This is a genomic window from Streptomyces sp. BK79 (genome assembly GCF_044142145.1).
Classification (GTDB): domain Bacteria; phylum Actinomycetota; class Actinomycetes; order Streptomycetales; family Streptomycetaceae; genus Streptomyces.
The window spans coordinates 114451-226454 of sequence record NZ_JBHVOC010000013.1 but is presented as its reverse complement, the minus strand read 5'-3'; the positions used below and the strand labels follow the sequence as shown (position 1 = coordinate 226454).

The window sequence follows — 112004 nt, the reverse complement described above, 5'->3', positions numbered from 1 at the left end:
CCGGGACGGCACGACGGAGGACGACGTGCCGCTCGCCACGGTCACCGTCACCCGCGAGATGAAGGACATGGCGACCACGCTGACCGCCCGGGCCGCGGAGGTCTTCGGCAGCGCCGGCTACGAAGGCGCGGCGGGCGACCCCCTGACGCTGACGCGGAAGACGCCGACGGAGCCCAGCCCGACCCCCACCACCGGGGCCCCCACCACCCAGCCCTCCCCGACGGCGACGCGGACCCAGACCCAGGAACCGGAGCCGACGGCGACCGGGACGACCTCGTCCGCGCCGGACCCGACGGCGAGCACCAGCGCGTCCGCCACCGCCACCGCCTCCGCCTCCGCCACGGCCCCCGCCACCGACGCGCCCACCCAGGCCCCCGCCAAGGGCGCGATAGCGGACGGCACCCTCGGCTGGGGCGTGAAGGAGTCCTTCCGCGCCTACGTCGTCGGCCCCATCGCCAAGGGGCGGGTCACCGTCTCGGGCGGCGCCGCCCAGGCCGCCGGCAACGGCGCCTTCACCTTCAAGGACGCCACCGGCACCTACGACACGGACGCCGGCAAGCTCACCGCGTCCTTCCGGGGCGCCGTGAACTTCAAGGGCCACGAGACCGACGGCACCTACGGCCTCGACCTGACCCTGAGCAACCTCAAGGCCACCCTCGACGGCGGCACCGGCACGCTCACCGCCGACGTGAACAGCCTCGGCGAGGCGAAGAAGGGCGTGGTCCTGGCCGACCTCAAGGCCAAGTCGGCCGACCTGACCGCCCGCGACGACGTCATCACGGTCGACGACGTCGCCGCCACGCTCACCGGAGCCGGCGCGGAGATCTTCGGCAACTACCCGGCCGGTACGGCCCTGGACGCCGTGGACCTGTCGGTGGCGCTGAGCGACGACGCCCAGCTGCCGGGCGGCGGCACGGGCTCCGCCGGCGGCTCGGGCACGGCGGGCGGCACCGGCGGCACGGGCACGACCGGCGGCACCGGTTCCACGACCGGCGGCACGGGCTCCACCATCGGCGGCACCGGCACCACCACGGGCGGGGTGACCGGTGGCGGCAGCCTCGCCTCCACCGGCACCGACCTCCCCGGCCCGGCCCTGGGCGCGGCGGCCGGCGCGGCGGTGGCGATCGGCGCGGGCGCGGTGTTCGCCGCCCGCAAGCGGCGCACGCAGCGGTAGGCGTTCGAGGGGCAGGAGTACTCCCCTTGTCGCGAGCCGGGGCGGCCCGCCATCGAGCGGCCGCCCCGGCCCACCCGCCCGCGATGCTTGAATGCCCGGGTGACTGACTACGACGTACTGCGCGTCTTCTGCGCGCCGAACGGCGGATACGGCAACGAACTCGGCGTCGTCCGGGACGGCTCCGTGCTGCCGGACCGGGCCGGGCGGCAGGAGCTGGCCGCGAAACTCGGCTTCAGCGAGACCGTGTTCGTCGACGACCCCGAGCGCGGCGTCGTGGACATCTACACGCCGACGCTGCGGCTGCCGTTCGCCGGCCACCCCTGCGTCGGCGCGGCCTGGCTGCTGGACGTGCCCGAACTCGTCACACCGGCCGGCGTGGTGGGCGCCCGGCTGGACGGCGAGTTCAGCTGGATCGAGGCCCGCCCCGAGTGGGCCCCGCCGCGCACCCTGCGCCAGTACGCCACCGTCGCCGAGGTCGACGACCTGCCGGTGCCGCCCAAGGGCGAGTGGGTCTACGCCTGGGCGTGGGAGGACGGGCCGGCGGGGCGGGTGCGGGCCCGCGCCTTTCCCGGCCGCGACGACGGCATCGACGAGGACGAGGCGACGGGGGCGGCGGCGCTGCTGCTCACCGAGCGGCTGGGCCGGGCCCTCAACATCACGCAGGGGGCGGGCTCGCAGATCCTGACGGCCCCGCAGCCCGACGGGTGGGTGGAGATCGGCGGACGGGTGCACCTGGAGCGGTGACGGGCGCCGCCGTACGGGTGGAACCGCGTGTGCCCGCGAGCGCGAGGGGTTACCTCTGGCCTGACCGTTCCCGCACGCGAGAGGAAATCCATGCGCATCCGCTCCGCCCTCGCCACCGTCCTGCTGGCCGCCGCCATGACCGCCGGCGCCGCCGCTACGGCCACCGCCGTCGACGGCCCGCTCCACGGTGACAAGGACGCCACCTGCAGCCCGTACTTCGGCGCCATCACCACGGACAGCACCGGCGACCTGTACTACGGCGGCATCAACTGCCGCAGCGACGACTACGACATCGACAACTGAGCGGGCGGGCCGTCCGCTCCCGGTCCCCCTCGGCCCAGGCGGCCGAGGGGGACCGGTCCGTCCGGGGGGAAGGGGGGTGTACCCCGGTGCTCTCCGGAATGACGGCCCGTCAGGCGGAGAGGGGGAACTCCTCGCCCAGGGCCCGGAAGACCGCCGTGTTCAGGGCGAAGGCCCGCTTGCACTCGGCGACCACCCGCTGCTTGTCCAGGTCGTCCGCGCGGATGCCGTCCAGCAGTTCGCGGTACTCCCGCTTGAACGCGGCCGGGTTGGCGATCTCCTCGAAGACGTAGAACCGGACTCCGTCGCCCTTCTTGGCGAAACCCCACGTCCGCTCGGCCCGGTCGCGGATGATCTGGCCGCCGGACAGGTCGCCGAGGTAGCGGGTGTAGTGGTGGGCGACGTAGCCGCCCGGCCAGGTCTCGGCGCACTCGCGCACCCGGTCCGCGTAGGCCCGGGTGGCCGGCAGGGCGGACAGGGACTCCCGCCAGCCGGCGCCCCGCAGATGCCCCAGGTCCCGCTCCAGCGCGCCCAGCCGGAACAGCTCCGGCCGCACGAACGGCCCGGCCACCGGGTCCGACGCCAGCCGGCCGGCCGCGGTCTCCAGCGCCTCGTACACGAACCACAGCTGCTCGGTGTAGCGCGCGTACGCGTCGACGCCGAGCCGGCCGCCCAGCAGGTCGCTCATGAACGTCGAGGTCTCCGCCTCCATGTGCTGCTCGTGGGAGGCGGTGCGGATCAGCGTCGAGAAGGAGTCCATACGACCGATCTTCTGTGGTTAGGCTTACCTAAGTCAATAGCTTGCCGACGGTCTGTCGGCAAAAGCGTACCCGGACGCGCGACGGCCCGCCCTCCGAGGAGAGCGGGCCGTGCGGGAACGCGATGCGGGGGGAGGGGGCTACGGAAGCGTCAGGATCTCGGCCCCGGTGTCCGTCACCACCAGCGTGTGCTCGAACTGGGCCGTCCGCCTGCGGTCCTTCGTCACGACCGTCCAGCCGTCGTCCCACATGTCGTACTCGTGGGTCCCGAGCGTCAGCATCGGCTCGATCGTGAAGGTCATCCCGGGCTGCATGACGGTCGTGGCGTGCGGGCTGTCGTAGTGCGGGACGATCAGCCCGGAGTGGAACGAGCTGTTGATGCCGTGACCGGTGAAGTCCCGCACCACCCCGTAACCGAACCGCTTGGCGTACGACTCGATGACCCGGCCGATGATGTTGATCTGCCGGCCCGGCCTGACCGCCTTGATCGCGCGGGCCAGGGACTCCCGGGTCCGCTCGACCAGCAGCCGGCTCTCCTCGTCCACGTCGCCGACCAGGTAGGTCGCGTTGTTGTCGCCGTGCACGCCGCCGATGTAGGCGGTGACGTCGAGGTTGACGATGTCGCCGTCGCGCAGCACCGTCGAGTCCGGGATGCCGTGGCAGATGACCTCGTTGACCGAGCTGCACAGGGACTTGGGGAAACCGCGGTAGCCGAGCGTCGAGGGGTAGGCCCCGTGGTCGCACATGTACGCGTGCGCCACCCGGTCCAGCTCGTCCGTCGTCACGCCGGGCGCGATGAGCTTCGCGGCCTCCTCCATGGCCCGCGCCGCGATCCGGCCCGCCACGCGCATCGCCTCGATCGTCTCGGGCGTCTGCACCTCCGGTCCGGTGTACGGCGTCGGCGCGGGCTTGCCGACGTACTCGGGCCGCCGGATGTTTCCGGGCACGGAACGGGTGGGAGACAGCTCCCCAGGTACGAGCAGCGACTGGCCAGAAGACATGACAGCGAGTCTAACCAGCGGGCATACGAGACCATGTCCCTGGCGAAAGGAGCCGGTCATGGCCCTGTTCAAGAAGCGCACGGTCGGAAAACCGGGCGAGTGGTACTACTGCCTGGAGCACCAGAAGGTGGAGGAGGGCCCGGACTGCCCCGGAAAGGACCGCTTCGGACCGTACGCCTCCCGCACGGAGGCCGAGCGCGCGATGCAGACCGCCCGCGAGCGCAACCTCGAGTGGGAGAACGACCCGAAGTGGCACGACGCCTCCTCCCCGGGGCGCGCGGACGACGACTGACCACCCGCTCGCGGCGCCGGCCCGCGGGACCTCACCAGCGCGACGGCGGCGGGGCCGTCAGGTGGTCGGCCAGGCGGGACAGGCGGTCGCGGAAGCGGCGGCGGCCCCGGGGCGGCGGTACCGCGTTCTCCCCGGCCGCCGCGCTGACCAGGTGCTGCACCGTGTCCAGGTCCAGCTCCGCGCCGTCCGGCACGGTCAGCGCCTCGTGCGCCATCGCCGTCAGCTCGCGCTCGCCCGAGCCCAGCGCCAGCACGGTCGCACCGGCCCGGCGGGCGTCGTGCACCCGTTCCAGGAGCGGGGCGCCGGGATCGTCCGGCGTCACCACGAGCAGCGTCTCCCCGCGCCGGGCCGCCGCCAGCCGCCCGAGCCCGACCGCCAGGTGCGCCGGGTCCGACGGGCGCGCGTCGTGCCGGACGAGCGTGGGCGCCAGCTCCGGCGTGCCCGACCAGGCGGCCTCGTCCACCAGGTGCGCCGCCAGGTGCCAGGGCTCGTACGCGGCGGTGCCCACCAGCAGCAGCCCGCCCCCGTGCGGCACCACCGAGCCCCGGAGCGCCCCCGCGAACCTCCGGGTGGCCCCCAGCCACTCGGTCCCGGCGAGCACTTCCCGCAGCAGCGCGACCCGTACGGCGTCCATGCGCCCGCATCCTGCCGCAACCCCGGCGGCCCGGCCCGGCGTTCGGCCCGGATTCGCCCGACCCGGTCACGCCCCAGGGCGGCGCGGCGCCGGGCGGGACCTCGCCCCGCCCGGCGGCCGGGACGGACGTAGGGTCGGCCCATGACCTCTACCGACAGTGCTGCACAGAAGGCCCCCGCCAAGGACCCCTGGGACCTGCCCGACGTCTCCGGGCTGGTCGTCGGCGTACTCGGCGGCACCGGCCCCCAGGGCAAGGGCCTCGCCCACCGCCTCGCCAAGGCCGGCCAGAAGGTGATCGTCGGCTCGCGCGCCGCCGAGCGCGCCCGGGCCGCCGCCGAGGAGATCGGACACGGCGTCGAGGGCGCCGACAACGCCGAGACCGCCCGCCGCAGCGACCTCGTGATCGTCGCCGTGCCCTGGGACGGCCACGGCAAGACCCTCGAATCCCTGCGCGAGGAGCTGGCCGGCAAGCTCGTCGTCGACTGCGTCAACCCGCTCGGCTTCGACAAGAAGGGCGCCTACGCGCTCAAGCCCGAGGAGGGCAGCGCCGCCGAGCAGGCCGCCGCCCTGCTGCCGGACAGCCGGGTCACCGCCGCCTTCCACCACCTCTCCGCGGTCCTCCTCCAGGACCCGGAGATCGAGGAGATCGACACCGACGTCATGGTGCTCGGCGAGGAGCGGGCCGACGTGGAGATCGTGCAGGCCCTCGCCGGCCGCATCCCCGGCATGCGCGGCGTCTTCGCCGGCCGGCTCCGCAACGCCCACCAGGTCGAGTCGCTGGTCGCCAACCTGATCTCCGTCAACCGCCGCTACAAGGCACACGCCGGGCTCCGCGTCACGGACGTATGAGGCGATGGGGGACACTGGTGGGTGTCAGCAGCACCGCACCACGACACCCGCCGTGTCCCCGACAGGAGCCCGCACCATGCCCCGCCTCGCCCTCTACGCCCTGGTCGTCTGCGTCCTCGCCGTGGCCGCCGCCGTCGTCTCCTTCGTGCAGGGCAGCGTGGTGATCGGCGTCGTGTGGGTGCTGCTGTCGGGGCTGTCGTCCAACATGTGCTGGTACTACGTGAAGCGCGGCCGGGATGCCCGCCGCTCCCCGTCCGCCACCGGCTGAGCGGCCTCGTCAGCCGACGGTGCACAGCTCGTCGGTCTGCCAGAAGCGGTACAGCTCGAAGCCGCAGTACGTGTCAATCTCGCCGATCCCCAGGCCGCGCAGCACCGCGTCGACCGCGTCGAAGAACACGCCGTTGACCGCCGGGATCCACAGCAGCGCGAACACGATCAGCAGCCCGAACGGCGCCAGCGGCTCCACCTGCCGCCGCACGTTGTACGACAGCCACGGCTCGATCACCCCGTAGCCGTCCAGACCCGGCACCGGCAGGAAGTTCAGGATCGCGGCCGTCACCTGGAGCAGCGCCAGGAAGGCCAGCGCGATCCGGAAGTCGCGCGGCACGCCGTCCAGCGCGTCCAGCCAGAACGGGGCCGTGCACACCACGGCGAACAGGACGTTCGTCAGCGGGCCCGCCGCCGAGATCAGGCTGTGCCGCCACCGCCCCCGGATCCGCCCGCGCTCGATGAACACCGCGCCGCCCGGCAGACCGATCCCGCCCATGATCACGAAGACCACGGGGAGGACGATGCTGAGGAGGGCGTGCGTGTACTTCAGCGGGTTCAGCGTCAGGTAGCCCTTCGCGCCGACCGAGATGTCGCCGCCGTGCAGCGCGGTGCGCGCGTGCGCGTACTCGTGCAGGCACAGCGACACGACCCACGCGCCCGTCACGAACAGGAACACGGCCAGCCCGGGCTGCTCGGCGAACCCGGTCCAGGTGGCCCAACCCGTGACCGCGGTGACGGCGAGGATCCCGAGGAACACGGGACTGATCCGCCGGTCGCTGGGGCGGGCGGTGGCGGTGGTCATGGAACTCCCTGGACTGTTCGGTGGGGGACGGGACCCGCGAGGAGTGCCCGACGGTACCGGGCGCACCGGGAGAACGTCTCGCGGCCGCCGCGAGGTTCCGGCCGGGGGACGCGTCCGGCACGGCCGGCACGGCGGCTCACCGGCGCGCCGGTAAACCCCGTGCCCGGCTCCGACGGCAGCAGGGACAATGGACCCCGTGCGCTATCGCATCCTCGGCACCACACAGGTACTCCGCCCCGACGGCACGGTCGTCCCGGTCGGCGGGGCGCGGCTGCGTGCGCTGGTGACCGTGCTCGCCCTGAGGCCCGGCCGCACGGTGCCCGCGGGCCTGCTGGTGGAGGAGGTGTGGAGCGGCGATCCGCCCGCCGACGCGCCGGGCGCGCTGCAGGCGCTGGTCGGGCGGCTGCGCCGGGCGATCGGCGCGGACGCGGTCGCCTCGGCCGACGGCGGCTACCGGCTCAGCGCCGCCCCCGACGACATCGACCTGCACCGGTTCGACCGGCTGGCCGGCGAGGGCAGCCGCGCGCTCGCCGACGGCGACCCCGCCAAGGCGGCCGACGTGCTCGACGACGCCCTCACCCTGTGGCGCGACCCCGCCCTCGCCGACCTGCCCGACCGCGGCGCCGAGGCGGCCCGCTGGGAGACCCGGCACCTGGACGCCCTGCGGGCCCGTCACACCGCCGCCCTCGACCTGGGGCAGGCCGAGCGCTCCCTGCCCGAGCTGACCGCGCTGTGCGACGGCCACCCCCTGGACGAGCCCCTCCAGGCCCTGCGGCTGCGCGCCCTGCGCGACACCGGCCGTACGGCCGAGGCGCTGGCCGCCTACGACGCCGTACGCCGACTGCTCGCGGACCGGCTGGGTGCCGACCCGGGGGCGGAACTGCGGGCGCTGCACGAGCAGTTGCTCAACCCTGGGAGCCCCGGGAGCCCCGGGAGCCCCGGGAGCCCTGGGAGCCCCGTAAGCCCGACGTTGCCCGCAGGGCCTACGACGCCCGCACGGCCCGCGACCTCCGCCGACCCGGCCGTCTCCCGCCCCCGGGGCAACCTCCGGGCCAGGCTCACCTCCTTCGTGGGCCGGGACGCCGACCTGGAGGCCGTGCGCGCCGACCTGGAGACCTCGCGTCTGGTCACCCTCCTCGGACCCGGCGGCGCCGGCAAGACCCGGCTGTCCCAGGAGGCCGCCGAGGGCGTCGGGGACACGGCACGGGACGGGGTCTGGCTGGCCGAACTCGCCCCCGTCGACGACCCCGGTGACGTACCGGAGGCCGTACTGACCGCCCTGGGCGCCCGCGAGACCGTGCTGTACGGCGCCGGCGCCGAGGAGATGCGGGCCGTCACCGCCTCCGACCGGCGGGCCACCGCCGTCGAGCGCCTCGTCGAGCACTGCGGCCGGCGCCGCATGCTGATCGTCCTGGACAACTGCGAGCACGTCGTCGAGGCCGCCGCCCGCCTCACCGAGGAACTGCTCGCCCGCTGCCCGGGCCTGACCGTCCTCGCCACCAGCCGCGAACCCCTCGGGGTGCCCGGGGAGTCGCTGCGCCCGGTCGAGCCGCTGCCCGAGCCGGCCGCGCTCAGGCTGCTCGCCGACCGGGGCGCCGCCGCCCGCCCCGGCTTCCGCCCCGACGCCGACGAGGAGACCGCCGCGGCCTGCGCCGAGATCTGCCGCCGCCTCGACGGCCTGCCGCTCGCCATCGAACTCGCGGCGGCCCGGCTGCGGATGCTGACCCCGCGCCAGATCGCCGACCGCCTCGACGACCGCTTCCGCCTGCTCACCTCCGGCAGCCGCACCGTCCTGCCCCGACAGCAGACCCTGCGCGCGGTCGTCGACTGGTCCTGGGACCTGCTCGACGAGGAGGAGCGGGACGTGCTGCGGCGCCTGTCCGTCTTCGCGGGCGGCTGCGACCTCGCCGCCGCCGAGGCCGTGTGCGGCCCCGCCGCCCTGGACGCCCTCGGCTCCCTCGTCGACAAGTCCCTGGTCGTGGCCGCGCCGACCGGGAGCGACGGCATGCGCTACCGGCTCCTGGAGACCGTCGCCGAGTACGCCGCAGAGCGCCTCGACGAGGCCGGCGGCCGGGCCGGCGCCGAACGCGCGCACCTGACGTACTACCGCGAACTCGCCCGGACCACCGACCCGCTGCTGCGCGGCCCGCGGCAGCTGCCCGCCATCGAACGGCTGGAGCGCGAGTACGAGAACCTGCGCACCGCCCTGCGCCACGCCATCGCGGAGCGCGACGAGCAGGAGGCGCTGAGCCTGTCGCTGTCGCTGGTCTGGTACTGGCAGATGCGCGACCTGCGCGTGGAGGCCCGGAACTGGTTCAGCGAGGTCATGGCCCTCGGCCCGGACCCGTTCACCGAGCCGGTCCGGCGCGCCGAGCCGGTGTGGCAGCCGTGCACGGCCACCCCGCCCCCGATGACCGGCGAGGTGCTCGCCGAGGCCCGGCGCGGCGTCCACCTCGCCCACCTCGCCTGCATGGACACCGAGCTGGACGCCTGGCAGACGCCGGACGCCCAGCGGAAACTGCGCGTCATCGCCGCGGCCTACGAACCCGGCATGCCCCAGACCTGCGCCCCGCCGGGCCTGTTCTGGTTCTTCGCCGTGATGCTCTCCGGCGACGTCGACCGGCTGCACGAGATCATGAACGCCGCCGTGCGCACCTGCCGCGAGACCCCTGGATACGAGTGGCAGCTGGCCGGCAGCCTCCAGATGCGCGCCAACCTCCTCGCCAACCGCACCGACTGGGCGGGCGACGCGGCCCGCGACGCCGACGAGGCGCTGGAGATCTACCGCCGCCTCGGCGACGCCTGGGGCACCACCGAGGCCCTGGCCGCCCGCGCCGAGGCCCAGGAACGCAAGGGGGAGTACGGGCCCGCCGCCGCCTCCTACGAGGCCGCCGCCGAACACGCCGAACGGCTCGGCGCGCACGCCCAGGTCGACATCCTCCACGCCCGGCTCGGCAGCGTGCTGCTGGAGTCGGGCGACGCCGAGCGGGGTGAGCCCCTCCTGCGCGCGGTGGTCGCCCGCAACGCGGGTGCGGGACACAACGCCGCGATGCCGGCCGCCCGGCTCTACCTCGCCGGCTGGTTCGGCATGACCGGGCGGACCGCCGAGGGCCGGGAGCAGCTGCGGGCGCTGCGCGAGGAGTTCTCCATCTCCCACTTCGTCGTCTTCGACGCCTTCATCCTCGCCGCCGAGGGGTGGTTCGCCGCGCTGGAGGACCGGCACGAGGACTGCCTGGCCAAGGTCCGCCAGGCGCTGGAGAAGGCCGGCGATCCGCTGTCCGCGGCCATCGCCCCGCACATGCGCTCCTCGTACCTGACCATCGGCGCGATGGCGCTGGCCCGCGTGGACGGCGGGCGGCGGGCCGCGGACGCCGCCCGCTGCCTCGGCGCCGCCGACGCGCTGCTGCCGCCGGGACACGTCTCGATGGGCCTGGAACGCGACGCGCGGGACCGGGCCGCCGAGCGGGTCCGTGAGGCCCTCGCCGGCGAGGAGTACGAGGCCGCGTACGCGGAGGGCGCCGGCCTCACCGTGGAGGAGGCCGTCGCCCTCGTGTGACCCGCCCGCACCCGGTGCGTCAGGTCTTGGTCCGGAACTTGTGGATGGCGACCGGCGCCATCACCGCCGTGATCGCCACCGACCAGCCGAGCGTCACCCACAGGTCGTGCGCGACCGGGCCGCCCACCATCAGTCCGCGCGCCGCGTCGGCGAGCGTGGACAGCGGGTTGTAGTCGGTGAAGGCCTGGAGCCAGCCCGGCATCGACTGGGTCGGCGCGAAGATCGACGAGCCGAACTGGAGCGGGAACAGCACCAGGAAGCCCATCGCCTGCACGGACTGGGCGTTCTTCAGGACCACGCCCAGCGTGATGAACACCCACATGATCGACGAGGCGAACACCGCCGACAGGCCCACGGCCGCGAACAGTCCGGGCCAGCGCTCGATGTCGAAGCCGACCAGGACGGCGACGACCATCAGCACCGTCGTGGCGAACAGCATCCGCAGCATCTCCACCGCGATCTTCGCGAAGAGCACGGAGCCGCGTCCGATGGGCAGCGACCGGAAGCGGTCCATGACACCGGAGTTGAAGTCCTGGCTGAACCCGGTGCCGACGCCCTGGGACAGCGTCATGCTCATCATCGCGATCATGCCCGGGATGACGTACTGCACGTAGCCGTCCTGGCCGCCGCCCAGGGCCTGCCCGATCGAACCGCCGAAGACGTACACGAACAGCAGGGTGAAGACGACCGGCATCAGCAGGGCGTCGAACATCGACTCCGGGTCCTGCCGGATCCACAGCAGGTTGCGGCGGACCAGGGCGCCGGTGTGCCGCACGTGCCCGCGCAGCGAGATCCGGGCGTCGTCGGCGGGCGCGGACGGGGGAGCGGGGGTCATGGTGGCGGCGCTCATACGGCGACCTCCTCGCGGGCGTCGGTGGGCGCGGGGTCCTGCGGGGCACTGGCGCGGTGGCCGGTGAGGGACAGGAAGACCTCGTCCAGGCTGGGCAGTTCGGTGGTGACGGCGGAGAGGGTGACGCCCCGCGCGGTGACCGCGCCGACCACGGCGGTCAGCTGCTCGTCGCTGAGGATCGGCACCAGCACGGCACCGCGCTCGGCGTCCACGGTGGTGCTCGCGAGCCCGGTGAGGCCCAGCTCGTCCAGGTGGGACGCGAGCGGGCGCAGCTGGAGCGGGTCGGCCGGGCGGATCCGCAGGGTGCGCCCGCCGACCTTGGCCTTCAGCTCCTCGATGCCGCCCTTCGCGATGACCTTGCCGCGGTCCACGACGGTCAGCTCCGAGGCGAGCTGCTCGGCCTCCTCCATGTACTGGGTGGTGAGCAGCACGGTGACGCCGTCGCCGACCATGCGCTTGACCTCGTCCCACACCTCGTTGCGGGTGCGCGGGTCCAGGCCGGTGGTGGGCTCGTCCAGGTACAGCACGGCCGGGTGCCCGATCATGGAGGCGGCCAGGTCGAGACGGCGCCGCATGCCGCCCGAGTACGTGCGCGCGGGCCGCTTGGCGGCCTCGGTGAGCGAGAACCGCTCCAGCAGCTCGTCGGCCCGGGCGCGGGCGTCCTTGCGGGACAGGTCGAGCAGTCGGCCGATCATGTAGAGGTTCTCCCAGCCGGGGAGCTTCTCGTCCACGGACGCGTACTGCCCGGTGAGCCCTATCACCCGCCGCAGCTGCCGCGGCTGGCGTACGACGTCGTAGCCGGCGACGTGCGCCCGGCCGGAGTCGGGCGTGATGAGGGTGGACAGGATGCGCACGAGGGTGGTCTTGCCGGCGCCGTTCGGTCCGAGCACACCCATGACGGTGCCCTCGCGCACGTCCAGGTCGACGCCGTCCAGTGCCTTGGTCTCGCCGTAGTGCTTGACCAGCCCCCGTACGGTGACCGCGCTCCCGGCGGCCGTGGGGTTGCTGTCGATTCGCTTCATGCCGACGACGTTGTCAGCCCCCGCCGACAAACCGCCGACATCCCGCCGACAGCCGCCCGGCCCCGCCGACGCCCCGCCGACGCCCCGCCCATGTCCCGCCGACGTTCCGCCGGAAGGACGCCCGGCACGCACCGGGCCGGCCGGGAAACCACCGGCCCCGCCGACGGGGGAAGATCGGCGGGGCCGGTGTCGTACCGCGATGGCTCAGTGGACGGAGTGCTCCTCCTGCGGGAACGTTCCGCCGACGACGTCCTCGGCGAACGCCTTGGCCGCGCCGCCGATGACCTGGCGCAGGTCGGCGTACTGCTTGACGAACTTCGGCACCCGGCCGCCGGTCAGCCCGAGCATGTCGGTCCACACCAGCACCTGGGCGTCCGTGTCCGGACCGGCGCCGATGCCGACGGTCGGGATGTGCAGCGTCCGCGTCACCTCGGCGGCCAGCTCGGCCGGCACCAGCTCCAGGACGACCGCGAAGGCGCCCGCGTCCTGCACCGACTTGGCGTCGCGCAGCAGCTGCTGGGCCGCCTCCTCGCCGCGGCCCTGCACGCGGTAGCCCATGGCGTTGACGGACTGCGGGGTGAGGCCGATGTGCGCCATCACGGGGATGCCGGACTCGACGAGCAGCCGGATCTGCTCGTGCGACCGCTCACCGCCCTCCAGCTTCACGGCCCCCACCCCGGCCTCCTTCACCAGCCGGGTCGCCGAGCGCAGCGCCTGCACCGGGCCCTCCTGGTAGGAGCCGAAGGGGAGGTCGCCCACGATCAGGGCGCGGGAGGTGCCGCGTACGACGGCCGCGGACAGCATGGTCATCTCGTCGAGGGTGACCGGCACGGTGGTGTCGTAGCCGAGGTGGCAGTTGCCCGCGGAGTCGCCGACGAGCATGACCGGGATGCCGGCCTCGTCGAACACGGACGCGGTCATCGCGTCGTACGCGGTCAGCATGGGCCACTTCTCGCCGCGCTCCTTGGCGGCGGCGATGTCCCGGACGGTGATACGACGGTTGATCTTGCCCCCGTACAGCGCCTTGCCCGCGTCTGCGGGGCGGCCCTGAGGCGTCGGGGCAGCCGAAAGCTGCGTCATGGCAACGGCTCCTTCATGTCATCTCGAGGCGCCCTGACGGCGTCCCCGGATCCCTTCCATGGTGGCACCTCGTCCTCGTGCGCGGCTAGGGGGTGTCGTTTCGATCGGGCCGGCTCCGGGCCCCAGGGGTCGAATGTGCCCGTTCTGTCACAGAGCCCCCTCTTGTCGGCGCTGTTCGGAACTCCGGACGCGGCTTCGCTCGTCCTCGTGCCCGTACGGCCGTCGAGGGACGGCGGGATCGGAGCCGATCATCCCCTAGGGTGCTGAGTCACGGGGGGCGACGGTGTGTACGGCAGGGCAGTGAGGCGACGGTATGGCGCAGCAGGCGTACGTGACGGAGACGGACAGCGGCGGCTCGGGGCCCGAGCGTCGGACAGCCCGGCTTCGGCGCCTGTTCGGCCGGGCGACCGCCGGGTGGCGGGGCGACCGGCGGATCTGGCGCCGGGGCCTGGTCACGGCCGCGGTGGCCGTCGTGCTGGCCGTCGTCATGGCGGCCCACTCGCACATCCCCAACGCGATCGGCAACCTCGGCAGCCTCACGGAGACGTTCCTGCCGTGGTTCGGGCTGCTGGTCCCGGTGCTCCTGGTGATCGCGCTCGTCCGCAGGTCGGCGACGGCGCTGATCGCGCTGCTGCTGCCGGTGTCCGTGTGGTTCAACCTCTTCGGCGGCCTGCTCTTCGACAAGACCGGCACCGGCGGTGACCTCACCGTGGCCACGCACAACGTCAACGCCGACAACGCCGACCCGGCCGGCACCGCGCGCGCCGTGGCCGCCGCCGGCGCGGACGTGATGGCCCTGGAGGAGCTGAAGGCGTCGGCGGTACCGACGTATGAGAAGGCGCTGGCCTCGAAGTACCCGCACCACGCGGTCGTCGGCACCGTCGGCCTGTGGAGCAAGTACCCGGTGAGCGAGGTGCGGGCCGTCGACATCCGGCTGGGCTGGAAGCGCGCGATGCGCGCCACCGTCGCCACCCCGTCCGGACCGGTCGCGGTGTACGTCGCCCACCTGCCCTCCGTACGGGTGAAGCTGGAGGCCGGATTCACCGCCCGGCAGCGGGACAAGAGCGCCGAGGCCCTCGGCGAGGCCATCGCCGACGAGAAGCTGCCCCGCAAGATCCTGCTCGGCGACCTCAACGGAACCATGAACGACCGCGCGCTCACCGCGATCACCTCCCAGATGCGCTCCCCGCAGGGCGCGGTGGGCGACGGCTTCGGCTTCAGCTGGCCGGCGTCCTTCCCGATGGCCCGCATCGACCAGATCCTGGTCTCCGGCGTCGAACCGACGACGAGCTGGACCCTCCCGGCGACCGGCAGCGACCACCTCCCGATCGCCGCGCGTGTGAGGGTCGACACAACGGCCTCGTGAAATCCCCTGGTCAGCCCCGTATGGGCGGCTTCCGGCAACCCGCCCGTCACCTGACGGAATACTCGCCCTGAGAGACTTTGTTCCGTACGGGAACATAGCGAACGGTCCCCGTACGCACACCTCCGCTCTCGAAAGGCGAGACCCTTCATGCCCCTGGCCCTGCTCGCCCTTGCCGTGGGCGCCTTCGGCATCGGTACCACCGAGTTCGTGATGATGGGCCTGCTGCCCGACGTCGCGGACGACCTGGACATCTCGATCCCCAGCGCCGGCCACCTGGTCTCGGCCTACGCCCTCGGCGTCGTCGTCGGCGCCCCGCTGCTCGCCGCGGCGACGGCACGGATGTCCCGCCGCACGGTCCTCATCGCCCTGATGGCGCTCTTCGTGGCCGGCAACGCGCTGTCCGCGTTCGCCCCCGGCGAGGTCTCCCTCCTCGCCGCCCGCTTCGTCAGCGGCCTGCCGCACGGCGCCTTCTTCGGCGTCGGCGCGGTGGTCGCCACCGGCATGGTCGCGCCGGAACGCAAGGCCCGCTCCGTCTCCCTGATGTTCCTGGGCCTCACCGTCGCCAACATCGTCGGCGTCCCCGCCGCCACCGCCATGGGCCAGCAGCTCGGCTGGCGGGCGACCTTCCTCGGCGTGAGCGCGATCGGCGTCGCGGCGATAGCGGCGCTGGCCGCGCTGATCCCCCGCGACCACGCCCCCGCCCCCGCCGCCGGCCTGCGCGGCGAACTGGCCGCCCTGCGCTCCGTCCCCGTCTGGCTGGCCCTCGGCACGACCGTCGCGGGCTTCGGCGCGCTCTTCTCCGCGTACAGCTACATCACCCCGATGCTCACGGACTCCGCCGGCTTCGCCGAGGCCGGCGTGACGCTGCTGCTCGCCCTCTTCGGCGTCGGCGCCACCGCGGGCAACCTGCTGGGCGGGCGGCTGGCCGACCACTCCCTGCGCGGCACCCTCTTCGGCGGCCTCGCCTCGCTGGTCGTCGTCCTCGCCCTCTTCCCGCTCCTCATGCGCACGGAGGTCAGCGCGGCCCTCGCCGTGGCCCTGCTCGGCATGGCCGCCTTCATCACCGGCTCGCCCCTCCAGCTGATGGTCATGGAGAAGGCCGCCGCGGCCCCGTCCCTGGCCTCCTCGGCCAACCAGGCCGCCTTCAACCTCGCCAACGCCGGCGGCGCCTGGATCGGCGGCCTCGCCCTCGCGGCGGGCTTCGGCGCCACGTCCCCGGCGACGGCGGGCGCGGGGCTGGCGGTACTCGGCCTGGGCGTCGCGGGCGCGGCATGGGCGGTGGACCGCCGCCGGGTCGCCGCCGCCGGGGCCGGCCGCGAGCGCGTGGTCGCGGGGCATGTGCCGGAGGCGGCGGAGGCGGTACGCCGCTGACACCGCCCGTCTCACCGCGCGGGCGCCGTCACCGCCGTCAGAGGTCGTCGGGGAGGATCCGGAAGCACGTGTACCGCCCGCCCAGCGGCCGTACGGCCCGGAAGTCGCGCAGGTCCCTCGTCAGCACGGCATCCGTGTCGTACTCGGCGGCGAGGGCCACATTGACCGCGTCCACCAGATCCAGATCGAGTGACGCGTACCGTGCTCGTACCGCCAAGGCCGCGTCCAGGATCTCGGGCGTGGACGGCGCGAGGACGAGCCGCATCTGCCGTATCCGCGTGGTCAGGGAACGCAGGATGGCGTCCGCGACCGGGCGCCCGGCCCGGCTGGTCGCCACCTGATGCACCTCGGTGAGCGCGAGCGGGGTGGCGACGAGGAAACCGCACGCGTCGGCGGCCTTCCTGGCCGCGTGGTGGTCCGGATCGGAGCGGTTGAAGAGGGTGAGGAGGCCGGAGGTGTCGGCCACGGCGATCACGCGGCGCGGCCCCGGTTCCGCCGCTCGCGCTCCGCGTGCCCTTCCGTGACCGCGGTCCGGATCTCGTCCTGTTCCACGGGGCCGCCGAGATCGAAGGTCTCCTCGTCGGAGACGAACGGTTCGTCCCAGGCCCGGTGTGCCAGTGCGATGCGGTGGATGCCCTCGCGGATTATCTCCGCCTCCGCGACGCCGAGGCGGGCGGCGGCCTCCTTGATGAGCGCGAGGTCGGTGTCTTCGGCGTAGACGTTGGTGCGCTTCAGAACCATAGCTTGATGGTACAGCTCGTGTACCAAGAGGTCCTTGGCAATGCCGCCTCTATCCCTCCCTCGGTGTCGCCTGGAAGGAACGGCACCCCTCCTCGCCGCTCGACCGTCACCCGTAGGCGTACGCGCAACCGCATTCCGGCCCCCGGGCGTAGTCCTGGGCCCTACGGTGTCGCCCGTCGCGATACGACGCGTACGAGGAGGGGTGCGGATGTCGGTGGGCGGAGAGGCGGACGAGCCGGGGTGGGAGGTCGACCCGGACGACGAGTGGGGCGTGGCCGTCATCACCACCGTGGGTCGCCAGCTGAAGCTGCGGCGCGAGGCGGTGGGGATGCGGGCGGCCGAGTTCGGGGTGGCGGTCGGGTACGGGGAGGACCTGGTCTACAAGGTCGAGGGCGGGAAGCGGATTCCTCGCCGGGAGTACCTGGAGAAGGCGGACCAGGTACTGCATGCGGGCGGACTCATCGCCGCCGCCTGGGAGGACGTCAAGAAGGTCCGGTACCCCAAGCAGGTACGGGACTTGGCGAAGCTGGAGGCGCGAGCCGTCGAGTCGCTCTCGTACGGCAGCTACAGCCTGCACGGGCTGCTCCAGACCGAGGAGTACGCGCGCGCACTCCTCGGCAGGCGACGGCCCGCCCTCACCGAGGACGAGGTGGAGAACGCCGTCGCCGCGCGCATGGGCCGCAGGACGATGCTCGAACGGGTCCCGGCCCCTGAACTCAGCTTCGTCCAGGAAGAGGCCACCCTCAGGCGTCCCGTGGGGGGCGTGATGGTTCTGCGGCGGCAGCTCGAGCACCTGTTGGACGTCGGGCGCTTGCGGCACGTGGAGATCCAGGTGATGCCGACGTCTCGCGGGGACCATCCGGGAGGCGGGCGGATGCAGGTGCTCAAGTTCGAGGACGGTACGGCGGCAGGGCGGGCCGACGACATGTTCGGCGGTCGGCCCGTCACCGATCCCCGGCAGCTGCGCGTCCTCGAACTGCGCTATGGCAGTATCCGGGCCGAGGCCCTGTCCGCCCGGGAGTCAGTGGCCTTCATCGAACAACTGCTGGGGGAGACATGAGCCGCAAGGACACATCCGTACACCTCGCCGACCTGGCCTGGTTCAAGAGCAGCTACAGCGACACCAGCGAGCCCAGCGACTGCGTCGAGGTCGCGATAACCCCCGCCGCCATCCACATCCGCGACTCCAAGCGCCCCCACGGCCCCCGCCTCGCCGTCACGCGGGCGGCCTGGGCGGGGTTCGTGGCCGGAACCGGCGCGGACTGAGCGGGGCCGCGCCGGTTCCGCGCGGGTCAGACGCGGGTCGTGTGCGCCTGGCCGTGCGTCAGCGAGGCGCCGAGACCGGCGGTGAGGGCGAACGGGCCGGCCTCCGCGTGGAGACCGGCGCCGACGCCGCGGCCGGACGTGATGACGGCCGCGCCGGCGTCGATGCCGAGGGTGCCGCCGGACACCTGGTCCAGGTCCGCGTCGGAGAGGTGGGCCGTTTCGACCTGGGGGACGAGGTTCATGGCAGGTCCTGCCTTTCGTGCGGGGGAATCGGAGCGGTGAGGCACGCCCGCCCGGCGTACGGAGTCGGGGGAGTCCGGAGCCGTTGACCGGCGTGCCGCGCACCGATCCAAGCACGGTGCCGAACGACCGGCCCAGCGCCCGCCCTTGCGGGTTCGCCCCCGCGTCCATCTGTGTGTGCGTGCGGTCGGGGAAAGGGCCCGCGTCTTCACGCTACCCACCGGTAACCGTCCCTTTCCCGGGCCCCCGAAACGCCCGGCCCGCCCGTACGCCGCCGCCACGCCCCCGCCGTGCGACCGTGCGATGAACGGTGTGCAGGTCCCAGGAATGTTCCGCGTCCACGGCAAAGGGCCGGCGGTCGCTCGACCGCCGGCCCCACTCGTCCCCCGTGGGAGCACTACAGCACCGGCAGCGACTTCCGCAGCTCGAAGGCCGTGACCTGGGAGCGGTACTCCTCCCACTCCTGGCGCTTGTTGCGCAGGAAGAAGTCGAAGACGTGCTCGCCGAGGGTCTCGGCGACCAGGTCGCTGCGTTCCATCAGGGCGAGGGCCTCGCCGAGGTTCTGGGGGAGGGGCTCGATGCCCAGCGCGCGGCGCTCCGAGTCGGAGAGGGCCCAGACGTCGTCCTCGGCGCCCGGCGGGAGTTCGTAGCCCTCCTCGATGCCCTTGAGGCCGGCGGCGAGGAGGACGGCGTACGTCAGGTACGGGTTGGCGCCGGAGTCGATGGAGCGGACCTCGACGCGGGCCGAGCCGGTCTTGCCGGGCTTGTACATGGGGACGCGGACCAGGGCCGAGCGGTTGTTGTGGCCCCAGCAGATGTAGGAGGGCGCCTCGCCGCCCGCGCCGGCGGTGCGCTCGCTGCCGCCCCAGATGCGCTTGTAGGAGTTCACCCACTGGTTGGTGACCGCCGAGATCTCCGCCGCGTGCCGCAGCAGGCCCGCGATGAAGGAGCGGCCGACCTTGGAGAGCTGGTACTCCGCGCCGGACTCGTAGAAGGCGTTGCGGTCGCCCTCGAAGAGGGAGAGGTGGGAGTGCATGCCCGAGCCGGGGTACTCCGAGAACGGCTTCGGCATGAAGGTGGCCTGGAGGCCCTGTTCGAGGGCCACCTGCTTCATGACCAGGCGGAACGTCATGATGTTGTCGGCGGTGGAGAGCGCGTCGGCGTAGCGCAGGTCGATCTCCTGCTGGCCGGGGGCGCCCTCGTGGTGGGAGAACTCCACCGAGATGCCCATCGACTCCAGCATGGTGATGGCCTGGCGGCGGAAGTCCATGCCGATGTTCTGCGGGGTGTGGTCGAAGTACCCGGAGTTGTCGGCGGGGGTGGGCACCCTGCCGTCGACGGGCTTGTCCTTCAGCAGGAAGAACTCGATCTCCGGGTGGGTGTAGAAGGTGAAGCCCAGGTCGGAGGTGCGGGCCAGGGCACGCTTGAGCACGTAGCGCGGGTCCGCGAAGGACGGTGAGCCGTCCGGCATGAGGATGTCGCAGAACATGCGGGCCGTGCCGGGGGCCTCCGCGCGCCACGGCAGGACCTGGAAGGTCGACGGGTCCGGCTTGGCGATCATGTCGGACTCGTAGACCCGGGCGAAGCCCTCGATCGCCGAGCCGTCGAAGCCGATGCCCTCGTCGAAGGCCTGCTCCAGCTCCGCCGGGGCCACGGCGACGGACTTGAGGAAGCCCAGTACGTCCGTGAACCACAGCCGTACGAACCGGATGTCGCGCTCCTCCAGCGTCCGGATCACGAACTCCTGCTGCTTGTCCATCTTCCGCTTCCCCATCCTTGCTGGTCAGGCCGCCTGTCTCCGGTACGGCGGAAGGCGGTCGGGCACCCGAGCATCACACCACAGCACGGTTTCGTGCGCGTTGCGGGCCTCGTGGGGCCCACCGGCCCTCCCCGCAGAGTAGAGGCCACCTGTTCGATCGGGCCATTCCTGGGGTTCCGAGGCGACAGATCCTGTGATCACCCTACGAACGAGGCCCCCTTCGCCCTTACGATCAGGCGACTCCACCGCCCCCCTTTTCCCAGAAGGGCTCACCCCATGGGTTCCGCCAAGAAGAGCAGCAACACGGCGCGCCAGGCGCGGATAGCCGAGATGCGGCGTGCCGAGGAGGCCCGCGAGCGCCGGAACCGGATCCTCACCATCGCGGTGAGTGCCGTGGTCGTCGTCGGTCTCGTCGTCGGCGGGGTGGTCCTCGTCCGGTCGCAGTCCGACGACTCGGACGACACCACGGCGTCGGACGGCAAGAGCACCTCCGGCGAGTTCGTCGCCGGGAAGGACGGGGTGCGGACCTGGAAGGGGACGCTGTCCCGCAACCACGTCGCCAAGAAGGTGTCCTACCCGGCCGAGCCCCCGGTCGGCGGCGACCACAACCAGGTCTGGATGAACTGCGACGGCGACGTCTACACCAAGCCCCTGAACAACGAGAACGCGGTGCACTCGCTGGAGCACGGGGCGGTCTGGGTGACGTACAACGACAAGGCGCCGAAGGCCGACGTCGAGAAGCTGGCGGAGAAGGTGAAGAAGACGCCGTACTCGCTGATGAGCCCGGTCGACGGGCAGCAGGACCCGATCATGCTCTCCGCCTGGGGCCACCAGCGCACCGTGACGGGCGCGGACGACCCGGACGTGGACAAGTTCTTCGAGAAGTTCGTCCAGGGCGAGCAGACCCCCGAGCCGGGGGCCGCGTGCACCAACGGGCTCTCCCAGTGACACCGAAACGGGCCGGCTGGATCGCGGGGGCCGCCGCCGCGGCCCTCGTGGCGGCCGGCGCCATCACCTATGCCGTCGCCGGGGACGACGGCGCGGACCGGGTCCCCACGGCCGACTCGGCGGACGCCGGGTTCGCCCGGGACATGGCGGTCCACCACCAGCAGGGCGTGGAGATGTCGTACATCGTGCGCGACCGCACCGAGGACGAGGAGGTGCGGCGACTCGCGTACGACATCGCGCAGACCCAGGCCAACCAGCGCGGCATGCTGATCGGCTGGCTCGACCTGTGGGGGCTGCCGAAGGTGTCGTCCGACCCGCCGATGACCTGGATGGGGATGGGCGGCATGCCGTCGAAGGGGGAGGGCTCCCTGATGCCGGGGATGGCCACCGACGCCGAGATGGAGAAGCTGGGCACCCTGGACGGCAGGCGGGCCGAGGTCTACTACCTCCAGCTCATGACCGAGCACCACAAGGGCGGCGTCCACATGGCCGGCGGGTGCGTCGAGAAGTGCGTGGTCGGCGTGGAGAGGCGGCTGGCCCGGGGGATGGCGGAGTCGCAGGAGTCGGAGATCCGGCTGATGGCGGACCTGCTGGCCGAGCGGGGCGCGAAGCCGCGGACATGAGGCGGAAACCGGTACGTCACCCCATTGTGTCGTTCTGACGATTACACTGGCCGCGTGCCCCGCCTACGACTCGCCCTGAACCAGATCGACTCCACCGTCGGCGACATCGACGCGAACGCCGAGTCGGTCCTGCGCTGGACCCGGCACGCCGCCGGACAGGGAGCGCACCTGGTCGCCTTCCCCGAGATGGTGCTGACCGGGTACCCGGTCGAGGACCTGGCCCTCAGGTCGTCCTTCGTGGAGGCGTCCCGCGCCGCCCTGCGCTCCCTCGCCGCGCGCCTCGCCGACGAGGGCCTCGGCGCTCTGCCGGTGGTCGTCGGCCACCTCGACCGCTCCGCGACCGCCCGGCCGATGTACGGCCAGCCGGCCGGCGCCCCGCAGAACGCGGCGGCCGTGCTGTACGGCGGCGAGGTGGCCCTGAACTTCGCCAAGCACCACCTGCCGAACTACGGCGTCTTCGACGAGTTCCGCTACTTCGTGCCCGGCGACACCATGCCGGTGGTGCGGGTGCGCGGCGTCGACGTGGCCCTCGCCATCTGCGAGGACCTGTGGCAGGACGGCGGCCGGGTCCCGGCGGCGCGCTCGGCGCGGGCCGGACTGCTGCTCTCCGTCAACGCCTCGCCGTACGAGCGCGACAAGGACGACACCCGCCTGGAACTGGTCCGCAAGCGCGCCCAGGAGGCCGGTTGCACGACCGCCTACCTCGCCATGACGGGTGGGCAGGACGAGCTGGTCTTCGACGGCGACTCGATCGTCGTCGACCGGGACGGGGAGGTGCTGGCGCGGGCGCCGCAGTTCTCCGAGGAGTGCGTGGTGCTGGACCTCGACCTGCCCGCCGCCGACCCGGCCGCCCCCACCGGCGTGGTGGACGACGGGCTGCGCGTCGACCGGGTCGTGCTGTCGGAGGAACCGGCGCCCGCCACCGATGGGCCGTGGCGGTCCGGCGGGCACGCCGAGCGGCTGGACGCCGACGAGGAGGTCTACGCGGCCCTCGTGGCCGGCCTGCGCGCCTACGTCGTGAAGAACGGCTTCCGCTCCGTCCTCGTCGGCCTGTCCGGCGGCATCGACTCCGCCCTCGTGGCGGCCCTCGCCTGCGACGCGGTCGGCGCGGAGAACGTGTACGGCCTCTCCATGCCGTCCGCGTACTCCTCCGAGCACTCCAAGGACGACGCGGCGGAGCTGGCCCGGCGCACCGGGCTCGACTACCGCACCGTGCCGATCGTGCCGATGTTCGACGCGTACATGGGGGCGCTGGGCCTGACCGGGCTGGCCGAGGAGAACCTCCAGTCACGGCTGCGCGGCACGCTGCTGATGGCGGTCTCCAACCAGGAGGGCCACCTGGTCCTCGCCCCCGGCAACAAGTCGGAGCTGGCTGTCGGCTACTCGACGCTGTACGGCGACTCGGTGGGCGCGTACGGGCCGATCAAAGACGTGTACAAGACGTCCGTCTTCCGCCTCGCCACCTGGCGCAACCGCGCCGCCGCGGCCCGCGGCGAGACCCCGCCGATCCCCGAGAACTCGATCACCAAGCCGCCCAGCGCCGAACTGCGCCCGGGCCAGGTCGACACGGACTCGCTGCCGGACTACCCGGTGCTGGACGCGATCCTCGAGCTGTACGTCGACCGGGACCGGGGCGCGGACGAGATCGTCGCCGCCGGGTACGACCGCGAGCTGGTGGCGAAGACCCTGCGCATGGTCGACACCGCCGAGTACAAGCGGCGCCAGTACCCGCCGGGCACCAAGATCTCGCCGAAGGGCTTCGGCAAGGACCGCAGGCTCCCGGTCACCAACCGCTGGCGGGAGCGGGGCTGACCGGGAGCGGGGCTGACCCGGACCGGCGACCGGGCGGGCGCGGCGGCCGGGCGGGGCGCGGCTAGCCGTCCCGCTTCTGCTCCGCCAGTACGTGGTGCAGCGGTTCCGTCGCCCTGCGCCGGTACTCCTGGACCGCCCAGCCGTTGCCGTCGGGGTCCTTGAAGTACATGAACGTGGCGCCGTCGTCCGGGGAGTACTGCACCGGCTCGGAGACCTCGAGGCCGCGGCCCACCAGCTCCGCGTGGGCCGCCTTGATGTCGGCGACGCAGAGCTGGAGGCCCTGGTAGGAGCCGGGTTCCGGGCGGGTCTGGCCCTGCGTCATGTCCCAGATGGCGTCGCCGAGGGCGATCGAGCAGCCCGAGCCCGGCGGCGTGAGCTGGACGATGCGCATCCCCGGCATGACCTCCTGGTCGATGTCGACGTGGAAGCCGACCTTGTCCCGGTAGAAGTCCCGTGAACGGTCGATGTCGCTCACGGGCAGCGGGATCACTTCGAGGGTGAAGTCCATGACGTGACTCCTTCGACTTCCTTGTCGATGACGATGTCTGTCAGCAGCAGCAGGTGTCAGTAGTGGTAGCGGGCCTGGACGATGATCAATTCGTCGTCGGCCGGCTTGTAGACCAGTCGGTGGGTGTCGTCGATGCGGCGGGACCAGTAGCCGGACAGGTCGCCCTTCAGCGGTTCCGGTTTGCCGATGCCCTTGAACGGGTCGCGGGCGATGTCGGTGATCAGTTTGTTGATCCGTCTGGTCACCTTCCGGTCGCTCTCGGCCCAGTGGACGTAGTCCTCCCAGCCGTGCGACGTGAAAGCGATCCTCACGCCCGCTCCGCGTCCGGGTCGATCAACTCGCGGTGCCGGGCCTCGCCGGCCTCGGCCTCCGCGATCGAGTCGAGCAGACGGCGGGCGTTCTTCGGGGACCGCAGGAGGTGCACCGTCTCCGTCCAGGCGGTGAAGTCCTCCTCCGACATCAGCACGGCGTTTCCCTTGCGGGAGGTGATGTGCACCGGGGCATGGTCCTCGTTGACCTGCTCTATCAGCGGGAACAGGTTCTGACGGGCTTCGCTGGCGGTGATGGACATACCGGTGCCTCCCTTCGCGGCTTGTACAAGATATCGTACGAGTCCTCGGGCGGCCACCGGAGACCGAAGCCGGTACGCCCCGGCGCCCGCACGCCGCCGCCCGGTTACGCTCGGGCCGTACGACCTTGATCCGACGTCCCGGCGTTCCGACGGGACGACAGTGCTGGCAGGAGGCCGAGATGACGGCGCCGGGGCGCAGGAGCAGTACCTTCACGCGGCTGCTGCGGCACGGCTTCACCGATCCCTCGGCCGCCGAGCGGCTGCTGGACGGCGGCGAGCTGGCCCCGGTCCGCGACGACCCGGTGCTGCTGGAGGCGCTCGGCGCCACCGCCGACCCCGACCTCGCCCTGCACGGCCTGGTCCGGCTCCTGGAGGCGCAGCCGGGCCCCACCGCCCGCCGGGAGCTGCTCGACACCCTGATAGCCGCCAAGCCGCTGCGCGACCGCCTCCTCGGGGTCCTCGGCGCCTCCGAGGCGCTCGCCGACCACCTCGCCCGGCACGCGGGGGACTGGCAGGCGCTGGTCACCTACGAGCCCCGTGACCTGCACCGCGGCGTCGCGGAGTTCGAACGCGGCCTCGCCGAGGCGGACGACCCCGTCTCCCTGCGCGTCGCCTACCGGCGCTGCCTGCTGTCCATCGCCGCCCGCGACGTGTGCGGCACCATCGACGTCGCCGAGACCGCCGCCGAGCTGGCCGACCTCGCCACCGCCACCCTGCGCGCCGCGCTCGCCCTCGCCGAGGCCGCCGCGCCCGGCGACGCCGCGCTGTGCCGGCTCGCGGTGATCGCGATGGGCAAGTGCGGCGGACACGAGCTGAACTACGTCTCCGACGTCGACGTGATCTTCGTGGGCGAGCCCGCGGAGGGCGTCGACGGGGCCGACGAGGCCAAGGCACTGCGGGCCGCGACCTCGCTCGCCTCGCACATGATGCGGATCTGCTCCGAGACCACCGTCGAGGGCTCCATCTGGCCCGTCGACGCCAACCTCCGCCCCGAGGGCCGCAACGGCCCCCTGGTGCGCACCCTCAGCAGCCACGTCGCCTACTACCAGCGCTGGGCCAAGACCTGGGAGTTCCAGGCGCTGCTCAAGGCCCGCCCGGTGGCCGGCGACCCCGCCCTCGGCGCCGAGTACGTCGCCGCCCTCCAGCCCCTGGTCTGGCAGGCCGCCGACCGCGAGAACTTCGTACCCGACGTGCAGAAGATGCGCCGCCGGGTGGTGGAGACCATCCCCGTCGCCGAGGTCGACCGCCAGCTCAAGCTGGGCCCCGGCGGCCTCAGGGACGTCGAGTTCGCCGTCCAGCTCCTCCAGCTGGTGCACGGGCGGGCCGACACCTCCCTGCACAGCGGCACGACGCTGGACGCCCTGGAGGCCCTCGCCGCGGGCGGGTACGTGGGCCGGGCGGACGCCGCCCAGCTCGACGAGGCGTACCGCTTCCTGCGCTCCATGGAGCACCGCATCCAGCTCCACCGGCTTCGCCGCACCCACCTCGTGCCCGAGGACGAGGCCGACCTGCGCCGCCTCGGCCGCTCCCTGGGCCTGCGCACCGACCCGGTCCCCGGGCTGCTGCGCGCGTGGAAGCGGCACGCCTCCGTCGTACGCCGCCTGCACGAGAAGCTGTTCTACCGGCCCCTGCTCGACGCCGTCGCCCAGCTCGCGCCCGGCGAGGCCCGGCTGAGCCCCGAGGCCGCCCGGGAGCGGCTGGTCGCCCTCGGGTACGCCGACCCGGCCGCCGCGCTCCGGCACCTGGAGGCGCTGGCGTCCGGCGTCACCCGCAAGGCGGCCATCCAGCGCACCCTGCTGCCCGTGCTGCTCGGCTGGTTCGCCGACTCCGCCGACCCGGACGTCGGACTGCTCAACTTCCGCAAGGTCTCCGACGCGCTCGGCCAGACCCCCTGGTACCTGCGGCTGCTGCGGGACGAGGGCGCCGCCGCCGAGAACCTCGCCCGGGTTCTCTCCGCCGGGCGGCTCGCCCCCGACCTGCTGATGCGGGCGCCCGAGGCGGTCGCGCTGCTCGGGGACGGCGACGCCGGGGGGCTGGCACCGCGCGGGCGGGCCCAGCTGGAGCAGGAGATACTCGCCGCGGTCCGCCGCGCCGACGGCGCCGTGCAGGCGGTCACGGCCGCGCGCGGTGTCCGGCGCCGGGAACTGTTCCGCACGGCCGCCGCGGACATCATCGGCTCCTACGGCACCGAGGCCCGGCCCGTCGAGGCCGACCCGGGCGCCCTGGTCGACCGGGTCGGCGGCGCCGTGTCCGACCTGACGGCGGCGACGCTGGCGGGGACGCTGCGGGCGGTCGTGCGGGAGGGCTGGGGCGACACCCTGCCGACCCGGTTCGCGGTCATCGGCATGGGCCGGTTCGGCGGACACGAGCTGGGCTACGGCTCGGACGCGGACGTGCTCTTCGTGCACGAGCCCCGCGACGGGGTCGACGAGCGGGAGGCGTCGGACGCGGCCAACAAGGTCGTCTCCGAGATGCGCCGCCTGCTCCAGGTGCCGAGCGCCGACCCGCCCCTGCTCATCGACGCCGACCTGCGGCCCGAGGGCAAGTCCGGGCCGCTGGTGCGCACCCTGAAGTCGTACGAGGCGTACTACCGGCGCTGGTCACTGGTGTGGGAACGGCACGCGCTGCTGCGCGCCGAGTTCGTCGCCGGCGACGCGGACCTGGGCCGGCGCTTCACCGAGCTGGTCGACCCGCTGCGGTACCCGGCGGACGGGCTGGGGGAGGACGCCGTACGGGAGATCCGGCGGCTCAAGGCCCGGATGGAGTCCGAGCGGCTGCCGCGCGGCGCGGACCCCAAGCTGCACGCCAAGCTGGGGCCGGGCGGGCTGTCCGACGTCGAGTGGACCGTGCAGCTGCTCCAGCTGCGGCACGGGCACACGGAGCCGGCGCTGCGCACCACCCGGACGCGCGAGGCGCTGGCCGCCGCGTGCGCGGCGGGGCTGATCTCGGAGGAGAACGCCACGACCCTCGACGAGGCGTGGGTCCTGGCGGCCCGCGTCCGCAACGCGGTGATGCTGGTCCGCGGCCGGGCCGGCGACACCTTCCCGACGGACCCCCGCGAGCTGGCGGCGGTCGGCCGCTACCTGGGCCACGGACCGGGCCACGCGGGCGACATGCTGGACGAATACCGCCGCACGGCCCGAAGAGCACGAGCGGTGGTAGAAGACCTCTTCTACGCCTAGCGCTCCCCCCCCCAGCTGCGGGCAGTCGTGCCTCCCCCAGTGCCTGAACGGCCTGGGAGGTACTCCCAGGGGCGGCACGGGTGGGCGCAGCGGCACCCCGCTACGCCGGGCCGCGCGACCCACCCCTCAGCATCAACGCCGGGCGCCCCCTAAACCCGCCCCCGCAGCCACACCCTCCGCCGCCGCTCACCCCCCGGCACCCCCCGCGGCAGCGCGTGCGGCAACGCCCCGTACCAGACCCCCGCCACCGCGTAGCCGAACCCCAGGCACAGCACACCCCCCACCGCGTCCAGCCAGAAGTGGTTGGCGGTCGCCACGATCACCACCAGCGTCAGCGTCGGATACAGCAGCCCCAGCACCCGCACCCACGGCACCGAGGCCAGCGCGAAGATCGTCAGCCCGCACCACACCGACCACCCGATGTGCATCGAGGGCATCGCCGCGTACTGGTTCGACATGTTCTTCAGGTCCCCGGACGCCATCGACCCCCACGTCTCGTGGACCATCACCGTGTCGATGAAGTGCCCGCCGTTCATCAGGCGGGGCGGGGCGAGCGGATACAGGTAGTAGCCGACCAGGGCGACGCCCGTCGTCGCGAAGAGGACCAGCCGGGTCGCTCCGTAGCGGCCCGGATGACTGCGGAAAAGCCACACGAGCACACCGAGAGTGACCACGAAGTGCAGCGTGGCGTAGTAGTAGTTCATGCCGACGACGAGCCAAGTCACCGAGTTCACGGCATGGTTGACGGACTGCTCGACGGCGATGCCCAGTTGCTGCTCGGCGCGCCAGATCCAGTCCGCGTTGCGCAGCGCCTGCCCCCGCTGTTCGGGCACCGCGTTGCGGATGAGGGAGTACGTCCAGTAGCTGATCGCGATCAGCAGGATCTCGAACCACAGCCGGGGCCGGCGGGGTGCCCGGAGCCGGTGCAGGAGACCGGGCCCCGTCACCTCCGTGACGGGGCGCGGAACGGCCTCTTCCAGCCGTTCCGGAGTCCTCACGGTCGCGTCACCCATAGGCATGAAGTCTGCCAGAAAAGCCCTGTCCCACCGATCATCCCCCCGGACGATGCGGCCCGCATCCGGCCACTAGGGGATGACCGCCGCCGAGGCCGGCGCTCAGTGCCGGTTCCGCTCGCCCGGCGCCGACGCCGTGGACCCGCGCACCACCAGCTCCGGCATGAAGACGAACTCGCTGTGCGGCGCGGGCGTTCCGCCGATCTCCTCCAGCAGCGTGCGCACCGCCGCCTGGCCCATCGCCGGGACCGGCTTGCGGACGGTCGTCAGCGGCGGGTCGGTGAAGGCGATCAGCGGCGAGTCGTCGAAACCGACGACCGAGATGTCCTTGGGCACGTCCAGCCCCTGCTGCCGGGCCGCCCGTATGGCGCCCAGGGCCATCATGTCGCTGGCGCAGACCACCGCCGTGCAGTCGCGCTCCATGAGCGCGGTGGCCGCCGCCTGGCCGCCCTCCAGGGTGTAGAGGGAGTGCTGGACGAGTTCCTTCTCCACGGTCTCGGCGCTCAGGTCGAGCTGCTCCTGGACGGTGCGCACGAAGCCCTCGATCTTGCGCTGCACGGGCACGAACCGCTTCGGCCCGAGGGCCAGCCCGATGCGGGTGTGGCCGAGCGAGACGAGGTGGGTGACCGCGAGGCTCATCGCGGCCCGGTCGTCGGGGGAGATGAACGGCGCCTGCACCTTCGAGGAGAAGCCGTCGACGAGGACGAACGGCACGCCCTGCGCGCGCAGCCGTTCGTAGCGCTGCATGTCGGCGGTGGTGTCGGCGTGCAGACCGGAGACGTAGATGATGCCGGCGACCCCCCGGTCGACCAGCATCTCGGTCAGCTCGTCCTCGGTGGAGCCGCCCGGGGTCTGGGTGGCGAGGACCGGCGTGTATCCCTGGCGGGTCAACGCCTGGCCGATGACCTGCGCCAGCGCCGGGAATATCGGGTTCTCCAGCTCGGGGGTGATCAGGCCGACCAGACCCTCGCTGCGTTGCCGCAGCCTGACGGGGCGCTCGTAGCCCAGCACGTCGAGGGCGGCGAGCACGGACTGGCGGGTGGTGGCGGCGACGCCCGGCTTCCCGTTGAGGACGCGGCTGACGGTCGCTTCGCTCACCCCCGCCTGGGCAGCGATGTCGGCAAGCCGTGTGGTCACAGGGGTGGACTGTACCTGTCGCCCGCCCCGTTGCACACCGATCGGGCGCCGTGGGCGGCCCGTTGGACGGCCCGGTGCGGGCTGCTGCGTCATCGCGCTCCCTCAGGAAAGTGGCGGCAAGAGCTTGCAGAGTCTTGCACAACCGGCCCGATACCGCTCCACCCCTGTAAACAAGCGTCTCGCGACGGTCGCCGGAAGGTCACGTCCGGATAACTTCGGAGATCTCTTGCACTTTTTTGCAGCAAGACCTTTCGCGCCGCTTACAACGCTGTTACGTTCACGTCGCCCGACGGCGGCAACGACGCGGTCGGTGTCGGCAGGGCGCGGCGGACGGGCCCGCACCCTGCACACACGGGCTTTCACCCTCAAGGAGAACTCATGCGGCGTGGCATAGCGGCCACCGCTCTGGTGGCGTCCCTCGCCCTCGCGGCGACGGCCTGCGGCGGGGACGGCGGCAGCGACAGCGAGTCCGGCGGACCGGTCACCATCACCTACTGGGACACCTCGAACGCGACCAACGAGGCGCCGACCTACAAGGCCCTGGTCAAGGAGTTCGAGGCCGCCAACAAGGGCGTCAAGGTCAACTACGTCAACGTCCCCTTCGACCAGGCGCAGAACAAGTTCGACACCGCCGCCGGTTCCAAGGGCGCCCCCGACGTGCTGCGCTCCGAGGTGGGCTGGACCCCCGCCTTCGCCAAGAAGGGCTTCTTCCTGCCGCTGGACGGCACCGAGGCCCTCGCCGACCAGGACAAGTTCCAGCCCAACCTGATCGAGCAGGCCAAGTACGAGGGCAAGACCTACGGCGTCCCGCTGGTCACCGACACCCTCGCCTTCGTCTACAACAAGGAACTGTTCGCAAAGGCCGGCGTCGAGGTCCCCAAGACCTGGGACGACCTGAAGAAGGCCGCCGCCACCATCAAGGACAAGACCGGCGCCGACGGCTACTGGGCCTCCACGGCCGGTTACTACGCGCAGCCGTTCCTGTACGGCGAGGGCACCGACACGGTCGACGCCGAGGGCAAGAAGATCACCGTCAACTCGCCCGAGGCGAAGAAGGCGTACGGCACCTGGCTGAGCCTCTTCGACGGCAAGGGCCTGCACAAGGCCGACGTCACCGCCGACGCCTACGCCCACATCCAGGAGGCGTTCGTCAGCGGCAAGGTCGCCTCGATCATCCAGGGCCCGTGGGAGATCACCAACTTCTACAAGGGCTCCGCGTTCAAGGACAAGAAGAACCTCGGCATCGCCACCGTCCCGGCCGGCTCCACCGGCAAGGCGGGCGCCCCGACCGGCGGCCACAACCTGTCGGTGTACGCCGGCTCGGACCAGGCCAAGCAGGAAGCGGCCCTGAAGTTCGTCAACTTCATGACCTCGGCGAAGTCCCAGGAGACCGTCGCCCTGAAGAACTCCACGCTGCCGACCCGCGACGACGCCTACACCGACAAGGTCAAGGCCGACCCGGGCATCGCCGGCTACCAGACGGTCCTGCCCGCCGCCCAGCCGCGCCCGGCGCTGCCGGAGTACAGCTCCCTGTGGACGCCGCTCGACGACGAGCTGCCCCAGATCGCCGGCGGCAAGAAGTCCCTGGACGACGGCCTCGGTGACGCCGAGACCGCGATCGCCAAGCTGGTGCCGGACTTCAGCAAGTGAGTCCGCGCGGCCGCCGGGTCCCCCGAGGGGGGAGGGGACCCGGCGGCCACCGGCCTGTGCGCCCCACCCCTCGGCGCCGTACCCCTTGATCGTCCCGCTCGTCCCGATGCTCCCGAAGGTGTCGAACCATGACAGTCGCCATCGACCGCGCGACCGGCAAGCGCCGCGGTGACCGCACCCCGCGGCCCGGCCTTGGCCGGCGTCTGAAAGACGGCTACCAGAAGCACTGGTACGCCTACGCCATGATCGCGCCGGTGGCCGTCGTGATCGGCGTCCTCGTGCTGTACCCGCTGGGCTACGGCCTCTACCTCACCCTCACCGACGCCAACAGCCTCAACAGCGCGCGCACCATCGGCGTCAACGAGATCGAGGCCACCTACAAGTTCGTCGGCCTGGACAACTACGCCGACATCCTGTGGGGCCCGACGGCGTACGACCGGTTCTGGTCGCACTTCATCTGGACCATCGTGTGGACGGCGGTCTGCGTCGGCCTGCACTTCTTCATCGGCCTCGGCCTCGCCCTGCTGCTCAACCAGAAGCTGCGCGGCCGCACCTTCTACCGGCTGGTCCTGGTCCTGCCGTGGGCCGTGCCCACCTTCGTCACCGTCTTCGGCTGGCGCTTCATGCTCGCCGACGAGGGCATCATCAACTCCGCCCTGGACTGGCTGCACCTGCCGAGCCCCGCGTGGCTGGAGGACACCTTCTGGCAGCGGTTCTCCGCGATCATGGTGAACACCTGGTGCGGTGTGCCGTTCATGATGGTCTCGCTCCTCGGCGGCCTGCAGTCCATCGACAACAGCCTGTACGAGGCCGCCGAGATGGACGGCGCGAGCGCCTGGCAGCGGTTCCGCTACGTCACCCTCCCCGGCCTCAGGTCGGTCAGCTCCACCGTCGTCCTGCTCGGCATCATCTGGACCTTCAACCAGTTCGCCGTGATCTTCCTGCTGTTCGGCAACACCGCCCCCGAGGCGCAGATCCTCGTCACCTGGGCCTACCAGCTCGGCTTCGGACAGCAGCCGCGCGACTTCGCGCAGTCCGCGGCCTACGGCATCCTGCTGCTGGCCATCCTGATCGTCTTCACCTCCTTCTACCGCCGCTGGCTGAACCGCAATGAGCAGCAGCTCGCGATCTGAGGCAGGAGCCGCCATGAGTACAACCACCACGCCGACCCGGGCCACGGCGGACCCGGTCACCGCGCCCGCCGCACCGCCGCGCAAGGTGCGCTCCCGCGGCGAACGCAGCCGCGCCGCCTCCCTCGCCTCGCACGGCGTCCTGACCGTCGCCAGCCTCATCGCGCTCTTCCCGGTCGCCTGGCTGGTCTACCTCTCCCTCGGCCCGGACAAGAACGACTACCTGCACCCCGAGCGCATCTGGTCGAAGATGACCTTCGACAACTACGCGTTCGTGCTCCAGCACACGAACTTCTTCGACTGGCTGAAGTCCTCGCTGATCGTCTCGCTGGGCACCACGGTCATCGGCGTCATGGTCGCCGCCACCACCGGCTACGCGGTCTCCCGCATGCGCTTCCCCGGCTACCGCAAGCTCATGTGGGTGCTGCTGGTCACCCAGATGTTCCCCATCGCCGTCCTGATCGTGCCGATGTACCAGATCCTGTCCCGGCTCCAGCTCGTCGACAGCTACCTCGGCCTGATCCTCGTCTACTGCTCGACCGCGGTGCCGTACTGCGCCTGGCTGCTCAAGGGCTACTTCGACACCATCCCGTTCGAGATCGACGAGGCCGGACGCGTCGACGGACTGAGCCCCTTCGGCACCTTCTTCCGGCTGATCCTGCCGCTGGCCCGGCCGGGCCTCGCGGTGGCCGGCTTCTACAGCTTCATCACGGCCTTCGGTGAGGTCGCCTTCGCCTCGACGTTCATGCTGAGCGACACGAAGTACACCTTCGCGGTCGGTCTGCAGAGCTTCGTCAGCGAGCACGACGCGCAGCGCCACCTGATGGCGGCCACCGCCGTACTCGTCGCGATCCCCGTCTCCGCGTTCTTCTACCTGGTGCAGAAGAACCTGGTGACCGGCCTCACCGCCGGCGGCACGAAGGGCTGACGCCCCGCCGGGAAACGTCCGGCCGCGGTGCTATCCGACCCCGCGGCACCGCGGCCGGTCACCCCACCCACGCCTTCCCGACCAGACCTCTGTCACACAGACCAAGGACGCCATGAGCCAGCAGCCTTCCGCCGCACCGGCCCCCACCTCCGCCACCGCCACCGCGACGGCGCGCCGCGACTGGTGGCGGGACGCGGTCATCTACCAGGTGTACCCGCGCAGTTTCGCCGACAGCAACGGCGACGGCATGGGAGACCTGGAGGGTGTCCGCACCCGCCTGCCGTACCTGCGCGACCTGGGTGTGGACGCCGTGTGGCTCAGTCCCTTCTACGCCTCGCCGCAGGCCGACGCCGGCTACGACGTCGCCGACTACCGGGCCGTCGACCCCATGTTCGGCTCCCTGCTGGACGCCGACGCGCTGATCCGCGACGCCCACGCGCTGGGCCTGCGCATCATCGTCGACCTGGTCCCGAACCACTCCTCCGACCAGTACGAGTGGTTCCGGCGCGCGCTCGCCGAGGGCCCCGGCTCCCCCCTGCGGGAGCGCTACCACTTCCGCCCCGGCAAGGGTGAGAACGGCGAACTGCCGCCCAACGACTGGGAGTCCATCTTCGGCGGCCCCGCCTGGACCCGGGTCACCGAGCCCGACGGCACGCCGGGGGAGTGGTACCTGCACCTGTTCGCCCCCGAGCAGCCCGACTTCAACTGGGAGCACCCGGCCGTCGGCGACGAGTTCCGCTCCATCCTGCGCTTCTGGCTGGACATGGGCGTGGACGGCTTCCGCATCGACGTCGCGCACGGCATGGTGAAGGCCGAGGGCCTGCCCGACCTCGGATCACACGAGCAGTTGAAGCTGCTGGGCAACGATGTCATGCCGTTCTTCGACCAGGACGGCGTCCACGACATCTACCGCCAGTGGCGCCTCATCCTCGACGAGTACTCGGGCGAGCGCATCTTCGTCGCCGAGGCGTGGACCCCGACCGTCGAGCGCACGGCGAACTACGTCCGCCCCGACGAGCTGCACCAGGCGTTCAACTTCCAGTACCTGGGCACCCACTGGGACGCCGAGGAGCTGCGCACGGTCATCGACCGCACGCTGGACGCCATGCGCCCGGTCGGCGCCCCCGCCACCTGGGTCCTGTCCAACCACGACGTCACCCGGCACGCCACCCGCTTCGCCAACCCGCCCGGCCTCGGCACCCAGATCCGCCTGGCCGGCGACCGCGACCTGGGCCTGCGCCGCGCCCGTGCCGCGACCCTGCTGATGCTGGCGCTGCCCGGCTCGGCCTACGTCTACCAGGGCGAGGAGCTGGGCCTGCCGGACGTCGTCGACCTCCCCGACGAGGTGCGCCAGGACCCCGCGTACTTCCGGGGCGCCGGCCAGGACGGCTTCCGCGACGGCTGCCGGGTGCCGATCCCCTGGACGCGCACGGGTTCGTCGTACGGCTTCGGCGACGGCGGCAGCTGGCTTCCGCAGCCGGCGGGTTGGGGCGAGCTGAGCGTCGAGGCGCAGACCGGCCGGCCCGGCTCGACGCTGGAGCTGTACCGCGCCGCCCTGGAGATCCGCCGCGAGCAGCCCGACCTGGGCGCGGGCGACGCCGTGGAGTGGCTGCGCGCTCCCGAGGGCGTCGTCGCCTTCCGGCGCGGCGAGTTCGTGTGCGTCGCCAACACCACCGGCGAGCCGGTGGCGGTGCCCGCGTACGGGCGGCTGCTGCTGGCCAGCGGCGAGGTGACCGAGACGGACGGCGGGGCGAGGGTGCCGGCGGACACCACGGCGTGGTGGACGACGGCCTGACGCGGGTGCCCCGACAGTCCTGACGGCCCGTCAGGAAGAAAACCCGTTCAATTCCGTACGGCCCGCTGCCCTTTCGGGTGGCGGGCCTTTAACATCTGCGTCACCGAAATCTTGCTGAAGTTTGCAGCAAGAGCCTTCAACGAAGAAGGAACCCCCATATGGCACGCAGATCCCTCACGGTGGCCCTCGCGCTCGCGACGGCCGCTGTTGTCATGAACCCGACTGGCGCCCAGGCCTCCCCACCGGGCACCAAGGACGTCACGGCCGTCCTCTTCGAGTGGAACTTCGCCTCCGTGGCCAGGGAGTGCACGAACACCCTCGGCCCCGCCGGATACGGCTTCGTCCAGGTCTCCCCGCCCGCCGAGCACATACAGGGCGGGCAGTGGTGGACCTCGTACCAGCCCGTCAGTTACAAGATCGCCGGGCGGCTCGGTGACCGTACCGCCTTCAAGAACATGGTGGACACCTGCCACGCGGCCGGCGTGAAGGTCGTCGCCGACGCGGTGGTCAACCACATGGCGGCGGGCGGCGGCACCGGCACCGGCGGCTCCTCCTACGGCAAGTACGACTACCCGGGCCTGTACTCCTCGCCCGACCTCGACGACTGCCGCTCGCAGATCAGCGACTACCGGGACCGCCACAACGTCCAGCACTGCGAACTGGTCGGCCTCGCCGACCTGGACACGGGCGAGGACTACGTCCGAGGGAAGATCGCCGGGTACCTGAACGACCTGCTCTCCCTCGGCGTCGACGGCTTCCGCGTGGACGCGGCCAAGCACATCCCCGCGGCCGACCTCGCGAACATCAAGTCCCGGCTGAGCAACCCGGGCGTGTACTGGAAGCAGGAGGTCATCCACGGGGCGGGCGAGGCCGTCCAGCCGGGCGAGTACACCGGCAACGGGGACGTCCAGGAGTTCCGGTACGCGTACGACCTCAAGCGCGTCTTCAACAACGAGAACCTCGCCTACCTGAAGAACTACGGCGAGGGCTGGGGCTACCTGAGCAGCGGGTCGGCCGGCGTCTTCGTCGACAACCACGACACCGAGCGCAACGGCTCCACGCTCAGCTACAAGGACAACGCCACCTACACCCTCGCCAACGTCTTCATGCTGGCCTGGCCCTACGGCGCCCCCGACATCAACTCCGGTTACGAGTTCACCGACCACGACGCCGGACCGCCGAACGGCGGCCGGGTGAACGCCTGCTGGCAGGACGGCTGGAAGTGCCAGCACGCCTGGCCGGAGATCAAGTCGATGGTCGCCTTCCGCAACGCCACCCGGGGGCAGGCCGTCACGAACTGGTGGGACAACGGCAACGACGCCATCGCCTTCGGACGCGGGAGCAAGGGCTACGTCGCCGTCAACCACGAGTCGGGCGCGCTGACCCGCACCTACCAGACCTCGCTGCCGGCCGGGACGTACTGCGACGTCCAGGGCAACAGGCCGGTGACCGTGAACGGCTCCGGCCAGTTCACGGCCACGCTGGGCGCCCACACCGCGCTCGCGCTGCACGCGGGCAGGTCCGCCTGCTGAAGCCCGTTGAAGCCCGCTGAACGGGCGTGAGCGGCAAGGGTCGTGAGGTCGCGTGAAATTCCTTTCCGTTACTTTCACGACCCTTGCTGCAAGCCTTGCGTCAGCGCTACCGTCACGCCGGGGTCGGACCCGATCGAGCCGCAAGCGCAAGGAGTTCACCGCTGTGACACCGAGATGGCCGGCGCCCTCGCGGCGCCGCACCGCCGCCACCGCACGGATCGCGGCCGTTGCCGCGACCGCCGTCGCGGCGACCCTCCTCCCACCGCTCACCGCGCGGGCGGACGCCCCGCCCGCACCCCCGTCGGACGCCAAGCTCGCCCAGGCCGCCGCGCGCCACGACCTCACCCGCGAGCAGTTCTACTTCGTCCTGCCGGACCGCTTCGCCAACGGCGACACCCGCAACGACAAGGGCGGCCTGACCGGCACCCGCCTCGCCACCGGCCACGACCCCGCCGACAAGGGCTTCTACCAGGGCGGCGACCTCAAGGGCCTCACCGACCGGCTCGACTACATCAAGGGCCTGGGGACCACCTCCCTGTGGATGGCGCCCATCTTCAAGAACCAGCCCGTGCAGGGCACCGGCGCGAACGCCTCCGCCGGCTACCACGGCTACTGGATCACCGACTTCACCCAGGTCGACCCGCACTTCGGCACCAACCAGGACCTCAAGAACCTGATCTCCAAGGCGCACGCCAAGGGCATGAAGGTCTTCTTCGACGTCATCACCAATCACACCGCAGACGTCGTCGACTACGAGGAGAAGTCCTACGACTACCTCTCCAAGGGCGCCTTCCCGTACCTGACCAAGGACGGGCGGCCCTTCGACGACGCCGACTACGCGGACGGCGAGCGCCGCTTCCCGCGCGTGGACACCGGCTCCTTCCCGCGCACGCCGACGGTCCCGGCCGACAAGAAGAACCTCAAGATCCCGTCCTGGCTCAACGACCCCACGATGTACCACAACCGGGGCGACTCCACCTGGGCCGGCGAGTCCACCACGTACGGCGACTTCTCCGGCCTCGACGACCTGTGGACCGAACGTCCCGAGGTCGTCGACGGCATGGAGAAGATCTACCAGCGGTGGGTGAAGGACTTCGGCATCGACGGCTTCCGGATCGACACCGTGAAGCACGTCAACATGGAGTTCTGGACCCAGTGGGCCACCGCGCTGGACGCCTACGCGGCGAAGAAGGGCCGCGACGACTTCTTCATGTTCGGCGAGGTCTACTCCGCCGACACCGCCGTCACCTCCCCGTACGTCACCCAGGGCCGCCTGGACTCCACGCTCGACTTCCCCTTCCAGGACGCCGCCCGCGCCTACGCCTCCCAGGGCGGCAGCGCCCGGAAACTCGCCGCCGTCTTCGGTGACGACTGGAAGTACACGACCGACAAGGCCAACGCCTACGAGCAGGTCACCTTCCTCGGCAACCACGACATGGGCCGCTTCGGCACCTTCCTCAAGCAGGACGACCCGAAGGCCGGCGACGCCGAACTGCTGAAGAAGGGCAGGCTCGCCAACGAGCTGATGTTCCTCAGCCGCGGCAACCCGGTGATCTACTACGGCGACGAGCAGGGCTTCACCGGCGCGGGCGGCGACAAGGACGCCCGCCAGCCGATGTTCGCCTCCCGCACCGCCGACTACCTGGACGACGACCAGCTCGGCACCGACCGCACCCACGCCGAGGCCGCCTACGACACCGGCGCGCCCCTGTACCGGCAGATCCGCGCCCTCGCCCAGCTCCGCAAGGCCCACCCGGCCCTCGCCGACGGCGTCCAGACCGAGCGGTACGCGGCCGACGGCGCCGGCGTCTACGCCTTCTCCCGCACGGACGCCGCCCGCGGCACCGAGTACGTGGTCGCCCTCAACAACGCCGACGAGGCGAGGACGGCCACCTTCGCGACCGGCTCGGCGGACATGGCCTTCCGGGGCGTCTACGGCACCGACGCCACCGTGCGGTCCGGCGCCGACAAGAAGGTCACGGTCACCGTCCCGGCCGGATCGGCGATCGTCCTCAAGGCCGCGGGCCGGCTCGCCGAGCCCGCCACGAAACCGGCCGTCACCCTCACCGCCCCCGAGCCCGGCGCCACCGGCACCGTCGAGGTGACCGCCGACGTCACGGGCGGGCAGCTGAACCGCGTCGTCTTCGCCGCCCAGACCGGCGACGGCAAGTGGCGCACCCTCGGCTCCGCCGACCACGCCCCCTACAAGGTCACCCACACCATCGCCGGGGACACCCCCGCCGGCACCGCCCTGCGCTACAAGGCGGTCGTGATCGACTCGGCGGGCCGTACCGCGAGCACGACGGCCGCCTCGACGACCGGCACCCCGCCCGTCGAGCAGCCGCCCACCGCCGCCTCCCGCGACTACGCGATCGTCCACTACAAGCGCGAGGACGGGAACTACGACGACTGGGGCCTGTACGCCTGGGGCGACCTCGCCGAGGGCGAGGCCACCGAGTGGCCGGCCAGCCACCCCTTCACCGGCCGCGACGCCTACGGCGCCTTCGCCTACGTCAAGCTGAAGCCGGGCGCCTCCGACGTCAGCTTCCTCGTGATCGACAAGGAGGGCGGCAAGGACGTCGCCGCCGACCGCACCATCGACGTCACCCGGACCGGCGAGGTGTGGATCGAGCAGGGCAAGGAGCAGGTCGTCACGGAACGGCCCGGCCATCCGGCCCCGGACACCACCAAGGCCGTCCTGCACTACCACCGCGCCGACGGGAACTACGACGGCTGGGGCCTGCACGTCTGGGGCGGCGCCGCGAACCCCACCGACTGGTCGAAGCCGTTGACGCCGGTCAGGACCGACCCCTACGGCGCGGTCTTCGAAGTACCCCTCACCGAGGGCGCCACGAGCCTCGGCTACATCGTCCACAAGGGCGACGAGAAGGACCTGCCCACCGACCAGGCCCTGGACCTCAAGGCCGACGGTCATGAGGTGTGGCTGCTGAGCGGCGAGGAGAAGTACCTGCTGCCGCAGCCGGCCGGATCGGCGGCGGCCGTCGACCTCAGCACCTCCAAGGCCGTCTGGATCGACCGCGACACCGTCGCCTGGAACGGCTCCGCAGGCGCCGCCTCCACCCAGCTCCTCGCCTCCCGCACCGGCTCCGTCGAGGCCGTGGACGGCACCCTCACCGGTGACGACGAGCAGTGGCTCCGCCTGTCCGGTACCACCCTCACCGACGCCCAGAAGGCGAAGTTCCCGCACCTGAAGGAGTACACCGCCTGGACCGTCGACCCGCGTGACCGCGACCTGGTGCGCGCGGCCCTGCGCGGCCAGGTCGTCGCTTCCCAGCGCGCGGCCAACGGCGCCGTGCTCGCGGCGACCGGTGTGCAGACCGGCGGCGTCCTGGACGACCTGTACGCGGCCGACGCCGTGAAGGCCGACCTCGGTCCGGTCTTCCGCCACGGCCGCCCCACCCTCTCGGTGTGGGCGCCGACCGCGCAGGACGTGGAGCTGGAGATCGGCGACCGCACGGTCCCGATGCGCCGCGACGACGACACCGGCGTCTGGTCGGTGACCGGCCCGAAGTCCTGGAAGGGCGAGGCCTACCACTACGCCGTCAAGGTGTGGGCGCCCGAGGCCGGGGAGGTCGTCACCAACAAGGTCACCGACCCCTACTCGCTCGCCCTGACCACCGACTCCGAGCGCAGCCTCGTCGTCGACCTGGCCGACCGCTCGCTCGCCCCGCGCGGCTGGGACGGCTACCGCAAGCCCGAGGCCGTGCCGCTCAGGGACGCCCAGATCCAGGAGCTGCACATCCGCGACTTCTCCGTCGCGGACCGCACGGCGGACCCGGACCACCGGGGCACCTACCTCGCCTTCACCGACGACGGGAGCGACGGCTCCCGGCACCTGCGCGAGCTGGCCGAGGACGGCACCTCGTACGTGCACCTGCTGCCGGCGTTCGACATCGCCACGATCCCGGAGCGGAAGTCCGACCAGGCCGGCGTCGACTGCGACCTCGCCGCGTTCCCCGCCGACTCCGAGAAGCAGCAGGAGTGCGTGGCGAAGGCGGCGGCGAAGGACGCCTACAACTGGGGCTACGACCCGTACCACTACACGGTCCCCGAGGGCTCCTACGCCACCGACCCGGACGGCACCGCCCGCACGGTCGAGTTCCGCGAGATGGTCAAGGCGCTGAACGACGACGGCCTGCGGGTCGTCATGGACGTCGTCTACAACCACACGGCGGCGAGCGGCCAGGCGCGGACCAGCGTCCTGGACCGGATCGTCCCCGGCTACTACCAGCGGCTGCTGGCCGACGGCTCGGTGGCGAACAGCACCTGCTGCGCCAATACCGCCACCGAGAACGCCATGATGGGCAAGTTCGTCGTCGACTCGGTCGTCACCTGGGCCAAGGAGTACAAGGTCGACGGCTTCCGATTCGACCTCATGGGCCACCACCCGAAGGAGAACATCCTCGCGGTCAGGAAGGCGCTGGACGAGCTGACCCTCGCCGAGGACGGCGTCGACGGCAAGAAGATCATCCTGTACGGCGAGGGCTGGAACTTCGGCGAGGTCGCCGACGACGCCCGCTTCACGCAGGCCACCCAGAAGAACATGGCCGGCACCGGCATCGCGACTTTCTCCGACCGCGCCCGCGACGCCGTGCGCGGCGGCGGCCCCTTCGACGAGGACCCCGGCGTCCAGGGCTTCGCCTCCGGCCTGTTCACCGAGCCCAACGGCTCGAAGGCGAACGGCACCCCGGCCGAGCAGAAGGCCCGCCTCCTGCACTACCAGGACCTCATCAAGGTCGGCCTGACCGGCAACCTCGCCGACTACACCTTCACGGACACCGACGGCAAGGAGGTCAAGGGCTCCGAGGTCGACTACAACGGCGCCCCCGCCGGCTACGCGAAGGCCCCCGGCGACGCCCTCGCCTACGCCGACGCGCACGACAACGAGACGCTGTTCGACGCGCTGGCCTTCAAGCTGCCGAAGGACACGTCCGCCGACGACCGGGCGCGCATGCAGGTGCTCGCCATGGCGACCGCCGCCCTCTCCCAGGGCCCGGCGCTCTCCCAGGCCGGCACCGACCTGCTGCGCTCCAAGTCGCTGGACCGCAACTCCTACGACAGCGGCGACTGGTTCAACGCCGTCCACTGGAACTGCGCCGACGGCAACGGCTTCGGCCGCGGTCTGCCGCCGGCGGCCGACAACCGGGACAAGTGGCCCTACGCCAAGCCGCTGCTGGGCGCGGTCAAGACCGGTTGCCCCCAGATCACGGCGGCCTCGGCGGCGTACGGCGACCTGCTGCGGATCCGGACGAGCGAGCGGGACTTCTCGCTCGGCACGGCGCAGCGGGTGCAGTCCCGGCTCTCCTTCCCGCTCTCCGGGAAGGACGAGACACCCGGCGTGATCACCGTGCGCCTCGGTGACCTGGTCGTCGTCTTCAACGCGACCCCGCAGGAGCAGCGGCAGCGGGTGGGCGAGGCCGCCGGGACCGGCTACCGACTGCACCCGGTGCAGGCGTCCGGAGCGGACCCCGTCGTGCGGCGGGCGGCCTACGCGCGGGAGTCGGGCACCTTCACGGTCCCGGCCCGCACGGTGGCGGTCTTCACCCGCGCGGGCTAGCGGCACGCTGCGGTTAGGGTGCTCCTGTCCGCCGTAGAAGAGGAGCACCCATGCCGCAGATCACCATCGAGCGTTCCGCCTGGCTGGACGACATCGACTGGGAGGAGCTGGCGGTCGCGCTGCACCCGGTGGTCGTCGAGACGGCCGCCGCCCGGCTGGAGGCGTGCAAGACGCGGGTCCTGCGCGGCGAGGAGGACGTCGTCGGCGCCGACAAGGAGAGGCACGCCATCGTGAACGTGTCGATCGCCCTGCTCGCCGGACGCAGCGACGAGACGAAGGCGCAGCTCACCGAGGCCGTGGTGGAGCTGCTGCGCAAGCACGTCGAGCCGAGGGACGGGGTCACCCTGCACCTGTCGGCGGAGGTGCGCGACCTCGACCCGTCCTACCGCAAGGCCGAGGTCTGAGCTACGACGCCAGCGCGGTCAGCCGGCCGACCAGGTCCCCGAAGGGGCCGTCGGCCGGCTCCTCGGCGAGGACGCGGCGCAGCAGGGCGCCCATCTCCTCGTCGTAGGCGGCGCTCACCGCCGTCAGCGCGGCGAAGTCGTGCACGAGCTGGAGCTCCAGCTCGGCGCGCGGGATGCGGCGCCCGTCGAGCCAGATCAGGGCCGTGGACTCGGCCAGGGAGATCCAGGAGCGGACGACCAGTTCCAGGCGCGCGGGCGGATCACTGACGTCCAGATGCGCGAGGATCTGGACGTACGCGGCCTGCCGTACGGAGTCCACGAGCGCGTTGGTCGTCGACGAGCCGACGGCCGGACCGCCGCGCATCAGCGCCGAGAAACCGGGGCCGTGCTCGTCGACGAAGTCGAAGTAGCGGCCCATGACGCGCAGCAGCCGCGCCCCCAGCGGACCCTGTCTGGGCTCCGCGAACCGGGCCGCGAGATCGTCCGAGGCGCGCCGCAACGCTGCCTCGTACAGGCTGAGTTTGCCGGGGAAGTAGTGGTAGACCAGCGGTCGGGAGATGCCGGCGGCCGACGCTATCTCGTCGATGGAGACCTCATCGGGCGAGCGGCGGCTGAACAGGTCGAGGGCGACGCCGATCAGCTGCTGCCGCCGTTCCTCGACGCCCATCCTGCGGCGTACCCCGGTAGTCATACGAACACCTTACCGATCGAATCCGGCCCCCGAACGGGCCGGACCGGCCATCGGTGTTCACATGTCCGGCTAGCGCAGCCCGCCGATGGTGCGGCCGTCGGCCAGGGTGCCCTTCAGCTCCGCCCGCGCGCCCTGTTCCGCCTTCGCCGTCAGCAGGTTTCCGTCGGCGGAGCCGTCGACGCCGCCCGTCGCCGCGACCGACCTCGTGTCACGGCCGCCGGCGGCGAGCAGGTACCAGTGCCCGCCCTCCGACTTCCACAGCACCCCGGCCAGCACCTGCGGATCGCGCTCGCCGCACGCCGGTACGTCCTGCGCCTTCGCCGCCACCGCCCCCTGCGCCCCGCCCGGCGTCCGGAACTGGGCCATGACCCGCGCCCCGTCGCCCCGCCAGGTCTCGGCCCGGGTGCACACCCAGGCGGCCGAGCCGCTCGCGTCGGGCAGCGGCTGCGTCGCGAACTCCCAGGCGTTCACCGACCGCACGCCCTGCCCCCGCACCGCGCCCAACGAGCAGGCGTACGGCGCCCAGGCGTCCAGCGCCTTCGGCCCCGAGGCGTCCTCGGCGGAGCCCGGACGGCCGGTCGTGAGCCGGGCCGGCACCAGCTCGCCGAGGTCGGTCACCAGGCGGGTGGCCGAGCCGTCGGTCAGCTCCAGCGCGTTCCAGGACGCGCACCCGCCGGACTGCTCCCGCACCGGGCTCGCCACCGGCGAGGTCACGCCGTCGGTGAGCGTCAGCTCCCGGGCCTCGGCGTCCGGCTCGGTGAGGTCCCGGCCCGCCGCCTTCGTCACCCAGGGCGCCGTCAGGTAGCGGACGTTGCCGTCGGCCCGGCCCAGGACCACCGCGTTCGCCTCGGCCCGGCCCGCGCCGTCGGTGCGCGCGAAGTCCAGGGCGGCACCGGCCGTACCGTCCCTCGGCTCGGCGTACCGGGCGATGCGCAGACCGTCGTGCAGGATCACGATGCGCGCGTTGTCCACGGTCCCGGCGTACAGCAGCCGGGGCGGGCCCGACGGTCCGCCGGTCGGCGTGCCCGGGGTCGCCGAGACGCCCACGTTCTCGCCGGGCCGGGCCCACACGGCGAGGGCGCGGCGCAGCAGCTCCGCGTCACCGGTGAGGTCACCGCGCGCCGGCCACACCGAGAAGTCGGTGCGCGCGGACGTCTTCCACGCGGCCGGGGCGGCCTTGGTCAGCTTCGCGGGGTCGAGCGCGGCCTCGGCCGCCGGGTTCCGGGCGTAGGGCGGGGCGGCGGCGCCGTCCGGGCCCCAGCCGTCGCCGGGCAGGCCCAGCAGCGCCCCGCACACCACCAGCGCCGCCCCGGCGACCAGCGCGGCCTTCGTGTGCTGCCGGCGGCGCATCAGGTCGGTCGGCCGGGCCTGCAGCGAGCAGGGGTCGAACTCGGGGGAGCCGAGCAGCGCGTACTGGCCCGGCACCTCGTCGGCCTCCCGCAGCGCGGCGTCCGCGTCCGTGACCCCGGCGGCTGCGAGCAGCTGCCGTACCGCGGCGTCGGAGAGGTTCTCCAGGCCGCGCAGCACGTACGCCGCCCGGCCCGGCGCGGACAGGGCGGACAGCCGCTGGTCCAGGGCGAGTTCGTCGGCGCCGCCGGAGCGGGGGAAGAGCTTGAGTCCGCGCACCCGGGGCAGCAGCGGCGGCAGCTGGGACCGCTTGGGCCACGCCCGCCGCCTGAGCGGGAGCCCCGCCTCCAGCGCCGTACGGATGACCCGCAGGCGGACCAGGGCGTAACCGGGGTCGGTGTCGCGGCCGGTCGCCTGGGCCGGGATCGCGGGGGGCGTGGTGCGGTTGCGGGGCAGCGCGCGCTGGGTGAGGGCGTGCGCGGTCAGGACGCGGCGGCTCCGGCCGAGGCCCGGCGGCAGCACCAGGTAGGCGAGCCGGACCAGGCGCGGATAGTGCTCGACGAGCGCGGCCTCGGCCTGCTCGACGTCGACGACCGGGCCGGCCGGGGAGACGGAGGACGGTGCGGGGGGCGGGGCGACATCCTGTGACTGCACGTTCAGCAGAACGAGCGAATCGGCGGATGGTCACCTTGCCCAGGTCAGCCCGCGGGGGTCAGTCGACGGGCTCCACCAGCGCCCGGGCGTAGGCGGCCATCGACCGCTGGTAGCGCGGCAGATGGGGGGCGAGGGCGCCGAGCACCAGGGACAGGCCCTCGCGGTCGCGCCCCATGCTCGACAGGCACAGCGCGAGGGTGGCGCGTACCGCGTCGTCCAACTCGTCCGAGGGGGCGAGCAGTTCGGGCGACAGCAGCTTGACGCCCTCCTCCGGGTGCCCGGTGTTGCGCAGGGAGCTGGAGAGCTGGATCTTCGCCCGGCGGCCCTTGTAGCCGCTGACCTCGCCCAGACCGCGCGCCAGCGCCTGACGGTAGAGGGGCACGGCCCGGTCGGAGTGGCCCGTGGAGTCCCAGGCGCAGGCCCGCTCGAACAGGCCGAGGGGGTGGTCCGGCGGCAGCTCGTCGGCGAGGGCGTCGATCACCGCGCGGAAGGCGGCGGCGTCCTGTTCGGCGTGGTCGTCGAACGTCGCCCACGCGGCGGTCACTCGGTCTTCCCAGTCCTGGTCCACGGCGCCACTCTCGCACGGGCGCGGGCGAAAAGAGCAGCGGGATGCCTGAGTACTTCGCGCCCGGCGCCCGTACCGATGGCGAGAGCCCCTCGCCGGGGCTCCGCGCGGCATGTCGCCACGACGGACCGGAGGAACAGATGAGGCTGACCCGACCGATGCTCGCGACGGCCGCGGCGGCGGTACTGGCGCTGACGGGCTGCGGGACCGACGGGGACGGCGAGGCCGCCGTGCCCGAGACGGCGACCGGGAGCCTGGAGCACCTGGCCGCCGAGGCGCGGTGCGCCCCGGACCTGCAGACCGACGCCGACACCATCCGCCAGGCCCTGTGCGAGAAGGGCGACGAGAAGTACGTCCTCGCCACCTTCTCCACCGACCGGGGCCAGCGCGAATGGATCAACACCGCCAAGGACTACGGCGGTTACTACCTCGTCGGCCGCAAATGGGTCGCCGTCGGCCACGAGGACGTCGTGGCCGAGCTGCGCGGCCGGCTCGGCGGAACCCTGGAGCAGGGCACGCGGCACGGCGGGGACACGCACGCGGGCGGGCACGCGGGACACGGCGGCTGAGAGCGTACGGGCGGGCGCGGAGGTGGGGGCGGGACACGAAGGGGGCCGGTGGCGCGTACGCCACCGGCCCCGTCCGGCCCCCCGAGGGGGAGGGGGGACTACTGGCAGTCCTCGCCGCTGTTGATGCAGTCGACGACCTCGTTCATCAGGTCCTCGTCCATGACGTTGATGAAGTCGTTGTGGTCGGTGATCGGCTTGTGCAACTGCTCCGGGAAGCTGTCCACGGCGTACGGGTTGCGGACCTGGCCGTTCTCGACGGTCGGGGTGGGGATGTCGTACACCAGGCGGACCTGGAGCTGGGGGATGGCCTGGAAGCCGTTCGGGCAGCCGCCGTCCTCCTGGACGAAGGCCATGTGGTCCCGGTGGTTGGCGCTGTCGATGTTCTGGCCGTCCCAGCAGCTCTGGAAGTTCGACGTGCGCACCACCTGGCTGCCCTCGGGACACAGCGGGTACTTGTCGGTGACCTGCCGGTCCTCGAAGCCGGTGCAGCTCCACGAACTGTTGGCGTTCGCGTCGCCGTTGGTGAACGACTTGGCGTCACCGGTGATGATGCGCAGGAACCTGGGCATGGCGACCACGTCGCCCTGCTGGTTGCCGACGAACCTCAGCTCCGCCTGGGCCGGCTTCAGGATCCGGCCGACGTTGCCCTCGGCGCCGCCGCCCTGCTCGTTCGCGTCGAACTCCGCGGTGCCGTCCTGGAGGCGCAGCACCGGCCAGTAGTACGTGGACCTGTCGCCCTGGTTCTGGCAGGAGGTGTCCGCGTTCGCCAGGTCCTCGTCGCTGGAGAAGGCGTCGTTGTCCTGGTTGCCGACGTAGTCGTGCGTGTGGTGCGCGCCGTTGTCGACGCCCGGGGCGGCGATCAGGTTGTCGCTGTTGAACAGGTTGTTCTCGTTGACCCCGCAGTCCGTGGTGAAGGTGCCGGTGGAGCCTCCGTCGCCGTCGGCCGCCAGGCCGTTCTGGCTGTTGCGGGAGTTCGGCTCGACGTCGGCGATGTCGATGAAGTCGTCCGCCACCGGACCCGCGGCGCCGTTGCCGTTGTCGTCCTGACCGTCACCCTGGTCCTGACCGTCGCCTTGGTCCTGGCCGTCGCCGTCCTGCGGCTGCTCGGCGGGCTGTCCCTGGCAGGGGGCCAGGTCGTCCAGGTTGTCGTCGGCCCGGCCGCCCGCCCGGTTGATCTCCAGCTGGATGCGGTCGATGACCGCCTTCCGCCGGTCCTTGAGCGGGCCGAGGATGGCGTTGTCGACGTAGCGGGCGTCACCCGCCTGCGCCTGCCGCGTGGTGGCGAGGCGCTGATAGGCGTCGGTGATCTGGCTGTCCATCGTGGCCAGTTCGCCGTCCACCTCGCCGCGGGCCCGGTCCGGCACGTCGGAGAGCTGCTGGCCGACGTCGGGGCAGTCGATCGTCGCGACCTGCGCGGCGGCGGACCTCGTCCGGTTGTGCGCCGGATTCTCCTCGTGCGCCGAGGCGTGGAAATTGGCCCAGACCAGCCCGCCCCCGCCGACCGCCAGGGCCGCCGCCCCGGCTACGACCTTGGTGGCCAGCGGCGTACGGCGTTTTCGTGTGGTGCGTCCCATGAGACTCCTCTGACTTCCTTGCGGGGCAGCGAGGGCGCCCGACAGGAGTGAAGCGGCTCCCCTCCATACGGAAGCCGCCACCGAGGTGTTCACCCGGCCAGGAGATTGCCGGGGCCCGTGGGACGGGTGGGACCGGCGATCAGGTCAGCGGCCGTGGTCCAGATACGCCAGAACCGCCAGGACACGGCGGTTGTCGTCGTCCGAGACCTCCAGGCTCAGCTTGGCGAAGATGTTGGCGGTGTGTTTCGCGATGGCCCGCTCGGTGACGACGAGCTTGCCGGCGATCGCGGCGTTGGTCCGGCCCTGGGCCATCAGCTCCAGCACCTCCAGCTCCCGGGGCGTCAGCCGCTCCAGCGGCCGGTCCTGAGCCGCACGCCGGCTGAGCAGCTGCTGGATGACCTGCGGGTCCATCGCCGTACCGCCCGCCGCCACCCGCCGTACGGCGTCCACGAACTGCTCCGCGTCGAACACCCGGTCCTTGAGCAGGTACCCGACCCCGCCGCTGCCGTCGGCGAGCAGCTCACGCGCGTAGAGCTGCTCCACGTGCTGGGAGAGGACCAGGACCGGCAGCCCCGGCCGTGCGCGGCGGGCCTCGAGCGCGCACTGCAGGCCCTCGTCGGTGAGGGTGGGCGGCAGCCGGACGTCCACGACCGCGACGTCCGGCTCCAGTTCGGCCAGCGCCCGGGACAGCTCGGGGCCGGTCTCGACGGCGGCGGCGATCTCGAAGTCGTGGGCCTCGAGGAGCCGGACCAGTCCTTCGCGGAGCAGGAAGAGGTCTTCGGCTACGACAACGCGCAAGGGATCTCCATGGTGACCATGGTGGGGCCGCCCGCGGGCGAGCTGACGGCCAGGACGCCGTCGAATGTACCGAGCCGGCGCTCCACCCCGGCCAGCCCCGACCCCGCCGCGCTCACCGCACCGCCCTTGCCGTTGTCGGTGACGGAGACGCGCAGCTGCCCGTCGGCGTGGTGGGCGTCGATCCAGATCCGGTCGGCGCCGGAGTGCTTCACGGCGTTGGTGAGGATCTCGCTGACCGCGAAGTACGCGGCCGCCTCCACGGGCGCCTGAGCACGGCCCCGCAGGTCCACGTCCACCTCGGTCGTCACGGGCAGCCGCAGCGCCAGGGCCCGCACGGCGTCCCCGAGGCCGCGCTCGGCGAGTACCGGCGGGTGGATGCCGCGCACGAGTTCCCGCAGCTCGGTCAGGGCGTCGGCGGAGGACCGGCGGGCCTGCGCGAGCAGCTCCCGGGCCTTGGCGGGGTCCTTCTCCAGCAGGACCTCGATGGTGCCCAGGTCCATGCCCATGGCGACCAGCCGGGCCTGCGCCCCGTCGTGCAGGTCGCGCTCGATGCGGCGCAGTTCGGCGGCGGAGGTGTCGACGGCGTCACGGCGGGTCTCGGTCAGGACACGCACCCGCTCGGCGAGTTCGCCCTGGTGGGAGCCGAGGACCGCGCCGGTGAGCCGGAAGTGGGCGTCCAGCAGGCGCGGGGTGAGCCAGTACGCGGCGACGAGGAGGACGGCGCCCAGGGCGGCGGCGTAGAGCGCGGTGGTCTGGTCGGAGACGGGCACGAAGCCGTACCAGTAGGTGTCGGACCAGACCCGCCACAGCCCGGCCGCGATCACGAACCCCTCCAGCGGGTAGAGCGGCAGGCAGAAGGCCAGCAGCGCGGTGACGAAGCCCGCCGTCATGTCGACCGGGAGCCAGAGGAAGTCCCGCCAGGTCGCCGGGTCCCTGAGCATGCCGAAGGTGCGCGCCCACGGGTTGGCGCCCTCGGGCAGCGGCCGGTACGCCCGCTGGATCCGCACCCCGCCCCACTGCGCGGCGAGCAGCCGCCGCCAGTCGGCGAACATCCGCACGCCGGTCAGCACCCAGGGTGTGGTGACGATACCGATCCCGACGGGGATCAGGGCGACGGACACGAGGGGCAGGGAGAAGCAGAGCACCGCGCCGGGCAGGGAGATCAACGCCAGCGCGAGTCCCCGCACGGCCGCCAGCCCCACGTTCCGTGCCCCACGCCCGGCCCGCCGGGCTTCGCTCTTCGTCTCGATCGTCGTCATGCCGTCAGTCTCGCCGAGGCGACGGCGCTCAGGCACTGGGTCCGGCACCCCGGTCGGGGGGTGGTGCCAGGTACACCCCCGCCGGCCCGCCGCCGGGTCCGTCGACCGGTCCGGCGCCGGGTCCACTGCCCGGCCCGGCGCCCGGTCTGTCGCCGGGTCGGTTGTCGGGTGTACCGGCCGGTCCGCCGCCGGGTCTACCGGCCGGTCCCGCCGCCGGGTCCGCCACCCGGCCCGCCACCCGGCCCGGCGCCCGGTCCGTCGCCGGGTCGGTCGCCGGGTCAGCCGTCGTGGGCCGCGAGCGCCTTCGCCTCCGTCTCGGGGTCCAGTCCCACCGGCGGCCGGTCCGGGCGCCGGGGTGCCGTGCCGCCGATGTCCCGCAGCCAGGCCCAGGTGTCGGCGACGGTGTCGGCGGCCGGCCGGCAGCGCAGGCCCGTCGCCAGGGCCCGGGAGACGTCCGCGCTCTGGAGGGCGTCGTGCAGTTCGCTGCCCGGCGGCGTCCACACCGGCAGCTGGCCCCACGGCTCGATGCCGGCGTCGAGGACCGTGCCGGGATCGAGCCAGCGCAGCTCCGCCGCGCCGCCCGTCGTCCGTACGCAGGCGTCGAGCAGGGCGCCCATGGTGGTGTGCCCCGGCGGGGAGACCAGGTTGAAGGCGCCGCCCAGCTCCCGCTCCACCGACCCGAGCACCCAGTCGGCGAGGTCGCGGACGTCGACGTACTGGAGGGGGAGGTCCCGGGGGCCGGGCGCGAGCACCGGGCCGCCGCGCGCGACGCGGTTCAGCCACCAGGGCAGCCGGCCGATGTTCTCGTACGGACCGAGGATCAGTCCGGCCCGGACGAGCACCGAGCGGTCCGCGCCGAAGGCGTCCAGCACGGCGAGTTCGGCGCCCCGCTTGTCCCGGGCGTAGTCGGTCGGCCCGGCGTCCGCCGAGGCGCCCTCGACGAGCGGGGCGTCCTCGGTGTACCCGGCGGGCGGGGCCCACGCGTACACCGAGCAGCTCGACACGTACACGTACCGCCCGACGCGGCCCCGCAGCAGCCGCGCCGCGTCCCGTACCACGTGGGGCGCCGCCGACCAGGTGTCGACGACGGCGTCCCACGTGCCGTCCGCCAGGGCGGCGAGCCCGTCGGGGGCGGTGCGGTCGCCGTGCAGCGCCCGCGCCCCCGGCGGCGGGGCGTGCCGTCCGCGGTGGAGGAGGGTCACCTCCCAGCCGCGCCCGAGCGCCGCCTCCACCACGGCCCGCCCCACGAACTCCGTACCGCCCAGCACCAGTAGCCTCATGGAGGCCACTGTGCCCGCTACGGCGGCCGGGGGGAACGCCCGTCTGCCGACAGCAGAGACTCAGCGTCCGGCGGGCGGCGTGTACTTGTAGCCGACCCGCCGCACGGTCTGGATCGTCCGGCGGTGCTCGGCGCCGAGCTTGCGGCGCAGCCGGGCCACGTGCACGTCGACGGTCCGGCCGTCGCCCACGTGTCCGTACCCCCACACCGTGGTCACCAGCTGGTCGCGGGTGTGCACCCGGTGCGGGTGCGTGACGAGGTGGGCGAGCAGTTCGAACTCCAGGTAGGTCAGGTCGAGTTCGCGGCCGTCCACGGCGGCGGTGCGTCGCGCGGTGTCGATCCGGACCAGCGGGTCGCCCCCCTGGCCGCCGCCCCGGCCCACGGCGTCGTCACCCGGGTCCGTCCGTACCGGCCCGGACGCGCCGAACGGGAGGAGCGGCCGCTGGTCGGCCGGGACCAGCACCAGGTAGCCGACCATCGGCGGCCGGCCCGGCAGGGAGGGCAGGGCGTGCGGGGGAGCGGGCAGCCAGGTGGCGCCCGGCGGCAGCAGGTCCGCGACGTCCACCGTCTCGTCCCGGTCGACGGCACGCAGCCGGTGCCGGGGAGCGCCGGGAGCCGACGGGGCGGGGACGGGCGTGGGGGAGTCGAGGGGGACGGTGGACAGGGAACGGGTGGTCGCCATGAGACGTCAGCTCTTTCGCGCGAGAGGTTCGTCGGGTGGGGCGACGGGCGCGAGTGGATGATCGGGCGCGTCGCGGGACGTACGTCGTGCGCGCCGGCCGAAGGCCTGGGATACGGCTTCTAGCGGGCCGGCGCGGTCGTCGCGCGGCAACACACCCGGTCGAAGTCGTCGTGCTGACGGGAGGGCCAGAAGGGCTCGAGGTCATGGCGACCCGTCGAGTCGTGCTTCCGGAAGCCGGTCATGGGCCCATTGAAGCAGAGACCCGCCCTCGGCAGGACCCTTCTCTCACTGCGTGGACACCTCCGGCGGGAAACAGCCGGCGGCCCGGTCGTCCCACCGGCCCGGCGGCAGCGCGAAGGGGTGCCCACCGTGACGGCGGGCACCCCTTCGCGCGAGCGGGACGGATCAGACCTGGCCGGCCTTCTCCAGCGCCGTGCAGCAGGTGTCGACGAGCAGGCGGGTCACCACGTACGGGTCGACGTTGGCGTTCGGACGGCGGTCCTCGATGTAGCCCTTGCCGTCCTTCTCGACCTGCCACGGGATGCGGACCGAGGCGCCGCGGTCGGAGACGCCGTAGGAGTACTCGTTCCACGGGGCGGTCTCGTGCAGGCCGGTGAGGCGGTCGTCGATGCCGGCGCCGTAGTTCTTGACGTGGTCCATCGGCTTGGAGCCCTCACCGAGCGACTCGGCGGCGGTGATGATCGCGTCGTAGCCCTCGCGCATCGCCTTGGTGGAGAAGTTGGTGTGCGCGCCCGCGCCGTTCCAGTCGCCCTTGACCGGCTTGGGGTCGAGGGTCGCGGAGACACCGAAGTCCTCGGCGGTGCGGTAGAGCAGCCAGCGGGCGACCCAGAGCTGGTCGGAGACCTCCAGCGGGGACAGCGGGCCGACCTGGAACTCCCACTGGCCCGGCATGACCTCGGCGTTGATGCCGGAGATGCCGAGGCCCGCCTTGAGGCAGTTGTCCAGGTGCGCCTCGACGACGTCACGGCCGAAGATCTCGTCCGAGCCGACACCGCAGTAGTAGCCGCCCTGCGCGGCCGGGAAGCCGCCCTCGGGGAAGCCGAGCGGGCGGGCGCCCTTGAAGAAGGTGTACTCCTGCTCGATGCCGAAGATCGGTTCCTGCGCGGCGAACCGCTCGGCCAGCTCGACCAGCGCGGCGCGGGTGTTGCTCGGGTGCGGCGTCATGTCCGTGTCGAGGACCTCGCACAGGACCAGGATGTCGTCGCCGCCGCGGATCGGGTCGGGGCAGGAGAAGACCGGCTTGAGGACGCAGTCCGAGGAGCTGCCCTCGGCCTGGTTGGTGGAGGAGCCGTCGAAGCCCCAGACCGGCAGGGCGGCCAGACCCGCGGGGGCGTCCGTGATGATCTTCGTCTTGGAACGGAGCTTGGCCGTCGGCTCGGTGCCGTCGATCCAGATGTACTCGGCCTTGAAGGTCACGGGGACACATCCTTCGGGGTGGGTCTGGGCGCACTTGCGGGTGCTGCGGCACTGGGGCATCCGTGGCGCCGCGTCTACTGCCGTGCAGCGTGCCAACAGGCGATTTCCCGTCCGTTGCCCGTATGTGAACCCCGTGTTACCTGGGCCCGGTGTGGTGCGTCTCTCACGTGTGCCGGGCCCGGCAACGGGTCGGGGGTGACCGGGCCTCACTCCACCTTCTCGATCAGCGCCCGCCGGATCAGGAACTTGCCCTCCTCCCGGACCTGTTCGAACGCGGCGTCGTTGAGCAGCACGCAGCTGCCGGAGACGGAGGCGACCTCCACCGTCGTGGACCTGTCGTTGTCCAGGTTGGTCACCTTGAGCCGGGTGCCCACCGGGAACCGGTCGCTGGAGGCGGCGGGCGCGCCGCCCTCGCCGGAGAGGGTGACGGTGGAGCCGGCGCACACCTGCTCCCCGGCCCGCGCGGCAGCGCCACCCGCCTGGTCGCCCGCCTGGTCGCCCGCGCGGTCGCCTGCCTGGCTTTCCCCCTGGTCACCGGCGTCCTGGCCGTCCTGCGGCGGCTGCGTGGTCCGAGAGTCCTGAGCCGACTCCCCGACCGTGCAGCCGGACGCCTCCTGCTGGCGCTCGATCTCCGCGACGACCGCCTCGCGGTTGGCGATCCGCGCCTCGGACTGCGCGTCGGGATCGGCCCGCTGGCCCTCGATGAACCGCCGGTTGTTGCCGAGCGCGGTGGCCAGGCCCTGGCAGACGGAGGAGTCCTGAGCGGCCTTCGCCCGGGCGTCCTGGGTGGTCTGCGCGGCGTTCGAGGCGTTCGCCGTCACGAAGGCCCCGCCGCCCGCCACCGTCGCGGCACCGACCAGGAGCGCGATCTTCTTCTTCGTACCGAGAGTTCTCCTGCGCGACATGCGCGCCTCCTGAAGAGGTAGGGGAGCGTACGCCGCTATGTACGGGATACCGAACGGAGTTGCTCAGCGGTCGCGCGGACACGCGCGGGTAACCTGCGTCACACGCCGCCCTGTTCGTACGCGACGACGTTGTCGTCGACGTACTGGAGCAGCCCTTCGGTCTGCCGGGTGAGCGCCTCCTCCCCGGTCTGGGCCCCGTCGCCCCACTGGCCGTTGGCGAACACCACCGACCGTACGGTCATCAGCCGCCGGAAGACGCCCGCCGACCCGGGCGGCACCGTAGGCAGTCCCGCCTCGGGCGGCGGGTCGAGCGAGACCGTCTGGTACGTCACCGGGTCCATGGAGGCCATGGCGAACACCGTTCCGGCGTCCTCCGCGCGCGCGAAGCTCGCCACGGTCACGGACACCTGCGAGCGCCGGTCTGCGTCCGTGAACAGGGCCGTGGTGAGCCGCAGGCAGCCCTCGCCCTGGTCGACCAGGGCGGCCAGCTCCGGTGACATGCCCCGGGCGCACTCGGTGGTGGTGGCGACGTCGACGCGCTGGTACCGGGAGCCGTCGGACAGGCGTACGCCGGCCTCCGGGAACGCCTGCTCGGCGCGCACGACCGGGCGCGCGAGCAGCGAGGGCAGGGCGGAGGGGGCGCCGGAGGGCGGGCCCGCGGTGACGGACGGGGCGGCGGCGGGCGAGGCGTCCGACGTGGCGGGCGCGGGAGCGGACTGGTCGCCGCGGTCGCCGTCGTCGTCGCCGAAAAGGGCCAAGACGCCGGCGACGACGGCCGCGACGAGCACGCCGCCCGTCGCCGCGGCCACCGCGAGCCGGGTACGGCGGCGTCTGCGTATGCGGTGCCGCTCGCCCTCCGGGGGCGGCTGGACCGCCCCGGGCGCGTACGGTCCGTTCATCCCGTACGGCCCGTACGGCGCCTGCTGTCCGTACGGCGCCTGCTGTCCGTACGGCGCCTGCTGTCCGTAGGGGGCGTGCGGGCCGTGCTGGCCGTACCGGATTTCTTGATCATCGTGGGTCATGGCGGCGCAGGGTAACAGCGCGGACCGCCCCGAGTCGCGGTGACCGACATTCCGTGTGCTACCGGGACAGAGCGTCCCTGACCGCCTCGTCGGTGCGGCCCACCACGGCCGTTCCGTCGTCCGCCGTGATGATCGGACGCTGGATCAGCTCGGGGTGCTCGGCGAGCGCCGTGACCCAGCGATCGCGTGACGCGTCGTCACGGGCCCAGTCCTTCAGGCCGAGTTCCTTGGCGGCGGCCTCCTGGGTGCGGGTGATGTCCCAGGGTTCGAGGCCGAGGCGGGTGAGCACCTCGCGGATCTCGTCCTCGCTCGGTACGTCCTCCAGGTAGCGGCGGACGGTGTACTCGGCTCCCTCGGCGTCGAGCAGGCCGATCGCGCTGCGGCACTTGGAACAGGCCGGGTTGATCCAGATCTCCATGCGGCACACGGTAGCCCGAGGGGCGCGAAAACCCGTTCGCCCCGTGCGTCCCAGCGACCCCGAAAGCCCTTGTGGCCAGGGGCTTTTGTCAGTGGTGGGCGGTAAAATAGAAGCAGTGTTCGAGGGTGTCGCCGGGGGGTCCGGCCGGCGCCCTGACCGCGACAGGAGGATGCCCGTGCCCGCTGCCGCACTGAAGCCGAAGCCGTTGCCCACCCAGTCCACCGCCAAGCGGCCCGTTCTGCTCGATCTGCCGTACGAGCCCGTGGAGAAGCGTCCGCTGCCGGCGGGCCGCCCCCGCGAGTGGTACGTGACGCACAACCGCCGGCTCAAGGCGATGCGCCTGGCCATCGCCCTGCTCGACTCCGGCGTCTACCTGCCCGGACAGGCGCGCAACGCGCGGATACGGAGGGCCGCCGAGACCATCGGCGTCCACCCGCCGTCGGACACGACGTGCCACATGGTGCGGGCGCTGATGCGGTACTCGCGCTGAGCCCACGCCGGACACCGCCGCTTCCCGCGCGGTGTCCGGCGCCTAGTAGGGCGCCCGGAAATCGGCGTACCCCAGCAGGACGATCACCGCCGCCACACAGCCCAGCACCACGGCGGTGGAGACCCAGGACGACCGGCGTCCGGAGCGGCCCACGTGCTCGGGATCGGCGCGGAAGGGGACCGGTCCGGGCGGGTTCTCCTTCCAGCGCGCGGCGAGCATCCGGGCCCGCGCGGAAGGTTCCTTGCGCTCGGCGCCGTCCGCCCACCTCAGGTCGAACTCCCGCTCCTCGTCGTCCCGTTCGGACATGTCCGATCCCTCTCCCCGTCCCCTGACTCGAACAACCGTGTCAGTATCCATGATCCCGGGCCGGGTTCCGCCAGGGGCGGTTTCCGGCCGACGACGGCGCCCCCGCCCCCTGACGAACAGGGGACGGGGGCGCCGGACGACCCGGGCCGGCCTGAGCCGACCGGGAGACGATCACACGTCGAAGTACATCTCGAACTCGTGCGGGTGCGGACGCAGCTGCAGCGGCGCGATCTCGTTGGCGCGCTTGAAGTCGATCCACGTCTCGATCAGGTCCGGCGTGAACACGTCGCCCTGGAGGAGGAACTCGTGGTCGGCCTCCAGGCGGTCCAGGACCGCGCCCAGCGAGGTCGGGACCTGCGCCACGTTGGCGTGCTCCTCGGGAGCCAGCTCGTAGAGGTCCTTGTCGATCGGCTCGGCCGGCTCGATCTTGTTCTTGATGCCGTCCAGGCCCGCGAGGAGCAGCGCCGAGAAGGCCAGGTACGGGTTGCCGGAGGCGTCCGGGGCGCGGAACTCGACGCGCTTGGCCTTCGGGTTCGAGCCCGTGATCGGGATGCGCATCGCGGCGGAGCGGTTGCGCTGCGAGTACACCAGGTTCACCGGCGCCTCGAAGCCCGGCACCAGGCGGTGGTAGGAGTTCACCGTCGGGTTGGTGAAGGCCAGCAGCGACGGGGCGTGCTTGAGGATGCCGCCGATGTAGTAGCGGGCGGTGTCGGACAGGCCGGCGTAGCCCTGCTCGTCGTAGAAGAGCGGCTCGCCGTTCGACCACAGCGACTGGTGGACGTGCATGCCCGAACCGTTGTCACCGAAGATCGGCTTCGGCATGAAGGTCGCCGTCTTGCCGTTCTTCCACGCCACGTTCTTCACGATGTACTTGAAGAGCTGGAGGTCGTCGGCGGCGGCCAGCAGCGTGTTGAACTTGTAGTTGATCTCGGCCTGGCCGGCGGTGCCCACCTCGTGGTGCTGGCGCTCGACCTGGAGGCCGGAGCGCTCCAGCTCCAGGGAGATCTCGGCACGCAGGTCGGCGAAGTGGTCGACCGGCGGGACCGGGAAGTAACCGCCCTTGTAGCGGACCTTGTACCCGCGGTTGTCCTCCAGCGCACCGGTGTTCCAGGCGCCGGCCTCGGAGTCGATGTGGTAGAAGGACTCGTTCGCGCTGGTGGCGAAGCGGACGGAGTCGAAGACGTAGAACTCCGCCTCCGGGCCGAAGAACGCCGTGTCCGCGATGCCGGTGGAGGCGAGGTAGGCCTCGGCCTTCTTCGCCACGTTCCGCGGGTCGCGGGAGTACTGCTCGCCCGTGATCGGGTCGTGGATGAAGAAGTTGATGTTGAGGGTCTTATCCCGGCGGAACGGGTCGACGCGCGCGGTGGACAGGTCGGGGCGCAGCGACATGTCCGACTCGTGGATGGCCTGGAAGCCGCGGATCGAGGAGCCGTCGAAGGCCTGCTCGTCGTCGGGGTCGAACGCGGCGGCGGGCAGCGTGAAGTGCTGCATGACGCCCGGCAGGTCGCAGAACCGGACGTCGACGAACTTGACGTCCTCGTCGGCGATGTACTTCTTGGCCTCGTCGGCGTTCTGGAACATCCAGCTCCTCCTACTCCCGACCGTCCCGCCGGGGTGGTAGATCGTTCGTGCGGCCAGTGCGGGTGGCACACGCTTCTTCGACCCTAGGGACGGGTGATTTCTCGGGCGTGACCCATTTGTTTCGCAGAAGTTAACCGGCTCCGTTCCAGCCTAGGCCCCCTGCGCCCCCCGCACACCCCGTCGTGCGCCGCCGCTCGCACCCCTCCGTCCGGTGGTCAAATACGGGCGCAGTACCGTGGACGGGTGGACAACAGGCAAGCAATCGGATCGTGGCTGTCCGGGCCGCGCGCGGCCATCGAAGAGGCCGGCGCCGATCTCGGATACCGGGGTGAGCAGCTCGGGCTGCCCGAGGAGGGACCGGGCTCGATCGCCCGTCCGGGGCGGCGGCTCGGCGCGCTGGCCGTGGACTGGGCCCTGTGCCTCTTGATCGCATACGGCCTGATCACGGACGGCTACGACCAGGCGACCGGCAACTGGGCCCTGCTGATCTTCTTCGTGCTGAGCGTGCTGACCGTCGGCACGGTCGGCTTCACCCCGGGCAAGCGCCTCTTCGGCCTGCGCGTGCTGGACCTGGGCACGGGCCGCCCGAGCCCCGTGCGCGCCCTGCTGCGCTCCGTCCTGCTGTGCGTCGCCATCCCGGCGCTGGTCTGGGACCGCGACGGCCGGGGCCTGCACGACCGGCTGGCGCGCACCGTGGAAGTACGGATCTGACGACGCCGGTACGGAGACCGGTACAGCGACCGGTCGGTACGGCGACCGGTACAGCGACCGGTCGGTACGGCGACCGGTACAGCGACCGGTACGGCGAGGGGGCGCCCGGATCTCTCCGGGCGCCCCCTCGCCGTACCGGCGTCTTGAGGTGCCGCTGTCGGGTCGTGAAGCCCCGTCGGGTCAGCGCCCCCTGGGGTTGCCGCCCTTGGGCATGCGCATGCCCTTCGGCATCGGGCCCTTGGGGAGCGGCATGTTGCTCATCAGGTCGCCGAGGGCGCGCAGCCGGTCGTTGGTCACGGTGACCTGCGGGCCGGACAGCACACGGGGCAGCTTGAGCATGGTGGTGCGCAGCTTCTTCAGCTCCACCTGGCCCTCGCCGGTGCCCACGACCAGGTCGTGCACGGGCACGTCGGCGACGATGCGGTTCATCTTCCGCTTCTCGGCGGCGAGCAGGGACTTCACCCGGTTCGGGTTGCCCTCCGCCACCAGCACGATGCCGGCCTTGCCGACCGCGCGGTGCACCACGTCCTGGTTGCGGTTCATCGCCACCGCGGGCGTCGTCGTCCAGCCCCGGCCGATGTTGTCCAGCACGGCCGCCGCCGCGCCGGGCTGGCCCTCCATCTGGCCGAAGGCCGCCCGCTCGGCCCGGCGTCCGAAGACGATCGCCGTCGCGAGGAAGGCGAGCAGTACGCCCAGGATGCCCAGATAGATGGGGTGACCGATCAGGAAACCGATCGCGAGGAAGACACCGAAGACGACGATGCCGACACCCGCGAGTACAAGACCGATCTTCTTGTCGGCCTTGCGGGTCATCTTGTAGGTCAGAGCGATCTGCTTCAGTCGCCCGGGATTCGCAGCGTCCGCTGCAGGTTCCTTCCTCGCCATGGCACGAAGTCTACGTGGCCCCGAAAGCGCCGACGACGGCAGTGCCCGGCGCGGGCGGACGGCGTGCGGGCGGGAGAGGGGTCAGAGGCGTCCGGCGACGGACTGCGACAGCACGCGCTCCGTCTCGATCCGGTCCTTGGCGCGGCGGCGGTCCTCCAGCACGGAGGTCCAGGCGTTGCGCCGCGCGGTGCGCTGGCCGCCGCTCATCAGCAGCGACTCGACGGCCCGCAGGGCGGTGGTGAACGACGGGATGGCGGTGGCGCGAACGGCGGTGGCGCGAACGGGCGCGGCCTGCATCGTGGAGGTCCCCCCTCGGTACGGCTCCGGGTACGGAGACGGGTGTACGTGGCGTGATACCAGGGTCACTGATTGGTGTTACCAGGGCGTGACCCGCCGGTCAAACCGACATGAAGCCGCGATGCCGGGCCCCGGAACGCGGACGCGGCCCCGACCGGTGTCCTCATCTGCGGGGACGGTCGGGACCGCGGCGTATCGGCCACTACTGGCGAGTAGGGGCCTTGTGCGTGAATTCACACGCTAATCGCGTGGCCGCTCACACGGCGGTGGTCTGACGCTGCTCCATGGCCATCTGGTAGAGCCGTCCGGCGCGGTAGGAGGACCGCACCAGCGGGCCCGACATCACGCCGGAGAAACCGATCTGCTCGGCCTCGTCCTTCAGCTCCACGAACTCGTGCGGCTTCACCCAGCGCTCGACGGGGTGGTGGCGCACGGACGGGCGCAGGTACTGCGTGATGGTGATCAGCTCGCAGCCGGCCTCGTGCAGCTGCTTCAGGGCCTCGCTGATCTCCTCGCGGGTCTCGCCCATGCCGAGGATCAGGTTCGACTTGGTGACCAGGCCGTAATCGCGGGCCTCGGTGATGACCTTCAGGGAGCGCTCGTAGCGGAAGCCGGGGCGGATGCGCTTGAAGATGCGGGGGACCGTCTCGACGTTGTGCGCGAAGACCTCAGGGCGGGAGGCGAAGACCTCCTGGAGCAGCTCCGGCACCGCGTTGAAGTCGGGGGCGAGCAGCTCGACCTTGGTGCGGCCGGCCTCGCGCTGAGCCGTCTGCTGGTGGATCTGGCGCACCGTCTCGGCGTACAGCCAGGCGCCGCCGTCCGGCAGGTCGTCGCGGGCGACGCCGGTGATGGTGGCGTAGTTCAGGTCCATGGTGACCACGGACTCGCCGACCCGGCGCGGCTCGTCGCGGTCGAGCGCCTCGGGCTTGCCGGTGTCGATCTGGCAGAAGTCACAACGCCGGGTGCACTGGTCGCCGCCGATGAGGAAGGTCGCCTCGCGGTCCTCCCAGCACTCGTAGATGTTGGGACAGCCGGCTTCCTGGCAGACGGTGTGCAGGCCCTCGCTCTTCACGAGGTTCTGCATCTTGGTGTACTCGGGGCCCATTTTCGCCCGGGTCTTGATCCACTCGGGCTTGCGCTCGATGGGGGTCTGGCTGTTGCGGACCTCCAGGCGCAGCATCTTGCGTCCGTCGGGTGCGACTGCGGACACGACCGGCTCCCTAGCGTTTGATTCTTCGGCGTTCTTCAGGGTACGCCCGTTGATTTGTTGCCCGGCGAGGGTGCTGGCCCTGCTGGGGGCTGCCGCCCCCAGACCCCCCGCTTTCGGCCTGACGGCCTCGTCCTCAAACGCCGGACGGGCTGGATTTATGCCGCCGGTGCCTTCTCGATCACCCGGGGCTTGAGGTCCGCGTGCTCCAGGACCTCCCGCAGATGGCGCTCCGCCACCGGCAGCACCTCCTCGATGGTCACGTCGCGCCCCAGCTCGTTCGCCAGGGAGGCGACGCCCGCGTCGCGGATGCCGCACGGGATGATCTTGTCGAACCACTTGTTGTCCGGGTTCACGTTCAGCGCGAAGCCGTGCATGGTGACGCCCTTGGCGACCCGGATGCCGATCGCCGCGATCTTGCGGTCCTCGCGGCGCTGGCCCGCGTTGGACGGGGCGTACTCGGGGCCGTTCAGCCGCGGGTCGAACTCGTCGTCGGTCAGCCGGGGGTCGAAGTCCAGGGAGAGGCCGCCGAGCGCCGGGCGCCGCTCCACCGGGTCGCCGAGCACCCACACGCCGCTGCGGCCCTCGACCCGGGTGGTCTCCAGGCCGAACTCCGCGCAGGTGCGGATCAGGGCCTCCTCCAGCCGCCGTACGTGGGCCACCACGTCCACGGGGCGCGGGAGCTTCTGGATCGGGTAGCCCACGAGCTGGCCCGGCCCGTGCCAGGTGATCTTGCCGCCGCGGTCCACGTCGATCACCGGCGTGCCGTCCAGCGGGCGCTCGCTCTCCTCGGTGCGCCGGCCGGCGGTGTAGACCGGCGGGTGTTCGAGGAGCAGCACGGTGTCGGGCACCTCGTCGGCGAACCGCGCGGCGTGCACCCGGCGCTGCTCGTCCCACGCCTCCTGGTACTCGACGCGTTCGGCACCGAACCCCATTCGGACGAAGCGCAGCTCACTCACGGCACGTGCCTCCCTGCAAGGTCGTCAGGCACGAACCGTGCCCATGCCACTGTACGACCGCCCGCTCGTCGTCAGCCGGGCGGGCAATCCTCACACGATCGGATGAATGCCGCCCGAGATGTGCGATCGGGTGTTTACTCTCCGCTACATTCGCGCCGTTCACGAGGCCATAAGGGCTGCTCACAGGCGCTCCGGGCACTTCGAACAGCCCGGAAGGCAGGAGACCGCACCGCACCATGACGGAACGACCCGCGCAGCGCACCCCCAACCGCCAGCTCGCCGCGCTCATCGCCGAAGCGGGGTTCTCGAACGCGGGTCTCGCGCGTCGCGTCGACCAGCTCGGACTCGAACACGGCCTGGACCTGAGATACGACAAGACGTCCGTCACCCGGTGGCTGCGCGGCCAGCAGCCCCGCGGCACCACCCCGGCCCTGATCGCCGAGGTCTTCACCCGGCGCCTGGGCCGCCGCCTCAGCGCGCAGGACCTCGGCCTGGACGCCTGCGCGCCCGTCTACGCGGGGCTGGAGTTCGCTGCCACCCCGGACGAGGCCGTCGACATCGTCGGCGGGCTGTGGCGCAAGGACTCCGGCAGCCACGCCGAACTCCGCAAGATCGCCTTCACCCCGGCGGGCCTCGTCGTGCCCAGCCGGGACTGGCTGATCGGCCGCGCCGACGAGAAGGTGTCCCGCTCCGAGGTGCCCGTCCGCATCCCCGCGCAGGGCCGCCCGGCCACCGTCCGGGGGCCGGTGCCGCTGGACCCGGCCCGTCGGCGGGCCCCGGCCGAGCGCGGCCCCGGGCAGAAGGTCACCGGCGGCGACCTGGCCGCGCTGCGGTCGGTCGGCGAGCTGTTCCGCAGCCTGGACGACCGGTACGGCGGGGGACACGCCCGCCAGGCCCTCGTGCGGTACCTGGAACACGAGCTGGAGCCCATGCTGCGGGGCACCTACGGCGAGCAGACCGGCCGCCGGCTGTTCGCCGCCGCCGCCGACCTGACCCGGCTCGCGGGCTGGACGTCGTACGACATCGCCGCGCACGGCCTGGCCCAGCGCTACTTCGTGCAGGCGCTGCGGCTCGCGCAGGCGGCGGGGGACCGGGCGTACGGCTCGTACGTGCTGGTCACGATGAGCCGGCAGGCCGTCTACCTCGGGCACGGGCGGGAGGCGGTGCAGCTCGCGCGGGTGGCGCAGCAGGGGGTCGGGACGTCCGCGCCGCCGGTCGTCCAGACGCTGCTGCACGCCGCCGAGGCGCGGGCGCACGGCCTGCTCGGCGAGGTACGGGCCTGCACCGCCTCGCTGGTCCGGGCCGAACGCGCCCTCGAGGCCGCCCGGCCCGGCGACGAGGTGCCGCACTGGGCGCGCTTCTTCGACGAGGCCCAGCTCGCCGACGAGTTCGGCCACTGCCACCGCGACCTCCAGCAGTACCGCGCCGCCGCCCAGTACGCGGAGCGCTCGCTGCTGCTGCGCGCCCCCGTGTACGCCCGCAGCCGGCTGTTCTGCCGGGTCGTCCTCGCCACCGCGCGGCTCGGCCTCGGCGAACTCGACCAGGCCTGCCAGCTGGCCGCCGAGGCGGCGGGGCAGGCGGCCGAGATGCGCTCGGCACGGGCCACGGAGTACGTCCGCGACTTCGAGAGGCGCCTGGAGCCGTACAAGGACGCTGCACCGGTACGGGGGTACCGCGACAAGGTCGCGGCGCTCGGGTGACCGGGGCGGGCGCCTCCCGGCCGTGCGGCCGGGAGGGCGGCCCGCGGCGGCCGGGAGGCGCCGAGCACGGCGGCGGGGACGCGGGCTGCCGGGTGTGTCGCTACGCGGCGGCGCTGGCTGTCGGGGCCGGGTCCGCCGCATGCATGGGCCGGCCCGCCCCCAGGTCCGTCAGGATCGCCGCCGAGGCCCGGTGGGCCGAGTGCAGCGCGCCCCGGACGTCGCTGGTGTCACGGTGGTCGCCGCACACGTACAGGCCGGCCAGCAGCCGCACCGGCCTGCGCGGGTCGTGCGGCGGGCGCATCGCGGGCACCGCCTCGGGCGTGTGGTGGACGGCGAGGGTCTCCCAGCGGGTGGTCGGGACGCCGTACAGGCGGGACAGGTGGACGCGTACGGCGGTGTCCACGCCGGACGGCGGAGCGCCGAGGACCGTCGACGAGACGAGGGCGCGCCCGGCCGGCGCCCGGGACGGGTCCACGTGACTGATCACCGCCGTGTGGGCGACCGGGCCGCCGCGATCCGCGTCGAGCAGCAGGGCCGTCCCGGTCGTCGGCGGTTCGTCCGTCGCGTGGTGCACCACCGTCACCGGGTGGAAGTCCGGCACCCGCAGACCCGGCAGCAGCTCGGCGGCGGCGCGGGCGTCGGTCGCCACCAGCACCGCCCGGCAGCGGATGACGCCGTGCTCGGCCGTGGTCACGGCGTTGGTCGCCACCGAGGTGACCCGGACGCCGGTGTGCACGGTGCCCGGCGGCAGCCCCCGCGCCAACAGCTCCGGCAGCGCCTCGGCGCCTCCCTCGGGCAGCCCCAGCCGCCCGCCCGCGAAGGCGCGTAGCGCGAGGTCGGCGCACCGGCTGGAGGTCGTGAGGCCGGGGTCGCACAGCAGGGCGGCGAGCAGCGGGCGCAGGAAGCCGTCGATGGTGCGGGCCGGCAGCCCGCGGAGCGCCGGCGCCTCGGCGGCGGACAGCTCGGGGCGGGCCAGCAGCCGGTCGGCGGGGGTGGCCGCGAGGCGGGCCAGCGCGGCGCCGAGCCTGGCCTGGTCCACGGCGGTGCCGAGCGGGGCGCCCGCGCGCTGCCGGGACGCGGGGAGGGACCGGCCCGGCGGCCGGGGCACGGCGACCGGGCGCCGGGGCGCGGGAACCGAGCGGGGGGCGCTCGCCAGGGCGCGCACGACGTGGAGTGCGCCCCTCGCGCCCCTTGCACTCCGCGCGCTCGCCGGGGCGCCCGCGCGATGGTGACGGCCCTCGCTGTGCAACAGGACCCCGGGGGCGAAGGGCAGCAGCACGAGGCCCTCCAGGCCGGGGGCGAGGCGCGCGTCGGTGGGTCCCATGGGCAGCGGCCGGCCGATTCTGTCGAGCCGGAAGCCGTCCACCTTCTCGGTCGCCGTCCGCCCGCCCACGCAGTGGGCGGCCTCCAGGACCGTGGTCGTCACTCCTGCGCTGGTCAGCTGTTGCGCCGCGGCGAGTCCGGCGATGCCGGCCCCCACGACGACGACGTCCGCCTGGTACGCGGGCTCAAGCACGTGCCCCTCCTCGAGGTTGCGCGGCCGCTGGAGACGTCATGCCCCCAACCGGCTTGAGGGATACCCGAGTTCGCTTCGAGGTTAGGGCCGTACATGGTCAGGGGGAGTCGCACGGAGGCAGGGCACGGTCGCACGGTGGTCGCATACGGTCGGCGAACGGTCGCCGTACGCACTCCGGGGAGCTGCCCCCTCCGCTCACAGCGCCGCCCCCCTCACAGCCCCCTCCGCTCACAGCGCCGCCCGGATCGCCCCGTCGATCTCCGGGAAGGCGAAGCGGAAACCCGACTCCAGCAACCGGGCGGGAAGCACCCGGGCGCTGCCCAGGACGTCGCCGGCCATCTCGCCGAGCACCGAGCGCAGGACCGGCGCGGGCACCGCGAAGGGGGCGGGCCTGCGCAGGACGCGCCCCATCGCCACCGTGATCTCACGGTTCGTCAGCGGGTGCGGGGCGGTCAGGTTGAACGGGCCGGACAGGTCCTCGCGGTCCAGCAGGTGCCGCAGCGCCGCCACCTCGTCGTGCAGCGCCACGAACGACCAGTACTGGGACCCGTCGCCCAGCCGGCCGCCGAGCCCCGCCCGGAAGAGCGGGAAGAGCCGGCCCCACGCCCCGCCCCCGCGGGCGACGACCAGCCCGGTCCGGGCGAACACCGTGCGCACACCCGCGCGCCGGGCCGGTGCCGCCGCGCCCTCCCACTCCACGCACACGGACGGCAGGAAGCCCTCGCCGGCCGGCGCGCTCTCGTCGACGGGCCGGTCGCCGGTCTCGCCGTAGAAGCCGATCGCACTGCCGTTCAGGAACACCCGCGGCGGCTCGTCCAGCGAGGCGACGGCCTCCGCGAGCGCCGCCGTGCCGTGCACCCGGCTGGTGCGGATGCGTGTCTTGTACGCGTCGGTCCAGCGGTGGTCGCCCACCCCCGCCCCGGCCAGGTTGACCACGGCGTCGCACCCCGCGAGACCGGCGGTGTCCACCCGCCCGCCCTCCGGATCCCAGCGCACCTCGTCGGGGCCCCGGGGCGGGCGGCGCACCAGGCGCACCACCTCGTGCCCGTCCGCGGTCAGGGACCGCACCAGAGCGCCGCCGATCAGCCCGGACGCGCCGGCCACCACGACGCGGGAACGTGCCCTGTCCATACGTCCATCCTCCATGCGCCCATCCTGCCGGGTGGCCCCGCGAAAACCCCGGACCGGCTCCCGGCCGCCCGACGTACAGTGATCGTCATGCCAGCTCCGCACATACGCCGCGCCAGGCCCGAGGACGAGCAGCCGCTGCGCCGACTCGACCGCGACACCTGGTCCTACCTGCACGCCGTCTCGCCGCCGCCGGGACCGGACGACCCCTTCTTCCGGGACACCTCGGGCCCCGACGACCACCTGGTCGCCGAACTCGACGGTGCCGTCGTCGGCTACGTCCGTCTCGGCTTCCCCACGGGGCTGGCCTCCAACGCCCACGTGCGCCAGATCCGCGGGCTCGCCGTCGCCGGCGCGGCTCGCGGCGAGGGAGTCGGCCGGGCCCTGGTGCGCGCCGCCGTCGAGGAGGCCCGCCGGCTGGGCGCGCGGCGCATCACCCTGCGGGTCCTCGGCCCCAACACCGCCGCCCGGCGGCTCTACGAGTCGGAGGGCTTCGTCGTCGAGGGCGTGCAGCCGGAGGAGTTCCACCTCGACGGCCGGTACGTCGACGACGTGCTGATGGGACAGTCGCTGGTCGCGCCCGGCCTCACGACGTGACCGGTTCGCCCGTGTCCACCGCCTCCGTCGCGCCGGCCGCGCGCCGCGCCTCGGCCGCGACCTCGTCCGCCGTCAGCACGTAACCGGTCCGGGCGTCGGAGGTGGAGCGGGCGAAGACCACCCCGTACACCCGGCCGTCGGTGGTCAGCAGCGGTCCGCCCGAGTTGCCGGGGCGGACCGTGGAGCGGACCGAGTAGATCTCCCGGGTGACGCTCTCGTCGCTGTAGATGTTCTGGCCGGTCGCCCGGATCCGGTTCGCCACCGTCGCCGCGCGCAGGTCCAGGTCGCCGTCCTGCGGATAGCCCGCGACCACCGCGGCGTCGCCGCGCTCCGCGTCGTCGTCGAACCGCAGGACGGGCGCGGACAGGTCCGGGACGTACAGCACGGCCACGTCCTTGTCCGGGTCGAACAGCACCACCCGCGCCTCGTACGCCGGGCCCACCCCGCCGACCCGCACGGTCGGGTCGTCGATGCCGGCCACCACGTGGGCGTTGGTCATCACGTGCTCGCGCGCGTAGACGAAACCGCTGCCCTCGCGGCCCTGGCCGCCGGCGACGCCCTCGACCTTCACCGTGCTGAGCCTGGCCGCGCTGGTGGCCGCCGCCGTGACGCTGTCGCCGGAGGGCTCGGCGACCTCGGCGGTCGACTCGTTCTCGAACGGGTTGAAGACCTGCGGGAACCCCGCCTCGGTCAGCGCGGACGTCGCCCGGGAGAACCACGCCGGAGTGGTGTCCGGCATCGCCCGGTGGACCGTGCCCAGCAGCGTCGAGTCCCGGATCGCCGAGGTGAGCAGCGAGGACGACGACGCCGCCAGGACACTCGCCGCCACCCATGCCACGATCAGCGCCGCCACCGCGTTCGCCACCGCCCCGCCGACGCCGTCGGCCACCCGGAGCGGGCCGGCGTCCAGCTCCCGGCGCAGCCGCAGCGCGAGCCGTCCCGCCAGCTCGTGACCCACCACCGCCGGCAGCAGCACCGTGACCACGGCGGTGACGGTCGCCGCAGTCGTCCCCGGCTCCACCAGGTCCATCACCCACGGCAGGATCCACACGCCGATCACCGCGCCGCCCACGAAGCCGGCCAGCGAGACGCAGCCGGCCACCAGCCCGCGCCGGTAACCGGACGCCGCGTAGGCCAGCACCACCAGCGCCAGCACGATGTCGAGCACGTCCACGCGATCCGCCTTTCCGCCGGGACCTGGTCGGCCCCGTACCCTCCGCCGACCCCCGGACCCGGAGTACGTGCCGGACGGGCCCGGTGATCAACCGGGCGCGCGGCTGTCCGTGCGCGGCCGCCGCCCGGGCGGGCCGGTGAGCGGACGCGTGTGCGAGGGTGCGATCAACCGGAAAACGTCGTGGACCGGGACGATGGTTCCACCGGGTGGCACAGCACACGTCGCGGGCCGACCGGATCCGCCGGACAGTGGGACCATGCGTGCCTCGAGTCGACCGCGCCGGGGCCGGGAACGCCGTGCGGTTCCCGCACCGGACGCGGCCCGCGCCCGGCGCCGGTTCCGCATACCGGGCGTGGCCGGCGCCCCGGGCCCGGGCCGCCGTCTGCCGGGACCGGTGCCGGCGCTCCTCGCCTGCCTGCCCGGCCTCGCCGCCGTCGCCGCGCTGGCCCTGTGCGCGAGCGGAGTGGAACGCGCCGCCGCCACGCACCCCCGGCAGGCCGCCGCCGACCGGCACACCGCGCCCCGGCCGCCGGTCGTGCCCCGCTCGGTCTGGCTGGGCGACGCCGCCCGCGCGCAGCCGCGCCCGCGCTACGACGACAAGGTCCTAGCGGTCTTCGTCCACCACACGGACACGCCGAACGGCTACGACTGCGCCGACGTGCCGGCCATCCTCCGGGGCGTCTACTCGGGGCAGACGGACGGCCGGGACTGGGACGACATCGGCTACAACTTCGTCGTCGACCGCTGCGGCACCATCTACGAGGGCCGCGCCGGCGGCATCGACCGGCCCGTCACCGGCGCCCACACCCAGGGCTTCAACCACCGCACCACCGGGATCGCGGCCCTCGGCACCTTCACCGCCGGGGTGCCCGTGCCCGACGCGCTGACCGACGCGATCGCCGCGCTGGCCGCCTGGAAACTCGGCCGGACCGATACCGACCCGCGGGGAAGGGCCAGCCTGGTCTCCAGCAACGGCCTCAGCCGGTACGCCGCCGGCGCCACGGCCACCCTGCCCGCCGTCGCGGGCCACGACGACGGCTACCAGACCAGCTGCCCGGGCGCGGCCCTCAGCGCCCGCCTCCCGCACATCAGGGAGGTGGCCGCCCGCCTCCAGGGCCGGACCGGCTGAGGTTGGGTGCGGGTCGTGTGCGGGCCGGGCACGGGTCGCGTGCGGTGGGACTCAGCCCTCGCCGAACCGCTCCCACAGCCGGGGGAAGCGCGCGGCGAGGGCCCGGTCGTCCTCCAGGTCGACCGGGGCGCCCAGCGGCTCCGCGGGGGCGGGCGCGATGCCCAGCTCGGGGGCGACGGTCCCGGTGAGCTGCTCGTAGGCCTCGTCGGCCGCGTAGCCCAGCTCCTCGCCGTCGCCGTCCAGCTCCTCGTCGAAGTCGTCCAGCAGTTCGGCGAGCGAGTCGGGGTCGTGCACCGCGCCCTCGTACACCTCGCGGCCCTGGCCGATCAGCCAGCAGCGGAAGTAGTCGAAGGCGTCGTCGCTGGCCCCGCCGAGCAGGATCCACGCGGCGCCCCACACGTCCCAGGTGCAGGCGCGGTTGTAACGGGCCTCGAAGTGGCGGGCGAAGTCGAGCACCAGGTCCGGGTCCATGCCGAGGAGCCGCTCCACGAGCAGGTCGGCCTGGTCCTCGGGATCGCCGTCGGCGCCCTGCCGGGCGGAGTCGATCAGCTCCCAGAACTCCGTCTCGTCCATCACGGCTCCAGCATCGGCCCTCAAGGGGGGCTACGCACGCGGAGTGCGGCGGATCGTTATGTCCCGGCCGGATCCGCGTCGCCCGGCGCACCGTCGCCGTCCACCCGCTCGCCGTACAGTGCGGCCAGCCGCCGCGCGTCCCGCGCGAACCGCTCCCGCAGCGCCGCCGGAGCCAGCACCTCCGCCTCCGGCCCGAGCCCCCTGAGCTGCGTGTGAGCCACCTCCTCGGACTCCACGGGCAGCGTCACCGTCACCCACCCGTCCGCGTCCGGCGGCTCCGCCTTCTCCAGCGCCTCCCGGGCGGACAGCGCGCCGACGGCGTACGGCAGCCCGCGCACCCCCCGGGCCGACAACCGGACCACCACCTCGGCCCGCAGGATCGACCGCGCGAACTGCTCGGCCCGCTCCGCCCAGAACGCCGGCAGGTCGAAGCCGTCGTCCCGCGCGAACCGCTCCCCGCCCGCCTCCACCGCAGTGAACCGGTCGATGCGGTACACGCGGAAGGCCCCGCCGCCCCCGTCCCGGGCGACCCGCGCGCACAGGTACCAGACCCCCGCCTTCAGCACGAGCCCGTACGGCTCCAGCTCCCGGAGGACCTCCTCCGTTCCGCGCCGGTAGCGCGCGGTGACGGGCCGGTCGTCCCAGACCGCGTCCGCGACCGCGGGCAGCAGCTCGGGGGTCTCGGGCTCCCGGAACCAGTTCGGCGCGTCCAGGTGGAACCGCTGCGCCGCCGTACGGGAGGCGTCCCGCAGGGACGGCAGCAGCGCCGCCGACACCTTCAGCCGGGCCGCCGACGCCGCGTCCTGGAGCCCCATCTCGCGCAGCGCCCCCGGCACCCCGGACAGGAACAGCGCCTCGGCCTCGCCCCGCGCCAGCCCGGTCAGGCGGGTGCGGTACCCGCCGATCAGCCGGTAGCCGCCGGCCCGCCCCCGCTCCGCGTACACCGGCACGCCCGCCTCCGACAGCGCCTGCGCGTCCCGCGTCACGGTCCGCTCCGACACCTCCAGCTCCCGGGCCAGCTCGGCGGCGGTCATCGACGGGCGGGACTGGAGGAGCAGCACCATCTTGATGAGGCGGGCAGCGCGCATCCCCACATCATGCAGGAGGCCCCCGCCGCACGGCGGGGGCCTCCTGATCGACCTGGGACGCCTACAGGCCGTAGCGCTCGCGCGCCTCCTTCACGGACGTCGCCTTGACCTCGCCGCGCCGGGCGAGCTGGGCGAGGGCCGCGACCACGATGGACTCGGCGTCGACGCCGAAGTGGCGGCGGGCGGCCTCACGGGTGTCCGACAGGCCGAAGCCGTCGGCGCCCAGCGAGGACCAGTCCTGCTCGACCCACTGCGCGATCTGGTCCGGGACCTGGCGCATGTAGTCGGAGACCGCGAGGACCGGGCCCTCGGCGCCCTGGAGCGCGCGGCGGACGTACGGCACCCGCTCCTCGCCGCGCAGCAGCGCCGCGTCGGCGTCCAGCGCGTCCCGGCGCAGCTCGGTCCAGGAGGTCGCGGACCACACGTCGGCGGCCACGCCCCACTCCTCGGCGAGCAGCTTCTGCGCCTTCAGCGCCCAGTGGATCGCCGTGCCGGAGCCGAGGAGCTGGATGCGCGGCGCGTTCGCGGCCGGGGCCAGGCCCGCCGACTCCGCCGTGTTGAACCGGTACAGGCCCTTGACGATGCCCTCGTCCACGCCGGGGGCGGACGGCTTGGCCGGCTGCGGCATCGGCTCGTTGTAGACGGTCAGGTAGTAGAAGACGTCCTGGTCCTCGCCCGGGGCGGCCTCGCCGTACATCCGGCGCAGACCCTCCTTGACGATCGCCGCGACCTCGTAGGCGAACGCCGGGTCGTACGTCAGCGCGGCCGGGTTGGTCGCCGCGATGGCGGGGGAGTGGCCGTCCGCGTGCTGCAGGCCCTCGCCGGTCAGCGTGGTCCGGCCGGCCGTGGCGCCGACCAGGAAGCCGCGGCCGAGCTGGTCGCCGAGCTGCCACATCTGGTCGGCCGTGCGCTGCCAGCCGAACATCGAGTAGAAGATGTAGAACGGGATCATCGTCTCGCCGTGCGTCGCGTACGACGTCGAGGCGGCGATGAAGTCGGCCATCGAGCCGGCCTCGGTGATCCCCTCGTTGAGGATCTGGCCGTTCTCGGCCTCCTTGTAGTACATCAGCTGGTCGCGGTCGACCGGCTCGTACGTCTGGCCCTTGGGCGAGTAGATGCCCAGGGACGGGAAGAGGCTCTCCATGCCGAAGGTGCGCGCCTCGTCGGGAACGATCGGCACCCAGCGCTTGCCGGTCTCCTTGTCGCGGACCAGGTCCTTGACCAGGCGGACGAAGGCCATGGTGGTCGCGACGTTCTGCGAGCCGGAGCCCTTGTCGAAGGACGCGAACGCCTTCTCGGGGGGCGCGGGCAGCGGCGCGACCGGGTGCACGCGGCGGGCCGGGGCCGGACCGCCGAGGGCGGCGCGGCGCTCCTGGAGGTAGCGCACCTCGGGGGAGTCGGCGCCCGGGTGGCCGTAGGGGACCACGCCGTCGACGAAGTCGCTGTCCTTGATCGGCAGGCCGAGCAGGTCGCGCATGTCCTTGAACTCGTCCACCGAGAGCTTCTTCATCTGGTGGTTGGCGTTCTTGGACGCGAAGCCGGCGCCGAGGGTGTGGCCCTTGACCGTCTGGGCCAGGATCACGGTCGGCGCGCCCTTGTGGGCGAGCGCGGCCTTGTACGCGGCGAAGACCTTGCGGGACTCGTGACCGCCGCGCGAGTAGTGGAAGCACTCGAGGATCTTGTCGTCGCTCAGCAGCTTCGCCATCTCGACGAGCGCCGGGTCCTTGCCGAAGAAGTCCTCGCGGATGTAGGCGGCGTCGCGCGTCTGGTACGTCTGCACCTGCGCGTCGGGTACCTCGCGCAGGCGGCGTACGAGCGCGCCGGTGGTGTCGAGCTGGAACAGCTCGTCCCACGCCGTGCCCCACAGCGACTTCACGACGTTCCAGCCGGCGCCGCGGAACTGGGCCTCCAGCTCCTGCACGATCTTGAAGTTGGCGCGGACCGGACCGTCGAGGCGCTGCAGGTTGCAGTTGATGACGAAGGTCAGGTTGTCCAGGCCCTCGCGGGAGGCGAGGGTGAGCGCGGTGGTGGACTCCGGCTCGTCCATCTCGCCGTCACCGAGGAACGCCCACACGTGGGAGTTCGTCAGGTCCTTGATGCCGCGGCTGGTCAGGTAGCGGTTGAACCGCGCCTGGTAGATCGCGGAGATCGGGCCGAGGCCCATGGAGACGGTGGGGAACTCCCACAGCCAGGGCAGCCGGCGCGGGTGCGGGTACGACGGCAGACCGTTCCCGCCGGCCTCGCGGCGGAAGTTGTCGAGGTGCTCCTCGGTCAGCCGGCCGTCGAGGAAGGCGCGGGCGTAGATGCCGGGGGAGGCGTGGCCCTGGATGTAGAGCTGGTCGCCGGAGCCGTCCGCCTCCTTGCCCTTGAAGAAGTGGTTGAAGCCGGTCTCGTACAGCCAGGCCGCGGAGGCGAAGGTGGCGATGTGGCCGCCGACGCCGTACTTGCTGCCGCGGGTCACCATGGCCGCCGCGTTCCAGCGGTTCCAGGCGGTGATCCGCTGCTCCATCGCCTCGTCGCCGTCCACGGCGGGCTCGGCGGAGGTGGGGATGGTGTTGACGTAGTCCGTCTCGAGGAGCTTCGGCAGCGCGAGGCCGGCGCCCTCGGCGCGCTCCAGCGTACGGCGCATCAGGTACGCGGCACGGTGCGGCCCGGCCGCCTCGGTGACGGCGTCCAGGGATGCCCGCCACTCGGCGGTCTCCTCGGGGTCGCGGTCCGGGAGCTGGTCGAGCTCGCTCGGCTGGATGGCTTTGGGGTCGGTCATGTCGCCGCCTTCCTCAGTCGAAGGGGGTTCCCTCATCGGCAAGGGTTCGGGGGTGCCCTAGGTCTTTGGCAGGACAGGGCGTGAGGCTCGGGTGCAAGCCCGTCGGTGACTGTAACTCCCTGATCGATGATCGATCAAAGGGTTGAGGGGCAAAACCTCTCGATACCGAGAAAGTCGGCACGGGGTGCCTCCGGCGGTGGCACGGGGTGACGGTCCCGTCGGTGGGATTCGTGCAGGTGAGAGGGGGTGGGCGCGGATGAGCTCGGGGGCCTCGGCCGGGTGGCGTCCGCAGGTGTTTTGTGGCTGATCGCGCAGTTCCCCGCGCCCCTTCAGGGGCGCGGGGCTGTGCCGATGTGCGGCTCCGCCGCGTGGGCGCGAACGGGGGTCTGGGGGCGCAGCCCCCCAGGGTCGGGAAGGGAAGGGGCGGCGGGGGCGGAAAACTAGGCGCGGGGGGCGCAGCCCAGGACGTGGGCCTTGACCAGGTCCGGGATCCGCGGATCCCGGCGTCGGAACGCCGCGACCAGCTCCTCGTGCTCCTCCGCGTACGACTGCTGCACCGTGCCCAGCCACCGTATCGACAGCGCCGTGAACACCTCGATGCCCAGCCCCTCCCAGGTGTGCAGCAGCACCGAGTTGCCGGCCGCCCGCACCAGCTCCCGGTGGAAGCCCACCGTGTGCCGAACCTGGGCCGTCCCGTCGGACGCCCGGTCGGCCTCGTACAACGCGGCGACGTGCGGTTCGAGGGCCGAGCAGTCCACCGCCAGCCGCTCCGCCGCCAACTCGGCCGCGATCGCCTCCAGGCCGGCCCGGACCGGGTAGCTCTCCTCCAGGTCGGCGGCGGTCAGGTTGCGCACCCGCACGCCCTTGTTCGGCGCCGACTCGATCAGTCGCAGGGACTCCAGCTCGCGCAGCGCCTCGCGCACCGGCGTCTGGCTGACCTCCAGCTCGGTGGCGATCCGCCGCTCCACGATCCGCTCGCCCGGCTGCCAGCGTCCGCTGATGATCCCTTCCAGGATGTGCTCGCGGATCTGTTCGCGCAGCGAGTGGACGACGGGCGCGGTCATGAGAGCTCCTTCGGGAGGGTCCCCTTCGGACCCCGGGGGCGTTTGACGCTTAGACAATACGGCCGACGCGGCGGGCGGGAAGGGCGCACGGGGGCGCTTTTACGCAGGTGAGACGAGACTTACACAGCGTGCCCCGGAAGGAACGGGGTGGCGACCCGGCCCGGAACACGACGGTGCCCCCGCCCGAAAAACTCCGGGCGGGGGCACCGTACAGGCCCACTGGCGGGGATTACAGGCCGAGCTCGACCTCGAACTCGCCCGCCTCCAGGATCGCCTTGACCGCCGTCAGGTAGCGGGCGGCGTCGGCGCCGTCCACCAGACGGTGGTCGTAGGACAGGGTCAGGTACGTCATGTCGCGGACGCCGATGACCGGGCCGTCCTCCGTCTCGATGACGGCCGGACGCTTGACCGTGGCACCGATGCCGAGGATGGCGACCTGGTTCGGCGGCACGATGATCGTGTCGAACAGCGCGCCGCGCGAACCGGTGTTGCTGATGGTGAAGGTCGCGCCCGCCAGCTCGTCCGGGCTGATCTTGCTGGCCCGGACCTTGCCCGCCAGGTCGGCGGTCGCCTTGGCGATGCCGGCCAGGTTGAGGTCACCGGCGTTCTTGATGACCGGGGTCATCAGGCCCTTCTCGGAGTCCACCGCGATACCGATGTTCTCGGTGTCGAAGTAGGTGATGGTCCCCTCGGCCTCGTTGATCCGGGCGTTGATCGGCGCGTGCGCCTTCAGCGCCTGGGCGGCGGCCTTGACGAAGAACGGCATCGGCGAGAGCTTGACGCCCTCACGCGCCGCGAACGCGTCCTTGGCACGGGCGCGCAGCTTCATCAGCCGCGTGACGTCGACCTCGACGACCGACGACAGCTGGGCCTGCTCGTGCAGCGCCTTGACCATGTTGTCGCCGATGACCTTGCGGATGCGGGGCATCTTCACGGTCTGGCCGCGCAGCGGGGAGGCCTCCAGAGCGGGGGCCTTCTTCGCGGCGGCGGCCGGGGCGGCGGCGGCCGGAGCCGGCGCGGCGGCCTTGGCGGCCTCGGCGGCGGCGATGACGTCCTGCTTGCGGATGCGGCCGCCGACGCCGGTGCCCTTGACGGTGGACAGGTCCACGCCGTTCTCGGAGGCGAGCTTGCGCACCAGCGGGGTGACGTAGGCGCCGTCGTCCACCGGCTGGGCGGCGGCCGGGGCGGCCGGAGCGGCAGCCGGGGCCGGCGCGGGCGCCGGGGCGGGGGCGGGGGCGGGCGCCTGCGGGGCCGGAGCCGCGGGGGCGGCCGGGGCCTGCTGGGCCGGGGCGGCCTGCTGCGGCGCCGGGGCCTGGGCGGGCTCGGCCTTGGCGGGCTCGGGCTGCGCGGGGGCGGCCGGGGCCTCCTGGGCGGGGGCCTCCTGGGCGGGGGCCTCCTGGGCCGGGGCGGCGGCCGGGGCGGCACCCGCCTCGCCGATGACGGCGAGCTTGGCGCCGACCTCGGCGGTCTCGTCCTCGCCGACCACGATCTCCAGCAGGGTGCCGGAGGCGGGCGCCGGGATCTCGGTGTCGACCTTGTCGGTGGACACCTCCAGCAGCGGCTCGTCGGCCTCGACCGAGTCGCCGACCGACTTCAGCCAGCGGGTGACGGTGCCCTCGGTGACGGACTCGCCGAGCGCGGGCAGGACCACGTCGGTGCCCTCGGCGCTGCCGCCGCCGGCCGACGCGTCGGCGGAGGGGGCGGGCGCCGGGGCGGACTGCTCGGTGGACGGGGCGGCCGGGGCCGGCTCGGGGGCGGGCTCGGCGACCTGCTCGGCCTGCGGGGCCTGCTCGGCGGCCGGGGCCTGATCGGCCGCGGGGGCGCCGGAGCCGTCGTCGATCAGCGCCAGCTCGGCGCCGACCTCGACGGTCTCGTCCTCGGCGACCTTGATGGAGGACAGCACGCCGGAAGCGGGGGCCGGGATCTCGGTGTCGACCTTGTCGGTCGAGACCTCGAGCAACGGCTCGTCGGCCTCGACGCGCTCACCCTCGGCCTTCAGCCAACGGGTGACGGTGCCCTCGGTGACGCTCTCGCCGAGCGCCGGAAGGGTTACGGAAACCGCCATGGTTTCGGTTGCTCCTTACGAATTGCGGAAGTCTGTGTCGTCGCGCCCAGTGACCGAGGGAGGTCAGTCGTGGGAGTGCAGGGGCTTGCCGGCCAGCGCCAGGTGCGCCTCGCCCATCGCCTCGTTCTGCGTGGGGTGGGCGTGGATGAGCTGGGCGACCTCGGCCGGCAGCGCCTCCCAGTTGTAGATCAGCTGGGCCTCGCCGACCTGCTCGCCCATGCGGTCGCCGACCATGTGGACGCCGACCACGGCACCGTCCTTGACCTGGACGAGCTTGATCTCGCCCGTGGTCTTCAGGATCTTGCTCTTGCCGTTGCCCGCCAGGTTGTACTTCAGCGCGACGACCTTGTCCGCGCCGTAGATCTCCTTGGCCTTGGCCTCGGTGATGCCGACGGAGGCGACCTCCGGGTGGCAGTACGTCACCCGCGGCACACCGTCGTAGTCGACCGGGACGGTCTTCAGGCCGGCCAGCCGCTCCGCCACCAGCATGCCCTCGGCGAAGCCGACGTGCGCGAGCTGGAGGGTGGGGACGAGGTCACCGACGGCGGAGATCGTCGGGACGTTGGTCCGCATGTACTCGTCGACGAGGACGTAGCCGCGGTCCATCGCGACGCCGGCCTCCTCGTAGCCCAGGCCCTGCGAGACCGGGCCGCGGCCGATGGCGACGAGCAGGACCTCGGCCTCGAACTCCTTGCCGTCGGCGAGGGTGACCTTGACGCCGTCCTGGGTGTACTCGGCCTTCTCGAAGAAGGTGCCCAGGTTGAACTTGATGCCGCGCTTGCGGAAGGCGCGCTCCAGCAGCTTGGAGCTGTTCTCGTCCTCGACCGGCACGAGGTGCTTGAGGCCCTCGATGATCGTGACGTCGGTGCCGAAGGACTTCCACGCGGAGGCGAACTCGACGCCGATGACGCCGCCGCCCAGGACGATCGCGGACTTCGGCACCCGGTCGAGCTTGAGGGCGTGGTCGGAGGAGATGATCCGGTCGCCGTCGATGTTCAGGCCCGGCAGCGACTTCGGCACGGAGCCGGTCGCCAGCAGGACGTGGCGGCCCTGGACGCGCTGACCGTTCACGTCGACGGAGGTCGGCGAGGACAGCCGTCCCTCACCCTCGATGTAGGTCACCTTGCGCGAGGCGATCAGACCCTGCAGGCCCTTGTACAGGCCCGCGATCACGTCGTCCTTGTACTTGTGGACGGCCGCCATGTCGATGCCCTCGAAGGTGGCCTTCACACCGAACTGCTCGCTCTCGCGGGCCTGGTCGGCGATCTCACCCGCGTGCAGCAGGGCCTTGGTGGGGATGCATCCGTTGTGCAGGCAGGTACCGCCGACCTTGCCCTTCTCGATCAGGGCGACGTCCAGGCCCAGCTGGGCCCCGCGCAGGGCCGCGGCGTAACCACCGCTGCCACCGCCGAGGATCACTAGGTCGAAAACGGTGCTGGCGTCGTTCGCCACGTCACGTCCTCCATGCATGTGCGCCACGCCGGTCTCCAGTGACCGGTCGGCGGCTGGTGTCCGGCCGCTCATTGTTCTCGGCCCTTAGGTGGGGGCCCTGTCCTGCCGTGCCCCATCTTCGCACTTGTAGGGGACCGACGAGACGTGGGGCCGGTGTGTGAGACGTCCCACGTTCACTTGTAGCGCAGGGGGAGGAGACGTCCGCAGGGGCGCGGGGAACGGCGCGACAAGCCACAACGGACCCGCGGTCGCCACTGCCACCCGCACCCCCGACCCCTCAGGCGCCCCTAGCCCAGGTCACCCGCGGCCGCCAGCTCGGCAACGCGCACCAGCGTCCGCACCGCCGTCCCCGTGCCGCCCTTCGGCGTGTACCCGAACGGCCCGCCCTCGTTGTAGGCCGGACCCGCGATGTCCAGGTGCGCCCACGCGATGCCCTCGCCGACGAACTCGCGCAGGAACAGACCGGCCACCAGACCGCCGCCCATCCGCTCGCCCATGTTCGCGATGTCCGCGGTCGCCGAGTCCATGCCCTTGCGCAGGTGCTCCGGCAGCGGCATCGGCCACGCCGGCTCGCCGACCTCCTCGGCCGCCTCGTACACCGCGGTGCGGAACGCGTCGTCGTTCGCCATGACGCCGTACGTCCGGCTGCCCAGCGCCACCATCATCGCGCCGGTCAGCGTCGCCACGTCGATGATCGCGTCCGGCTTCTCCTGCGAGGCCGCCCACAGCGCGTCGGCGAGCACGAGCCGGCCCTCGGCGTCGGTGTTGAGCACCTCGACCGTCTTGCCGCTGTACATGCGCAGCACGTCACCGGGACGGGTCGCGGAGCCCGAGGGCATGTTCTCGGCCAGCGCCAGCCAGCCGGTCACGTTGACCTCCAGGCCGAGGCGCGCGGCGGCGACGACGGCGGCGAACACGGCGGCGGCGCCGGCCATGTCGCACTTCATCGTCTCGTTGTGCCCGGCCGGCTTCAGCGAGATGCCGCCCGAGTCGTAGGTGATGCCCTTGCCGACGAAGGCGAGGGACTTCTTGGCCTTGGACGAGGTGTACGACAGCTTCACCAGCCGCGGACCGGCGGCCGACCCGGCGCCGACGCCCAGGATGCCGCCGTAGCCGCCCTTGGTGAGCGCCTTCTCGTCGAGCACCTGCACCTTGATGCCGTGCTCCTTGGCGGCGACCTGCGCCACCGCCGCGAACGCCTCGGGGTTCAGGTCGTTCGGCGGGGTGTTGACCAGGTCGCGGGCGCGGTTCAGCTCCTCGGCGACGGCCGCGGCACGCTCGACGGCCGCCTTGTACGCCTTGTCGCGGGGCTTGCCGCCCAGCAGCGCGGCCTCCGCGAGCGGTGCCTTGCCGTTCTTGGCCTTGGCGTCCTTGCCGGACTCCTTGTAGGCGTCGAAGGAGTACGCGCCGAGCAGCACGCCCTCACCGACGACGCCGGCGTCGGCGGCCTCGGTGAGCGGCAGGGCGAACGCGGCCTTCTTGGCACCGGCGAGCGCGCGGGCGGCCGCACCGGCGGCGCGGCGCAGTGCCTCCGCGTCGAAACCGGCGTCCTTCTCGGGCTCGGGGCCCAGGCCCACCGCCACCACGACGGGTGCCTTGAAGCCGGCCGGCGCGGGCAGCTTCGTCACCTCGCCCTCGGCGCCGGAGGCACCGAGGGTCTCCAGGACGCCGGCGAGCCGGCCGTCGTAGGCCTTGTCCACGGCCTCGGCGCCCGGGGCGACGACCAGGGCCTGGGACCTGGATGCCGCGCCCTTGGCGACACCGATCACGATCGCGTCGGCCCGCAGGCCGGGCGCCGCGGCGGTGGAGAGAGTGAGAGCAGTCACGGTGGTGAATTCTCGCTTCCGTATGAGGTCTTGTATGGCCGAATGCGGGTGGGTCGACCGGGCCCGACAACCGACCCTGGATCCCTCCTGCGGTGCGGTTCTCGCCTGGGCAGGCGGACACCCGGCACGAGCCTACGCTCGCTCCCGCGTCCGCTCGCTCCCGCGGGTGCGCGGTTTCCCGTGTGCCACGCGTGGTGGGAGATCATTCCCGCGATACGCCACCGCCGCCCCCGCACACCTGGAGCACGTCCCGTGAGACGCCGTACGGTCCTGTCGACAGCCCTCCTCCTGCTGCTCCCGGTCGCGGGCTGCGCCGCGGCCCCCGACGACGGCCCGCACGCCGGCGACCACTGGCGGCCCCGGCCCGGCACCGCCTGGCAGTGGCAGCTCAGCGGCAGGCTCGACACCTCCGTCGACGTGCCGGTGTACGACATCGACGGCTTCGACCACCCGAAGGCCACCGTCGACCGGCTGCACGACGACGGGCGCAAGGTCGTCTGCTACCTGTCCACCGGCGCCTGGGAGGACTTCCGTCCCGACGCGGACCGGTTCCCGAAGTCGGTGCTGGGCAAGGGCAACGGCTGGAAGGGCGAACGCTGGCTGGACATCCGCGAGACGGACGTCCTGGAACCGCTCATGGCCGAACGGATCGACATGTGCCGCGAGAAGGGCTTCGACGCCGTCGAGCCGGACAACATGGACGGCTACAAGAACGAGACCGGCTTCCCCCTGACCGCCGACGACCAGCTCCGCTACAACCGGCTCGTCGCCGACCTCGCCCACGACCGCGGCATGGCCGTCGGACTGAAGAACGACCTCGACCAGATCCCCCAGTTGGTGGACGACTTCGACTTCGCGGTCAACGAGCAGTGCGCGCAGTACGGCGAGTGCGCCGACAACACGCCGTTCATCGAGGCGGACAAGGCGGTCTTCCACGTCGAGTACGAGCTGCCGGCCGAGCGGTTCTGCGCCGAGTCCCGTGAGCTGGGACTGAGTTCGATGCGCAAGACGTACGAACTGGGGGTGTGGCGGGAGGCCTGCTGAACCCGGGATCAGCCGAGGACGAGGATCACGAGGACGGCGGTGGCCGCCGTCTCCGCCACCCCGCCGAACACGTCGCCGGTGACCCCGCCGAAGCGGCGGACGCAGTGCCGCAGCAGCAGTTCGGCGACCGCGACGGCGCACAGGACGGCGAGCGCCGCACGCAGGGCGCCGTACGGCCCGCCGACGGGTCCGGCGAACGCGCCGGCCACCGCCCCGGCCGCCGTGACCGCGGCGGCGGCCGTCAGCGCGCCGCCCACCGGCACCACCCCGGCGACCGCCGCGCCCAGCCCCTCCGGGCGGGCGGCCGGCACCCCGGACCGGGCGGCGAGCGTGAGCGCCAGCCGGGCGGCGGTCGCCGAGAGCACGGCGGCGAGCGCGCCCCGCGCCCAGGAGTCGTCGTACGCCTGGGCCAGCGCGGCGACCTGGGCGAAGAGGACGAACACGAGGGCGAGCACGCCGAACGGGCCGATGTCCGACTGCTTCATGATCCGCAGCGCGTCGTCGGCGGGTTTGCCGCTGCCGAGTCCGTCCGCGGTGTCGGCCAGGCCGTCCAGGTGCAGCCCGCGGGTGAGGACGGCGGGTACGGCGGCCGTGGCGACGGCGGCGAGCAGGCCGCCCGCGCCGAGGAGCAGCAGCAGGAGCCCGGTGGCCGCGGCGGCGGCACCGACGGCGAGCCCGGCCAGCGGCGCGCACAGCATGCCGCCGCGCGCGGCCTCGCGGTCCCAGCGGGTCACCTCGACCGGGAAGACGGTGAGGGTGCCGAACGCGAAACGGAGGCCGTCGGGGAGACCGGCGGGGAGGCTGTCGGGGGAGGAGGGCCTGGGCACCGGCGCAGACTACCCGGCGGTCACCAGGGCGTCGGCGGGCCCCGGGGATAAAGTGCGCATATGGGAGAGTGGTGGCAGCGCAACATCATGGAACCGGGCAAGCTGCCGCTGCTCCTCGCCCTGACCGCCTTCGTGCTGACGTTCGTGATCACCCGGGTCATCACCCGCCTGATCCGGGCCGGCAAGGGGCCCTTCGGCAACGTCGAGAGCGGCGGGGTGCACATCCACCACGTCGTCCCGGGGGTGGTCCTCACGCTCGCCGGCGGCTTCGGCGCGGTGGCGGGCGGCCGGCACGGGTTCGGCTCCGCGTTCGCGGCGGTGGTCTTCGGCGTCGGGGCGGGCCTCGTCCTGGACGAGTTCGCGCTGATCCTGCACCTCGACGACGTGTACTGGACGGAGGCGGGCCGCAAGAGCGTGGAGGCCGTGGTGCTCACCGCGGCCCTGGTCGGCCTGGTCCTCGCCGGCTTCACGCCGTTCGGCGTCGACGGGATGTCCGACGACGAGCTGCGGGACCGCGCCAACGTCGTCGCGACCGTCGCGGCGAACTTCTTCTTCTCCCTGCTCGCCCTGGCCAAGGGCAAGGCGCGGCTCGCGGTCTTCGGGGTGATCGTCCCGTTCATCGCCCTGATCGGGGCGATCCGCCTGGCCCGCCCCGGCTCGCCCTGGTCCCGCCGCTTCTACGGCCGCCGCCCGCGCGCCCGCGCCAGGTCCCGCCTGCGCGCCTACCGCCACGACCGCCGCTGGTCCGGCCCCCGCCGCGCCGTCCAGGACTGGATCGGCGGCCGCCCGGACCCACCCCCGCCCCACCACACGTAACCGCACGCAACGCACGCAACGCACGCAACGGCGGGCAGTCGTGCCGGCCCCTCGCTCTCTCCCCCCCCCGCGCAGCTGCGGGCAGTCGTGCCGCTGGGGCGGCACGGGTGGGCGCAGCGGCACCCCGCACCGCCGGGCCGCGCGACCTACCCCGCACCCCACGGCACCCCGCACCGCCGGGCTGCGCACCGCCGGGCTGCGCACCCGCCCCGCACCCCACGCCCCCGCCGGCGCCGGCGGCGACCCGCGTCACCCACCCCCCCCCAGGCGACCCCACCTTCACTCGACCTCGGCCACAGCCTCACCGTCGGAGACCTCCGGCAGCTCCGCCGCCAACCCCGCCGCGGCCTGCACCAGCGGCAGCGCCAGCAACCCTCCCGCGCCCTCGCCCACCTTCACGCCCTGGGCCAGCAGCGGCTCCAGCGCCATCCGGTCCAGCGCCTTCGCCTGCGCCGGCTCCCCGCTGTCGTGCCCGGCCAGCCACCAGTCCGGGGCCCGGAAGGCGACCCGCTGCCCGACCAGCGCGCACGCGGCCGTCACCACGCCGTCCAGGATCACCGGCACCTTCCGCACCGCGCACTGGAGCAGGAAGCCGGTCATCGCGGCGAGGTCGGCCCCGCCCACCGTCGCCAGGAGCCGGAGCTGGTCCCCGAGCACCGGCCGGGCCCGGCGCAGCGCGTCGCGGATCGCCGCGCACTTGCGCATCCACGCCAGGTCGTCGATGGCCAGTCCGCCCCGCCCGGTGACGACGGACGCGTCGGTCCCGCACAGCGCGGCGACCAGTACGCCCGCCGCCGTGGTCCCGCCCACGCTCACGTCGCCGAGCACCACCAGGTCCGTGCCGGAGTCGGCCTCCTCGTCGGCCACCGCCATCCCGGCCCGGAAGGCGGCCTCCGCCTCCTCCAGGGTCAGCGCGTCCTCGATGTCGATGCGCCCGCCGCCGCGCCGCACCCGGTGCCGTACGACGTCGGCCGGCAGCGTCTGCGGATCGCAGTCGAGGGCCATGTCGACGACCCGCACCGGCACGCCGAGGCGCCGGGCGAGCACGGACACGGGCCGGCCGCCTTCCAGGACCTCGCGCACCAGCTCGCCGGCGCTGCCCGCGGGCCGGGCCGAGACGTCCAGCTCGGCGACCTTGTGGTCACCGGCGAAGAGCACCACCCGGGGCTGCTCGACCGGCCGCACCGGCACGGCGGACTGCGCCGCGGCCAGCCACTCGCCCAGGTCGTCCAGGCGGCCCAGCGATCCGGGCGGGACGGCCTGGCGTTCCCGGCGCGCCTCGGCGTCGCGGCGCACCCCGCCGTCGGGGCGCTCGATCAGATCGGTGAAGTCGTCGAGATTCAGCGAGCTCATTCGCCGAACAGTACCGGCCCTGATCGAACACGACGGCGGACCCTTCGGCACCGCGCCCGGGCGGCGTCGTTGCGCCCCGGACGGCGATCCCCTACGTAACGTTTCGGGTGGTTTGTCGTCTGTCCGCCGTACGCCCTCCGTACGTCCGTCCCTCGCGTCGGGAGCCGCCCATGACCGCACCCCCCGCCCCCTCGGCGCCCCCTCCCGTGCCCGCGGTGCCCCCCGTGCCCCCCTACGGGCCGTACCGCGGGGACTGCCCCTGGTGCGGCTCGCGGCGGCTGCGTACCCGCCCGGCGCCCGGGGACCGGCGGGGAGCCGCACCCGGCCGGCGCGCCCTCGACCGGTGCCGGGACTGCCGGCACGCCTTCCGCAACCCCCCGCTCCCGCCGGGCCCCGGGCATCCGCTGGTCCGGGCCGGCGTACGGCTCAGACACGGCCTGGCCGCGCGCGAGCTGCACCGGCACTGCCCCGAGCCCGAGAGCTGGCTGGACGTGGGCACCGGCGACGCCGACCTCCCCCACACCGCGCGCGCCCGCTTCCCGTACACGTCCTTCGACGGTCTCGACCCCACCCACCGCGTCCTGCGGGCCCGTGCGGTCGAGCGCGTCGAGGAGGCGTTCGTCGGCCGGCTGACGGACCCGCACATCGCCGCCCGCCTGCGGTCCCGCTACGACGTGGTGAGCCTCGTCCAGCAACTGGAACGGGTCCCCGACCCGCGCGCCGAACTGCGCGCCGCCCTCCACGTGCTGCGTCCCGGCGGCCACCTGCTCGTCGACGTGGCGGACCCGCGCCGCCTGCTCCTCGCCCCGCCCGGCGCCGCGCACCCGGCGGGCCTGCGCGCCGAACTGGCCGCCCTGGGCTGCACGGTGCTCACCGGCGCGCGGTCCCACCGCGTCATCGCGCGCAAGGACGACTCAGCCCCGTAGCACCAGCGCCTGTCCGGCCACCACCAGCAGCACCTGCTCGCACTCGGCCGCGAACGCCGCGTTCAGACGCCCGAGTTCGTCCCGGTAGCGGCGCCCGGACGCCGTGGCCGGGACGATCCCCGACCCCACCTCGTTCGACACGGCGACGACCGTGCGCCGGGTGGCGCGCACCGCCTCCGTCAGCTCCCGCACCCGGTCCCCGAGGGCCCGCTCACCGCCGTCGGCCCACTCGGCGTCGTCCCACGCGCCGACGGCGTCCATCGCGTCCGTCAGCCACAGCGACAGGCAGTCGACGAGCAGCGCCGGCCCGTCGTCCTTGAGGAGCGGGAGCAGGTCGCAGGTCTCGACGGTGCGCCAGGCCCCCGGCCGCCGCTCGCGGTGCGCGCGGACCCGGGCCGCCCACTCGGTGTCCCCGCCCCGCGAACCACCCGTCGCGACATACAGCACGTCCGGAAACGCCTCCAGGCGCCGTTCGGCCTCCACCGACTTCCCCGACCGGGCGCCGCCCAGCACGAGGGTGCGCCGCGGCACGTCGGGCACGTCCTCGTAGGCGCCCACCGTGAGCGTCGTGCCGTCCGGGACCGCCCGCGCCCCGGCCGCCGCCAGCCGCCGGGTCAGCTCCGGGCCCGGCGGCACGCCGTGGCCGAGGTGGACGGCGACGACGTCCGTCGTCGGGCCCGCCGCGCCCACCGCCCGCAGCCGCGCCAGCGCGTCTGGCCGCCCCACAAGGTCCGCGAGGACCATGTCGTACGGCTCGGCGGGCTCCTCCAGACCGGCGGGCGCGCCGCCCGGCGGCAGATACAGCAACCGCTGGCCGTCCGGCCCGGTCACGGCGTACCCGGTGCCCGGCGCGTCCATCGCCACCGCCCGCACCCGGTGCCCGGTCAGCAGCGCCAGCTCCCGCCCGTCCGGCACCCGTCCCGGCTGCGGCAGCCCGGCCGGCACCTCCACGGCGGGGCCGTCGTGCGGATGCGACAGCAGCACCTGCCGTACACCGGTCAGGGAGTGCCCGGCGCGCGCGGCGGCGAACGCGGCGCCGGGCGTCAGGTCGAGCAGCAGCGCCCCGTCCACCAGCAGCGCGGTCGCCGCGCGCGCGTTCGCGCCCTGCGCCGCGGCACACGCCGCGCAGGGACAGTCGGGGCGGGGGAGTCCCGCGGGGGCACCGGTACCGAGCAGAGTCACGTCCACGCACCGATTTTCCCCGGTCGCCCGGCGACGTGCGCGCCCGAGGCCCCCGGGCGGCCCTCTCCGTTGCCCCGGTCCTCTTCGGGGCACCCGGCCGAGCGCATAGGCTGCGCTCGGAGGCCGGACCAAGATCCGGCTTCCGCTCTGCATGTGCTCACATCTTGGAGGCGTACATGGCGGCATGGACGTGGCGGTTCGAGACGGCCGACGGGACGGAGGTCCCGCCCGCGGTGCAGCCCGAGGAATTCACCACCCAGGGGGACGCCGAGTCCTGGATCGGGGAGTACTGGAAGGACCTCAAGGACGGCGGCGCCGACCAGGTGCGGCTGTTCGAGGACGCCACCGAGATCTACGGTCCGATGAGCCTGCACGCCCAGGAGGCGGAGGCGGCGGAGGCGGCCGAGGCGCCGGAGGCCTGACCCGCGGGCGGGGCCGGCCCGGCCTGCCCCGCCCCGGTCACTGCTCGCCCAGCGTCACCTCGGCGGTCCGTTCGTCGCCGTCCCGGGTGTACGTCACCCGCGTCCGGTCGCCGGGCTCCATCGACGCCAGTGCCTCGGCCAGCGAGGTGATCGTGGTGATGTCCGTGCCGCCCAGCCGCACGATGACGTCCCCCGGCCGCAGTCCCGCCCGGTCGGCGGCCCCGCCCTCGCTCACCTCGACGACGGCCGCGCCCGCGGGCCGGTAGCCGTCGTCGACGACCGTGCGGGCGGTGACGCCCAGTGCCGCCCGGCCCGAGTCGGTGACCCGGCCGTCCGCCACGATCTGGTCGGCGACGGTCCGCACCATCGACGCCGGGATGGCGAACCCGATGCCGGGCGCCGCGCTGCCGTTCATGCCCGGGTCGGTGGCGGCCAGCGTCGGGATGCCGATCACCTGGCCGTCGAGGTTCACCAGGGCGCCGCCGCTGTTGCCGGGGTTGATGGCCGCCGACGTCTGCACCATGTTGCCGAGCGTCGCCCCCGTACCGCCCCCGCCGCGGCCCTCGGTGACGGTCCGTCCGACCGCCGAGACGATGCCCTGCGTCACGCTGGAGGACAGCCCGAGCGGCGAGCCCATGGCCAGCACGATCTGCCCGACCTCGACCTTCGAGGAGTCCCCGAGACGGGCCGCCCTCATGCCGTCGGGCACCCTGTCCAGCCTGATGACGGCGAGATCCTGCTCCGGGTAGGAGAAGACGAGGTCGGCGGCGTGGGTCTCCTCGTCGCGGGCCGTGGTCACCCGGAAGGTCTCGCTGTCCCCGACGACGTGCGCGTTGGTGACGACGTGGCCCTCGTCGTCGTACACCACCCCCGAGCCCAGGGAGTCGCCCGCCTGGATCTGGACGACCGAGGGGAGTACGTCGTCGATGACCCGCTGGTAGTCGGCCTGGAGGTCGCTGGCGGCGGCGGGCGCCGCGGCCCGCGTGGTGTCGCCCTTCCGCTCGCCCCGCGAGCCGGATCCGGACCCGGCGCCGGAGCAGCCGGCCACGAGCAGCAGGGAGCAGACCAGCGCGGCGGCCGGGCCGGACAGCCGTGGCGCGCGGGTGGGGGAAGCGTCCATGCCCCGAGTCTCACCGCACCCCACGCGCCCGGCCCCCGGAGGACACCCGAACGGGCGCGGGGACGGGGCTGCGGACGGGGCTGCGGACGGGGCTCTAGCCCCGCACCCCGCACAGGTGCAGCAGCGCGGCGACCCCGCGGTACGGGTCGCTGCGGCCGGCGCGCTCCTCGGCGGCCAGCAGGGTGTCGAGGTCGTCGGGTGCGGCGGCGTCGTCGGGAGCCGTGTCCGTGAAGACCCGCACGCCGTACCAGGTGTGCAGCGGGGCGCCGATGCCCGCGAGCTTCGCCGTCAGCGTCGCCAGCCGGTCCGCGCGGACGTCGAGGCCCAGGCGGTTGCGGTAGTCCGTGGACTCGAAGGCGGCCAGCGCGGCCGCCCACTGGCCGTACAGACCGGGGCGCATGGCGAGCGCGTCGCCGTTGCGCACCAGGAGCGACAGCAGTCCGCCGGGGGCGAGCATCCGGGCCAGCCCCGCGAGCAGCGGGTCGGGCTCCTCGACGTACATGAGGACGCCGTGGCACAGCACCACGTCGAAGCTGCCCGGCAGGAAGTGCACACCGGTGTCCCGGCCGTCGCCCTCGACGATCCGCATCCGCTCCCGGATGCCCTCGGGCTGGCCGGCCAGCGCGTCACGCGCCGCGGCGATCATCGTGGCGTCCCGCTCCAGGCCGGTCACCTGGTGCCCGGCCCGGGCCAGCCGCAGCGACTGGGTGCCCTGGCCCATGCCGACGTCGAGCACCCGCAGCCGCCTGCCGACCGGGAACCGCCCGGCTATCTGCTCGTCGAGCTGCCGGGCCACCAGCTCCTGCCGTACGACGTCCCGCAGACCACCCAGCCTGTCCAGCCAGGCAGCCGCCGCGCCCCCGGTGAACGGCGTCGTGCTCAGGGCCGCTCCCCGCGCTTGACCTGGGGCTTGGGCAGCCGCAGGCGGCGCATCTGGAGCGAGCGCATCAGCGCGTAGGCGACCGCGCCGCGCCTGCGGTCGTCGGGGAAGCGCTCGGCCAGGCGCTTCTTCAGCCGCAGACCGGTGACGATCGAGTCCAGCACGATCATCACGATCACGACCAGCCACAGCAGCAGCGCCACGTTCTGCAGCGAGGCCACCCGGATCATGCTGAGCACGAGGATGACCACGGCCATCGGCAGGAAGTACTCCGCGATGTTGAACCGCGAGTCGATGAAGTCGCGCGCGAACTTGCGGACCGGGCCCTTGTCGCGGGCCGGGAGGTACCGCTCGTCGCCGCTCGCCAGGGCCTCGCGCTGCTTGGCCAGCGCGGTCCGGCGCTCCTCGCGCTGGCGCTTGGCGGCGTCCTTGCGCGTCATCGGGGTGTTGGCGACGCTGCGGCGCTGGGACTGCGCCGCACTGCGCTTGGGCGTCGGCCTTCCCTTGGGGGCCTGCGGGTCACGGGGCTGATTGGAGTCGGTCACCGGCACCTTGACGGCGCTCTGGGCCTTCTCATCCTTGGCACGGCTACGGAACACAAAACCCAAGGGTACGGGGTGCGGGGGTGTGGACCCCAGCCCGGCGGGGAACGATCCGGCAACGCCCATCGTCTGTAAGGGGACAGAGAGGGACGTTGCGTACCGCCCCGGCGACCGGGTCATTCCGGACAACCCCGGGGAGCACCTACTCCCTACGCCGGATCAAGATCGTCCGCAGTCGTCCTTGGGGATGAGCGCATCCGTCCCCGAACAGTGCGGTAATGGATGCAGGGCCCGTACTGTGGGTTCTGTCGCAGGTGCTGGAGCTGGACTCGGTCAGAAGGGGGCGCGCGAAGCCCATGAGCGGTGTCATGAAGCGTATGGGGATGATCTTCCGCGCGAAGGCCAACAAGGCCCTTGACCGGGCCGAGGACCCGCGCGAGACCCTCGATTACTCGTACCAGAAACAGCTGGAGCTGCTGCAGAAGGTGCGCCGCGGCGTCGCCGACGTGGCGACCAGCCGCAAGCGCCTGGAGCTCCAGCTCAACCAGCTCCAGTCCCAGTCGTCCAAGCTGGAGGACCAGGGCCGCAAGGCACTGGCGCTGGGCCGCGAGGACCTGGCCCGCGAGGCGCTCTCCCGGCGCGCCGCGCTCCAGCAGCAGGTCACCGACCTGGAGACGCAGCACGCCACCCTCCAGGGCGAGGAGGAGAAGCTCACCCTGGCGGCCCAGCGCCTCCAGGCCAAGGTGGACGCCTTCCGTACGAAGAAGGAGACCATCAAGGCCACCTACACGGCGGCCCAGGCCCAGACCCGTATCGGCGAGGCGTTCTCCGGCATCTCCGAGGAGATGGGCGACGTGGGCCTGGCGATCCAGCGTGCCGAGGACAAGACCGCCCAGCTCCAGGCCCGGGCCGGCGCCATCGACGAACTGCTCGCCTCCGGCGCCCTGGACGACCAGTCCGGCATGCGCAAGGACGACATCCAGGCCGAGCTGGACCGGCTCTCCGGTGGTACGGATGTAGAGCTGGAGCTGCAGCGGATGAAGGCCGAGCTGGCCGGTGGCCCCACCGCCGACCGGCAGGCCCTCGAGGGCGGCCAGGGTCAGGGCCGGACGCAGTCCCAGCAGCAGCCGCAGGACACCCCGCGCTTCGACAAGCAGTAGGCCACGCCTAGGAGGGCGACATGATCGTACGGATCATGGGGGAGGGACAGCTGACGCTGGCCGACGGCCGGCTCGCGGAGCTGAACACGCTGGACGACGAGCTCCTGGCCGAGATGGAGAAGGGCGACGGGCCCGGCTTCCGCGCGACCCTCCAGGCCCTCCTGGCCAAGGTCCGCGAACTGGGCGAACCCCTGCCCGACGACTCCCTGGAGCCGTCCGACCTCATCCTCCCGTCCCCGGACGCCACGCTGGAGGAGGTCCGGGAGCTGCTGAGCGACGACGGCCTCATCCCGGGCGGTGCGTGATCTTTCCAGCCTGTCCGGCGATTGAGGACGAGGCCGTCCAGGCCGAAGCAGGGGCCCGGGGGCGCAGCCCCCGGCAGACGCTCACCGCACGCGGGCTCACTCATCAGACGCGCCCGCTCCGGCTACCGTAAAAAACCATGCGCACCTTCGCCCGCGCCCGCTGCACCCTCGGCGCCCACCCCTCCGCGCTGGACGCGGCCCTCGCGGCGGCCGTCCTGGTGTGCATGGTCGCCGGCTCGTTCGTGGACCCGCACGGCCCCGAGGGCGTCAGCTGGGGCCTGCGCACCCCGGACGCGCTCAGCCTGGCCCTCATGGCCGTGGGCGCCACCGCGCTCGTCTTCCGCCGCCGGGCTCCGCTGGCGGTCCTCGCGGTCACCGGCGGCGTCTCCGTGGTCGAGAGCGTCACCGGCGACCCCCGCGCGCCCGTCGTGATGTGCGCGGTCGTCGCCCTGTTCACCGTCGCCGCCTCCACCGACCGCCCCACCACCTGGCGGGTCGGCCTGCTCACCATGACGGTGCTGACCGGCGCCGCCATGCTGGCCGGCCCCCTGCCCTGGTACGCGCAGGAGAACCTCGCCGTCTTCGCCTGGACCGGCATCGGCGCCAGCGCCGGGGACGCGGTCCGCAGCCGGCGCGCCTTCGTGCAGGCCATCCGCGACCGGGCCGAGAAGGCCGAGCGCACCCGTGAGGAGGAGGCCCGCCGCCGGGTCGCCGAGGAGCGGCTGCGCATCGCCCGGGACCTGCACGACGTGGTCGCCCACCACATCGCCCTCGTCAACGTCCAGGCCGGGGTCGCCGCCCACGTCATGGACAAGCGGCCCGACCAGGCCAAGGAGGCCCTCGCCCACGTACGCACGGCCAGCCGCTCCGCACTCGACGAACTGCGGGCCACCGTGGGCCTGCTGCGCCAGTCCGGCGACCCGGAGGCCCCCACGGAACCCGCCCCCGGCCTGGACCGCCTCGGTGAACTCGTCGCCACCTTCCACCACGCCGGACTGCCCGTCGAGGTGGCCCGCGCCGACCAGGGCACCGCGCTGCCCGCCGCCGTCGACCTGGCCGCGTACCGGATCATCCAGGAGGCGCTGACCAATGTGCGCAAGCACGCGGGGACCGGGGCGAAGGCCGAGGTCAGCGTCGTCCGCGTGGGGGCCGACATCGAGGTCACGGTGCTCGACGACGGTGCCGGCCAGGGTGACGCCTCGGCCGGCGACGACGTGAGCGGGGCCGGTGCCTGGGCGGGGGCCGGCGCGGACGGTGGCGGGCACGGCCTGCTCGGGATGCGGGAGCGCGTCGCCGCCGTGGGCGGGTCCCTCACCACCGGTCCCCGCTACGGAGGCGGTTTCCGCGTCCATGCGATCCTTCCGGTCAGGAACCGCACCGATGCCGCGGAGGGCCCCGTATGACGATCCGTGTCCTGCTCGCCGACGACCAGGCGTTGCTGCGCAGCGCCTTCCGGGTCCTGGTCGACTCCGAGCCCGATATGGAGGTGGTGGGGGAGGCGTCCGACGGCGCGGAGGCGGCCCGGCTGGCCGCCGAACAGCGGGCGGACGTGGTGCTGATGGACATCCGGATGCCCGGCACGGACGGTCTCGCCGCCACCCGCATGATCAGCGCCGACCCGTCCCTCGCCCACGTCCGGGTGGTCATACTGACCACCTTCGAGGTCGACGACTACGTGGTGCAGTCGCTGCGCGCGGGCGCCTCCGGCTTCCTCGGCAAGGGCTCCGAGCCGGAGGAGCTGCTCAGCGCGATCCGCGTCGCGGCCGGCGGCGAGGCCCTGCTCTCGCCGGCCGCCACCAAGGGGCTGATCGCCCGCTTCCTCGCCCAGGAGGGCCCGGCCGGCGAGGAGCGCGACCCGGCCCGCGCCGAGCGGCTGGAGACGCTGACGGTCCGCGAGCGCGAGGTGCTGGTCCAGGTCGCCGGCGGCTACTCCAACGACGAGATCGCCGAGCGGCTGGAGGTCAGCCCGCTCACGGTGAAGACACACGTCAACCGGGCCATGGCCAAGCTGGGCGCCCGTGACCGGGCGCAGTTGGTGGTCATCGCCTACGAATCCGGGCTGGTACGTCCGAGGGTGGAGTGAACCCGCCCCGCGCGTACTGCGGCGGGAGTATGCGCGGGATAAGGAAAGGGACCTGGGGCCTAGGGATCCGGGGTCACTCATGGACCAGGGTGTGGGGTGGGCGTACTGATGTGCCCCGTCCCCATCGCTCGGCCACAGAAGAGAGACCCTGATCCATGTCCTGGCTGTCGAGATTCAGCCTCGCGCAACGGGCCCTGATAGGCCTGATGTCGATCGTCGCGCTCGTCTTCGGCGCGATCGCCATCCCCCAGCTCAAGCAGCAGCTGCTGCCCACCATCGAACTCCCCATGGTGTCCGTGCTGGCGCCGTACCAGGGCGCCTCGCCGGACGTGGTCGAGAAGCAGGTCGTCGAACCGATCGAGGACAGCCTCGAAGCCGTCGACGGGATCTCCGGCATCACCGCCACCGCCAGTGAGGGCAACGCCGTCATCATGGCGTCCTTCGACTACGGCAACGGCACCCAGCAGCTCGTCGCCGACGTCCAGCAGGCGGTCAACCGGGCCCGCGCGCAGCTCCCGGACGACGTGGACCCGCAGGTCATCTCCGGCTCGACGGACGACATCCCGACCGTCGTCCTCGCCGTCACCTCCGACAAGGACCAGCAGGCGCTCGCCGACCAGCTCGACAAGACGGTCGTCTCGGAGCTGAAGGACATCGACGGCGTCGCCCAGGTCGTGGTCGACGGCGTGCGCGACCTCCAGGTCACGGTCACCCCCGACCCGGCGAAGCTCGCGAAGACCGGCGTGGCCCCGCAGGTGCTCACCCAGGCCCTCCAGGCCGGCGGCGCGACCGTCCCCGCCGGCTCCTTCGACGAGGCCGGCGCCAACCGCACCGTCCAGGTCGGCGGCGGCTTCACCTCGCTGAAGCAGATCCAGGACCTGATGGTCACCGGCGAGGGCGTGAAGAAGCCCGTCCGCCTCGGCGACGTCGCCACCGTCAAGGAGGAGGAGGCCAAGGCCGACTCCCTCACCCGCACCAACGGCGAGCCGAGCCTGTCCGTCGCCGTCACGATGGACCACGACGGCAGCGCGGTCGCCATCTCGAACGCCGTCGAGGACAAGCTCCCCGGCCTGCGCGAGCAGCTCGGCTCCGGCGCGACGCTCACCGTCGTCAGCGACCAGGGCCCGGCGGTCTCCCAGGCCATCGAGGGCCTGACCACCGAGGGCGCCCTCGGCCTGGTCTTCGCCGTCCTCGTCATCCTGGTCTTCCTGGCGTCGATCCGCTCCACCCTGGTCACCGCGGTCTCCATCCCGCTGTCGGTGGTGCTCGCCCTGATCGTCCTGTGGACGCGCGACCTGTCGCTGAACATGCTGACGCTGGGCGCGCTCACCATCGCCATCGGCCGGGTCGTCGACGACTCGATCGTGGTCCTGGAGAACATCAAGCGGCACCTCGGCTACGGCGAGGAGCGCCAGGAGGCCATCCTCAAGGCGGTCCGCGAGGTCGCCGGAGCGGTCACCTCCTCGACGCTCACCACGGTCGCCGTGTTCCTGCCGATCGGCCTGGTCGGCGGCATGGTCGGCGAGCTGTTCGGCTCCTTCAGCCTGACCGTCACCGCGGCGCTGCTGGCGTCCCTGCTGGTGTCGCTGACGGTCGTCCCGGTCCTGTCGTACTGGTTCCTGCGCCCGCCGAAGGGCACCCCCGAGGACGCGGACGAGGCCCGGCGCCTCGCCGAGGAGAAGGAGGCCAAGAGCCGCCTCCAGCGCTTCTACGTGCCCGTCCTGCGCTTCGCCACCCGCCGCCGCCTCACCAGCGTGGCCATCGCGGTCGTCGTGCTGATCGGCACGTTCGCCATGGCGCCGCTGCTGAAGACCAACTTCTTCGACCAGGGCGAGCAGAAGGTCCTCAGCATCAAGCAGGAGCTGAAGCCCGGCACCAGCCTGAGCGCGACGAACGCGCAGGCCGAGAAGGTCGAGAAGCTGCTCGGCGACACCGAGGGCGTCAAGGACTTCCAGGTCACCATCGGCTCGTCCGGCTTCATGGCCGCCTTCGGCGGCGGCACCGACACCAACCAGGCGTCGTACCAGCTGATGCTGGAGGACTCGGCGAACGCCGAGGACGTCCAGGACCACATCGAGGACGGGCTCGCGAAGCTCGACGGCATCGGCACCACCACCGTCGCCGCCGGTGACGGCTTCGGCAGCCAGGACCTGAGCGTCGTCGTCAAGGCGGCCGACGCGCAGGTGCTCCGCGAGGCCGCCGAGGAGGTCCGCGAGACGGTCGCCGGGCTCGACGACGTCACCGACGTCACCAGCGACCTGGCGCAGAGCGTGCCGCGGATCTCGGTCAAGGCCAACGCCCGCGCGGCCGAGGCCGGGTTCACCGACCAGACGCTCGGCGCGGCGGTCGCCCAGGCGGTACGGGGCACCCCGGCGGCCAAAGCGACCCTCGACGACACCGAGCGGGACGTCGTCCTCAGGTCGGCCCAGCCGGCCGCGACGACGGCCCAGCTGAAGGCCCTGGACCTGGGCCCGGCGAAGCTCGGCGACATCGCCACGGTCGAGCTGGTGGACGGCCCGGTCTCGATGACCCGCATCGACGGGCAGCGCGCCGCGACCGTCACCGCCAAGCCGACCGGTGACAACACCGGCGCGGTGGGCACGGAACTCCAGTCGAAGATCAACGGCCTGGACCTGCCGGCCGGCGCCACGGCCGAGATCGGCGGCGTCACCGCCGACCAGGACGAGGCGTTCGTCAACCTGGGCCTGGCCATGCTCGCGGCGATCGCGATCGTGTTCATGCTGCTGGTCGGCACCTTCCGGTCGCTGGCCCAGCCGCTGATCCTGCTGGTGTCCATCCCGTTCGCGGCGACCGGCGCGATCGGCCTGCTGCTGGCGACGGGCACCCCGATGGGCGTCCCGGCGATGATCGGCATGCTGATGCTGATCGGCATCGTGGTCACCAACGCCATCGTGCTGATCGACCTGATCAACCAGTACCGCAAGCAGGGCTACGGAGTCGTCGAAGCGGTGATCGAGGGCGGCCGGCACCGTCTGCGGCCCATCCTGATGACGGCCCTGGCGACCATCTTCGCCCTGCTGCCGATGGCGCTGGGCGTCACCGGCGAGGGCGGCTTCATCGCCCAGCCGCTGGCGGTGGTGGTGATCGGCGGTCTGATCACGTCGACCCTGCTGACCCTGCTGCTGGTCCCGACGCTCTACGCGATGCTGGAACTGCGCAAGGAGCGGCGCGCGAAGAAGAGGGCGGCGAAGCGGGGCGGCGACGTACCGTCGCAAGCCGCGGCCCCGGAGGAGCCGGAGACGGCGAAGGTCTGAGACCGCGAAGAAGGCGCGGGTTCCGCCCGACACCGAAGGTGGTCGGGCGGAACCCGCGCCTTTCGTACATCCCGCACATCCCGCACAGGCGGGCGGGTGGGCGGGCGGCAAGCCCCGCTACGGCAGCGCCAGCATCCGCTCCAGCGCCAGCTTCGCGAACGCCTCGGTCTCCTTGTCGACCTCGATGCGGTTGACGAGGGTGCCCTCGGCGAGGGACTCCAGCGCCCACACCAGGTGCGGCAGGTCGATGCGGTTCATGGTCGAGCAGAAGCAGACCGTCTTGTCGAGGAAGACGATCTCCTTGTCCTCCGCGGCGAAACGGTTCGCCAGCCGCCGGACCAGGTTCAGCTCGGTGCCGATGGCCCACTTGGAGCCGGCCGGGGCCGCCTCCAGGGCTTTGATGATGTACTCCGTCGAGCCGACGTAGTCCGCCGCGGCCACCACCTCGTGCCGGCACTCGGGGTGCACCAGGACGTTGACGCCCGGTATCCGCGCGCGCACGTCGTTGACCGAGTCGAGGCTGAAGCGGCCGTGCACCGAGCAGTGACCCCGCCACAGGATCATCTTCGCGGCGCGCAGCTCCTCGACGGTCAGCCCGCCGTTCGGCTTGTGCGGGTTGTAGAGGACGCAGTCCTCCAGCGACATGCCCATGTCCCGCACCGCGGTGTTGCGGCCCAGGTGCTGGTCGGGCAGGAAGAGGACCTTCTCGCCCTGCTCGAAGGCCCAGTCCAGGGCCCGCTTCGCGTTGGACGAGGTGCAGATGGTGCCGCCGTGCTTGCCCGTGAACGCCTTGATGTCCGCGGACGAGTTCATGTACGAGACGGGCACGACCTGCTCGGCGACGCCCGCCTCGGTGAGCACGTCCCAGCACTCGGCGACCTGCTCGGCCGTCGCCATGTCCGCCATCGAGCAGCCGGCGGCCAGGTCGGGCAGGACCACCTTCTGCTCGTCGGAGGTCAGGATGTCGGCCGACTCCGCCATGAAGTGCACACCGCAGAAGACGATGTACTCGGCCTCCGGGCGCGCGGCCGCGTCCCGGGCCAGCTTGAAGGAGTCACCCGTGACGTCGGCGAACTGGATGACCTCGTCGCGCTGGTAGTGGTGACCGAGCACGAAGACCTTGTCCCCGAGCTTCTCCTTGGCCGCGCGGGCGCGCGCGACCAGGTCCGGGTCGGAGGGCGAGGGCAGGTCGCCGGGGCACTCCACGCCGCGCTCGCTCCTCGGGTCGGCCTCACGGCCGAGCAGCAGCAGGGCGAGCGGCGACGGCTGTACGTCGAGCTCCTGGGTTTGGGCGGTGGTCACGACACGCACCCTTTCTACTTTTCGTCGAACTGACGCTATATATCATAACCGCTTCACGTCAGTTTGACGACGCCCATAGTGTCGGTGTGACGTGAATCCCGGTGCCGCGGCGGCCGTCCACAGCCGCTGTCCGCCGCCCGACGCGTGTGCGAGCATGAAGGGAAGGCCGAGGACGAAGACACGGGCCCGCCCGGAATGAATCCGCGGCCCCGCCGGTTGGAACCGTCGGCAAGCAGTCTCCGTACAACCTTGGAGAGATGTAGATGTCCGTATCGGACGAGACCAGCACCGTCACCGACGGCATCATCCTGACCGACGCCGCCGCGGCCAAGGTCAAGGCCCTGCTCGACCAGGAAGGCCGTGACGACCTGGCGCTGCGCGTCGCCGTCCAGCCCGGCGGCTGCTCCGGCCTGCGCTACCAGCTCTTCTTCGACGAGCGCTCGCTCGACGGCGACGTGGTGAAGGACTTCGACGGCGTCAAGGTCACGACCGACCGAATGAGCGCCCCGTACCTGGGCGGCGCCACCATCGACTTCGTGGACACGATCGAGAAGCAGGGCTTCACGATCGACAACCCGAACGCGACGGGCTCCTGCGCCTGCGGCGACTCCTTCAGCTGAACCGCGCGGCGCACGCGCCACGGCCGTACGGAGGGCGGCGGCCCGGGTACTCCCCGGGCCGCCGCCCTCTCGTCTGTCCGCCGCCGGGACCGTCCGCCCGCCGCGCTCCAGGTCAGCCCGGCCGCCGTCTCCGGCGCGAGGGCCGTCACCGGCCCCCGGACGGCTGCGGCAGCCGCGCGCCCGGCTTGTGCGCCGGGACCTTCTCGCCGTCCGAGCCCACGACCGCCCGGTCGCCGAGCGGCTCGTCGAGCGGCACGGTCCGCTCGTGCTCCTTGGCGATCAGGATGCAGACCTTCTCCGGGTGCGGGGTCTCGGTCACCGTGACCGTCACCCTGCCCGCGCTCTCCTTCGCCCGTGCCTCGTAGTCGGCGCACACCCCGCCCGTGAAGTGCACGGTCAGCTCCGAGCCCGCGGCGCTGTAGCCGCTCACCCGCACGTCCCGCGGCTCGCCCGGCGCCTCGGACGCCCCGTCGGAGGGCTCGGCGGACGGGGACGGCGAGGCGGGGGCCGCCGTGGTCAGGTACCTGGGCTCCACCGCCGGGTACGTGACCGTGACGGCGTCCCGCGCGCCCGGTGTCCGCACCTCGAAGAGCCAGGACGGCACCAGCGTCGGCCGCCCCCGCACCGGATGCGCGGCCAGCCCGAACACCGCGTCCTCGACGGTGACCGTCCGCTTCCCGGGCTTCTCCGGGGTGCCCGTCGGCAGCTCGCAGGGCACGTCCGCGCGGTCCTGGTGCGGCACCGGGCTCGCGCAGCCGCCGATGCCGCCGCTGCCGCCGCCGGATCCGCCGCCCGGCGCGTTCAGCAGCGCGAGCGTCTCCTCGGCGCCCAGGACGGGGTACGTGTCCCCCTTGACCGGCGCCTTCACCTGTCCGCTGCCGCCGGCCACCTCGCCCCGCGCGTCGACGACCACGCCGGTCGTCCAGCCGTACGTGGGCAGCCCGCCGACCTCGGGTTCGGCGTTCACGGCCCGCCGGGCGCCCATGACCTGGCCGGCGTCCAGCTTGGCGTCGTCCTGGCCCAGCGCCTTCAGCACCGGCGCCGCCGCCTTCTTCGCCGCGGCCTCGCTCACCGGGCTCCCGGCGTCGGACGGGGCCCGGCACGCGGCGCCCTTCTTGCAGTCGTCCGTGCCGGGGGCGTAGCGGTGGAACGTCCAGGTGCCCGGGGCCCGCGCGTCCACCGTCAGCAGCGGACCCGAGCCGTCGCCCGCGGTACCCACCTTCCACGCCCCGCCCTGGACGCGCGGCGCGCCCTCCACCCCGAGCGCCTTCGCCAGCCGGGCCACCTCGGCCTCGCCGACCTCGCCCTTCGCCCGGTACACGGGCGCCGAGCCGGGGTCCTCGGGGAGCGGACCGTCGGCGCGGTAGGTGACGCCGTACGGGTCCGGCTCGCCGGGCGCGATGCCGCCCGTGCCGCCGGTGCCCCCGGTGCCGTCCGCGCCGCCCGGGGCCGGCGCCCCGTGGCCGTCCAGCGGGAGCGGCGGGGGCGTGTCGTCGCCCGACGCCCCGGACGCCGTACCGCCCTCCGCGTCGCCCCCGGAGGCGGACGCGGCCAGGTACGCCCCGCCGGTCCCGACCAGCAGCACGGCGGCGGCCACGGAGGCGACGGCGACCGCCCGGGGGCGCCGCCGCGCCGGACGCCCGGCACCGGCCTCGTCGGCGGCGGTGGCGTCGTCGTTGTCGGGTCGCTCGGTGTTCACCGCATCGCTCCTTCGCCTGTTACTGGGGACAGCGATGGGACGCGGTGGGGGAGGATCCGGTTCCCGGCGACGGCACGCGTCGCCCGGACGGCCGCACGGGCCGGACGAGGGGCGCCCTCAGTCGCCGTAGTCCGACATCGCGTCCAGCAGCCGGGCCGACGTCCGCGGTACGCGCACGCCGTGGATCAGCGAGACGGGGACGGGGCGGGTGGAGACCTTCACCGGGGCCTCCCAGCGCGGGGCCATCCGGGCGCAGTCGCCGCGCAGCGACGCCAGGTCGCCGTCCAGATCGGCCGGGGCGGGGTCGGCGGTCCTCAGGTTCGTCATGACAGCACCGTAGGCACGTACCGGACCGCGAAGAAAGTTGTACTACCGGGTAGTTTTGCCTGCTTCGGCCTCGGGGCACTCCCGGGTAGCGTGAACTGTCAACCCGCCTCCCCCTCAGGAGAGAGTCCACGCCGTGCGCATCGCAGTCACCGGCTCCATCGCCACCGACCACCTCATGACCTTCCCCGGCCGCTTCTCCGACCAGCTCGTCGCGGACCAGCTGCACACGGTCTCGCTCTCCTTCCTGGTCGACCAGCTCGACGTGCGCCGGGGCGGCGTCGCCGCGAACATCGCCTTCGGCATGGGCCAGCTCGGCACCCGGCCGATCCTGGTCGGCGCGGCCGGCTCGGACTTCGACGAGTACCGGGCCTGGCTGGACCGGCACGGCGTCGACACCGGCTCGGTGCGCATCTCCGAGACCCTGCACACCGCCCGCTTCGTCTGCACCACCGACGCCGACCACAACCAGATCGGCTCCTTCTACACGGGCGCGATGAGCGAGGCCCGCCTCATCGAGCTGAAGACCGTCGCCGACCGCGTGGGCGGCCTGGACCTGGTCTCCATCGGCGCCGACGACCCGGAGGCGATGCTCCGGCACACCGAGGAGTGCCGCACCCGCTCCATCCCCTTCGCCGCCGACTTCTCCCAGCAGATCGCTCGGATGAACGGCGACGAGATCCGGATACTGCTGGACGGGGCGACCTACCTCTTCTCCAACGAGTACGAGAAGGGGCTCATCGAGACCAAGACCGGCTGGAGCGACGAGGAGATCCTCGGCCGCGTCGGCCACCGCGTCACCACCCTCGGCGCGCGGGGCGTGCGCATCGAGCGGGTGGGCGAGGAGACCATCGAGGTCGGCGTCCCGGACGAGGAGCGCAAGGCCGACCCGACCGGCGTCGGCGACGCCTTCCGCGCCGGGTTCCTGTCGGGACTGGCGTGGGGGGTGTCCCTGGAGCGGGCGGCGCAGGTGGGCTGCATGCTGGCGACGCTCGTCATCGAGACGGTCGGGACGCAGGAGTACCAGCTGCGCCGGGCGCACTTCATGGAGCGGTTCACCAAGGCGTACGGCGACGAGGCGGCCCAGGAGGTCCAGGCGCACCTGGGCTGAGGGCGGCGTGCCCGCGCGGCGTCAGGCGATCCGGCGGACCAGGTAGGCCGTTCCCCTCTCCGCCGGTTCCTCGCCCACGTACTCCTGCCCCCGCATCTCGCACCACGCCGGGATGTCCAGGCGGGCGGCCTCGTCGTCCGACAGGACGCGGACCGTGCCCCCGACGGGCACGTCGCCGATGACCTTGGCCAGCTCGATCACCGGGACGGGACAGCGCCGGCCGAGCGCGTCCACGACGAGGTCGCCCCCGCTGCCGGGGGCGGCCTTCGGGGCGGCGGGCGCCCCCAGCTTCTCCCGCACCGCCGCCACCGTCCCCGGCAGCACCTCCAGGAACCGCTCGACGTCCCCGGCCGGCGTCCCCGGCGGCAGCGACACCCGCACGTTGCCCTCGCTGAGCACCCCCATCGCCCTCAGCACGTGGCTCGGCGTCAGGGTGCTGCTCGTGCAGGACGACCCGGAGGAGACCGAGAAGCCCGCACGGTCCAGCTCGTGCAGCAGGGTCTCCCCGTCGACATAGAGACACGAGAAGGTGACGACGCCGGGCAGCCGCCGCGCCGGATCGCCGACCACCTCCACGTCCGGCACCAGGGCCGGCACCCGGGCCCGGATCCGCTCCGTCAGCTCCCGCAGCCGGGCCGCCTCCACGGCCGCCTCGGCCCGCACCGCGCGCAGCGACGCCGCCGCGGCCACGATGGCGGGCAGGTTCTCGAAACCGGGCGCCCGGCCCGACTCCCGCTCGTCCCCAGGCCCTTGCGGCGCGAACCGCACCCCCTTGCGTACGACGAGCAGCCCGACTCCCGAGGGCCCGCCCCACTTGTGGGCGCTGGCCGTGAGCAGCGACCAGCCGCCCGGCACCTTCCCCCACCCCAGCGACTGGGCCGCGTCCACCAGCAGCGGCACGCCCGCCGCCCGGCAGACCTCGGCCACCTCCGCCACCGGCTGCTCGGTGCCCACCTCGTGGTTGGCCGACTGGAGGCAGGCCAGCGCGGTGTCGCCGCGCAGGGCGGCCGCGTACCCCTCCGGGTCGATCGCTCCCGTCCGGTCCACGGGGACCTGCGTGACCGTCCCGCCGCCGGCCTCGTGCACTTGGGCCGCGTGCAGGACGGAGGAGTGTTCGACCGCTGACACGATCAGGTGGGACCCGGCCCGGCGCCGCCCGGCCAGCGCCCCGGCCACCCCCGAATGCACCGCCCGCGTCCCCGAAGGGGTGAACACCAGCTCGTCCGCCCGGCACCCCACGGCCTCGGCGGCCGCCTCCCGGGCGGCGTCGAGCAACAGCCGCGCCCGCCGCCCTTCCCGGTACAGCCGCGCGGGATCGGCCCACCCCTCGTCGAGGGAGGCCTGGAGGGCCTGCCGGGCGACAGGATGCAGCGGAACAGCGGAAGCAGCGTCAAAGTAGGCCACACGTCAACGCTATGACGTCCGGTGGGAAAGCGCTCCGACGGGGCGCGGGGCTGTGCTCGGCACGCGGCTTCGCCGCGTGGGCGCGAGCGGCCACGACGCACCGCGACCCGCCGGGTAACCCCAGCTCGCACCCCCCGCGGACGCCCCGTCCCACCCTTTCAGGGTGCCCCCCGGCGCGTATGCCACCCTCCCCGCGAACCCCCGGAGGGCGTCGGCTAGGGTTTGGTCCGCATAAACATCAAACCCCTGCCCGACGCAGGGCGGCGACCGACCAGCGAGAAGGCCGCAGCCGAACAGCGCGGGCGAGACTCTCGGGAAGGCGCTACGTGAGTCCCAACGGCTCCGACCGCTCGCCGCGGCGCCCGATGCGGCGGAAGCTGCTGCAGGCACTGACCGCGGGCCTGGTCCTGGCGACCGCCACCGGTTGCACATACGAGGACTTCCCCCGCCTCGGCATGCCCACCCCCACCACGGAAGAGGCTCCGCGGATCCTCTCCCTGTGGCAGGGCTCCTGGGCAGCCGCGCTGGCCACCGGCGTGCTGGTGTGGGGCCTGATCCTGTGGAGTTGCTTCTTCCACCGGCGCACCCGCACCAAGGTCGAGGTTCCTCCGCAGAACAGGTACAACCTGCCCATCGAGGCGCTGTACACCATGGTTCCGCTCATCATCGTCTCGGTGCTGTTCTACTTCACCGCCCGTGACGAGTCCGAGCTCCTGAGCCTCAAGAAGAAGCCCGACGTCACGGTCAACGTGGTCGGCTTCCAGTGGAGCTGGTGCTTCAACTACGTCGAGAACGTCGACGGTTCCTCCGGCGACGCCAAGACCTCCAAGGAACTGGACGGGATCCCCGACCGGTACAAGGAGGACTTCCCGGCGAACGCCGGCGGCACCTACGACTGCGGTGTCCCCAGTACGCGGAACCCGCAGACCAACAACCCGGGCCCGACCCTCTGGCTCCCCAAGGGCAAGACGGTCCGCTTCGTCCTGACCTCGCGTGACGTCATCCACTCCTTCTGGGTGGTGCCGTTCCTCATGAAGCAGGACGTCATCCCGGGCCACACCAACGCCTTCGAGGTGACCCCCAACAAGGAGGGCACCTTCCTGGGCAAGTGCGCCGAGCTCTGCGGCGTCGACCACTCCCGGATGCTGTTCAACGTGAAGGTCGTCTCCCCGGAGCGCTACGAGCAGCACCTCCAGGACCTCGTGAAGAAGGGGCAGACCGGTTACGTCCCCGCCGGCATCGAGCAGGCGGGCCACGAGAAGAACCGGGAGACGAACATCCTGTGAGCATCCTCAACGAACCCCAGGGTGCCGCGGCAGGGTCCCACTACGAGGACGAGCTGCCGGTGCGGCGCCAGAGGCGTGGCGAGATCGTCGTCAAGTGGCTGACCACCACCGACCACAAGACGATCGGCACGCTGTACCTGGTCACGTCGTTCGCGTTCTTCGTGATCGGCGGCGTGATGGCGCTCTTCATGCGCGCCGAGCTGGCCCGTCCGGGCCTGCAGATCATGTCGAACGAGCAGTTCAACCAGGCGTTCACGATGCACGGCACGATCATGCTGCTGATGTTCGCGACGCCGCTGTTCGCCGGCTTCGCGAACTGGATCATGCCGCTGCAGATCGGCGCGCCGGACGTGGCGTTCCCGCGGCTGAACATGTTCGCCTACTGGCTGTACCTGTTCGGCTCGACGATCGCGGTGGGCGGGTTCCTGACCCCGCAGGGCGCGGCCGACTTCGGCTGGTTCGCCTACTCGCCGCTGTCCGACGCGGTGCACTCGCCCGGTATCGGCGGTGACCTGTGGATCATGGGTCTGGCCTTCTCCGGCTTCGGCACGATCCTCGGCTCGGTCAACTTCATCACCACGATCATCTGCATGCGCGCGCCCGGCATGACCATGTTCCGCATGCCGATCTTCACCTGGAACGTGCTGCTGACCGGTGTGCTGGTCCTGCTGGCCTTCCCGGTGCTGGCCGCGGCGCTCTTCGCGCTGGAGGCGGACCGCAAGTTCGGCGCCCACATCTTCGACTCGGCCAACGGCGGAGCGTTGCTGTGGCAACACCTCTTCTGGTTCTTCGGACACCCAGAGGTGTACATCATCGCGCTGCCGTTCTTCGGCATCGTCAGTGAGATCATCCCGGTCTTCTCCCGCAAGCCGATCTTCGGTTACATGGGTCTGATCGCGGCGACGATCGCGATCGCGGGTCTGTCGGTGACGGTGTGGGCGCACCACATGTACGTCACGGGCGGCGTGCTGTTGCCGTTCTTCTCCTTCATGACCTTCCTGATCGCGGTACCTACCGGTGTGAAGTTCTTCAACTGGATCGGCACCATGTGGAAGGGCAGTCTGTCCTTCGAGACGCCGATGCTGTGGTCCACCGGCTTCCTGATCACCTTCCTCTTCGGTGGTCTGACCGGTGTCATCCTGGCCTCGCCGCCGCTGGACTTCCACGTCTCGGACTCGTACTTCGTGGTGGCGCACTTCCACTACGTGGTGTTCGGCACCGTGGTGTTCGCGATGTTCGCCGGCTTCCACTTCTGGTGGCCGAAGTTCACCGGCAAGCTCCTCGACGAGCGCCTGGGCAAGATCACGTTCTGGACGCTGTTCATCGGCTTCCACGGCACGTTCCTGGTCCAGCACTGGCTGGGTGCCGAGGGCATGCCGCGCCGGTACGCCGACTACCTGGCGGCCGACGGCTTCACGGCCCTGAACACGATCTCGACGATCAGCTCGTTCCTGCTCGGCATGTCGATACTGCCGTTCTTCTACAACATCTGGAAGACGGCCAAGTACGGCAAGCCGGTGGGCGTGGACGACCCGTGGGGCTACGGCCGTTCGCTGGAGTGGGCGACCTCCTGCCCGCCGCCGCGGCACAACTTCCTCACGCTGCCGCGCATCCGCAGCGAATCCCCCGCCTTCGACCTGCACCACCCCGAGGTCGCCGCGCTCGACCAGCTCGAGAACGTCGGTCACGGTGAGAAGACCCTCGCCGGTGGCAAGGAGGCCGGGAAGTGAAGATCCAGGGCAAGCTCTTCATCTGGCTGAGCGTCTTCATCCTGGCCGTCGCGATCGTCTACGGCTACTGGTCCAAGGAGCCGGCGGGCACCACCGCCCTCTTCCTGGCCTTCGGTCTGGCCATCATGATCGGCTTCTACCTGGCCTTCACGGCCAGGCGGGTCGACGCGGGTGCCCAGGACAACAAGGAAGCGGACGTCGCGGACGACGCCGGCGAGATCGGGTTCTTCAGCCCGCACAGCTGGCAGCCGCTGGCGCTCGGCATCGGCGGCGCGCTCGCCTTCCTGAGCGTGGCCGTCGGCTGGTGGATCATGTATTTCTCCGCGCCGGTGATCCTGGTCGGCCTGTTCGGCTGGGTCTTCGAGTACTACCGCGGTGAGAACCGCACCCAGTAGCACGCGCCGAGCGCAGAGGGGCCCGGACACTCCGTCAGGAGCGTCCGGGCCCCTTCGTCTGCCGTACCCGGCTCACTCGTCCGGGTTACCCGCCGTGCCGTCGTTGACGTTGCTCCCTAGCGTGAACACATGAGCAACCCGGTTCACTTCCAGGCGCGGGGGCGTACGGTCGTCGGCTGCACCCTGCTGGTGATGGCCCTCGGCGCGAGCGTCACCGCCTGCAGCGGCGGCGACGACCACCCGCTGTCCGCCGCGCCGTACGACGCGGCGGGCCAGATCTCCTTCAACGGCCCCACGGACGCCGGGAAGAAGGCCGACCCGGACAAGCCCCTGGAGGTCGTCGCCGAGGGCGCCGGCGGGCGCATCACGGACGTCACGGCCGTGGACGCCACCGGCCGCTACGTGGCGGGCGAACTCTCCGCCGACGGGTCCCGCTGGCACAGCACCTCACCGCTGGCCGCCAACGCCCGCTACACGGTCCGGGTGAGCACCGAGGACGGCGACGGCGCGCCCGGCCGCAAGGTGCTCACCCTGGAGACCGGCCGGCCCAGCGCCAAGAAGACCCTGGACGTCGCCCTCGGCCCCAAAGCGGGCGCGTACGGCGTCGGCCAGCCCCTCACCGCGGAGCTGAGCCAGCCGGTGCGGGACCCCGCCCAGCGGGCCATAGTGGAACGCGGCCTGAAGGTGGAGTCGACGCCCGCGGTGGAGGGCGCCTGGCACTGGGTGGACGACAAGAAGCTCCACTACCGGCCCAGGGACTACTGGCCCTCCCACGCCACCGTCCAGGTCCGCAGCGCCCTCGACGGCATCAAGATCGGTGACCGGATGTGGGGCGGCGCCGCCAAGTCCCTGCGGATCACCACCGACGACCGCGTCGTGGCGGTCACCGACGCGGCGTCCCACACCCTGACCCTCTTCAAGGAGGGCCAGGAGGTCCGGCAGATCCCCGTCACCACCGGCAAGCCCGGCTTCGAGACCCGCAACGGGGTCAAGGTCGTCCTCGGCAAGGAACCCTTCGTACGCATGCGCAGCAGCACCGTGGGCATCGCCGAGGGCTCCTCGGAGTCCTACGACCTGCCCGTGTACTTCGCGACCAGGGTCACCTGGAGCGGCGAGTACGTGCACGCCGCCCCCTGGTCCGTGGGCTCCCAGGGCTCCGCCAACGTCAGCCACGGCTGCGTCGGCATGAGCACCGCCAACGCGGAGTGGTTCTTCGGCGCCGTCCAGGAGGGCGACCTCGTGGAGGTCGTCAACTCCGGGGGCGAGACCATGGAGGCCTTCGGCAACGGCTTCGGCGACTGGAACCTGGACTGGGCCAAGTGGCGCACCGGAAGCGCCCTGACGGGCGGCACCGGGACGGCCGGCGACCAGGAGGCGGCGAGGCTGCGTCCGGCGGCGGTGTAGCGGCCCGCGCCGAGGGTGCCCTCAGACGCCCTGAAGCCGCTTCTCCCGCAGCAGCGCGGCCAGCGCGGACGCGAACTCGACCGGCTCCACGGGAAGCGCCACAGCCGCCTCCGCGCGGCTCCAGGTCGCCAGCCACGCGTCCTGCGGCCGCGCGATGAGCAGCAGCACCGGCGGGCAGTGGAAGATCTCGTCCTTGATCTGCCGGCACAGGCCCATGCCGCCCATCGGCACCGCCTCGCCGTCCAGGACGCAGACGTCGATCCCGCCCTTGTCCAGCTCCTTGATCGCGGCGGCCGGCGTGGCGCACTCCACGAACTCGACCACGGGCACGTCCGGAGCCGGCCGGCGACCGGTCGCGAGCCGCACCTGTTCGCGGGTGTTGGAGTCGTCGCTGTAGACCAGCACCGTGGCGGTCGCCTGCATGCTTCCTCCGATACGCGGTGGGGACTGTCGTGCCCGTTGCGCCGGATGCTACTCCCTTGAACAGCCCGTCAACACTGGTTCGGACACGCCTTCGACGGGCCGTTCGATGGGCCATACGGGCACTACAGAGGGGGCGAACACACCGAACGGCACCCCCCGGGGTGAGGGCGGGATAAGCGACCGACATAATGTCGGTCGTGGCGACAGCAACGACAGTAGAAACCGGGCACGCGCACCCGTCGGTCAACCGGCCGAACCTCACCAGCGTCGGAACCATCATCTGGTTGAGTTCCGAGCTGATGTTCTTCGCGGCCCTCTTCGCGATGTACTTCACCCTGCGATCGGTGACCGGCCCGGACTTCTGGTCCGAGAAGGCCGACGCGTTGAACTTCCCGTTCTCCGCGACGAACACCACGATCCTGGTGCTCTCCTCCCTCACCTGCCAGCTCGGCGTGTTCGCGGCCGAGCGCGGTGACGTGAAGAAGCTCAGGATGTGGTTCATCGTCACCTTCGTGATGGGTGCGATCTTCATCGGCGGTCAGGTGTTCGAGTACACCGAGCTGGTCAAGCACGAGGGCCTCTCGCTCTCGTCGGACCCGTACGGCTCGGTGTTCTACCTGACCACCGGCTTCCACGGACTGCACGTGACGGGCGGCCTCATCGCCTTCCTGCTGGTCCTCGGCCGCACCTACGCGGCCCGGAGGTTCACCCACGAGCAGGCGACCGCGGCCATTGTCGTGTCCTATTACTGGCACTTCGTCGATGTCGTCTGGATCGGTCTCTTCGCCACGATCTACATGATCAAGTAGTCGCGGCACGCACCCGCCCAATACCAGAAGCATCGACGCAGAAGATCCTGACACCGGGGTAATCCGTGAAAAAGCTCTCCGCACGACGACGCCACCCGCTGGCGGCGCTCGTCGTCCTACTCCTCGCGCTGGCATGCACAGGGGGGCTGTACGCCGCGTTCGCACCCGCGGACAAGGCGCAGGCCGATGAAACCGCCCAGTCCCTCGCCATCGACGAGGGCAAGAAGCTCTACGCCGTCGGCTGTGCCAGTTGCCACGGCACCGGAGGTCAGGGCACCACCGACGGTCCGAGCCTGGTCGGCGTCGGCGCCGCGGCCGTCGACTTCCAGGTGGGCACCGGCCGTATGCCGGCCCAGCAGCCGGGCGCGCAGGTCCCGCGCAAGAAGGTGATCTACTCCCAGGCCGAGATCGACCAGCTGGCCGCCTACATCGCCTCGCTCGGTGCCGGTCCGGCCATCCCGTCGCAGGAGAAGTACGGCCCGGAGGGCGCGGACATCGCCAAGGGTGGCGAACTGTTCCGCAACAACTGCGCGCAGTGCCACAACTTCACCGGCAAGGGCGGCGCTCTGACGCACGGCAAGTACGCGCCGAGCCTCGAGGATGTCGACCCCAAGCACATCTACGAGGCCATGCAGACCGGCCCGCAGAACATGCCCTCCTTCCCCGACACCACGCTGTCGGAGCAGAACAAGAAGGACATCATCGCCTACCTGCACGCGGTCAACAGCGACGACACCGAGAACCCCGGCGGGCTCAACCTCGGCGGACTGGGCCCGGTCAGTGAGGGTCTGTTCGCGTGGGTCTTCGGACTGGGCGCGCTGATCGCGGTCGCCGTCTGGGTCGCCGCTCGGACCGCAAAGGCCAAGAAGTCATGAGTAGCCAAGACATTCCAGAAGAGAACCTGCCCGCAGCGCAGGGCACCCACCACGGTGCGGTGAAGGTCGCGGACGAGCAGAACCCGTTCGCCGACCCGGGGCTGCCGCCCCACGAGCACCGGATCCAGGACATCGACGAGCGGGCCGCCAAGCGGTCCGAGCGCACGGTCGCCCTGCTGTTCACGCTCTCGATGCTGGCCACCATCGGCTTCATCGCCTCGTTCGTGACGATCCCGGTCGACAAGTCGGTCTACATCTTCCCGCTCGGTCACATCAGTGCGCTGAACTTCGCGCTCGGCATGACGCTCGGCGTCGCGCTGTTCGCGATCGGCGCCGGCGCGGTCCACTGGGCCCGCACCCTGATGTCCGACGAGGAGGTCGCCGACGAGCGGCACCCGATCGAGGCCGACCCCGAGACCCGTGCCAAGGTCCACGCGGACTTCAAGCAGGGTGCCAAGGAGTCGGTGATCGGGCGCCGCAAGCTGATCCGCAACACGATGCTGGGCGCGCTCACGCTGGTGCCGCTCTCCGGCGTCGTCCTGCTGCGCGACCTCGGCCCGCTGCCCGGGACCAAGCTCCGGCACACCCTGTGGTCCAAGGGCAAGCTGCTCGTCAACATGAACACCCACGAGCCGCTGCGTCCCTCCGACGTCGCGGTGGGCTCGCTCACCTTCGCCATGCCCGAGGGCCTGGAGGAGCACGACGAGGAGTTCATGACGGAGATCGCGAAGGCGGCCCTGATGATCATCCGGCTGGAGCCGGAGGCCATCAAGGACAAGCGCGAGCTCGAGTGGTCGCACGAGGGCATCGTGGCGTACTCGAAGATCTGCACCCACGTCGGTTGCCCGATCTCCCTGTACGAGCAGCAGACGCACCACGCGCTCTGCCCCTGCCACCAGTCCACCTTCGACCTTGCCGACGGCGCCCGGGTGATCTTCGGTCCCGCCGGTCACGCCTTGCCGCAGCTGCGCATCGGCGTGAACGACGAGGGTTACCTCGAAGCGCTCGGCGACTTCGAAGAGCCCGTCGGTCCTGCCTTCTGGGAGCGCGGATGAGCACTACAGCCAACGAAGCCCCCCGCTCTCGCGGGAAGGCACCGGCCGGCGAGCGCGTCGCCGACTGGGCCGACGGCCGCCTGGGGATCTACTCCCTGGCCAAGGCCAACATGCGCAAGATCTTCCCCGACCACTGGTCGTTCATGCTCGGCGAAGTGTGCATGTACAGCTTCATCATCATCATCCTCACGGGTGTGTACCTGACGCTGTTCTTCCACCCGTCGATGAACGAGGTCACGTACCACGGCTCGTACGTGCCGCTGCAGGGCCAGCTGATGAGTGAGGCGTACGCCTCGACGCTGGACATCAGCTTCGACGTCCGCGGTGGTCTGCTCATCCGGCAGATCCACCACTGGGCGGCGCTGATCTTCCTCGCCGGCATGTTCGTGCACATGATGCGCGTCTTCTTCACCGGCGCATTCCGCAAGCCGCGCGAGGTCAACTGGCTGTTCGGCTTCCTGCTGCTCGTCCTCGGCATGTTCACCGGTTTCACCGGTTACTCGCTCCCGGACGACCTGCTCTCGGGCACCGGTATCCGCTTCATGGAGGGCGCGATCCTGTCCGTGCCGATCGTCGGCACGTACATCTCGTTCTTCCTCTTCGGCGGGGAGTTCCCCGGCCACGACTTCGTGGCCCGGTTCTACTCGATCCACATCCTGCTGCTGCCGGGCATCATGCTGGGCCTGATGGTGGCCCACCTGATCCTGGTCTTCTACCACAAGCACACGCAGTTCGCGGGTCCCGGCAAGACGAACAAGAACGTCGTCGGCATGCCGCTGCTGCCGGTGTACATGGCGAAGGCCGGAGGCTTCTTCTTCCTGGTCTTCGGTGTCATCGCCGCCATCTCGGCGATCGCCACGATCAACCCGATCTGGTCCATCGGCCCCTACCGGCCGGACATGGTCTCCACCGGCGCCCAGCCCGACTGGTACATGGGCTTCTCCGAGGGTCTTATCCGTGTCATGCCCGGCTGGGAGATCAACTTCTGGGGCCACACGCTCGTCCTGGGTGTGTTCGTCCCGCTGATGATCTTC

General features: G+C 72.5%; 102 protein-coding genes (2 of these 102 only partly in view). 47 read left to right on the top strand and 55 right to left on the bottom strand.

What is annotated here, in order from left to right:
* From ACFIF2_RS18490 to ACFIF2_RS18480, 3 genes are all read left to right on the top strand, one after another.
* On the top strand, window positions 1–1174 hold the 3' portion of the coding sequence (locus tag ACFIF2_RS18490) for an HtaA domain-containing protein (protein WP_395573890.1). The gene continues 404 nt to the left of window position 1, outside the view; only the last 1174 of its 1578 coding nucleotides appear in the window; its start codon lies beyond the left edge, outside the window; its stop codon occupies window positions 1172–1174.
* Between the two features lie 99 nt (window positions 1175–1273).
* Complete coding sequence (locus ACFIF2_RS18485) at window positions 1274–1918, top strand: PhzF family phenazine biosynthesis protein (RefSeq protein WP_395573888.1); 645 nt, start codon at window positions 1274–1276, stop codon at window positions 1916–1918.
* 90 nt (window positions 1919–2008) lie between these two features.
* Window positions 2009–2221: a hypothetical protein gene (locus tag ACFIF2_RS18480; RefSeq protein WP_395573886.1), complete on the top strand. Its 213-nt coding sequence runs from the start codon at window positions 2009–2011 to the stop codon at window positions 2219–2221.
* A 109-nt stretch (window positions 2222–2330) separates the two neighbouring features.
* Here ACFIF2_RS18480 and ACFIF2_RS18475 read toward each other — a convergent pair whose 3' ends face one another.
* A complete protein-coding gene (locus tag ACFIF2_RS18475) occupies window positions 2331–2978 on the bottom strand; it encodes a heme oxygenase (biliverdin-producing) (protein ID WP_395573884.1) in 648 nt (215 codons plus the stop codon).
* 138 nt (window positions 2979–3116) lie between these two features.
* Window positions 3117–3977, bottom strand: coding sequence for a type I methionyl aminopeptidase (gene map / locus ACFIF2_RS18470; protein ID WP_395573882.1), 861 nt, complete (start codon window positions 3975–3977; stop codon window positions 3117–3119).
* Between the two features lie 58 nt (window positions 3978–4035).
* On the opposite strand from map, the gene ACFIF2_RS18465 reads away from it, so the two are divergent.
* Window positions 4036–4269 carry a hypothetical protein gene (locus ACFIF2_RS18465; protein WP_395573880.1) on the top strand — a complete coding sequence of 78 codons (234 nt, stop codon included), beginning with the start codon at window positions 4036–4038 and terminating at the stop codon, window positions 4267–4269.
* A 31-nt stretch (window positions 4270–4300) separates the two neighbouring features.
* Here the strand turns inward: ACFIF2_RS18465 and ACFIF2_RS18460 are convergent, their stop codons facing one another.
* Entirely contained in the window at window positions 4301–4903 is a 603-nt protein-coding gene (locus ACFIF2_RS18460; RefSeq protein WP_395573878.1) for a hypothetical protein, read from the bottom strand.
* A gap of 141 nt (window positions 4904–5044) precedes the next feature.
* Between ACFIF2_RS18460 and npdG the strand changes: the two genes are divergently transcribed.
* A complete protein-coding gene (gene npdG, locus ACFIF2_RS18455; protein WP_395573876.1) occupies window positions 5045–5752 on the top strand; it encodes an NADPH-dependent F420 reductase in 708 nt (235 codons plus the stop codon).
* A gap of 76 nt (window positions 5753–5828) precedes the next feature.
* Window positions 5829–6020: a hypothetical protein gene (locus ACFIF2_RS18450; RefSeq protein WP_395573874.1), complete on the top strand. Its 192-nt coding sequence runs from the start codon at window positions 5829–5831 to the stop codon at window positions 6018–6020.
* Between the two features lie 9 nt (window positions 6021–6029).
* Here the strand turns inward: ACFIF2_RS18450 and ACFIF2_RS18445 are convergent, their stop codons facing one another.
* Complete coding sequence (locus ACFIF2_RS18445) at window positions 6030–6824, bottom strand: site-2 protease family protein (protein ID WP_395573872.1); 795 nt, start codon at window positions 6822–6824, stop codon at window positions 6030–6032.
* 187 nt (window positions 6825–7011) lie between these two features.
* On the opposite strand from ACFIF2_RS18445, the gene ACFIF2_RS18440 reads away from it, so the two are divergent.
* Entirely contained in the window at window positions 7012–10380 is a 3369-nt protein-coding gene (locus ACFIF2_RS18440) for an AfsR/SARP family transcriptional regulator (RefSeq protein WP_395573870.1), read from the top strand.
* Window positions 10381–10399: 19 nt separating this feature from the next.
* On the opposite strand, the gene ACFIF2_RS18435 is transcribed toward ACFIF2_RS18440, so the two are convergent.
* From ACFIF2_RS18435 to panB, 3 genes are all read right to left on the bottom strand, one after another.
* Window positions 10400–11230, bottom strand: a complete 831-nt coding sequence (locus ACFIF2_RS18435) for an ABC transporter permease (protein ID WP_395573868.1) — start codon at window positions 11228–11230, stop codon at window positions 10400–10402.
* Window positions 11227–12252 carry an ATP-binding cassette domain-containing protein gene (locus ACFIF2_RS18430; RefSeq protein WP_395573866.1) on the bottom strand — a complete coding sequence of 342 codons (1026 nt, stop codon included), beginning with the start codon at window positions 12250–12252 and terminating at the stop codon, window positions 11227–11229. Before ACFIF2_RS18430 ends, ACFIF2_RS18435 begins: the two co-directional genes overlap by 4 nt.
* Before the next feature lie 204 nt (window positions 12253–12456).
* A complete protein-coding gene (gene panB, locus ACFIF2_RS18425; protein WP_395573864.1) occupies window positions 12457–13332 on the bottom strand; it encodes a 3-methyl-2-oxobutanoate hydroxymethyltransferase in 876 nt (291 codons plus the stop codon).
* A 313-nt stretch (window positions 13333–13645) separates the two neighbouring features.
* Here panB and ACFIF2_RS18420 point away from each other — a divergent pair, with 313 nt between their 5' ends.
* On the top strand, window positions 13646–14698 hold the full coding sequence (locus ACFIF2_RS18420) for an endonuclease/exonuclease/phosphatase family protein (protein ID WP_395573862.1): 1053 nt from the start codon (window positions 13646–13648) through the stop codon (window positions 14696–14698).
* Between the two features lie 147 nt (window positions 14699–14845).
* Window positions 14846–16069: an MFS transporter gene (locus ACFIF2_RS18415; RefSeq protein ID WP_395573860.1), complete on the top strand. Its 1224-nt coding sequence runs from the start codon at window positions 14846–14848 to the stop codon at window positions 16067–16069.
* A 37-nt stretch (window positions 16070–16106) separates the two neighbouring features.
* On the opposite strand, the gene ACFIF2_RS18410 is transcribed toward ACFIF2_RS18415, so the two are convergent.
* Both ACFIF2_RS18410 and ACFIF2_RS18405 read right to left on the bottom strand, forming a co-directional pair.
* Window positions 16107–16544, bottom strand: a complete 438-nt coding sequence (locus tag ACFIF2_RS18410) for a type II toxin-antitoxin system VapC family toxin (protein WP_395573858.1) — start codon at window positions 16542–16544, stop codon at window positions 16107–16109.
* The gene (locus ACFIF2_RS18405) at window positions 16541–16810 is read right to left on the bottom strand and encodes a hypothetical protein (RefSeq protein ID WP_395573856.1); all 270 of its coding nucleotides are present in this window, start codon (window positions 16808–16810) and stop codon (window positions 16541–16543) included. Before ACFIF2_RS18405 ends, ACFIF2_RS18410 begins: the two co-directional genes overlap by 4 nt.
* 208 nt (window positions 16811–17018) lie before the next feature.
* Between ACFIF2_RS18405 and ACFIF2_RS18400 the strand changes: the two genes are divergently transcribed.
* Window positions 17019–17870 (top strand): helix-turn-helix domain-containing protein, encoded by an 852-nt coding sequence (locus ACFIF2_RS18400; RefSeq protein ID WP_395573854.1) that lies wholly within the window; start codon window positions 17019–17021, stop codon window positions 17868–17870.
* Window positions 17867–18076 carry a DUF397 domain-containing protein gene (locus ACFIF2_RS18395; RefSeq protein ID WP_395573852.1) on the top strand — a complete coding sequence of 70 codons (210 nt, stop codon included), beginning with the start codon at window positions 17867–17869 and terminating at the stop codon, window positions 18074–18076. The genes ACFIF2_RS18400 and ACFIF2_RS18395 overlap by 4 nt, the downstream gene beginning before the upstream one ends.
* Before the next feature lie 26 nt (window positions 18077–18102).
* On the opposite strand, the gene ACFIF2_RS18390 is transcribed toward ACFIF2_RS18395, so the two are convergent.
* Both ACFIF2_RS18390 and glnA (ACFIF2_RS18385) read right to left on the bottom strand, forming a co-directional pair.
* Window positions 18103–18318 (bottom strand): hypothetical protein, encoded by a 216-nt coding sequence (locus ACFIF2_RS18390; protein WP_395573850.1) that lies wholly within the window; start codon window positions 18316–18318, stop codon window positions 18103–18105.
* Between the two features lie 395 nt (window positions 18319–18713).
* On the bottom strand, window positions 18714–20075 hold the full coding sequence (gene glnA / locus ACFIF2_RS18385) for a type I glutamate--ammonia ligase (RefSeq protein ID WP_395573848.1): 1362 nt from the start codon (window positions 20073–20075) through the stop codon (window positions 18714–18716).
* A gap of 276 nt (window positions 20076–20351) precedes the next feature.
* Between glnA (ACFIF2_RS18385) and ACFIF2_RS18380 the strand changes: the two genes are divergently transcribed.
* The 3 genes from ACFIF2_RS18380 to ACFIF2_RS18370 are packed head-to-tail and all read left to right on the top strand — an operon-like array spanning window position 20352 to window position 23458.
* Window positions 20352–21023, top strand: coding sequence for a DUF3105 domain-containing protein (locus tag ACFIF2_RS18380; RefSeq protein ID WP_395573846.1), 672 nt, complete (start codon window positions 20352–20354; stop codon window positions 21021–21023).
* A complete protein-coding gene (locus ACFIF2_RS18375) occupies window positions 21020–21646 on the top strand; it encodes a DUF305 domain-containing protein (protein WP_395573844.1) in 627 nt (208 codons plus the stop codon). Before ACFIF2_RS18380 ends, ACFIF2_RS18375 begins: the two co-directional genes overlap by 4 nt.
* Before the next feature lie 54 nt (window positions 21647–21700).
* Complete coding sequence (locus ACFIF2_RS18370) at window positions 21701–23458, top strand: NAD+ synthase (protein WP_395573842.1); 1758 nt, start codon at window positions 21701–21703, stop codon at window positions 23456–23458.
* Between the two features lie 61 nt (window positions 23459–23519).
* Here ACFIF2_RS18370 and ACFIF2_RS18365 read toward each other — a convergent pair whose 3' ends face one another.
* The 3 genes from ACFIF2_RS18365 to ACFIF2_RS18355 are packed head-to-tail and all read right to left on the bottom strand — an operon-like array spanning window position 23520 to window position 24537.
* Window positions 23520–23966 (bottom strand): VOC family protein, encoded by a 447-nt coding sequence (locus ACFIF2_RS18365; protein WP_395573840.1) that lies wholly within the window; start codon window positions 23964–23966, stop codon window positions 23520–23522.
* A 56-nt stretch (window positions 23967–24022) separates the two neighbouring features.
* Complete coding sequence (locus ACFIF2_RS18360) at window positions 24023–24277, bottom strand: Txe/YoeB family addiction module toxin (protein ID WP_395573838.1); 255 nt, start codon at window positions 24275–24277, stop codon at window positions 24023–24025.
* A complete protein-coding gene (locus ACFIF2_RS18355) occupies window positions 24274–24537 on the bottom strand; it encodes a type II toxin-antitoxin system Phd/YefM family antitoxin (protein WP_019326160.1) in 264 nt (87 codons plus the stop codon). Before ACFIF2_RS18355 ends, ACFIF2_RS18360 begins: the two co-directional genes overlap by 4 nt.
* Window positions 24538–24716: 179 nt before the next feature.
* Between ACFIF2_RS18355 and ACFIF2_RS18350 the strand changes: the two genes are divergently transcribed.
* Complete coding sequence (locus ACFIF2_RS18350) at window positions 24717–27719, top strand: bifunctional [glutamine synthetase] adenylyltransferase/[glutamine synthetase]-adenylyl-L-tyrosine phosphorylase (protein ID WP_395573836.1); 3003 nt, start codon at window positions 24717–24719, stop codon at window positions 27717–27719.
* A 149-nt stretch (window positions 27720–27868) separates the two neighbouring features.
* On the opposite strand, the gene ACFIF2_RS18345 is transcribed toward ACFIF2_RS18350, so the two are convergent.
* On the bottom strand, window positions 27869–28732 hold the full coding sequence (locus tag ACFIF2_RS18345; protein ID WP_395573834.1) for a phosphatase PAP2 family protein: 864 nt from the start codon (window positions 28730–28732) through the stop codon (window positions 27869–27871).
* Window positions 28733–28834: 102 nt separating this feature from the next.
* Window positions 28835–29869 (bottom strand): LacI family DNA-binding transcriptional regulator, encoded by a 1035-nt coding sequence (locus ACFIF2_RS18340; protein WP_395573832.1) that lies wholly within the window; start codon window positions 29867–29869, stop codon window positions 28835–28837.
* A 378-nt stretch (window positions 29870–30247) separates the two neighbouring features.
* Between ACFIF2_RS18340 and ACFIF2_RS18335 the strand changes: the two genes are divergently transcribed.
* The 7 genes from ACFIF2_RS18335 (at window position 30248) to ACFIF2_RS18305 (ending at window position 42886) form a co-directional block, all read left to right on the top strand.
* On the top strand, window positions 30248–31519 hold the full coding sequence (locus ACFIF2_RS18335) for an extracellular solute-binding protein (protein ID WP_395573830.1): 1272 nt from the start codon (window positions 30248–30250) through the stop codon (window positions 31517–31519).
* Between the two features lie 128 nt (window positions 31520–31647).
* On the top strand, window positions 31648–32652 hold the full coding sequence (locus ACFIF2_RS18330) for a carbohydrate ABC transporter permease (protein ID WP_395573828.1): 1005 nt from the start codon (window positions 31648–31650) through the stop codon (window positions 32650–32652).
* Between the two features lie 13 nt (window positions 32653–32665).
* Window positions 32666–33577, top strand: a complete 912-nt coding sequence (locus ACFIF2_RS18325) for a sugar ABC transporter permease (RefSeq protein WP_395573826.1) — start codon at window positions 32666–32668, stop codon at window positions 33575–33577.
* A 112-nt stretch (window positions 33578–33689) separates the two neighbouring features.
* Window positions 33690–35372 carry a glycoside hydrolase family 13 protein gene (locus ACFIF2_RS18320; RefSeq protein ID WP_395573824.1) on the top strand — a complete coding sequence of 561 codons (1683 nt, stop codon included), beginning with the start codon at window positions 33690–33692 and terminating at the stop codon, window positions 35370–35372.
* A 158-nt stretch (window positions 35373–35530) separates the two neighbouring features.
* Window positions 35531–36904 carry an alpha-amylase family protein gene (locus ACFIF2_RS18315; RefSeq protein ID WP_395573822.1) on the top strand — a complete coding sequence of 458 codons (1374 nt, stop codon included), beginning with the start codon at window positions 35531–35533 and terminating at the stop codon, window positions 36902–36904.
* A gap of 163 nt (window positions 36905–37067) precedes the next feature.
* Window positions 37068–42482 (top strand): pullulanase-type alpha-1,6-glucosidase, encoded by a 5415-nt coding sequence (pulA, locus tag ACFIF2_RS18310; protein ID WP_395573820.1) that lies wholly within the window; start codon window positions 37068–37070, stop codon window positions 42480–42482.
* Window positions 42483–42532: 50 nt separating this feature from the next.
* On the top strand, window positions 42533–42886 hold the full coding sequence (locus tag ACFIF2_RS18305; protein ID WP_395573818.1) for a 5-carboxymethyl-2-hydroxymuconate Delta-isomerase: 354 nt from the start codon (window positions 42533–42535) through the stop codon (window positions 42884–42886).
* Window position 42887: 1 nt separating this feature from the next.
* Here the strand turns inward: ACFIF2_RS18305 and ACFIF2_RS18300 are convergent, their stop codons facing one another.
* The 3 genes from ACFIF2_RS18300 to ACFIF2_RS18290 form a co-directional block, all read right to left on the bottom strand.
* A complete protein-coding gene (locus tag ACFIF2_RS18300) occupies window positions 42888–43577 on the bottom strand; it encodes a TetR/AcrR family transcriptional regulator (RefSeq protein ID WP_395573816.1) in 690 nt (229 codons plus the stop codon).
* A gap of 69 nt (window positions 43578–43646) precedes the next feature.
* Window positions 43647–45578 (bottom strand): hypothetical protein, encoded by a 1932-nt coding sequence (locus ACFIF2_RS18295; RefSeq protein ID WP_395573814.1) that lies wholly within the window; start codon window positions 45576–45578, stop codon window positions 43647–43649.
* A 58-nt stretch (window positions 45579–45636) separates the two neighbouring features.
* Window positions 45637–46146 carry a tetratricopeptide repeat protein gene (locus ACFIF2_RS18290; RefSeq protein WP_395573812.1) on the bottom strand — a complete coding sequence of 170 codons (510 nt, stop codon included), beginning with the start codon at window positions 46144–46146 and terminating at the stop codon, window positions 45637–45639.
* Between the two features lie 137 nt (window positions 46147–46283).
* Here ACFIF2_RS18290 and ACFIF2_RS18285 point away from each other — a divergent pair, with 137 nt between their 5' ends.
* Complete coding sequence (locus tag ACFIF2_RS18285; protein ID WP_395573810.1) at window positions 46284–46712, top strand: hypothetical protein; 429 nt, start codon at window positions 46284–46286, stop codon at window positions 46710–46712.
* Window positions 46713–46810: 98 nt separating this feature from the next.
* Here the strand turns inward: ACFIF2_RS18285 and ACFIF2_RS18280 are convergent, their stop codons facing one another.
* From ACFIF2_RS18280 to ACFIF2_RS18240, 9 genes are all read right to left on the bottom strand, one after another.
* Window positions 46811–48286 carry a DUF1996 domain-containing protein gene (locus ACFIF2_RS18280; protein WP_395573808.1) on the bottom strand — a complete coding sequence of 492 codons (1476 nt, stop codon included), beginning with the start codon at window positions 48284–48286 and terminating at the stop codon, window positions 46811–46813.
* A gap of 144 nt (window positions 48287–48430) precedes the next feature.
* Entirely contained in the window at window positions 48431–49084 is a 654-nt protein-coding gene (locus tag ACFIF2_RS18275) for a LuxR C-terminal-related transcriptional regulator (protein ID WP_395573806.1), read from the bottom strand.
* The gene (locus tag ACFIF2_RS18270) at window positions 49069–50343 is read right to left on the bottom strand and encodes a sensor histidine kinase (protein WP_395573804.1); all 1275 of its coding nucleotides are present in this window, start codon (window positions 50341–50343) and stop codon (window positions 49069–49071) included. Before ACFIF2_RS18270 ends, ACFIF2_RS18275 begins: the two co-directional genes overlap by 16 nt.
* Before the next feature lie 278 nt (window positions 50344–50621).
* A complete protein-coding gene (locus ACFIF2_RS18265) occupies window positions 50622–51623 on the bottom strand; it encodes an SDR family oxidoreductase (protein WP_395573802.1) in 1002 nt (333 codons plus the stop codon).
* 60 nt (window positions 51624–51683) lie between these two features.
* A complete protein-coding gene (locus tag ACFIF2_RS18260; protein ID WP_395573800.1) occupies window positions 51684–52304 on the bottom strand; it encodes a winged helix-turn-helix domain-containing protein in 621 nt (206 codons plus the stop codon).
* A gap of 405 nt (window positions 52305–52709) precedes the next feature.
* Window positions 52710–53741, bottom strand: a complete 1032-nt coding sequence (gene glnII / locus ACFIF2_RS18255; RefSeq protein WP_395573798.1) for a glutamine synthetase — start codon at window positions 53739–53741, stop codon at window positions 52710–52712.
* A 206-nt stretch (window positions 53742–53947) separates the two neighbouring features.
* Window positions 53948–54646 carry a hypothetical protein gene (locus ACFIF2_RS18250; protein WP_395573796.1) on the bottom strand — a complete coding sequence of 233 codons (699 nt, stop codon included), beginning with the start codon at window positions 54644–54646 and terminating at the stop codon, window positions 53948–53950.
* A 98-nt stretch (window positions 54647–54744) separates the two neighbouring features.
* Window positions 54745–55668 carry a hypothetical protein gene (locus tag ACFIF2_RS18245; protein WP_395573794.1) on the bottom strand — a complete coding sequence of 308 codons (924 nt, stop codon included), beginning with the start codon at window positions 55666–55668 and terminating at the stop codon, window positions 54745–54747.
* Between the two features lie 58 nt (window positions 55669–55726).
* A complete protein-coding gene (locus ACFIF2_RS18240; RefSeq protein ID WP_395573792.1) occupies window positions 55727–56086 on the bottom strand; it encodes an arsenate reductase family protein in 360 nt (119 codons plus the stop codon).
* Window positions 56087–56261: 175 nt separating this feature from the next.
* Here ACFIF2_RS18240 and ACFIF2_RS18235 point away from each other — a divergent pair, with 175 nt between their 5' ends.
* Window positions 56262–56576 (top strand): hypothetical protein, encoded by a 315-nt coding sequence (locus tag ACFIF2_RS18235; protein ID WP_395573790.1) that lies wholly within the window; start codon window positions 56262–56264, stop codon window positions 56574–56576.
* Between the two features lie 42 nt (window positions 56577–56618).
* Here the strand turns inward: ACFIF2_RS18235 and ACFIF2_RS18230 are convergent, their stop codons facing one another.
* Together ACFIF2_RS18230 and glnA (ACFIF2_RS18225) are read right to left on the bottom strand one after the other, a co-directional pair.
* Window positions 56619–56882: a hypothetical protein gene (locus ACFIF2_RS18230; RefSeq protein ID WP_395573788.1), complete on the bottom strand. Its 264-nt coding sequence runs from the start codon at window positions 56880–56882 to the stop codon at window positions 56619–56621.
* 171 nt (window positions 56883–57053) lie between these two features.
* On the bottom strand, window positions 57054–58463 hold the full coding sequence (glnA, locus tag ACFIF2_RS18225) for a type I glutamate--ammonia ligase (protein WP_395573786.1): 1410 nt from the start codon (window positions 58461–58463) through the stop codon (window positions 57054–57056).
* Window positions 58464–58706: 243 nt separating this feature from the next.
* Here glnA (ACFIF2_RS18225) and ACFIF2_RS18220 point away from each other — a divergent pair, with 243 nt between their 5' ends.
* Window positions 58707–59174: an RDD family protein gene (locus ACFIF2_RS18220; protein ID WP_395573784.1), complete on the top strand. Its 468-nt coding sequence runs from the start codon at window positions 58707–58709 to the stop codon at window positions 59172–59174.
* 180 nt (window positions 59175–59354) lie between these two features.
* Here the strand turns inward: ACFIF2_RS18220 and ACFIF2_RS18215 are convergent, their stop codons facing one another.
* The 4 genes from ACFIF2_RS18215 to lipB form a co-directional block, all read right to left on the bottom strand.
* On the bottom strand, window positions 59355–60059 hold the full coding sequence (locus ACFIF2_RS18215) for a DUF4191 domain-containing protein (RefSeq protein ID WP_395573782.1): 705 nt from the start codon (window positions 60057–60059) through the stop codon (window positions 59355–59357).
* Window positions 60060–60140: 81 nt separating this feature from the next.
* A complete protein-coding gene (locus ACFIF2_RS18210) occupies window positions 60141–60356 on the bottom strand; it encodes a hypothetical protein (RefSeq protein ID WP_395573780.1) in 216 nt (71 codons plus the stop codon).
* 256 nt (window positions 60357–60612) lie between these two features.
* Window positions 60613–61566, bottom strand: a complete 954-nt coding sequence (lipA, locus tag ACFIF2_RS18205; protein WP_395573778.1) for a lipoyl synthase — start codon at window positions 61564–61566, stop codon at window positions 60613–60615.
* A gap of 155 nt (window positions 61567–61721) precedes the next feature.
* Window positions 61722–62522, bottom strand: coding sequence for a lipoyl(octanoyl) transferase LipB (gene lipB / locus ACFIF2_RS18200; RefSeq protein ID WP_395573776.1), 801 nt, complete (start codon window positions 62520–62522; stop codon window positions 61722–61724).
* A gap of 236 nt (window positions 62523–62758) precedes the next feature.
* Here lipB and ACFIF2_RS18195 point away from each other — a divergent pair, with 236 nt between their 5' ends.
* On the top strand, window positions 62759–64222 hold the full coding sequence (locus ACFIF2_RS18195) for a regulator (protein WP_395573774.1): 1464 nt from the start codon (window positions 62759–62761) through the stop codon (window positions 64220–64222).
* Window positions 64223–64322: 100 nt separating this feature from the next.
* On the opposite strand, the gene ACFIF2_RS18190 is transcribed toward ACFIF2_RS18195, so the two are convergent.
* Both ACFIF2_RS18190 and ACFIF2_RS18185 read right to left on the bottom strand, forming a co-directional pair.
* Window positions 64323–65738, bottom strand: coding sequence for an NAD(P)/FAD-dependent oxidoreductase (locus ACFIF2_RS18190; protein ID WP_395573772.1), 1416 nt, complete (start codon window positions 65736–65738; stop codon window positions 64323–64325).
* Window positions 65739–65966: 228 nt separating this feature from the next.
* Window positions 65967–66869 carry a TIGR01777 family oxidoreductase gene (locus ACFIF2_RS18185; RefSeq protein ID WP_395573770.1) on the bottom strand — a complete coding sequence of 301 codons (903 nt, stop codon included), beginning with the start codon at window positions 66867–66869 and terminating at the stop codon, window positions 65967–65969.
* A gap of 87 nt (window positions 66870–66956) precedes the next feature.
* Here ACFIF2_RS18185 and ACFIF2_RS18180 point away from each other — a divergent pair, with 87 nt between their 5' ends.
* On the top strand, window positions 66957–67463 hold the full coding sequence (locus tag ACFIF2_RS18180) for a GNAT family N-acetyltransferase (RefSeq protein ID WP_395573768.1): 507 nt from the start codon (window positions 66957–66959) through the stop codon (window positions 67461–67463).
* On the opposite strand, the gene ACFIF2_RS18175 is transcribed toward ACFIF2_RS18180, so the two are convergent.
* Complete coding sequence (locus ACFIF2_RS18175; RefSeq protein WP_395573766.1) at window positions 67453–68637, bottom strand: MarP family serine protease; 1185 nt, start codon at window positions 68635–68637, stop codon at window positions 67453–67455. The genes ACFIF2_RS18180 and ACFIF2_RS18175 overlap by 11 nt on opposite strands.
* 256 nt (window positions 68638–68893) lie before the next feature.
* Here ACFIF2_RS18175 and ACFIF2_RS18170 point away from each other — a divergent pair, with 256 nt between their 5' ends.
* A complete protein-coding gene (locus tag ACFIF2_RS18170; protein ID WP_395573764.1) occupies window positions 68894–69766 on the top strand; it encodes a peptidoglycan recognition protein in 873 nt (290 codons plus the stop codon).
* A gap of 51 nt (window positions 69767–69817) precedes the next feature.
* Here ACFIF2_RS18170 and ACFIF2_RS18165 read toward each other — a convergent pair whose 3' ends face one another.
* The 7 genes from ACFIF2_RS18165 to ACFIF2_RS18135 form a co-directional block, all read right to left on the bottom strand.
* Window positions 69818–70339, bottom strand: coding sequence for a DUF4240 domain-containing protein (locus tag ACFIF2_RS18165; RefSeq protein ID WP_395573924.1), 522 nt, complete (start codon window positions 70337–70339; stop codon window positions 69818–69820).
* Window positions 70340–70395: 56 nt separating this feature from the next.
* Entirely contained in the window at window positions 70396–71427 is a 1032-nt protein-coding gene (locus ACFIF2_RS18160) for a helix-turn-helix transcriptional regulator (RefSeq protein ID WP_395573762.1), read from the bottom strand.
* Between the two features lie 61 nt (window positions 71428–71488).
* Complete coding sequence (gene aceE / locus ACFIF2_RS18155) at window positions 71489–74191, bottom strand: pyruvate dehydrogenase (acetyl-transferring), homodimeric type (RefSeq protein WP_395573760.1); 2703 nt, start codon at window positions 74189–74191, stop codon at window positions 71489–71491.
* Between the two features lie 440 nt (window positions 74192–74631).
* Window positions 74632–75255, bottom strand: a complete 624-nt coding sequence (locus ACFIF2_RS18150; RefSeq protein WP_395573758.1) for a GntR family transcriptional regulator — start codon at window positions 75253–75255, stop codon at window positions 74632–74634.
* Window positions 75256–75484: 229 nt separating this feature from the next.
* Window positions 75485–77320 (bottom strand): 2-oxoglutarate dehydrogenase, E2 component, dihydrolipoamide succinyltransferase, encoded by a 1836-nt coding sequence (gene sucB / locus ACFIF2_RS18145; RefSeq protein ID WP_395573756.1) that lies wholly within the window; start codon window positions 77318–77320, stop codon window positions 75485–75487.
* Window positions 77321–77383: 63 nt separating this feature from the next.
* Window positions 77384–78772, bottom strand: coding sequence for a dihydrolipoyl dehydrogenase (gene lpdA / locus ACFIF2_RS18140; protein WP_395573754.1), 1389 nt, complete (start codon window positions 78770–78772; stop codon window positions 77384–77386).
* 287 nt (window positions 78773–79059) lie between these two features.
* Window positions 79060–80598, bottom strand: coding sequence for a leucyl aminopeptidase (locus ACFIF2_RS18135; RefSeq protein ID WP_395573752.1), 1539 nt, complete (start codon window positions 80596–80598; stop codon window positions 79060–79062).
* Between the two features lie 252 nt (window positions 80599–80850).
* On the opposite strand from ACFIF2_RS18135, the gene ACFIF2_RS18130 reads away from it, so the two are divergent.
* Complete coding sequence (locus ACFIF2_RS18130) at window positions 80851–81642, top strand: endo alpha-1,4 polygalactosaminidase (protein WP_395573750.1); 792 nt, start codon at window positions 80851–80853, stop codon at window positions 81640–81642.
* Window positions 81643–81650: 8 nt separating this feature from the next.
* On the opposite strand, the gene ACFIF2_RS18125 is transcribed toward ACFIF2_RS18130, so the two are convergent.
* Window positions 81651–82469 carry an adenosylcobinamide-GDP ribazoletransferase gene (locus tag ACFIF2_RS18125; protein WP_395573748.1) on the bottom strand — a complete coding sequence of 273 codons (819 nt, stop codon included), beginning with the start codon at window positions 82467–82469 and terminating at the stop codon, window positions 81651–81653.
* A 60-nt stretch (window positions 82470–82529) separates the two neighbouring features.
* On the opposite strand from ACFIF2_RS18125, the gene ACFIF2_RS18120 reads away from it, so the two are divergent.
* The gene (locus tag ACFIF2_RS18120) at window positions 82530–83285 is read left to right on the top strand and encodes a hypothetical protein (protein ID WP_395573746.1); all 756 of its coding nucleotides are present in this window, start codon (window positions 82530–82532) and stop codon (window positions 83283–83285) included.
* Between the two features lie 279 nt (window positions 83286–83564).
* Here the strand turns inward: ACFIF2_RS18120 and cobT are convergent, their stop codons facing one another.
* Window positions 83565–84638 (bottom strand): nicotinate-nucleotide--dimethylbenzimidazole phosphoribosyltransferase, encoded by a 1074-nt coding sequence (cobT, locus tag ACFIF2_RS18115; protein ID WP_395573744.1) that lies wholly within the window; start codon window positions 84636–84638, stop codon window positions 83565–83567.
* A gap of 170 nt (window positions 84639–84808) precedes the next feature.
* Here cobT and ACFIF2_RS18110 point away from each other — a divergent pair, with 170 nt between their 5' ends.
* On the top strand, window positions 84809–85564 hold the full coding sequence (locus ACFIF2_RS18110) for a class I SAM-dependent methyltransferase (RefSeq protein WP_395573742.1): 756 nt from the start codon (window positions 84809–84811) through the stop codon (window positions 85562–85564).
* Here the strand turns inward: ACFIF2_RS18110 and ACFIF2_RS18105 are convergent.
* On the bottom strand, window positions 85553–86752 hold the full coding sequence (locus ACFIF2_RS18105) for a bifunctional adenosylcobinamide kinase/adenosylcobinamide-phosphate guanylyltransferase (RefSeq protein ID WP_395573740.1): 1200 nt from the start codon (window positions 86750–86752) through the stop codon (window positions 85553–85555). The genes ACFIF2_RS18110 and ACFIF2_RS18105 overlap by 12 nt on opposite strands.
* 170 nt (window positions 86753–86922) lie before the next feature.
* Between ACFIF2_RS18105 and ACFIF2_RS18100 the strand changes: the two genes are divergently transcribed.
* Window positions 86923–87168 (top strand): hypothetical protein, encoded by a 246-nt coding sequence (locus tag ACFIF2_RS18100; RefSeq protein ID WP_395573738.1) that lies wholly within the window; start codon window positions 86923–86925, stop codon window positions 87166–87168.
* A gap of 37 nt (window positions 87169–87205) precedes the next feature.
* Here ACFIF2_RS18100 and ACFIF2_RS18095 read toward each other — a convergent pair whose 3' ends face one another.
* The 3 genes from ACFIF2_RS18095 to ACFIF2_RS18085 all read right to left on the bottom strand — a co-directional run bounded on the left by ACFIF2_RS18095 (window position 87206) and on the right by ACFIF2_RS18085 (window position 89836).
* The gene (locus ACFIF2_RS18095; protein WP_395573736.1) at window positions 87206–88288 is read right to left on the bottom strand and encodes a S1C family serine protease; all 1083 of its coding nucleotides are present in this window, start codon (window positions 88286–88288) and stop codon (window positions 87206–87208) included.
* 94 nt (window positions 88289–88382) lie between these two features.
* Window positions 88383–89084, bottom strand: coding sequence for a class I SAM-dependent methyltransferase (locus tag ACFIF2_RS18090; protein ID WP_395573734.1), 702 nt, complete (start codon window positions 89082–89084; stop codon window positions 88383–88385).
* An 83-nt stretch (window positions 89085–89167) separates the two neighbouring features.
* Window positions 89168–89836: a DUF3043 domain-containing protein gene (locus tag ACFIF2_RS18085; RefSeq protein ID WP_395573732.1), complete on the bottom strand. Its 669-nt coding sequence runs from the start codon at window positions 89834–89836 to the stop codon at window positions 89168–89170.
* A 242-nt stretch (window positions 89837–90078) separates the two neighbouring features.
* On the opposite strand from ACFIF2_RS18085, the gene ACFIF2_RS18080 reads away from it, so the two are divergent.
* The 5 genes from ACFIF2_RS18080 to ACFIF2_RS18060 all read left to right on the top strand — a co-directional run bounded on the left by ACFIF2_RS18080 (window position 90079) and on the right by ACFIF2_RS18060 (window position 96533).
* Window positions 90079–90870 (top strand): PspA/IM30 family protein, encoded by a 792-nt coding sequence (locus tag ACFIF2_RS18080; RefSeq protein ID WP_395573730.1) that lies wholly within the window; start codon window positions 90079–90081, stop codon window positions 90868–90870.
* A gap of 20 nt (window positions 90871–90890) precedes the next feature.
* The gene (locus tag ACFIF2_RS18075) at window positions 90891–91175 is read left to right on the top strand and encodes a hypothetical protein (protein WP_395573728.1); all 285 of its coding nucleotides are present in this window, start codon (window positions 90891–90893) and stop codon (window positions 91173–91175) included.
* Window positions 91176–91312: 137 nt separating this feature from the next.
* A complete protein-coding gene (locus ACFIF2_RS18070) occupies window positions 91313–92578 on the top strand; it encodes a sensor histidine kinase (RefSeq protein WP_395573726.1) in 1266 nt (421 codons plus the stop codon).
* A complete protein-coding gene (locus tag ACFIF2_RS18065; RefSeq protein ID WP_395573724.1) occupies window positions 92575–93258 on the top strand; it encodes a response regulator in 684 nt (227 codons plus the stop codon). Before ACFIF2_RS18070 ends, ACFIF2_RS18065 begins: the two co-directional genes overlap by 4 nt.
* 155 nt (window positions 93259–93413) lie before the next feature.
* Window positions 93414–96533, top strand: a complete 3120-nt coding sequence (locus ACFIF2_RS18060; protein ID WP_395573722.1) for an efflux RND transporter permease subunit — start codon at window positions 93414–93416, stop codon at window positions 96531–96533.
* A gap of 117 nt (window positions 96534–96650) precedes the next feature.
* Here ACFIF2_RS18060 and nadA read toward each other — a convergent pair whose 3' ends face one another.
* Window positions 96651–97835 (bottom strand): quinolinate synthase NadA, encoded by a 1185-nt coding sequence (gene nadA / locus ACFIF2_RS18055; RefSeq protein ID WP_395573720.1) that lies wholly within the window; start codon window positions 97833–97835, stop codon window positions 96651–96653.
* A gap of 263 nt (window positions 97836–98098) precedes the next feature.
* Here nadA and ACFIF2_RS18050 point away from each other — a divergent pair, with 263 nt between their 5' ends.
* The gene (locus ACFIF2_RS18050; protein ID WP_395573718.1) at window positions 98099–98455 is read left to right on the top strand and encodes an iron-sulfur cluster assembly accessory protein; all 357 of its coding nucleotides are present in this window, start codon (window positions 98099–98101) and stop codon (window positions 98453–98455) included.
* 145 nt (window positions 98456–98600) lie between these two features.
* On the opposite strand, the gene ACFIF2_RS18045 is transcribed toward ACFIF2_RS18050, so the two are convergent.
* Both ACFIF2_RS18045 and ACFIF2_RS18040 read right to left on the bottom strand, forming a co-directional pair.
* Entirely contained in the window at window positions 98601–100154 is a 1554-nt protein-coding gene (locus tag ACFIF2_RS18045) for a hypothetical protein (RefSeq protein WP_395573716.1), read from the bottom strand.
* A 117-nt stretch (window positions 100155–100271) separates the two neighbouring features.
* The gene (locus ACFIF2_RS18040) at window positions 100272–100481 is read right to left on the bottom strand and encodes a hypothetical protein (RefSeq protein ID WP_375919770.1); all 210 of its coding nucleotides are present in this window, start codon (window positions 100479–100481) and stop codon (window positions 100272–100274) included.
* 133 nt (window positions 100482–100614) lie between these two features.
* On the opposite strand from ACFIF2_RS18040, the gene ACFIF2_RS18035 reads away from it, so the two are divergent.
* Window positions 100615–101589 carry a carbohydrate kinase family protein gene (locus ACFIF2_RS18035; RefSeq protein WP_395573714.1) on the top strand — a complete coding sequence of 325 codons (975 nt, stop codon included), beginning with the start codon at window positions 100615–100617 and terminating at the stop codon, window positions 101587–101589.
* Between the two features lie 21 nt (window positions 101590–101610).
* Here ACFIF2_RS18035 and ACFIF2_RS18030 read toward each other — a convergent pair whose 3' ends face one another.
* Entirely contained in the window at window positions 101611–102993 is a 1383-nt protein-coding gene (locus tag ACFIF2_RS18030) for a cysteine desulfurase/sulfurtransferase TusA family protein (protein ID WP_395573712.1), read from the bottom strand.
* A gap of 326 nt (window positions 102994–103319) precedes the next feature.
* Here ACFIF2_RS18030 and coxB point away from each other — a divergent pair, with 326 nt between their 5' ends.
* The 4 genes from coxB (at window position 103320) to ACFIF2_RS18010 (ending at window position 107808) form a co-directional block, all read left to right on the top strand.
* A complete protein-coding gene (gene coxB, locus ACFIF2_RS18025; RefSeq protein ID WP_395573710.1) occupies window positions 103320–104279 on the top strand; it encodes a cytochrome c oxidase subunit II in 960 nt (319 codons plus the stop codon).
* A complete protein-coding gene (gene ctaD / locus ACFIF2_RS18020; RefSeq protein WP_395573708.1) occupies window positions 104276–106009 on the top strand; it encodes a cytochrome c oxidase subunit I in 1734 nt (577 codons plus the stop codon). The genes coxB and ctaD overlap by 4 nt, the downstream gene beginning before the upstream one ends.
* Entirely contained in the window at window positions 106006–106404 is a 399-nt protein-coding gene (locus ACFIF2_RS18015; RefSeq protein ID WP_395573706.1) for a cytochrome c oxidase subunit 4, read from the top strand. Before ctaD ends, ACFIF2_RS18015 begins: the two co-directional genes overlap by 4 nt.
* A 129-nt stretch (window positions 106405–106533) precedes the next feature.
* Window positions 106534–107808 carry an Ig-like domain-containing protein gene (locus ACFIF2_RS18010; protein ID WP_395573704.1) on the top strand — a complete coding sequence of 425 codons (1275 nt, stop codon included), beginning with the start codon at window positions 106534–106536 and terminating at the stop codon, window positions 107806–107808.
* A gap of 21 nt (window positions 107809–107829) precedes the next feature.
* On the opposite strand, the gene ACFIF2_RS18005 is transcribed toward ACFIF2_RS18010, so the two are convergent.
* Window positions 107830–108231, bottom strand: coding sequence for a hypothetical protein (locus tag ACFIF2_RS18005; protein WP_395573702.1), 402 nt, complete (start codon window positions 108229–108231; stop codon window positions 107830–107832).
* Between the two features lie 188 nt (window positions 108232–108419).
* Between ACFIF2_RS18005 and ACFIF2_RS18000 the strand changes: the two genes are divergently transcribed.
* The 4 genes from ACFIF2_RS18000 to ACFIF2_RS17985 all read left to right on the top strand — a co-directional run.
* The gene (locus ACFIF2_RS18000) at window positions 108420–109040 is read left to right on the top strand and encodes a heme-copper oxidase subunit III (RefSeq protein WP_029393865.1); all 621 of its coding nucleotides are present in this window, start codon (window positions 108420–108422) and stop codon (window positions 109038–109040) included.
* 65 nt (window positions 109041–109105) lie between these two features.
* Window positions 109106–109915, top strand: a complete 810-nt coding sequence (locus ACFIF2_RS17995) for a c-type cytochrome (RefSeq protein WP_395573700.1) — start codon at window positions 109106–109108, stop codon at window positions 109913–109915.
* Complete coding sequence (locus ACFIF2_RS17990; protein WP_395573698.1) at window positions 109912–110970, top strand: Rieske 2Fe-2S domain-containing protein; 1059 nt, start codon at window positions 109912–109914, stop codon at window positions 110968–110970. Before ACFIF2_RS17995 ends, ACFIF2_RS17990 begins: the two co-directional genes overlap by 4 nt.
* A protein-coding gene (locus ACFIF2_RS17985) for a cytochrome bc complex cytochrome b subunit (RefSeq protein ID WP_395573696.1) crosses the window boundary here: on the top strand, window positions 110967–112004 show its 5' portion. Its footprint extends 600 nt past the window's final position; 1038 of the gene's 1638 nt are visible here — the first part of the coding sequence; its start codon is at window positions 110967–110969; its stop codon lies off the right edge, out of view. The genes ACFIF2_RS17990 and ACFIF2_RS17985 overlap by 4 nt, the downstream gene beginning before the upstream one ends.

What these genes read in the sequence shown, in the direction of transcription:
- ACFIF2_RS18480 (WP_395573886.1), top strand. Translation starts at nt 2,009, where the DNA reads ATGCGCATCCGCTCCGCCCTCGCCACCGTCCTGCTGGCCGCCGCCATG.
- ACFIF2_RS18475 (WP_395573884.1), bottom strand. Translation starts at nt 2,978, where the DNA reads ATGGACTCCTTCTCGACGCTGATCCGCACCGCCTCCCACGAGCAGCAC.
- map (WP_395573882.1), bottom strand. Translation starts at nt 3,977, where the DNA reads ATGTCTTCTGGCCAGTCGCTGCTCGTACCTGGGGAGCTGTCTCCCACC.
- ACFIF2_RS18465 (WP_395573880.1), top strand. Translation starts at nt 4,036, where the DNA reads ATGGCCCTGTTCAAGAAGCGCACGGTCGGAAAACCGGGCGAGTGGTAC.
- ACFIF2_RS18460 (WP_395573878.1), bottom strand. Translation starts at nt 4,903, where the DNA reads ATGGACGCCGTACGGGTCGCGCTGCTGCGGGAAGTGCTCGCCGGGACC.
- npdG (WP_395573876.1), top strand. Translation starts at nt 5,045, where the DNA reads ATGACCTCTACCGACAGTGCTGCACAGAAGGCCCCCGCCAAGGACCCC.
- ACFIF2_RS18450 (WP_395573874.1), top strand. Translation starts at nt 5,829, where the DNA reads ATGCCCCGCCTCGCCCTCTACGCCCTGGTCGTCTGCGTCCTCGCCGTG.
- ACFIF2_RS18445 (WP_395573872.1), bottom strand. Translation starts at nt 6,824, where the DNA reads ATGACCACCGCCACCGCCCGCCCCAGCGACCGGCGGATCAGTCCCGTG.
- ACFIF2_RS18440 (WP_395573870.1), top strand. Translation starts at nt 7,012, where the DNA reads ATGGACCCCGTGCGCTATCGCATCCTCGGCACCACACAGGTACTCCGC.
- ACFIF2_RS18435 (WP_395573868.1), bottom strand. Translation starts at nt 11,230, where the DNA reads ATGAGCGCCGCCACCATGACCCCCGCTCCCCCGTCCGCGCCCGCCGAC.
- ACFIF2_RS18430 (WP_395573866.1), bottom strand. Translation starts at nt 12,252, where the DNA reads ATGAAGCGAATCGACAGCAACCCCACGGCCGCCGGGAGCGCGGTCACC.
- panB (WP_395573864.1), bottom strand. Translation starts at nt 13,332, where the DNA reads ATGACGCAGCTTTCGGCTGCCCCGACGCCTCAGGGCCGCCCCGCAGAC.
- ACFIF2_RS18420 (WP_395573862.1), top strand. Translation starts at nt 13,646, where the DNA reads ATGGCGCAGCAGGCGTACGTGACGGAGACGGACAGCGGCGGCTCGGGG.
- ACFIF2_RS18415 (WP_395573860.1), top strand. Translation starts at nt 14,846, where the DNA reads ATGCCCCTGGCCCTGCTCGCCCTTGCCGTGGGCGCCTTCGGCATCGGT.
- ACFIF2_RS18405 (WP_395573856.1), bottom strand. Translation starts at nt 16,810, where the DNA reads ATGGTTCTGAAGCGCACCAACGTCTACGCCGAAGACACCGACCTCGCG.
- ACFIF2_RS18400 (WP_395573854.1), top strand. Translation starts at nt 17,019, where the DNA reads ATGTCGGTGGGCGGAGAGGCGGACGAGCCGGGGTGGGAGGTCGACCCG.
- ACFIF2_RS18395 (WP_395573852.1), top strand. Translation starts at nt 17,867, where the DNA reads ATGAGCCGCAAGGACACATCCGTACACCTCGCCGACCTGGCCTGGTTC.
- ACFIF2_RS18390 (WP_395573850.1), bottom strand. Translation starts at nt 18,318, where the DNA reads ATGAACCTCGTCCCCCAGGTCGAAACGGCCCACCTCTCCGACGCGGAC.
- glnA (WP_395573848.1), bottom strand. Translation starts at nt 20,075, where the DNA reads ATGGACAAGCAGCAGGAGTTCGTGATCCGGACGCTGGAGGAGCGCGAC.
- ACFIF2_RS18380 (WP_395573846.1), top strand. Translation starts at nt 20,352, where the DNA reads ATGGGTTCCGCCAAGAAGAGCAGCAACACGGCGCGCCAGGCGCGGATA.
- ACFIF2_RS18365 (WP_395573840.1), bottom strand. Translation starts at nt 23,966, where the DNA reads ATGGACTTCACCCTCGAAGTGATCCCGCTGCCCGTGAGCGACATCGAC.
- ACFIF2_RS18355 (WP_019326160.1), bottom strand. Translation starts at nt 24,537, where the DNA reads ATGTCCATCACCGCCAGCGAAGCCCGTCAGAACCTGTTCCCGCTGATA.
- ACFIF2_RS18350 (WP_395573836.1), top strand. Translation starts at nt 24,717, where the DNA reads ATGACGGCGCCGGGGCGCAGGAGCAGTACCTTCACGCGGCTGCTGCGG.
- ACFIF2_RS18345 (WP_395573834.1), bottom strand. Translation starts at nt 28,732, where the DNA reads ATGGGTGACGCGACCGTGAGGACTCCGGAACGGCTGGAAGAGGCCGTT.
- ACFIF2_RS18335 (WP_395573830.1), top strand. Translation starts at nt 30,248, where the DNA reads ATGCGGCGTGGCATAGCGGCCACCGCTCTGGTGGCGTCCCTCGCCCTC.
- ACFIF2_RS18330 (WP_395573828.1), top strand. Translation starts at nt 31,648, where the DNA reads ATGACAGTCGCCATCGACCGCGCGACCGGCAAGCGCCGCGGTGACCGC.
- ACFIF2_RS18325 (WP_395573826.1), top strand. Translation starts at nt 32,666, where the DNA reads ATGAGTACAACCACCACGCCGACCCGGGCCACGGCGGACCCGGTCACC.
- ACFIF2_RS18320 (WP_395573824.1), top strand. Translation starts at nt 33,690, where the DNA reads ATGAGCCAGCAGCCTTCCGCCGCACCGGCCCCCACCTCCGCCACCGCC.
- ACFIF2_RS18315 (WP_395573822.1), top strand. Translation starts at nt 35,531, where the DNA reads ATGGCACGCAGATCCCTCACGGTGGCCCTCGCGCTCGCGACGGCCGCT.
- ACFIF2_RS18305 (WP_395573818.1), top strand. Translation starts at nt 42,533, where the DNA reads ATGCCGCAGATCACCATCGAGCGTTCCGCCTGGCTGGACGACATCGAC.
- ACFIF2_RS18300 (WP_395573816.1), bottom strand. Translation starts at nt 43,577, where the DNA reads ATGACTACCGGGGTACGCCGCAGGATGGGCGTCGAGGAACGGCGGCAG.
- ACFIF2_RS18285 (WP_395573810.1), top strand. Translation starts at nt 46,284, where the DNA reads ATGAGGCTGACCCGACCGATGCTCGCGACGGCCGCGGCGGCGGTACTG.
- ACFIF2_RS18280 (WP_395573808.1), bottom strand. Translation starts at nt 48,286, where the DNA reads ATGGGACGCACCACACGAAAACGCCGTACGCCGCTGGCCACCAAGGTC.
- ACFIF2_RS18270 (WP_395573804.1), bottom strand. Translation starts at nt 50,343, where the DNA reads ATGACGACGATCGAGACGAAGAGCGAAGCCCGGCGGGCCGGGCGTGGG.
- ACFIF2_RS18265 (WP_395573802.1), bottom strand. Translation starts at nt 51,623, where the DNA reads ATGAGGCTACTGGTGCTGGGCGGTACGGAGTTCGTGGGGCGGGCCGTG.
- ACFIF2_RS18260 (WP_395573800.1), bottom strand. Translation starts at nt 52,304, where the DNA reads ATGGCGACCACCCGTTCCCTGTCCACCGTCCCCCTCGACTCCCCCACG.
- ACFIF2_RS18250 (WP_395573796.1), bottom strand. Translation starts at nt 54,646, where the DNA reads ATGTCGCGCAGGAGAACTCTCGGTACGAAGAAGAAGATCGCGCTCCTG.
- ACFIF2_RS18245 (WP_395573794.1), bottom strand. Translation starts at nt 55,668, where the DNA reads ATGACCCACGATGATCAAGAAATCCGGTACGGCCAGCACGGCCCGCAC.
- ACFIF2_RS18240 (WP_395573792.1), bottom strand. Translation starts at nt 56,086, where the DNA reads ATGGAGATCTGGATCAACCCGGCCTGTTCCAAGTGCCGCAGCGCGATC.
- ACFIF2_RS18230 (WP_395573788.1), bottom strand. Translation starts at nt 56,882, where the DNA reads ATGTCCGAACGGGACGACGAGGAGCGGGAGTTCGACCTGAGGTGGGCG.
- glnA (WP_395573786.1), bottom strand. Translation starts at nt 58,463, where the DNA reads ATGTTCCAGAACGCCGACGAGGCCAAGAAGTACATCGCCGACGAGGAC.
- ACFIF2_RS18215 (WP_395573782.1), bottom strand. Translation starts at nt 60,059, where the DNA reads ATGGCGAGGAAGGAACCTGCAGCGGACGCTGCGAATCCCGGGCGACTG.
- ACFIF2_RS18210 (WP_395573780.1), bottom strand. Translation starts at nt 60,356, where the DNA reads ATGCAGGCCGCGCCCGTTCGCGCCACCGCCGTTCGCGCCACCGCCATC.
- ACFIF2_RS18195 (WP_395573774.1), top strand. Translation starts at nt 62,759, where the DNA reads ATGACGGAACGACCCGCGCAGCGCACCCCCAACCGCCAGCTCGCCGCG.
- ACFIF2_RS18185 (WP_395573770.1), bottom strand. Translation starts at nt 66,869, where the DNA reads ATGGACAGGGCACGTTCCCGCGTCGTGGTGGCCGGCGCGTCCGGGCTG.
- ACFIF2_RS18180 (WP_395573768.1), top strand. Translation starts at nt 66,957, where the DNA reads ATGCCAGCTCCGCACATACGCCGCGCCAGGCCCGAGGACGAGCAGCCG.
- ACFIF2_RS18170 (WP_395573764.1), top strand. Translation starts at nt 68,894, where the DNA reads ATGCGTGCCTCGAGTCGACCGCGCCGGGGCCGGGAACGCCGTGCGGTT.
- ACFIF2_RS18165 (WP_395573924.1), bottom strand. Translation starts at nt 70,339, where the DNA reads ATGGACGAGACGGAGTTCTGGGAGCTGATCGACTCCGCCCGGCAGGGC.
- ACFIF2_RS18160 (WP_395573762.1), bottom strand. Translation starts at nt 71,427, where the DNA reads ATGCGCGCTGCCCGCCTCATCAAGATGGTGCTGCTCCTCCAGTCCCGC.
- aceE (WP_395573760.1), bottom strand. Translation starts at nt 74,191, where the DNA reads ATGACCGACCCCAAAGCCATCCAGCCGAGCGAGCTCGACCAGCTCCCG.
- ACFIF2_RS18150 (WP_395573758.1), bottom strand. Translation starts at nt 75,255, where the DNA reads ATGACCGCGCCCGTCGTCCACTCGCTGCGCGAACAGATCCGCGAGCAC.
- sucB (WP_395573756.1), bottom strand. Translation starts at nt 77,320, where the DNA reads ATGGCGGTTTCCGTAACCCTTCCGGCGCTCGGCGAGAGCGTCACCGAG.
- ACFIF2_RS18120 (WP_395573746.1), top strand. Translation starts at nt 82,530, where the DNA reads ATGGGAGAGTGGTGGCAGCGCAACATCATGGAACCGGGCAAGCTGCCG.
- cobT (WP_395573744.1), bottom strand. Translation starts at nt 84,638, where the DNA reads ATGAGCTCGCTGAATCTCGACGACTTCACCGATCTGATCGAGCGCCCC.
- ACFIF2_RS18110 (WP_395573742.1), top strand. Translation starts at nt 84,809, where the DNA reads ATGACCGCACCCCCCGCCCCCTCGGCGCCCCCTCCCGTGCCCGCGGTG.
- ACFIF2_RS18100 (WP_395573738.1), top strand. Translation starts at nt 86,923, where the DNA reads ATGGCGGCATGGACGTGGCGGTTCGAGACGGCCGACGGGACGGAGGTC.
- ACFIF2_RS18095 (WP_395573736.1), bottom strand. Translation starts at nt 88,288, where the DNA reads ATGGACGCTTCCCCCACCCGCGCGCCACGGCTGTCCGGCCCGGCCGCC.
- ACFIF2_RS18085 (WP_395573732.1), bottom strand. Translation starts at nt 89,836, where the DNA reads ATGGGCGTTGCCGGATCGTTCCCCGCCGGGCTGGGGTCCACACCCCCG.
- ACFIF2_RS18080 (WP_395573730.1), top strand. Translation starts at nt 90,079, where the DNA reads ATGAAGCGTATGGGGATGATCTTCCGCGCGAAGGCCAACAAGGCCCTT.
- ACFIF2_RS18075 (WP_395573728.1), top strand. Translation starts at nt 90,891, where the DNA reads ATGATCGTACGGATCATGGGGGAGGGACAGCTGACGCTGGCCGACGGC.
- ACFIF2_RS18070 (WP_395573726.1), top strand. Translation starts at nt 91,313, where the DNA reads ATGCGCACCTTCGCCCGCGCCCGCTGCACCCTCGGCGCCCACCCCTCC.
- ACFIF2_RS18065 (WP_395573724.1), top strand. Translation starts at nt 92,575, where the DNA reads ATGACGATCCGTGTCCTGCTCGCCGACGACCAGGCGTTGCTGCGCAGC.
- ACFIF2_RS18060 (WP_395573722.1), top strand. Translation starts at nt 93,414, where the DNA reads ATGTCCTGGCTGTCGAGATTCAGCCTCGCGCAACGGGCCCTGATAGGC.
- ACFIF2_RS18050 (WP_395573718.1), top strand. Translation starts at nt 98,099, where the DNA reads ATGTCCGTATCGGACGAGACCAGCACCGTCACCGACGGCATCATCCTG.
- ACFIF2_RS18040 (WP_375919770.1), bottom strand. Translation starts at nt 100,481, where the DNA reads ATGACGAACCTGAGGACCGCCGACCCCGCCCCGGCCGATCTGGACGGC.
- ACFIF2_RS18010 (WP_395573704.1), top strand. Translation starts at nt 106,534, where the DNA reads ATGAGCAACCCGGTTCACTTCCAGGCGCGGGGGCGTACGGTCGTCGGC.
- ACFIF2_RS18005 (WP_395573702.1), bottom strand. Translation starts at nt 108,231, where the DNA reads ATGCAGGCGACCGCCACGGTGCTGGTCTACAGCGACGACTCCAACACC.
- ACFIF2_RS18000 (WP_029393865.1), top strand. Translation starts at nt 108,420, where the DNA reads ATGTCGGTCGTGGCGACAGCAACGACAGTAGAAACCGGGCACGCGCAC.
- ACFIF2_RS17990 (WP_395573698.1), top strand. Translation starts at nt 109,912, where the DNA reads ATGAGTAGCCAAGACATTCCAGAAGAGAACCTGCCCGCAGCGCAGGGC.